The 109,815-nt window shown below is 64.2% G+C and carries 119 protein-coding genes, 6 pseudogenes and 1 riboswitch (2 of these 126 cut by a window edge); of the genes and pseudogenes, 89 read left to right on the top strand and 36 right to left on the bottom strand.

What is annotated here, in order from left to right:
* The 3 genes from P5703_RS14920 to P5703_RS14910 all read left to right on the top strand — a co-directional run.
* Positions 1-833 carry the 3' portion of a DEAD/DEAH box helicase gene (locus tag P5703_RS14920; RefSeq protein WP_186416026.1) on the top strand. The gene continues 568 nt to the left of window position 1, outside the view, so the window shows 833 of its 1,401 coding nt (coding positions 569-1,401); its start codon lies off the left edge, out of view; it ends in the stop codon at positions 831-833.
* A 66-nt stretch (positions 834-899) separates the two neighbouring features.
* Positions 900-1,163, top strand: a complete 264-nt coding sequence (locus tag P5703_RS14915) for a BPSL0761 family protein (protein WP_071567490.1) — start codon at positions 900-902, stop codon at positions 1,161-1,163.
* 14 nt (positions 1,164-1,177) lie between these two features.
* Entirely contained in the window at positions 1,178-1,813 is a 636-nt protein-coding gene (locus tag P5703_RS14910; RefSeq protein ID WP_186416025.1) for a DUF6088 family protein, read from the top strand.
* A 63-nt stretch (positions 1,814-1,876) separates the two neighbouring features.
* On the opposite strand, the gene P5703_RS14905 is transcribed toward P5703_RS14910, so the two are convergent.
* Positions 1,877-3,031: a helix-turn-helix domain-containing protein gene (locus tag P5703_RS14905; RefSeq protein WP_058179783.1), complete on the bottom strand. Its 1,155-nt coding sequence runs from the start codon at positions 3,029-3,031 to the stop codon at positions 1,877-1,879.
* Positions 3,032-3,167: 136 nt separating this feature from the next.
* Positions 3,168-3,689, bottom strand: coding sequence for a hypothetical protein (locus P5703_RS14900; RefSeq protein ID WP_285587688.1), 522 nt, complete (start codon positions 3,687-3,689; stop codon positions 3,168-3,170).
* A 333-nt stretch (positions 3,690-4,022) separates the two neighbouring features.
* Here P5703_RS14900 and P5703_RS14895 point away from each other — a divergent pair, with 333 nt between their 5' ends.
* Both P5703_RS14895 and P5703_RS14890 read left to right on the top strand, forming a co-directional pair.
* Positions 4,023-4,256: a hypothetical protein gene (locus P5703_RS14895; RefSeq protein ID WP_058179785.1), complete on the top strand. Its 234-nt coding sequence runs from the start codon at positions 4,023-4,025 to the stop codon at positions 4,254-4,256.
* 166 nt (positions 4,257-4,422) lie between these two features.
* Complete coding sequence (locus P5703_RS14890) at positions 4,423-4,704, top strand: hypothetical protein (RefSeq protein WP_041106953.1); 282 nt, start codon at positions 4,423-4,425, stop codon at positions 4,702-4,704.
* A 522-nt stretch (positions 4,705-5,226) separates the two neighbouring features.
* Here the strand turns inward: P5703_RS14890 and P5703_RS14885 are convergent.
* Both P5703_RS14885 and P5703_RS14880 read right to left on the bottom strand, forming a co-directional pair.
* Positions 5,227-6,258: pseudogene (locus tag P5703_RS14885) on the bottom strand (DUF4113 domain-containing protein); the annotation flags it as partial.
* Between the two features lie 377 nt (positions 6,259-6,635).
* Entirely contained in the window at positions 6,636-7,043 is a 408-nt protein-coding gene (locus tag P5703_RS14880; protein WP_063542805.1) for a MerR family transcriptional regulator, read from the bottom strand.
* Between the two features lie 159 nt (positions 7,044-7,202).
* On the opposite strand from P5703_RS14880, the gene P5703_RS14875 reads away from it, so the two are divergent.
* Both P5703_RS14875 and P5703_RS14870 read left to right on the top strand, forming a co-directional pair.
* Positions 7,203-7,835, top strand: a complete 633-nt coding sequence (locus tag P5703_RS14875) for a peroxiredoxin (protein ID WP_063542807.1) — start codon at positions 7,203-7,205, stop codon at positions 7,833-7,835.
* 78 nt (positions 7,836-7,913) lie between these two features.
* Positions 7,914-8,015: pseudogene (locus tag P5703_RS14870) on the top strand (MerR family DNA-binding transcriptional regulator); the annotation flags it as partial.
* A 155-nt stretch (positions 8,016-8,170) separates the two neighbouring features.
* On the opposite strand, the gene P5703_RS14865 reads toward P5703_RS14870, so the two are convergent.
* A complete protein-coding gene (locus tag P5703_RS14865) occupies positions 8,171-8,767 on the bottom strand; it encodes a cation efflux transmembrane domain-containing protein (RefSeq protein WP_063542809.1) in 597 nt (198 codons plus the stop codon).
* A gap of 444 nt (positions 8,768-9,211) precedes the next feature.
* On the opposite strand from P5703_RS14865, the gene istA reads away from it, so the two are divergent.
* Both istA and istB read left to right on the top strand, forming a co-directional pair.
* Positions 9,212-10,711 (top strand): IS21-like element ISPst3 family transposase, encoded by a 1,500-nt coding sequence (gene istA / locus P5703_RS14860; protein ID WP_141239078.1) that lies wholly within the window; start codon positions 9,212-9,214, stop codon positions 10,709-10,711.
* On the top strand, positions 10,704-11,507 hold the full coding sequence (istB, locus tag P5703_RS14855) for an IS21-like element ISPst3 family helper ATPase IstB (RefSeq protein WP_013983152.1): 804 nt from the start codon (positions 10,704-10,706) through the stop codon (positions 11,505-11,507). Before istA ends, istB begins: the two co-directional genes overlap by 8 nt.
* A gap of 182 nt (positions 11,508-11,689) precedes the next feature.
* Here the strand turns inward: istB and P5703_RS14850 are convergent, their stop codons facing one another.
* The 4 genes and pseudogenes from P5703_RS14850 to P5703_RS14835 form a co-directional block, all read right to left on the bottom strand.
* Positions 11,690-12,745: an integrase gene (locus P5703_RS14850; RefSeq protein WP_285587674.1), complete on the bottom strand. Its 1,056-nt coding sequence runs from the start codon at positions 12,743-12,745 to the stop codon at positions 11,690-11,692.
* Complete coding sequence (locus P5703_RS14845; RefSeq protein ID WP_073865954.1) at positions 12,742-13,761, bottom strand: tyrosine-type recombinase/integrase; 1,020 nt, start codon at positions 13,759-13,761, stop codon at positions 12,742-12,744. Before P5703_RS14845 ends, P5703_RS14850 begins: the two co-directional genes overlap by 4 nt.
* A 66-nt stretch (positions 13,762-13,827) precedes the next feature.
* Positions 13,828-14,073 (bottom strand): annotated as a pseudogene (locus P5703_RS14840) (Y-family DNA polymerase); the annotation flags it as partial.
* The gene (locus tag P5703_RS14835) at positions 14,060-14,491 is read right to left on the bottom strand and encodes a LexA family protein (protein WP_058179789.1); all 432 of its coding nucleotides are present in this window, start codon (positions 14,489-14,491) and stop codon (positions 14,060-14,062) included. The pseudogene P5703_RS14840 and the gene P5703_RS14835, both read right to left, overlap by 14 nt.
* 94 nt (positions 14,492-14,585) lie before the next feature.
* Between P5703_RS14835 and P5703_RS14830 the strand changes: the two are divergent.
* A pseudogene (locus tag P5703_RS14830) lies at positions 14,586-15,302 on the top strand (SOS response-associated peptidase family protein).
* A 248-nt stretch (positions 15,303-15,550) separates the two neighbouring features.
* On the opposite strand, the gene P5703_RS14825 reads toward P5703_RS14830, so the two are convergent.
* From P5703_RS14825 to tmexC, 3 genes are read right to left on the bottom strand one after another with little or no spacing between them, the layout of a single operon-like run.
* Positions 15,551-16,984 carry a multidrug efflux transporter outer membrane subunit TOprJ1 gene (locus P5703_RS14825; RefSeq protein WP_003152694.1) on the bottom strand — a complete coding sequence of 478 codons (1,434 nt, stop codon included), beginning with the start codon at positions 16,982-16,984 and terminating at the stop codon, positions 15,551-15,553.
* A gap of 4 nt (positions 16,985-16,988) precedes the next feature.
* On the bottom strand, positions 16,989-20,123 hold the full coding sequence (locus P5703_RS14820; protein ID WP_027591160.1) for a multidrug efflux RND transporter permease subunit TMexD2: 3,135 nt from the start codon (positions 20,121-20,123) through the stop codon (positions 16,989-16,991).
* A gap of 15 nt (positions 20,124-20,138) precedes the next feature.
* Positions 20,139-21,302, bottom strand: coding sequence for a multidrug efflux RND transporter periplasmic adaptor subunit TMexC (tmexC, locus tag P5703_RS14815; RefSeq protein ID WP_037009368.1), 1,164 nt, complete (start codon positions 21,300-21,302; stop codon positions 20,139-20,141).
* A 179-nt stretch (positions 21,303-21,481) separates the two neighbouring features.
* Between tmexC and P5703_RS14810 the strand changes: the two genes are divergently transcribed.
* Positions 21,482-22,039: a TetR/AcrR family transcriptional regulator gene (locus tag P5703_RS14810; protein ID WP_003152690.1), complete on the top strand. Its 558-nt coding sequence runs from the start codon at positions 21,482-21,484 to the stop codon at positions 22,037-22,039.
* A 182-nt stretch (positions 22,040-22,221) separates the two neighbouring features.
* Here P5703_RS14810 and P5703_RS14805 read toward each other — a convergent pair whose 3' ends face one another.
* On the bottom strand, positions 22,222-22,554 hold the full coding sequence (locus P5703_RS14805; RefSeq protein WP_081798309.1) for a Qac family quaternary ammonium compound efflux SMR transporter: 333 nt from the start codon (positions 22,552-22,554) through the stop codon (positions 22,222-22,224).
* Between the two features lie 442 nt (positions 22,555-22,996).
* Entirely contained in the window at positions 22,997-24,367 is a 1,371-nt protein-coding gene (locus P5703_RS14800) for an IS1182 family transposase (RefSeq protein ID WP_014818820.1), read from the bottom strand.
* A 171-nt stretch (positions 24,368-24,538) separates the two neighbouring features.
* On the opposite strand from P5703_RS14800, the pseudogene P5703_RS14795 reads away from it, so the two are divergent.
* The 17 genes and pseudogenes from P5703_RS14795 to nhaD all read left to right on the top strand — a co-directional run bounded on the left by P5703_RS14795 (position 24,539) and on the right by nhaD (position 38,095).
* A pseudogene (locus tag P5703_RS14795) lies at positions 24,539-25,027 on the top strand (VOC family protein).
* A 430-nt stretch (positions 25,028-25,457) separates the two neighbouring features.
* Positions 25,458-26,345, top strand: coding sequence for a tRNA 2-thiocytidine(32) synthetase TtcA (gene ttcA / locus P5703_RS14790; RefSeq protein WP_419185016.1), 888 nt, complete (start codon positions 25,458-25,460; stop codon positions 26,343-26,345).
* Between the two features lie 167 nt (positions 26,346-26,512).
* Positions 26,513-27,214, top strand: a pseudogene (gene ttcA, locus P5703_RS14785) (tRNA 2-thiocytidine(32) synthetase TtcA); the annotation flags it as partial.
* A 160-nt stretch (positions 27,215-27,374) separates the two neighbouring features.
* Entirely contained in the window at positions 27,375-27,503 is a 129-nt protein-coding gene (locus tag P5703_RS14780; RefSeq protein WP_017244708.1) for a hypothetical protein, read from the top strand.
* A 266-nt stretch (positions 27,504-27,769) separates the two neighbouring features.
* The gene (locus tag P5703_RS14775; RefSeq protein WP_014596122.1) at positions 27,770-28,846 is read left to right on the top strand and encodes a 3-deoxy-7-phosphoheptulonate synthase; all 1,077 of its coding nucleotides are present in this window, start codon (positions 27,770-27,772) and stop codon (positions 28,844-28,846) included.
* A 141-nt stretch (positions 28,847-28,987) separates the two neighbouring features.
* Positions 28,988-29,659, top strand: a complete 672-nt coding sequence (locus tag P5703_RS14770; RefSeq protein ID WP_014596123.1) for a DNA-3-methyladenine glycosylase I — start codon at positions 28,988-28,990, stop codon at positions 29,657-29,659.
* Between the two features lie 58 nt (positions 29,660-29,717).
* Complete coding sequence (locus tag P5703_RS14765) at positions 29,718-30,083, top strand: DUF2946 domain-containing protein (RefSeq protein WP_014596124.1); 366 nt, start codon at positions 29,718-29,720, stop codon at positions 30,081-30,083.
* A gap of 105 nt (positions 30,084-30,188) precedes the next feature.
* Positions 30,189-30,740 (top strand): putative natural product biosynthesis protein, encoded by a 552-nt coding sequence (locus tag P5703_RS14760; protein ID WP_014596125.1) that lies wholly within the window; start codon positions 30,189-30,191, stop codon positions 30,738-30,740.
* Between the two features lie 343 nt (positions 30,741-31,083).
* On the top strand, positions 31,084-31,263 hold the full coding sequence (gene cydP, locus P5703_RS14755) for a cytochrome oxidase putative small subunit CydP (RefSeq protein WP_013982177.1): 180 nt from the start codon (positions 31,084-31,086) through the stop codon (positions 31,261-31,263).
* Positions 31,260-32,891, top strand: a complete 1,632-nt coding sequence (locus P5703_RS14750; RefSeq protein WP_014596126.1) for a cytochrome ubiquinol oxidase subunit I — start codon at positions 31,260-31,262, stop codon at positions 32,889-32,891. The genes cydP and P5703_RS14750 overlap by 4 nt, the downstream gene beginning before the upstream one ends.
* Before the next feature lie 10 nt (positions 32,892-32,901).
* Positions 32,902-34,044 carry a cytochrome d ubiquinol oxidase subunit II gene (gene cydB / locus P5703_RS14745; RefSeq protein ID WP_014596127.1) on the top strand — a complete coding sequence of 381 codons (1,143 nt, stop codon included), beginning with the start codon at positions 32,902-32,904 and terminating at the stop codon, positions 34,042-34,044.
* 43 nt (positions 34,045-34,087) lie between these two features.
* Positions 34,088-34,192 (top strand): cytochrome bd-I oxidase subunit CydX, encoded by a 105-nt coding sequence (gene cydX / locus P5703_RS14740; RefSeq protein WP_003292563.1) that lies wholly within the window; start codon positions 34,088-34,090, stop codon positions 34,190-34,192.
* Positions 34,189-34,485: a cyd operon YbgE family protein gene (locus P5703_RS14735; RefSeq protein ID WP_013982180.1), complete on the top strand. Its 297-nt coding sequence runs from the start codon at positions 34,189-34,191 to the stop codon at positions 34,483-34,485. The genes cydX and P5703_RS14735 overlap by 4 nt, the downstream gene beginning before the upstream one ends.
* A gap of 105 nt (positions 34,486-34,590) precedes the next feature.
* On the top strand, positions 34,591-35,355 hold the full coding sequence (locus tag P5703_RS14730; RefSeq protein WP_102821405.1) for an NAD-dependent deacylase: 765 nt from the start codon (positions 34,591-34,593) through the stop codon (positions 35,353-35,355).
* Positions 35,356-35,422: 67 nt separating this feature from the next.
* Complete coding sequence (locus P5703_RS14725) at positions 35,423-36,055, top strand: C40 family peptidase (RefSeq protein ID WP_279641271.1); 633 nt, start codon at positions 35,423-35,425, stop codon at positions 36,053-36,055.
* A 76-nt stretch (positions 36,056-36,131) separates the two neighbouring features.
* Positions 36,132-36,656, top strand: coding sequence for a C40 family peptidase (locus P5703_RS14720; RefSeq protein ID WP_058064126.1), 525 nt, complete (start codon positions 36,132-36,134; stop codon positions 36,654-36,656).
* A 185-nt stretch (positions 36,657-36,841) separates the two neighbouring features.
* Entirely contained in the window at positions 36,842-38,095 is a 1,254-nt protein-coding gene (nhaD, locus tag P5703_RS14715; RefSeq protein ID WP_285587650.1) for a sodium:proton antiporter NhaD, read from the top strand.
* A 24-nt stretch (positions 38,096-38,119) separates the two neighbouring features.
* Here nhaD and P5703_RS14710 read toward each other — a convergent pair whose 3' ends face one another.
* Positions 38,120-38,923, bottom strand: a complete 804-nt coding sequence (locus P5703_RS14710; RefSeq protein ID WP_058064128.1) for a metallophosphoesterase family protein — start codon at positions 38,921-38,923, stop codon at positions 38,120-38,122.
* A 143-nt stretch (positions 38,924-39,066) separates the two neighbouring features.
* Positions 39,067-39,279: riboswitch (cobalamin riboswitch) on the top strand.
* A 118-nt stretch (positions 39,280-39,397) separates the two neighbouring features.
* Between P5703_RS14710 and btuB the strand changes: the two genes are divergently transcribed.
* From btuB to P5703_RS14650, 12 genes are all read left to right on the top strand, one after another.
* Positions 39,398-41,251 (top strand): TonB-dependent vitamin B12 receptor, encoded by a 1,854-nt coding sequence (gene btuB, locus P5703_RS14705; RefSeq protein WP_285587645.1) that lies wholly within the window; start codon positions 39,398-39,400, stop codon positions 41,249-41,251.
* Between the two features lie 46 nt (positions 41,252-41,297).
* Complete coding sequence (locus tag P5703_RS14700) at positions 41,298-41,867, top strand: hypothetical protein (RefSeq protein ID WP_279641269.1); 570 nt, start codon at positions 41,298-41,300, stop codon at positions 41,865-41,867.
* A complete protein-coding gene (gene cobO, locus P5703_RS14695; RefSeq protein ID WP_279641268.1) occupies positions 41,864-42,475 on the top strand; it encodes a cob(I)yrinic acid a,c-diamide adenosyltransferase in 612 nt (203 codons plus the stop codon). Before P5703_RS14700 ends, cobO begins: the two co-directional genes overlap by 4 nt.
* A gap of 52 nt (positions 42,476-42,527) precedes the next feature.
* Positions 42,528-43,820 carry a cobyrinic acid a,c-diamide synthase CobB gene (locus P5703_RS14690; RefSeq protein WP_279641267.1) on the top strand — a complete coding sequence of 431 codons (1,293 nt, stop codon included), beginning with the start codon at positions 42,528-42,530 and terminating at the stop codon, positions 43,818-43,820.
* Positions 43,817-44,467: a 5,6-dimethylbenzimidazole synthase gene (gene bluB, locus P5703_RS14685; RefSeq protein ID WP_037039666.1), complete on the top strand. Its 651-nt coding sequence runs from the start codon at positions 43,817-43,819 to the stop codon at positions 44,465-44,467. Before P5703_RS14690 ends, bluB begins: the two co-directional genes overlap by 4 nt.
* Entirely contained in the window at positions 44,464-45,375 is a 912-nt protein-coding gene (gene cbiB, locus P5703_RS14680) for an adenosylcobinamide-phosphate synthase CbiB (RefSeq protein WP_212543562.1), read from the top strand. The genes bluB and cbiB overlap by 4 nt, the downstream gene beginning before the upstream one ends.
* Complete coding sequence (gene cobD, locus P5703_RS14675) at positions 45,368-46,357, top strand: threonine-phosphate decarboxylase CobD (RefSeq protein ID WP_279641266.1); 990 nt, start codon at positions 45,368-45,370, stop codon at positions 46,355-46,357. The genes cbiB and cobD overlap by 8 nt, the downstream gene beginning before the upstream one ends.
* Entirely contained in the window at positions 46,354-47,805 is a 1,452-nt protein-coding gene (locus tag P5703_RS14670) for a cobyric acid synthase (protein WP_044316355.1), read from the top strand. Before cobD ends, P5703_RS14670 begins: the two co-directional genes overlap by 4 nt.
* A 182-nt stretch (positions 47,806-47,987) precedes the next feature.
* Positions 47,988-48,506, top strand: coding sequence for a bifunctional adenosylcobinamide kinase/adenosylcobinamide-phosphate guanylyltransferase (gene cobU / locus P5703_RS14665; RefSeq protein WP_042921252.1), 519 nt, complete (start codon positions 47,988-47,990; stop codon positions 48,504-48,506).
* Positions 48,506-49,555 carry a nicotinate-nucleotide--dimethylbenzimidazole phosphoribosyltransferase gene (gene cobT / locus P5703_RS14660; protein ID WP_042921249.1) on the top strand — a complete coding sequence of 350 codons (1,050 nt, stop codon included), beginning with the start codon at positions 48,506-48,508 and terminating at the stop codon, positions 49,553-49,555. The genes cobU and cobT overlap by 1 nt, the downstream gene beginning before the upstream one ends.
* The gene (gene cobC / locus P5703_RS14655; protein WP_037044077.1) at positions 49,552-50,136 is read left to right on the top strand and encodes an alpha-ribazole phosphatase family protein; all 585 of its coding nucleotides are present in this window, start codon (positions 49,552-49,554) and stop codon (positions 50,134-50,136) included. The genes cobT and cobC overlap by 4 nt, the downstream gene beginning before the upstream one ends.
* 12 nt (positions 50,137-50,148) lie before the next feature.
* The gene (locus P5703_RS14650; protein WP_037044073.1) at positions 50,149-50,886 is read left to right on the top strand and encodes an adenosylcobinamide-GDP ribazoletransferase; all 738 of its coding nucleotides are present in this window, start codon (positions 50,149-50,151) and stop codon (positions 50,884-50,886) included.
* 207 nt (positions 50,887-51,093) lie between these two features.
* Here the strand turns inward: P5703_RS14650 and grxD are convergent, their stop codons facing one another.
* From grxD to P5703_RS14615, 7 genes are all read right to left on the bottom strand, one after another.
* Positions 51,094-51,426 carry a Grx4 family monothiol glutaredoxin gene (gene grxD, locus P5703_RS14645; RefSeq protein ID WP_037044071.1) on the bottom strand — a complete coding sequence of 111 codons (333 nt, stop codon included), beginning with the start codon at positions 51,424-51,426 and terminating at the stop codon, positions 51,094-51,096.
* Between the two features lie 4 nt (positions 51,427-51,430).
* Positions 51,431-51,790, bottom strand: coding sequence for a thiosulfate sulfurtransferase GlpE (locus tag P5703_RS14640; protein ID WP_037044068.1), 360 nt, complete (start codon positions 51,788-51,790; stop codon positions 51,431-51,433).
* A complete protein-coding gene (locus P5703_RS14635) occupies positions 51,787-52,344 on the bottom strand; it encodes a nitrogen fixation protein NifQ (protein ID WP_037044066.1) in 558 nt (185 codons plus the stop codon). Before P5703_RS14635 ends, P5703_RS14640 begins: the two co-directional genes overlap by 4 nt.
* Entirely contained in the window at positions 52,341-52,787 is a 447-nt protein-coding gene (locus P5703_RS14630; RefSeq protein ID WP_037044063.1) for an ArsC/Spx/MgsR family protein, read from the bottom strand. Before P5703_RS14630 ends, P5703_RS14635 begins: the two co-directional genes overlap by 4 nt.
* A 10-nt stretch (positions 52,788-52,797) precedes the next feature.
* Positions 52,798-53,076 carry a 4Fe-4S binding protein gene (locus P5703_RS14625; RefSeq protein ID WP_014596147.1) on the bottom strand — a complete coding sequence of 93 codons (279 nt, stop codon included), beginning with the start codon at positions 53,074-53,076 and terminating at the stop codon, positions 52,798-52,800.
* An 11-nt stretch (positions 53,077-53,087) separates the two neighbouring features.
* On the bottom strand, positions 53,088-54,605 hold the full coding sequence (gene nifB, locus P5703_RS14620; RefSeq protein WP_020307274.1) for a nitrogenase cofactor biosynthesis protein NifB: 1,518 nt from the start codon (positions 54,603-54,605) through the stop codon (positions 53,088-53,090).
* 267 nt (positions 54,606-54,872) lie between these two features.
* A complete protein-coding gene (locus P5703_RS14615) occupies positions 54,873-55,265 on the bottom strand; it encodes a GFA family protein (RefSeq protein WP_020307275.1) in 393 nt (130 codons plus the stop codon).
* A 197-nt stretch (positions 55,266-55,462) separates the two neighbouring features.
* On the opposite strand from P5703_RS14615, the gene P5703_RS14610 reads away from it, so the two are divergent.
* Positions 55,463-55,942, top strand: coding sequence for a VOC family protein (locus tag P5703_RS14610; protein WP_011912486.1), 480 nt, complete (start codon positions 55,463-55,465; stop codon positions 55,940-55,942).
* A gap of 29 nt (positions 55,943-55,971) precedes the next feature.
* On the opposite strand, the gene P5703_RS14605 is transcribed toward P5703_RS14610, so the two are convergent.
* Positions 55,972-56,895 (bottom strand): LysR family transcriptional regulator, encoded by a 924-nt coding sequence (locus P5703_RS14605; protein ID WP_011912487.1) that lies wholly within the window; start codon positions 56,893-56,895, stop codon positions 55,972-55,974.
* 142 nt (positions 56,896-57,037) lie between these two features.
* Here P5703_RS14605 and P5703_RS14600 point away from each other — a divergent pair, with 142 nt between their 5' ends.
* The gene (locus P5703_RS14600) at positions 57,038-57,439 is read left to right on the top strand and encodes a RidA family protein (RefSeq protein WP_014596151.1); all 402 of its coding nucleotides are present in this window, start codon (positions 57,038-57,040) and stop codon (positions 57,437-57,439) included.
* A 106-nt stretch (positions 57,440-57,545) separates the two neighbouring features.
* Here P5703_RS14600 and P5703_RS14595 read toward each other — a convergent pair whose 3' ends face one another.
* A complete protein-coding gene (locus P5703_RS14595; protein ID WP_020307279.1) occupies positions 57,546-58,319 on the bottom strand; it encodes an AraC family transcriptional regulator in 774 nt (257 codons plus the stop codon).
* Positions 58,320-58,510: 191 nt separating this feature from the next.
* Here P5703_RS14595 and P5703_RS14590 point away from each other — a divergent pair, with 191 nt between their 5' ends.
* Positions 58,511-59,722, top strand: coding sequence for an MFS transporter (locus P5703_RS14590; protein ID WP_011912490.1), 1,212 nt, complete (start codon positions 58,511-58,513; stop codon positions 59,720-59,722).
* A 133-nt stretch (positions 59,723-59,855) separates the two neighbouring features.
* On the opposite strand, the gene P5703_RS14585 is transcribed toward P5703_RS14590, so the two are convergent.
* The 3 genes from P5703_RS14585 to nifL all read right to left on the bottom strand — a co-directional run bounded on the left by P5703_RS14585 (position 59,856) and on the right by nifL (position 63,794).
* Positions 59,856-60,563: a thiopurine S-methyltransferase gene (locus P5703_RS14585; RefSeq protein ID WP_011912491.1), complete on the bottom strand. Its 708-nt coding sequence runs from the start codon at positions 60,561-60,563 to the stop codon at positions 59,856-59,858.
* A 100-nt stretch (positions 60,564-60,663) separates the two neighbouring features.
* Positions 60,664-62,229, bottom strand: coding sequence for a nif-specific transcriptional activator NifA (gene nifA / locus P5703_RS14580; RefSeq protein WP_042921240.1), 1,566 nt, complete (start codon positions 62,227-62,229; stop codon positions 60,664-60,666).
* A gap of 14 nt (positions 62,230-62,243) precedes the next feature.
* The gene (gene nifL / locus P5703_RS14575; protein ID WP_041755411.1) at positions 62,244-63,794 is read right to left on the bottom strand and encodes a nitrogen fixation negative regulator NifL; all 1,551 of its coding nucleotides are present in this window, start codon (positions 63,792-63,794) and stop codon (positions 62,244-62,246) included.
* Positions 63,795-64,263: 469 nt separating this feature from the next.
* Here nifL and rsxA point away from each other — a divergent pair, with 469 nt between their 5' ends.
* From rsxA to P5703_RS14530, 9 genes are read left to right on the top strand one after another with little or no spacing between them, the layout of a single operon-like run.
* Complete coding sequence (gene rsxA, locus P5703_RS14570) at positions 64,264-64,836, top strand: electron transport complex subunit RsxA (RefSeq protein WP_042921239.1); 573 nt, start codon at positions 64,264-64,266, stop codon at positions 64,834-64,836.
* A gap of 33 nt (positions 64,837-64,869) precedes the next feature.
* Positions 64,870-65,394 (top strand): RnfABCDGE type electron transport complex subunit B, encoded by a 525-nt coding sequence (locus P5703_RS14565; protein WP_279641265.1) that lies wholly within the window; start codon positions 64,870-64,872, stop codon positions 65,392-65,394.
* Positions 65,395-65,437: 43 nt separating this feature from the next.
* On the top strand, positions 65,438-66,901 hold the full coding sequence (gene rsxC / locus P5703_RS14560; RefSeq protein WP_279641264.1) for an electron transport complex subunit RsxC: 1,464 nt from the start codon (positions 65,438-65,440) through the stop codon (positions 66,899-66,901).
* Positions 66,898-67,998 carry an RnfABCDGE type electron transport complex subunit D gene (locus P5703_RS14555; RefSeq protein ID WP_042921234.1) on the top strand — a complete coding sequence of 367 codons (1,101 nt, stop codon included), beginning with the start codon at positions 66,898-66,900 and terminating at the stop codon, positions 67,996-67,998. The genes rsxC and P5703_RS14555 overlap by 4 nt, the downstream gene beginning before the upstream one ends.
* Positions 67,995-68,678, top strand: a complete 684-nt coding sequence (rsxG, locus tag P5703_RS14550; protein WP_044315784.1) for an electron transport complex subunit RsxG — start codon at positions 67,995-67,997, stop codon at positions 68,676-68,678. The genes P5703_RS14555 and rsxG overlap by 4 nt, the downstream gene beginning before the upstream one ends.
* Complete coding sequence (locus tag P5703_RS14545; RefSeq protein ID WP_279641263.1) at positions 68,675-69,394, top strand: electron transport complex subunit E; 720 nt, start codon at positions 68,675-68,677, stop codon at positions 69,392-69,394. The genes rsxG and P5703_RS14545 overlap by 4 nt, the downstream gene beginning before the upstream one ends.
* 23 nt (positions 69,395-69,417) lie before the next feature.
* Entirely contained in the window at positions 69,418-69,678 is a 261-nt protein-coding gene (locus tag P5703_RS14540) for an RnfH family protein (protein ID WP_011912500.1), read from the top strand.
* A gap of 40 nt (positions 69,679-69,718) precedes the next feature.
* Positions 69,719-70,450, top strand: coding sequence for a dinitrogenase iron-molybdenum cofactor biosynthesis protein (locus P5703_RS14535; RefSeq protein WP_014596160.1), 732 nt, complete (start codon positions 69,719-69,721; stop codon positions 70,448-70,450).
* Complete coding sequence (locus P5703_RS14530; RefSeq protein WP_014596161.1) at positions 70,447-70,845, top strand: NifB/NifX family molybdenum-iron cluster-binding protein; 399 nt, start codon at positions 70,447-70,449, stop codon at positions 70,843-70,845. The genes P5703_RS14535 and P5703_RS14530 overlap by 4 nt, the downstream gene beginning before the upstream one ends.
* A gap of 355 nt (positions 70,846-71,200) precedes the next feature.
* Here the strand turns inward: P5703_RS14530 and P5703_RS14525 are convergent, their stop codons facing one another.
* Entirely contained in the window at positions 71,201-71,770 is a 570-nt protein-coding gene (locus P5703_RS14525) for a hypothetical protein (protein WP_014596162.1), read from the bottom strand.
* A 21-nt stretch (positions 71,771-71,791) separates the two neighbouring features.
* Positions 71,792-72,643 (bottom strand): SIR2 family protein, encoded by an 852-nt coding sequence (locus P5703_RS14520; RefSeq protein ID WP_011912504.1) that lies wholly within the window; start codon positions 72,641-72,643, stop codon positions 71,792-71,794.
* A 416-nt stretch (positions 72,644-73,059) separates the two neighbouring features.
* On the opposite strand from P5703_RS14520, the gene nifH reads away from it, so the two are divergent.
* The 18 genes from nifH (at position 73,060) to P5703_RS14430 (ending at position 86,447) form a co-directional block, all read left to right on the top strand.
* Positions 73,060-73,941 carry a nitrogenase iron protein gene (gene nifH, locus P5703_RS14515; RefSeq protein WP_003298004.1) on the top strand — a complete coding sequence of 294 codons (882 nt, stop codon included), beginning with the start codon at positions 73,060-73,062 and terminating at the stop codon, positions 73,939-73,941.
* Positions 73,942-74,052: 111 nt separating this feature from the next.
* Entirely contained in the window at positions 74,053-75,534 is a 1,482-nt protein-coding gene (nifD, locus tag P5703_RS14510; protein ID WP_011912505.1) for a nitrogenase molybdenum-iron protein alpha chain, read from the top strand.
* Between the two features lie 102 nt (positions 75,535-75,636).
* A complete protein-coding gene (gene nifK, locus P5703_RS14505) occupies positions 75,637-77,208 on the top strand; it encodes a nitrogenase molybdenum-iron protein subunit beta (RefSeq protein ID WP_011912506.1) in 1,572 nt (523 codons plus the stop codon).
* Positions 77,209-77,299: 91 nt separating this feature from the next.
* Complete coding sequence (nifT, locus tag P5703_RS14500) at positions 77,300-77,521, top strand: putative nitrogen fixation protein NifT (RefSeq protein WP_003297996.1); 222 nt, start codon at positions 77,300-77,302, stop codon at positions 77,519-77,521.
* A gap of 3 nt (positions 77,522-77,524) precedes the next feature.
* Positions 77,525-78,259 (top strand): dinitrogenase iron-molybdenum cofactor N-terminal domain-containing protein, encoded by a 735-nt coding sequence (locus tag P5703_RS14495; RefSeq protein WP_279641262.1) that lies wholly within the window; start codon positions 77,525-77,527, stop codon positions 78,257-78,259.
* Complete coding sequence (locus P5703_RS14490; RefSeq protein WP_042921681.1) at positions 78,256-78,525, top strand: DUF6129 family protein; 270 nt, start codon at positions 78,256-78,258, stop codon at positions 78,523-78,525. Before P5703_RS14495 ends, P5703_RS14490 begins: the two co-directional genes overlap by 4 nt.
* A 9-nt stretch (positions 78,526-78,534) precedes the next feature.
* Complete coding sequence (locus P5703_RS14485) at positions 78,535-79,266, top strand: 4Fe4S-binding leucine-rich repeat protein (RefSeq protein WP_279641261.1); 732 nt, start codon at positions 78,535-78,537, stop codon at positions 79,264-79,266.
* A 412-nt stretch (positions 79,267-79,678) separates the two neighbouring features.
* Complete coding sequence (gene nifE, locus P5703_RS14480; protein ID WP_042921686.1) at positions 79,679-81,097, top strand: nitrogenase iron-molybdenum cofactor biosynthesis protein NifE; 1,419 nt, start codon at positions 79,679-79,681, stop codon at positions 81,095-81,097.
* A 10-nt stretch (positions 81,098-81,107) separates the two neighbouring features.
* Positions 81,108-82,484 carry a nitrogenase iron-molybdenum cofactor biosynthesis protein NifN gene (gene nifN / locus P5703_RS14475; protein WP_279641259.1) on the top strand — a complete coding sequence of 459 codons (1,377 nt, stop codon included), beginning with the start codon at positions 81,108-81,110 and terminating at the stop codon, positions 82,482-82,484.
* 3 nt (positions 82,485-82,487) lie between these two features.
* Positions 82,488-82,967 (top strand): NifB/NifX family molybdenum-iron cluster-binding protein, encoded by a 480-nt coding sequence (locus tag P5703_RS14470; RefSeq protein ID WP_011912512.1) that lies wholly within the window; start codon positions 82,488-82,490, stop codon positions 82,965-82,967.
* Positions 82,968-82,995: 28 nt separating this feature from the next.
* Positions 82,996-83,475 carry a NifX-associated nitrogen fixation protein gene (locus tag P5703_RS14465; RefSeq protein ID WP_279641258.1) on the top strand — a complete coding sequence of 160 codons (480 nt, stop codon included), beginning with the start codon at positions 82,996-82,998 and terminating at the stop codon, positions 83,473-83,475.
* 14 nt (positions 83,476-83,489) lie between these two features.
* Positions 83,490-83,699, top strand: coding sequence for a CCE_0567 family metalloprotein (locus P5703_RS14460; protein ID WP_014596168.1), 210 nt, complete (start codon positions 83,490-83,492; stop codon positions 83,697-83,699).
* 82 nt (positions 83,700-83,781) lie between these two features.
* The gene (gene fdxB, locus P5703_RS14455; RefSeq protein ID WP_014596169.1) at positions 83,782-84,078 is read left to right on the top strand and encodes a ferredoxin III, nif-specific; all 297 of its coding nucleotides are present in this window, start codon (positions 83,782-83,784) and stop codon (positions 84,076-84,078) included.
* A 12-nt stretch (positions 84,079-84,090) separates the two neighbouring features.
* On the top strand, positions 84,091-84,411 hold the full coding sequence (locus P5703_RS14450) for a 2Fe-2S ferredoxin (protein ID WP_014596170.1): 321 nt from the start codon (positions 84,091-84,093) through the stop codon (positions 84,409-84,411).
* A gap of 3 nt (positions 84,412-84,414) precedes the next feature.
* Complete coding sequence (locus tag P5703_RS14445; RefSeq protein WP_014596171.1) at positions 84,415-84,912, top strand: tetratricopeptide repeat protein; 498 nt, start codon at positions 84,415-84,417, stop codon at positions 84,910-84,912.
* On the top strand, positions 84,912-85,286 hold the full coding sequence (locus P5703_RS14440; RefSeq protein ID WP_095460939.1) for a hypothetical protein: 375 nt from the start codon (positions 84,912-84,914) through the stop codon (positions 85,284-85,286). Before P5703_RS14445 ends, P5703_RS14440 begins: the two co-directional genes overlap by 1 nt.
* Positions 85,279-86,028: a DUF364 domain-containing protein gene (locus P5703_RS14435; protein WP_014596173.1), complete on the top strand. Its 750-nt coding sequence runs from the start codon at positions 85,279-85,281 to the stop codon at positions 86,026-86,028. Before P5703_RS14440 ends, P5703_RS14435 begins: the two co-directional genes overlap by 8 nt.
* Positions 86,025-86,447: a hypothetical protein gene (locus P5703_RS14430; RefSeq protein ID WP_232102515.1), complete on the top strand. Its 423-nt coding sequence runs from the start codon at positions 86,025-86,027 to the stop codon at positions 86,445-86,447. The genes P5703_RS14435 and P5703_RS14430 overlap by 4 nt, the downstream gene beginning before the upstream one ends.
* A gap of 88 nt (positions 86,448-86,535) precedes the next feature.
* Here P5703_RS14430 and P5703_RS14425 read toward each other — a convergent pair whose 3' ends face one another.
* The 5 genes from P5703_RS14425 to P5703_RS14405 form a co-directional block, all read right to left on the bottom strand.
* Positions 86,536-86,754, bottom strand: a complete 219-nt coding sequence (locus tag P5703_RS14425; RefSeq protein ID WP_014596175.1) for a Nif11-like leader peptide family natural product precursor — start codon at positions 86,752-86,754, stop codon at positions 86,536-86,538.
* 162 nt (positions 86,755-86,916) lie between these two features.
* Positions 86,917-88,014: a molybdenum ABC transporter ATP-binding protein gene (gene modC, locus P5703_RS14420; RefSeq protein ID WP_014596176.1), complete on the bottom strand. Its 1,098-nt coding sequence runs from the start codon at positions 88,012-88,014 to the stop codon at positions 86,917-86,919.
* 12 nt (positions 88,015-88,026) lie between these two features.
* Positions 88,027-88,707, bottom strand: coding sequence for a molybdate ABC transporter permease subunit (gene modB, locus P5703_RS14415; protein ID WP_014596177.1), 681 nt, complete (start codon positions 88,705-88,707; stop codon positions 88,027-88,029).
* Between the two features lie 6 nt (positions 88,708-88,713).
* A complete protein-coding gene (gene modA / locus P5703_RS14410) occupies positions 88,714-89,466 on the bottom strand; it encodes a molybdate ABC transporter substrate-binding protein (RefSeq protein ID WP_014596178.1) in 753 nt (250 codons plus the stop codon).
* Between the two features lie 11 nt (positions 89,467-89,477).
* Positions 89,478-90,284, bottom strand: coding sequence for a TOBE domain-containing protein (locus P5703_RS14405; RefSeq protein WP_014596179.1), 807 nt, complete (start codon positions 90,282-90,284; stop codon positions 89,478-89,480).
* Positions 90,285-90,671: 387 nt separating this feature from the next.
* Here P5703_RS14405 and P5703_RS14400 point away from each other — a divergent pair, with 387 nt between their 5' ends.
* From P5703_RS14400 to P5703_RS14345, 12 genes are all read left to right on the top strand, one after another.
* On the top strand, positions 90,672-90,995 hold the full coding sequence (locus P5703_RS14400) for an iron-sulfur cluster assembly accessory protein (RefSeq protein WP_014596180.1): 324 nt from the start codon (positions 90,672-90,674) through the stop codon (positions 90,993-90,995).
* Positions 90,996-91,056: 61 nt separating this feature from the next.
* Positions 91,057-92,007: a Fe-S cluster assembly protein NifU gene (nifU, locus tag P5703_RS14395; RefSeq protein WP_014596181.1), complete on the top strand. Its 951-nt coding sequence runs from the start codon at positions 91,057-91,059 to the stop codon at positions 92,005-92,007.
* A 1-nt stretch (position 92,008) separates the two neighbouring features.
* Complete coding sequence (gene nifS, locus P5703_RS14390; RefSeq protein ID WP_014596182.1) at positions 92,009-93,217, top strand: cysteine desulfurase NifS; 1,209 nt, start codon at positions 92,009-92,011, stop codon at positions 93,215-93,217.
* A gap of 40 nt (positions 93,218-93,257) precedes the next feature.
* The gene (gene nifV / locus P5703_RS14385) at positions 93,258-94,403 is read left to right on the top strand and encodes a homocitrate synthase (protein ID WP_011912529.1); all 1,146 of its coding nucleotides are present in this window, start codon (positions 93,258-93,260) and stop codon (positions 94,401-94,403) included.
* Complete coding sequence (gene cysE / locus P5703_RS14380) at positions 94,400-95,143, top strand: serine O-acetyltransferase (RefSeq protein WP_011912530.1); 744 nt, start codon at positions 94,400-94,402, stop codon at positions 95,141-95,143. The genes nifV and cysE overlap by 4 nt, the downstream gene beginning before the upstream one ends.
* Positions 95,144-95,155: 12 nt before the next feature.
* Positions 95,156-95,695, top strand: coding sequence for a hypothetical protein (locus tag P5703_RS14375; RefSeq protein WP_011912531.1), 540 nt, complete (start codon positions 95,156-95,158; stop codon positions 95,693-95,695).
* Positions 95,692-96,039, top strand: a complete 348-nt coding sequence (gene nifW / locus P5703_RS14370; protein ID WP_014596183.1) for a nitrogenase-stabilizing/protective protein NifW — start codon at positions 95,692-95,694, stop codon at positions 96,037-96,039. Before P5703_RS14375 ends, nifW begins: the two co-directional genes overlap by 4 nt.
* A gap of 19 nt (positions 96,040-96,058) precedes the next feature.
* Positions 96,059-96,529 (top strand): nitrogen fixation protein NifZ, encoded by a 471-nt coding sequence (locus P5703_RS14365; protein WP_234493456.1) that lies wholly within the window; start codon positions 96,059-96,061, stop codon positions 96,527-96,529.
* A complete protein-coding gene (nifM, locus tag P5703_RS14360; protein WP_234493455.1) occupies positions 96,519-97,394 on the top strand; it encodes a nitrogen fixation protein NifM in 876 nt (291 codons plus the stop codon). The genes P5703_RS14365 and nifM overlap by 11 nt, the downstream gene beginning before the upstream one ends.
* Entirely contained in the window at positions 97,391-98,707 is a 1,317-nt protein-coding gene (gene clpX, locus P5703_RS14355) for an ATP-dependent Clp protease ATP-binding subunit ClpX (protein ID WP_011912535.1), read from the top strand. Before nifM ends, clpX begins: the two co-directional genes overlap by 4 nt.
* Before the next feature lie 199 nt (positions 98,708-98,906).
* Positions 98,907-99,449: a flavodoxin gene (locus P5703_RS14350; protein ID WP_011912536.1), complete on the top strand. Its 543-nt coding sequence runs from the start codon at positions 98,907-98,909 to the stop codon at positions 99,447-99,449.
* A 186-nt stretch (positions 99,450-99,635) separates the two neighbouring features.
* Positions 99,636-100,184, top strand: a complete 549-nt coding sequence (locus tag P5703_RS14345; RefSeq protein WP_279641257.1) for a glutathione peroxidase — start codon at positions 99,636-99,638, stop codon at positions 100,182-100,184.
* Between the two features lie 46 nt (positions 100,185-100,230).
* On the opposite strand, the gene P5703_RS14340 is transcribed toward P5703_RS14345, so the two are convergent.
* Both P5703_RS14340 and P5703_RS14335 read right to left on the bottom strand, forming a co-directional pair.
* Positions 100,231-101,532 carry an OmpP1/FadL family transporter gene (locus P5703_RS14340; protein ID WP_285587600.1) on the bottom strand — a complete coding sequence of 434 codons (1,302 nt, stop codon included), beginning with the start codon at positions 101,530-101,532 and terminating at the stop codon, positions 100,231-100,233.
* A gap of 196 nt (positions 101,533-101,728) precedes the next feature.
* On the bottom strand, positions 101,729-102,574 hold the full coding sequence (locus P5703_RS14335) for a sulfurtransferase (protein WP_234493454.1): 846 nt from the start codon (positions 102,572-102,574) through the stop codon (positions 101,729-101,731).
* Positions 102,575-102,710: 136 nt separating this feature from the next.
* On the opposite strand from P5703_RS14335, the gene rnd reads away from it, so the two are divergent.
* The 7 genes from rnd to alaS form a co-directional block, all read left to right on the top strand.
* The gene (gene rnd, locus P5703_RS14330; RefSeq protein ID WP_013982206.1) at positions 102,711-103,835 is read left to right on the top strand and encodes a ribonuclease D; all 1,125 of its coding nucleotides are present in this window, start codon (positions 102,711-102,713) and stop codon (positions 103,833-103,835) included.
* Complete coding sequence (locus tag P5703_RS14325) at positions 103,832-104,125, top strand: YcgL domain-containing protein (RefSeq protein WP_011912541.1); 294 nt, start codon at positions 103,832-103,834, stop codon at positions 104,123-104,125. Before rnd ends, P5703_RS14325 begins: the two co-directional genes overlap by 4 nt.
* Before the next feature lie 90 nt (positions 104,126-104,215).
* On the top strand, positions 104,216-104,620 hold the full coding sequence (locus tag P5703_RS14320; RefSeq protein ID WP_079327552.1) for a hypothetical protein: 405 nt from the start codon (positions 104,216-104,218) through the stop codon (positions 104,618-104,620).
* Between the two features lie 126 nt (positions 104,621-104,746).
* Entirely contained in the window at positions 104,747-105,196 is a 450-nt protein-coding gene (locus P5703_RS14315; protein WP_013982207.1) for a YcgN family cysteine cluster protein, read from the top strand.
* A 73-nt stretch (positions 105,197-105,269) separates the two neighbouring features.
* Positions 105,270-106,490 (top strand): M61 metallopeptidase family protein, encoded by a 1,221-nt coding sequence (locus tag P5703_RS14310; protein ID WP_285587588.1) that lies wholly within the window; start codon positions 105,270-105,272, stop codon positions 106,488-106,490.
* Positions 106,491-106,532: 42 nt separating this feature from the next.
* Positions 106,533-107,549 (top strand): low-specificity L-threonine aldolase, encoded by a 1,017-nt coding sequence (gene ltaE, locus P5703_RS14305; RefSeq protein WP_125875613.1) that lies wholly within the window; start codon positions 106,533-106,535, stop codon positions 107,547-107,549.
* A gap of 170 nt (positions 107,550-107,719) precedes the next feature.
* Positions 107,720-109,815: the 5' portion of an alanine--tRNA ligase gene (gene alaS / locus P5703_RS14300; RefSeq protein ID WP_049326326.1), read on the top strand. The gene runs 529 nt beyond the window's last position; 2,096 of the gene's 2,625 nt are visible here — the first part of the coding sequence; it begins with the start codon at positions 107,720-107,722; its stop codon lies off the right edge, out of view.

Below are 109,815 nucleotides of genomic sequence, written 5' to 3'. Positions count from 1 at the left end.
ATGGTGTGTGCCGTTCCCCTCGCATTGTCCTGCTCGACAACCAGAAGGTGATACTTACCGAGGAGCTGGACACGGAGAGCACTGTCAGGATGTTTCCCAGCATTGCCAAACTATTGGGGGAGTCCCCTGTCACCTACGAAGAGCTGTTGCGCCATGACGAGGTGATTGACCAGTTACTCGGTCTCGGGTGCAGCAAGCTGGATGAGCTTCGCCTGATCAAGCCTGATGCGGCAGGCTTAGTGGTTGCCACCGACATCGAGCACGCCCAGCAAATTGCCTTGGCCCTGGAAACCCTGGGTGAAGGTTGCCGCATCGTGACCAACAAAACCCCGGCTGCGCAGCAGGTTATCAATGCGTTCAGACACAGCGCCTGCCGTTGGATTATCGCAGTTGGAATGATCAGCGAAGGCACGGACATTCCCCGACTCCAGGTGTGCTGCTACCTCAGCCGCATCCGCACTGAGCTGCATTACCGACAAGTGCTGGGGCGAGTGCTTCGGCGCACAGGCGAGCTCGATATTCAGGCGTGGCTATTCATGTTAGCGGAGCCGACACTGCAGTGCTTGGCAGAGAGAATTGCAGATGATCTGCCGGATGACCTGGCAGTGCTGAACGAGGTAGAGATGCCAGCCTCCACTTCAGGTTCAATATCTGGCTGGATTGGGGCTGCTGGCAATATCGATGTCCTGGATGACAGTAATGGAAGTGGCATTGCGCAGGTAATTGGGGCAGGTGCTACATGCACCTTATCCCTGGGGGGCTCTGCCGCTGAGCCAAACCATCTGGTCAGCTTTTCCAAGCACTACCGGCAACAGTTGCTGGCTTGCTTTTGATGCTTGTATGGGGGACAGAATTCAAGCGTCGGCAGACGTGGTTGACTGAATCAGGAGATAACCGCATTGACCCTTCCCCGCGAAAGAACCCGCAGTGTCATCAAAACCGAAGAGTTCCTGCGAGAGCTCTCTCGCGACTCTGAACTGCCCCAGGATATCCGCAGCTATGCGAAAAGCCTGCTTAGGCACTATCCGTCGGCCGACCAGATCCTCTCGTTGGGGCGCCTTGAAGAGTGCCTGGTGAGCGATGCACCAGATGATGAATATCGACGGCGGGTGATCGCTTTCCATCAGCCGCTGTTCAGCTCGTCATTGGACTTCACGCGATAGAAATGAGAGCCGCAATGTCCAGCACTGATTTTGCTCTGTCGGTATCCACCCGCATTGCGCAACGGGTCAAGCGCTTACCCAAAGGGAAACCCTTCTGCATCAGCCGCTTTGCGGAGCTTGGAGCGCGTGGTGCCATATCCAGGGCAGTAGCTCGGCTGGTCAGCCAAGGCGAACTTGAACGGGTGCATCGAGGAATTTACATGCGCCCGAAATCCAGTCGATACGTTGCACGGGTTCGCCCAAATGTATGGGAAGTAGTGAGCTTGATCGCTAGGCAGCACCGCCATGTTCTACAGATTCATGGCGCTCATGCGGTCAGGTTGTTTGGACTGAGCACCCAGATGCCGCTCATTCCGATCTATTACACCAGCGGACCCAGCCGATCATTTTTTATGGGGAAGGCTGAGGTCCGGTTGGTACATGCGGAACCAATGGTCATGCAGCGTGCCGGGACCGAGGTAGGGACGGCTATCAGCGCGCTATTTTATCTCGGTAAAGACGGCTCGACCCCGGAATGCATTGCCGCGATCAAGAAGGTGCTCAGGCCTGAAGACCTAACCACATTAATGGCCTGCAAAATGCCGAAATGGATGCGCATGGCGTTGGAGCTGTCAGCGCGCATACACACCGTCAACACGCCTGCTCCTTAACGCTCTGTCAGGCAGGTCTCCGTTGCTGGCCGAGTCCGGCCAAGCGACATCGGCGGCATCCCTTCACCCCTTGACCAAACGAAGATGGGCACCTGATTTCCCGCCAGAGTCGGAGGGGTTAGCGCTCTGCCCCTTCAACACGTTCAACATCAATCCGAACGTCAATTCATTGATCTCCTCAGGACTGATTGCCAGTTCTCCCGCGACGCCAGCTTTCCCAACCCCATCTGCACGTAACGCGGCGAAAATCTTCTCCAGGATCACTGACCGCTCATGAGCAATAGATTCCGGCTCTTCGGTGCGATAGCCCTCTTGAGCAATCTGAATACACAGCGTTCGGTAAGCCCACTCCGTGGAAAGCCCCAGGCTATGAAGTCGGTAATTTAAGGCTGCCACAGAAACGGACCAGAGCTTCTTGTATTTGATGAGGCTTTTGATAGTGATCGAACGTGGAGCCATCGCTAGAACGCTTGCACGTGGCATTAGAAAAGCCGACGCAAAGGCATTCGCCTCACGCTCTAAATCAGGTCCTTGTGGGTGGGCATGCTGGTGCATAACCAAATGTCCTAATTCATGAGCTGCGTCAAAGCGGCAACGCTCGGCCGACTTGAAGGTATTCAAGAACATAAAGGGGCGGCCGCCACTCCACATCGAGAACGCGTCGACCTCCTTTGCATCAATTGCAAGTGAGTAGACACGAACGCCTTTCGACTCAAGAAGCGCAATCATGTTCTTAACCGGCTGCTCACCTAAACCCCAGTGTGCCCTCAGCATCTCCGCAGCGGCCTCTGGCGCTTGGGCACTGCTTGATAGTTCCAGCTTATCGAGCGCCTCAAAATTCGTCAGTGCAGCGCGTTCGGACCCCAGGTCCGGAAGATCCGGCTCTGGCAAATCGAAACGTTGCTCGATCCAGTCATTCAGCAGGAGCGCAATTGCGCCTGCACCGAGAGCTGAATCCCTAAGGCCAGCAGTCATCTTTGAGAGCGACCGGAAACTGGCAACATCCGGCGTTGGCACCTCAGGATCATCACCAAAGAAAAACGCTTCGGGGAACCGAAGCGTTTTAGCGATTTTTGCCAGGGTTCCAGGCTCAGGCTCCTGCGTGCCACTCTCGTAGCCGGAGACCGATCGCTCCGTTACTCCTATATGAGTGGCAAGCTCACGCTTTTTCATACCTCGCCGGCGACGGGCGAGCGCAAATCGTTGTGGATTAAACATGATCTATCACGAGCTTTTACGGCGAATTTCGATGTCGATATCCGGACCGCCTGGGGAGGTAACCTCAAAGAAATCATCATCAAGAGCAAGGGTGCCAAGCATGATGCGTTCAGACCAGAAATTGATCTTGCCGCCTTTACCCCATTCCCGATGGACGTGAGAGCTCGATGCGGATTTCCTTCTTCACCGTGTCGGTGTGGTGGAGCAGGATCCAGGTCTCATGAGGGCCTGATTCAGGCAGCTCCTCCGGATCGGGCAGCAAGTCAGCAAACATGTCGAACTGGCAATTCCGCTCAACAGCATCAACTGTATTTTTACCCTTCCTGGATCGGCTGCTCGGCATCCCCAGCAGATTTCCAACATAGCTATCCCCCGATGCGACCGCAATCGCGAGATTGAGCGCCGAGTGAACGGTAAGCGGGTAGTTCGACTGTTCATGCGCGACCCACCCTAGTGGGCGCAGCTGATCGCGCACCGCTCCTACCAACCAGCCCCACATTTCAAGGCCGGGAAAAATGCTGGGATGGTTAGGAGTCAGGCGAACCCGCTGTAGGTGAGCTTGATTGATAGCCTCACGCAGTGGCTCGCGCTCCAGACCCAACTGTTCAAGACGGGCGGCGATTTCATCCTGATCGCTGAATACCTGGCAAGCCTGCATCTGAGGACTCCTAACGCAACGGTGACTTCCGGTTATTCTTCCTCAATTGAGGTTAAAAAACAAGAAGCACACGTCGCGAAGGGAGACCGAGAGGACGTTGCAGCATGCGTGTTGCCGCCTGTGCATTTTCCACCCACATACCGGAATTTCATTGACCCAGTTTCGAGCACCAAACGAGTTGTAGAATTTCGCTTTCAGACTGCTGGGATAGGGCAGAATAGCGTCGGCACCTGGGTTAAAAATGCACTGGCGATAACATTTGATGTTTGCGGCAGTACCGCCTCCCGTTCCGGATTGGCACAGTAATAGACTTGATTCAAATTCGGAGGAAACATGGGTATTTCGTATTACCTCGCATGTTTGGAGACCCGGCAATATGTCTGGGTTGGCAGGCTTGACCCACAGGGGGAGGTGCCGGCGGTGGACGTCGAAGGCTCCATCGCCATGTTCGCGCTGGAGAATCGGAACAAACCGTTGATCGTCGTTAGTGAAAGCCATCCGATCCTCGAAGAGGGAATGGGGTGGTCGCCGCCGGCAACGCAAGAAACGTGCAGCGGACAACCATGACGAACCAACGCCAACCGCATCTGTCGAAGACCTGCTATATCCACCGCTGGCATGGCGCACCAGACCATGCTTGAGCTAACGCAGCGGGGCTGGAGAATTGGCAAAAGACGCTCCGTTGCGCAGTGCCCTCGGTTACTCTCTTTAATACGAAGATGAGGTCTGCCCGGTGACAGAGAGCCATAAAGACACCATTTGCGATGTATGCGCTACCAGTACGAGGGTGCCGGGGTACGGCGAGCAGTTCGGGACGCTTCAGGCGCTCTGGGGCTATGGCGCAGGGCATGATGGCGAACGCTATCGAGTCAATCTATGCGAAAGCTGCTTTTTCGCGGCACTAGCGTTTTTGAAGCAGGAGCGCCGCACGCAGAATCTGTTCAGCGATGAGCAGCCCTGCGAGGAGCGCCCATTCGGACTAGTCGCCCGCGATGACTACTTTGGTGATTCGTAGCCATATCGCAGAGTTGAGGTTATTGGCTCGCCAGCATCGAACTCAGGCCATGTCAGCACGACTTCTCGGTACAATGGCGTCACCCGCAATCGCTCTAGGGATCTCGCTTGACTGACGCAAAACTCACTGAAGTCGAGATGCGGCGCGCGCTTGGCCTAGACCTCGCGCCTTCGAAATCGCAGCAGCCCATACCCAAACAGCACTCTACCGTCACACTCGTTGAATTGAGCGTGCGTAAGAACGGTGGTTCGCCATTCCGCTTCGAGCACCGCTCCCGTTCCATCAGTACTCTCGCTGCCCAACTCGAGGCCGAGAAAGCAGCACGGGAGAAAGGGTATGAGGTCTGGGTCGTGTTGGATATCAGGCAGGTTTCATCATAGAGCCGCAACAGCCGTCAGTCAGTCCACGCCTCGCTGATTGCTCTGGGGCAATGAACGCTTGAGTCAACTAGATCGAGTCAGTTCGCACTCGGGCAGCTCTTGGCCGGCACCTGTCTCTTCCAGGGTAAGCCGCCTCAAGCCCTTACGTTACCGTCCATAACTGATCAATCCGCGTCGTATAGCTCGGGCTCATCATCTCCCGCCGCATGCCCCAGTCCGGTTTCGCCGGCACCCCTGCAGGTCGCATCGTTCCACGCCCCCATCGTGCATTGATCGCATCCATCACCCCCATCACCCGCTCGGCAGCCATCGGCGGTGTCGCGACGAACAGGTCATCGGTGAACTCGCCACGCTGGCGCAGATCGAGCAACAGGATCTCCGCCTTACTGAATGCAAAGCCGGCCCGGAAGATCAGTTCCAGCCCTGCGGAGGCGGCCTTGGTTATCAGTCGGGTATCGTCGGTCGGATAGGGCAACTCACAGATAATGCCCTTGGTGAACTTCGGCTCGTCCGGGTTGAACATGCCAGTGCGAATGCTGATCCGTACCTTCTTGCACAGGGAGCGCTGCGCGCGCAGCTTTTCACAAGCCCGAGCGGTGTAGGAGGCCACCGCTTCGCGGATCGGCGGCAGTTCATGCAAACGCTTGCCGAACATCCGGCTGCAGCAGATCTCTTGCTTCGGCGGTACTTGCTCCTCGAGCGCCAGGCAGGATGTGCCGCGCAGTTCACGGGCCGTCTTCTCCACCACTACCGAGAACTTGCTGCGCAGTGTCCAGGCGTCGGCCTGGGCAAGATCCCAGGCAGTACGAATGTTCATGTCGGCCAGGTGGGCGGTCATCTGCCGGCCGATGCCCCAGACCTCGCTGACATCCATCACCTGCAGGAGCCTGTTGCGCTTTTCGGGCTTTCGGATGTCCACGACCCCACCGGTCTGCCGTTGCCATAGCTTCGCCGCACGATTGGCCAGCTTGGCCAAGGTCTTGGTCTGGGCAATGCCCACCCCCACCGGGATGCCAGTGCAGCGCAGCACCCGTGCACGCATCTCCCGCCCCAACCTCTCCAAACTGCCAGGCATACCGGTCAGGTCGGCGAACGCTTCATCAATGCTGTACACCTCAAGCACCGGAGCCATCCCCTCGAGGATGGTCATCACCCGCTGACTCATGTCGCCATTTATGTGGAATGGAAAATCAAGAACGACTTGCAGGGGCGGGTCCAGGCCTGTAATGACAGCGGGGTTTTCCTCGCATCATCCGATCTGTCCTTTAGCTTGGAACCGGCTGGTGCCGGTGCGCCCTAATTGTCGACGATGGAGAAAACAGATCTGTCTGACGTTATTGGCTGGTCGGACAGACCTCGGCCGGCATACCTGCTTCTTGATAGGAGAACCCGTCTCAGCAGGACACCGTCAAGGACGACCGATCGCCGCGATCAGCGCACGGGTGCCGTTGGCCGGTTCGACAGGACCGCCGGCACGCTTGACGTTGCGCTGCTTCTCGACGGCCCGAGCCTCCAGGTGGCGGTAACCGAACGAAGGTACAAGCTGAGGAATTATTCCCCCACGGTAAGCGCCCCGACGATCTGGCATTCCTCCACGCTGCCGCCCTGGCAGCCATCAATCATATCTTCCAAAGCCTGCTCCAGCGCCTGCAGAGCGGCGATCTTCTCACGCACATTCTTGAGATGTCTTCGCGCGAGGCGATCCACCTGCTTACAGGAGGCGTTAGTCTGGTTGGCATGAGAGAGCAGCGCGCGGACGTCCTCCTGACTAAACCCAAGTTTGCGGCAGTGACGGATAAACATGAGCCGACGCAGGTGAGACGATTCATAGAGTCTTTGCCCTCCCGGCCCACGGCCAGCCTCCGGTAAAAGCCCGACCTCACCGTAGTAACGGATTGTGGGCACGCCCACACCGGTGCGCTTGGCCAATTCACCAATTCGGTAGCATTGTTGTCGCATCAAAGATCCTGGAGACTTGCATCTCTAGTTACTAGAGGTTTTATTGTGCGGTTTCAGCAAAACGTTGACAAGCGCGAGAGCGCCTGACTGCATCTCTAATTACCAACGGTAAAGCTTGCTCTTTACACGCCAGTAAACAGCACACTAGGAGACCATCTGATGACGTTACAACTTGGAGTGATAGCTCCCGACTTCACGGTAGAATCCACCGAAGGCACCATTAGTTTTCATGAGTGGCTTGGTGATAGCTGGGCCGTGTTGTTCTCACACCCCGCCGACTACACGCCTGTTTGTACCACGGAGCTGGGCGCCTTTGCCAAGCGCAAAGATGAGTTCGCCAAGCGCGGCGTCAAGCTAATAGGTGTTTCCGTCGACCCGCTTGATTCCCACACCGGGTGGGCCGAGGACATTGAGAAGACTCAGGGCGCAGCGCTTAATTATCCCCTGTTGGCAGATAAGGACCAAGTGGTCGCGAATCTCTACGGGATGATCCATCCGAAAGCCGACCCCAAGGTCACAGTTCGTACCGTCTTTATCATTGATCCTGAGAAGAAAGTACGTCTCACCTTCACTTATCCTCCCAGCACCGGGCGCAACGTCAATGAGATTCTGCGTGTCATCGACTCGCTTCAACTAACCGGCAAACACAAGGTAGCCACGCCAGTAGATTGGCAAAACGGTGAAGATGTCATCATCGTCCCTTCGCTTTCGGATGAAGAGGCCAAGGAGCGCTTCCCTGAGGGCTGGGATGCCAAAACACCCTATCTTCGAGTAACGCGTCAACCTCGCTAAATTGTAATAGAGCAGCGAGTAGCCCGTTACTTCAGGCTGCTCGTTGGTGTGATTCGGCTTCCCCGTCGAAGTGATTTAATGAAGACATTCAGTATTGGCGAGCTTTCTACGCTGAGCGGTGGTACTAGCCCGGCGATTCGCTACTACGAGCAAGAAAAGCTCATACGCAATCCGAGGCGCATAGAGTCTGACTACCGACGTTATCCGCAAGATGCGCTCGCATGGTCGCAATTCATCATCCAGGCCAACGGTGAGGCTTTACGTTTGATGAAGTTCGCGAGTTCCAGATACTTCAGGATGCCGCCTTTGGCTTCCAGTGCCCCTCTCTACCGCGGCTATGACCTGCCAGCCTCGCAGTTAGCATCACGCAGTATCCGGATGCCACCCTTGAGGGCGATGGCCGCCACGGCCAGACCAACGACGAGGTCGGGCCACGCCTGGCCTGTCCAGATTACGAGACCTCCACCGATTAGCACGCCAGCGTTCGCGACGAAGTCATTGGTGCTGAAGGTCGTTGCCGCACGGACATTCACGTCGGCTTCCCGGATTCGCTTAAGCAGCCAAACGCACAGCGCATTCACTGCCGCAGCAATTACCGCCATCACCATCATCGTGGAACCTAGCGGCTCGACATCGCTCAAGAACCGGCGGACGACGTCAAACAGAACGCCGGCGGCAAACAGAATCAGCAGCCCTCCGGAAACGCGCGCGGCAGCTCGCTTCCATAACGGGGGACGGCTTAGCGCCAATAGAGTGATTATGTAGACGATACTGTCGGAGGCATTATCAAGCCCGTTGGCAATCAGCGCGCTGGAATCGGCCCTGAGGCCAGTCACCGCAAACGCCGCTGCGAGTGCGATGTTGAGGCCAAGAACTGCCCACAAAATGTTCCGCTGGCTTGCGGTGCGTATCTCCAGTTGTTCTTCACTCATATCGTCGTTTCCTGTTGAAGGTGTCGATGTACCAGTTTGGATTTGCCCCTACGAAACCGGACATCAACCCACTCTGCACGTTCCATTCTCGCAAGCAAGAGGAGCGCTGCTTCCACTTGGAAATGAAGTCATGCTCGCTCTCTTAATGTCCCGCATGTCATACCCACGAAGGTACAACATATTTACAGGTAGATTTGTCATCGACAGTTCTTAAGCTGTTGATCCGGAGCTTTTCGGCCTCGCACAAGAATCTTGGCCGCAATAGGGGAAGTGATCATCTGTATCACTGCGAAAAATGCGGCTGGAATCGCAATTTCTGATGGCAGCCCTGTTGCCGCTGACCGAAAACTGACCCAGTAGAGGCTGTTCTGCCGACTGAAAACTGACCCAGGTGTTCAACTGCTTCTGCTCAATTTTTGAGCAGGAGAACACAGGGTGATCAGTATGGAAATGATGGGCAAAATCCGCCGGATGTATTTCCGCGACAAGCTGTCGCTGCATGAGATAGCCAAGCGCACCGGGTTGGCGCGCAACACGATTCGCAAGTGGGTCAGAGCACCTGAGGCCAAGCCGCCGGTCTACCAACGCCGCGCGATCTTCAACAAACTCAGCCCTTTTCACACCACGCTGGAGCAGGCGCTAAAGGCCGATTCGCTGCGGCCCAAGCAACAGCGGCGCAGTGCCAAGGCGCTGTTGGCGCAAATCAAAGCCGAAGGTTATGACGGTGGCTACAGCCAGCTCACCGCGTTTATCCGTGCCTGGCGAGGGGGACAGGGCAAGGCGTCGCAGGCCTTTGTGCCGCTGACCTTTGCTCTTGGCGAGGCGTTTCAGTTTGACTGGAGCGAGGAAGGCTTGCTGGTCGGCGGCATTTACCGGCGTATGCAGGTGGCACATCTGAAGCTGTGTGCCAGCCGTGCGTTCTGGCTTGTGGCGTATCCGAGCCAGGGCCATGAGATGTTATTTGACGCCCATACACGCTCGTTCGGCGCCTTGGGCGGCGTGCCGCGCCGGGGCATCTACGACAACATGAAGACCGCCGTCGACAAGGTCAATAAGGGCAAAGGCCGGGCGGTGAATGCACGCTTTGCGGTGATGTGCGCGCATTACCTGTTCGATCCGGACTTCTGCAACGTCGCCGCTGGTTGGGAAAAGGGCATCGTTGAAAAGAACGTGCAAGACAGCCGCAGGCGTATCTGGCTAGACGCCCAGGACTGCCAGTTTCACTCCTTCGAGGAACTCAATGCCTGGCTGGGCCAGCGCTGCCGCGCGCTTTGGAACGAGCTGACGCACCCTCAATACAGCGGTCTGAGTGTGGCCGAAGTGCTGGAGTTGGAGCGCGCTGAACTGATGCCTGTGCCAGCGCCATTCGACGGTTACGTCGAGCGGCCTGCGCGGGTCTCCAGCACCTGCTTGGTCAGCGTCGGGCGCAACCGCTACTCGGTGCCGTGTGAGTACGCGGGTAAGTGGGTCAGCAGCCGTTTGTATCCGACGCGAATCGAGGTGGTGGCTGACGACGCGCTGATCGCCAGCCATGTCCGCTTGCTGGATCGCGACCAGGTCAGCTATGACTGGCAGCACTACCTCCCGCTGATCGAACGCAAGCCCGGTGCGCTGCGCAACGGCGCGCCCTTTGCTGATCTGCCGGCGCCGCTGCGTCAGCTTAAGCACGGTCTGGGGCGTCATGCCGGCGGTGACCGGATCATGGCGCAAGTTCTGGCTGCCGTACCGGTCGCCGGGCTCGATGCCGTGCTGGTAGCCGTTGAGCTGGTACTGGAGAGCGGCAGCCTGAGCGCCGAACACATCCTCAATGTCGTGGCACGGCTGACAGCATCCGAACCACCACCCAGCGTCGAAACCCACTTGTCGCTCAAGGAAGCCCCCGTCGCTAACACGGCGCGCTACGACCGCCTGCGTGGCCAGGCCGAGGAGGTCGGTCATGCGTGATTTGATGGCGGAACTCAAGGAGCTGCGCCTGCACGGCATGGCCACGGCCTGGGCGGAGTTAACTGCTCAGGGTGAGTCGAACACAGCCTCGTCCAAGTGGCTGCTCGAACACCTGCTGGAACAAGAGCACACAGATCGCGCCATGCGCTCGGTGAGCCACCAGATGAACATGGCCAAGCTGCCGATGCACCGCGATCTGGCCGGCTTCGACTTCAGCGCCTCCAGCGCCGACGCTCGCTTGATCAGCGAGCTGGCCAATCTGAGCTTTACCGACACCGCGCAGAACGTGGTGCTGATCGGTGGGCCAGGCACCGGTAAAACCCACCTAGCCACCGCGCTGGCCGTGTCCGGCATCACCCGGCACGGTAAGCGCGTGCGCTTCTACTCCACGGTCGATCTGGTCAATCTGCTGGAGCGCGAAAAACACGACGGCAAAGCCGGGCGGATCGCCCAGGCACTGCTGCGCATGGATCTGGTCATCCTCGACGAACTGGGTTATCTGCCGTTCAGCCAGGCTGGCGGTGCGTTGCTGTTTCACCTGCTGTCCAAGCTGTACGAACACACTAGCGTGGTGATCACCACCAACCTGAGCTTCGCCGAATGGTCGAGCGTGTTCGGCGACGCCAAGATGACCACCGCCCTGCTGGATCGGCTGACCCACCACTGCCACATCGTCGAAACCGGTAACGAGTCCTATCGCCTGCAACACAGTAGCTTGGCGGCCCAGGCCAAGATCAAATCACGGGAGCGAAAGCGTAAGGGCGGCCAGGAACCGGAGGACGATGAGTCGTTCTGATTTCATGGTGACGACGGCCTGCTGCATGGCTGCATGTGGCAGGTCTTCAACAGCTGAACTGGGACAGCGAGGGAGTGGGTTCAAAAGCAGCTGCGCTGGTAGACTTATCCACAGTTGCTGGTAACAAAATCAGCAATCCGCCCTGGGTCAAATTTCAATCGGCAGGGTGGGTCAATTTTCCATCAGCGCCAACACCATAGTTCGAAGTCGATAAAAAAACGCCGTACGGCGTGTAAAAAGGCCCGCTTTGAATTAGGAGCAATCGGCTGACCACGTCCTCTAAACTGCGTGTTGCGGGCGGATTCCAGCGCCCATTCACCGACCGTCATCCGGTCCACCGCGGCGATAAACGCTGCGCAGGTGGTCATGTCCCACTCCACTGGGGAAACTATCCCTAGCTGCTTTCTCGCCAACCAGATGCCGGTTCTAAGGATAAAGCTATAATTACTTTCCCGCGTACGGGGACGTAAGGTAGACGTCTCTCGCCAGCGACGACACCAACTGACCCAGACAGGATCAATACCGTCGATACTCTTTTCACGCCAGCTGGTATAGCCGCGCATACGCAACGGTTTTGCCAGGATGCCCATCGCTGCCAAACCATGCGAGACTTTTCCAACCGATCTGGCGATACCTTCGCTTCGATGCGCCTGACCTCGCAGCAACAGCTCTTCAGTGAAGGTTTCCAACCGAGGATCGCCGTTTTCCAGCATTAGTGCGCCCAGTACGCTGGACAGGAACTGTTCGAGATGGCGCGCAGCATACCCTAATGATTTCAAGGTTTGGCTCAACCGAGCGTGTTCATACTTGAATATCTGATGCCCGAAGATGAATGATGCGTAAACTGCTGGTTGGCGGAATTTGGCAATACGTTGAGGGGTATGAAAGCCGCCTAAATGGTAAGCGGCCGCAGCAAGGTACGGTCGCGACCCTGCTGGGGCGTTGAGCAACGTAAACCACTGAGTTTCCGACCAACACCAATAGGGTTTGCCCGTGTTGCTGACATTCCAAAGAATTGCGGCGACTGAGGAGGTGCCTAACCGATCAGAAACCCCGCTATGCGTTATCAAATCGATCAGCGGGTTTACAAGCCCAGGCACCCTTGACTGAAGATAGGCTCTGTCAGAGCGATACTGACGATTGGATAGAATGGCTCGTTCTGACTCCAACACCACCTTGCTACGCTCATACCGGCTGACATCAAACGGTACATAGTCCACAGTAGTTGTGGCGCTCATGATGATGGCTCCGACTTAAAAAGTTCACTGAACATTCTGGCGTCCAGACTGCCCACCGATTGCGCCATTTTTGCGGTCAAATCCGCACCCGAAAGGTGCAGGTAAATTAAGGTCGTTTTCGGATCTCGATGTCCTGCATAGGCGGTCAACTCGTGCAGTTTCCAGCCCGCGCGTGCCAGATGTGTTAGCCGCAGATGCCGAAATGTGTGTGTACTCACGCATGAAATGTTTGCGCCTTTGGCCCATGCCTCGACTGTTTTACTCCACGTCCAACGCGTCAGCGCGGAACCACGATTGCGATCTGACTCGGAGCGAAATAGCTGCCCTTTCAACCAACCTGCGCGCCGAAGAGCGTGAAGATGTGCCATCAGGACAGGGGCAATGGCGGGGCTGTAGCACACGACGCGGCTGCGCCGGCTCTTGGTTGTTTCAGCCCGTACCGAGATCAGGCGATGCGCGACGTCCAAGTCTTCGATTCTCAGGGCCACAAGCTCGGCACGACGAAGCGCACCACAGTACGCCAACGAGAGCATTAGACGATCACGAAGGGACGAATTCGCCGCTATCTTCAGAAAGCATTGCCACTGCTCATCAGTCGGAATTTTTGGTAGTTTGATGAGTCGAGGCACCAGGCCTCTTACAAACCCGGCATGTCCCGGTATCTGGAACAAACGAGCATGCTGTCCGCGAGGCACAGGGTTTCGCTGGCAAAGCCCTTGGAAAACTAAGTGATCGTACCAAAGGCGGATCGCGGTGAGACGCTGGTGCAACGTTGAATTCGCCACCGCATTTTCCTGACCGGGTAACAGCCTTCGGATGTAGAGCGTGACCTGCTCAAACGAGGCTGACTCAGGTTTAAAACCAGAGACCTCGCAGTGGCGCAGATAAAGCGCCAAACCACGCCCATATGCATCCAAGGTGGCAGGCGTTCGTCCCAGATTACTGAGCAATCGCAGCCATTCCTGAGCAGTGGGATAGCGGCTCAATACCACCTCATACGGTTCGTTAGAGGCCATAAGCGACACCTCGAAGACGTCGGTAGAACCAGACTAGCTCAAAAAAGCATTCCACCTAACTTACTAAAGCGCGTAGTTGCTGGAGAACGCCAAAATGCCGTGCTGCCGAAGCTTTTGCCTGATCTGAAAATACGGCTCACCCATCTTGATGCCCAGCGCCTTGGCCTCGGCCGAGCGGGCGATCACGCAGCCGTCGTTGTTCGACAGCACGACGATAGGCGTACGCAGCAGGTCCGGGCGAAACACCCGCTCGCAACTGGCGTAGAACGAGTTGCAGTCGATCAGGGCAATTGCCGACTCAGCCTGGGGCATGGCAGCGCACGCTGTGGGTGACCACGCCCCAGATCAGTAGCTCATCCCCCTCGAGTACGTAGCGCGGCGCGTAGGCCTGGTTCTCCGCCCGCAGAACGATCTGTTCGCCTTCCTTGGCCAAACGCTTCACCAAGGCATCGCCGTTGAGCGCAGCGATGACAATCAGGCCAGGCCGCCCCTCCATCGCCCGATTCACGATAGCCAGGTCGCCATCGAACATCCCTACGTTGATCATGCTGTCGCCGCTGATGCGCACCAGATACATATGCGGCGCGCGGAGGTCGAGAAGCTCGTCGAGGGATATCTCGGCTTCGATGTGATCCTGCGCCGGCGAGGGAAACCCGGCCGGGACGCGGAAGGAATACAAAGGCAGGCACACGGAGCTGCTGCTCAGTGGCCCGAGGATCGTGCAGGACATGGTGCACCCGTAATAATGCTGTATTTATATACAGTACAGGACAAGCCAGCCCACCTACAATCAGAATGAGAAAGGCGATGACGAGCGGACGGTCATGTGCGGACGATTTGCGCAGTATCAGGGGATGGCGGATTACCTGCGGGAGCTGAACAGCGAGCAGGAGGTGATCGGCGGCTACGACAACCTGCCGATCGAGCGCTATAACGTGGCACCACAGACCAACGTGCAACTGCTGCACGCGGAGGGAGGGGGCCTGACGATCGCCGCGGTGAGATGGGGGTGAGCACCGCACTGGGCGAAGAAGGGAACGATGCCAGCACCGATCAACGCCCGCGCCGAGACGGTGGCGAGCGGCAAGTTCTTCAGGCAGATATGGCCGTACCGCGCGCTGGTCGCAGCTGACGGCTGGTATGAATGGGTGAAGGACGAGACCGATCCGAAGCACAAGCAACCCTACTTCATCCGCCTGCGCAGTGGCGAGCCGATGTTCTTCGCCGCCATCGGCCAGCTCCCCCACGCCGGCAGCGAGATTCGCGAAGACGATGGGTTCGTGATCATCACCGCCGACGCCCAAGGTGGCATGTTGGATATCCATGATCGCCGGCCAGTGGTACTACCAGCGGACTTGGCCCGAGAGTGGATAGACCCGAACACAACTTCGCAGCGTGCCGAGCAGATAGTGCAGGAACTGGGCCTGCAGTCCGAGGCATTCGAGTGGTACCAGGTCAGCAAGGCGGTGGGTAACGTGAAAAACACCGGGGCAGCGCTGATTGGCCCCCTTGATTCCAAGGAACCACCCGACAGGCTCTGATCGACCGGAGGCGAGATGCGCCAGTCAGCTGCGACCGGCGGGAAGCGGCCAGAAGCAGTCAATCAATGCGTTACAGTGATTTTTTGCAGCTCTTTATAGAGCCGTTAGCTGCCGCCACCAATAATCCATAGGCCTGCCAGTCGTCAGAGAGTCTTATTCTCGATCAGGCGATTTCCCCGTGGATGACCAGTAGCTCACTGGTGATGGAGCCAGAGTCCTGTCTTCGAATGCAGGACTCCTGGCTTTGCTCACTCAGCGCCGATCCCGGCCATCGGTTCAGTTTGGCCCCAGCCACCGCCCAGAGACCTGAACAGGTCAACCAGCGCAATCTGCCGTTCCGTGCTGATTTGAATTAGTGTGGTCTGGTTGCTAAAGGTGCTGCGCTGGGCGTCAAGATAACGCAGGTAGTCGTCCACGCCGCCCTCGTAACGCGCCTTAGCCAGGGCCATCGCAGCCTCGCTGGAACCGGCCAGAGCCTGGCGGGCAGCCTCCTCGCGGCGCAGGGTGTCGGTGGCGGCCAGGGCATCGGCCACTTCGCGGAAGGCGGTCTGGATGGTGCCTTCGTAGTCGGCCACCGCCGCGTCCTGGCGCACTTCGGCGAGGTCCAGGTTGGCGCGGTTGCGGCCACCGGCGAAGATCGGCAGCGACAGCGTCGGGGCAAAGCTCCAGGCCCGCGAGCCGCCATCGAACAATCCGGACAACTCGGCACTGGAGCTGCCCACCGAACCGGTCAGGCTGATCCGGGGAAAGAACGCGGCGCGAGCTGCACCGATATCGGCATTGCGCGCCTTGAGGCGGTGCTCGCTGGCGAGAATGTCCGGGCGCCGTTCGATCAGTTCCGAGCTGGTGCCGGGGGCGATGTCCTGCAGCACCATCAGGTCGTCGCGGGGCGTCGCGGGCAGCAGGCGAGCGGCATCTGGCGTGCCGAGCAACAGGACCAGGGCGTTGTCCGCCTGGCGTAACTGGCGTTCGGTGCTCTCGCGCTCGGCCCTAGCCTGTTCGGCAAGGCCGACCGCTTCCTGGTAATCCAGGGCGGTGGCGGCCCCCGCTGCACGGCGCTGGCTGACCAGCTCCAGCGAGGCCATGCGGCTGTCCAGGGTTTGTTCGACCAGGGCCATGCGGCGTAGCGCACCATCGCGGGTCAGGTAGGCCTGGATGACCTCGGCAACCAGGCTGATCTGCGTGGCACGGGTCGCCTCCTCGGTCGCCAGGTAGGTCTCCAGCGCGGCCTCGGAGAGGTTGCGCACGCGGCCGAACAGGTCGACTTCGTACTCCGCGAGGCCGAGGCCGACCTGATAGTTGCTGGTCACTTCCGAGCGCCCGGTCTGCGACAGATCGGCAGGCAGGCGCTGGCGGTTGCCGCTGGCATTGGCGTTGATCGAAGGCAGGCGATCAGCACGCTGGATGCGGTACTGGGCACGCGCAGCTTCGATATCCAGCAGCGCCTGGCGCAGGCTGCGGTTGTTGCTCAGCGCCGTATCCACCGCGCGGCGCAAGTCGGCATCGACGATGAAGGTCTGCCAGTCCAGCGCCTGGGCACGGGCGCCCTCCGCGTCGGCGGCTTGCCAGTGCGACGCGACCGGTGCCTGCGGGCGCTCGTAGGTCGGGGCCAGCGAACACCCCGCCAGGGCGGCGATGGCCAGGGGCAGCAGAGCGCGACGGAGCATGAAGTGAGAGGTCATCGCATTACTCCGCTTTATGCAGGGGATGGTTGTCGGTTTGCTGAGGTTTGGTGCGCAGCAGCGACAGCACCCAGACGAAGAAGATCGGCACGAAGATCACCCCGAGCATGGTCGCGCTGAGCATCCCGCCCAGCACCCCGGTGCCCAGTGCGCGCTGGCTCGCAGCGCCGGCGCCAGTGGCGATGGCCAGCGGCACCACGCCGAGCATGAACGCCATGGAGGTCATGATGATCGGGCGGAAACGCAGGCGCGCGGCTTCGACAGCGGCATCGCGCAGCGAGTAGCCGTCTTCCCACAGGTCCTTGGCGAACTCGACGATGAGAATGGCGTTCTTCGCCGCCAGGCCGATCACGGTGATCAGGCCGACCTTGAAGTACACGTCGTTGGGCAGGCCGATGGCAGTCACCGCCAGTACCGCGCCGAGTGCGCCGACCGGCACGATCAGCATCACCGTCAGCGGGATCGCCCAGCTCTCGTAGAGCGCCACCAGCAGCAGGAACACCACGGTGATGGCCAGCGCGAACAGCATCGTCGCCTGGCCGCTGGCGACCCGCTCCTGATACGAAAGCCCGGTCCACTCGTAGCCGATACCTTCGGGCAGCTCGGCAGCGATGCGCTCCAGTTCGAGCATCGCCTCGCCAGTGCTCACGCCGGGCGCGGCGTCACCGGCAATGCGGATCGACGGGTAACCGTTGTAACGCGCGACCTGCACCGGGCCTTCCTCCCAGCTCGTGGTGACGAAAGCACTCAGCGGTACCAGGCTGCCGCTGTCGTTGGGCACATGCAGGCGCAGGACGCTTTCCGGCGTCATGCGCTCGGCCTGTTCGGCCTGTACCACCACGCGCTGCTGGCGGCCGGCGTTGGCGAAGTCGTTGATCACCGACGAGCCGAACGCAGTGGACAGCGCGCTGCTGATCGCTTCGAAGCTGACACCCAGCGTGCGGGCCTGCTCACGGTCGATCACCAGGCGCAGCTGCGGCGCCTCGGCCAGACCTTCCATCATGGCGTAGAGGAACTTCGGATTGCCGTTGACCTTGCCCAGCACTTCATCGCGCGCTGCCAACAGGGCATCGCGGCCAAGGCCGGCGCGGTCCTGCAGGCGCAGGGCGAAACCACCCGAGTTGCCCAGGCCTTCGACCGGCGGTGGCGGCACCGCCATGATCGCGCCGTCATCGAGGTTGGCGAAGTGCTGGTTGACCGCAGCCGACTCGGCTTCCGGCGACTGCGAAGAATCTCGCTCGGACCAGTCCTTGAGCAGCGGGAAGGCAATGGCCGCGTTCTCACCCATGCCGGAGAAGCTGAAGCCGAGGACCAGAAAGGACGTCTGCACGGCCTCGCGGGCCATCAGAAACTCTTCCAGCTCCTCACCCGTGGCCGAGGTGCGCTCACGGGTAGCGCCTGGCGGCAACTGGATGTCGACGATCATGTAGCCCTGGTCTTCCACCGGCACGAAGGATTCCGGCAGGCGCAGGTAGAAGAAACCCATCAGCACCACCACGCCCAGGTAGATGAACATCACCCGCCCGGCGCGCGGCACCAGCTTGCCGTTGAGTTTGGTGTAGCGGCCGGTCAGGGCGGTGAACTTGCGGTTGAACCAGCCGAAGAAACCGGTCTTCTCGTGATGGCCCTCGGGGATCGGTTTGAGCAGCGTGGCACACAGCGCCGGGGTGAAGGTCAGCGCAAGAAAGCCCGAGAACAGGATCGACACCGCCAGCGACAGCGAGAACTGCTGGTAGATCACCCCCACCGAGCCGGCCATGAAGGCCAGCGGCAGGAACACCGCCGACAGCACCAGGGTGATACCGATGATCGCCCCGGACACCTGCCCCATCGCCTTGATGGTCGCCGGCACCGGCGCCAGGCCTTCCTCGGCCATGATCCGCTCGACGTTCTCCACCACCACGATGGCGTCGTCCACCAAGATGCCGATGGCCAGCACCATGCCGAACATGGTCATCATGTTCACCGAGAAGCCCAGCAGGTACATGAAGGTCAGGGTACCAAGCAGACACACCGGCACGACGATGGACGGGATCAGGGTGTAGCGCACGTTCTGCAGGAACAGGAACATCACCAGGAACACCAGCACCATGGCCTCGATGAGGGTCATGATGACCTTGTCGATGGCCACGTCGACGAAGCGCGAGGTGTCGTACGGCACGGAGAACTCGACGTTGTCCGGGAAGTTGGCCGACAGCTCGGTCAGACGCTGCTTGACCGCCTCGGCGGTCTGGATCGCGTTGGCACCGGGCGACAGCTGCACGGCGGCGGCAACGGCGGGCTTGCCGTCCTGGCGCGAGCCGAAGTTGTAGTCCTGGCTGCCGACCTCGATGCGTGCCACGTCGCCCAGGGTCAGGCGCGAGCCGTCCTGGTTGGCACGCAGCACGATGGCGGCGAATTCCTGCGGGTTGTCCAGGGTGCCCTTGACCGCCAGGGTCGCCGTCAGCTCCTGCTCGCTGGAACCCGGCGTGCTGCCGAAGGCACCGGCCGGCACCTGCACGTTCTGCGCGCGGATCGCGTTGTTCACGTCATCGATGGACAGGCCGTAGCCGACCAGCTTCTGCGGATCGATCCACACGCGCATGGCCGCCTCGGAGGCGAAGAACTGCAGCTTGCCGACGCCGTTCACGCGACGGATTTCGTTGTTGATGTTGCGCGCGGCGTAATCGGCCAGCGCCGTGACGTTGGCGTCCTTGTCGCCATCGGTGTAGCTCAGCGCATAGATCAGCAGGAAGCCGGCGGTGGCCTGCTCGGTCTGGATGCCGAGGGTCAGCACGGCCTGCGGCATACGTGCCTCGGCCTTCTTCAGACGGTTCTGCACGTCAACCTGGGCCAGTTCGGGGTCGGTCCCTGGCTGGAAGGTGACGGTGATCTCGGCGATGCCGTTGGCGTTGCTGGTGGACTCGAAGTACAGCAGGTTCTTGGCGCCGTTGAGTTCTTCCTCGATGACGCTGGTCACCGAGTCGGTGAGCACCTGCGCCGAAGCGCCGGGATAGGTGGCGGTCACGGTGATCTGCGGCGGCGCCACGTTGGGGTACTGCGCCACCGGCAGGAACGGGATGGCCAGCAGGCCACCCAGCGAGATGAACAGGGCGACTACCCAGGCGAAATTGGGGCGCCGGATGAAAAACAGGGACATGAGAGGTTCTCCGGCTTACTGCGCCTGGGACTGTGGAGCGGCTTCGGCGGCATCTTGCTCGCGGGGGATGACCTTGGCGCCCGGACGGATAGCCGCCAGCGAGCTGGTGATCACCTTGTCGCCGACCTGCAGGCCCTCGCTGATCTGCCAGCGCGAGCCCTGCATGGCACCGGTGGTGACCTGGCGCGCCTCGACGGTATCGCCCTGCCCCAGCAGCATCACGCTGGCCTGACCGTCAGCCGAACGCTGCACGGCACGTTGCGGCACCAGGATGGCGTTCTGGTTGAGCCCCTGCGGCGTGCGCACACGCACGTACATACCCGGCAGCAACACGCCCTCGGGGTTGTCGAACTGCCCTCGCAGGGCGATTTGCCCGGTGCTGCGATCCACCGAGATATCAGTGAACAGCAGCGTGCCCTTGCTCTCGATATCGGTACCATCGACGCGCAGCGACAACGGCTGGTCGCTAGCGCCGGCAACCTTGCCCTCGGCGATGGCCGCGCGCAGGCGCAGGGCGTCGGCAGCCGGCTGGGTGAAGTCGGCGTACACCGGATCAAGTTGCTGGATACGCGCTAGCAGAGTCGCCTCACCCTGGCCTACCAGCGCCCCTTCGGTGACCTGGGCTCGGCCGATGCGTCCGGCAATGGGTGCGCGAACCTCGGCATAGCCCAGGTCCAGGCGGGCGGTTTCGACATTGGCCTGGGCCGATCGCTTGTCGGCCTGGGCACTCTGCAGAGCGGCCTTGGCGTTGTCGAAATCCTGCTGGCTGACGGCGTTGATCTTCACCAGCGGCTCGTATCGGCGAACCATCGCCTGGGCCTGGAACAACTGCGCCTCGGCGCGGGCCAGTTCACCCTGCGCCCGCGACAGGGCCGCTTTGAACGGCGCAGGGTCGATCTGGAACAGCACGTCGCCGGCCTTCACGTCGGCCCCTTCCTCAAAGGTGCGCTTGAGCACGATCCCCGCCACCCGCGCGCGCACCTCGGCGACACGCACCGGCTCGATGCGTCCTGGTAGCTCGGCAACCACGGTGAAGGGCTCGGTCTGCACGCTGAGCACATCGACTTCACGCGCCGGCGCCTCCTCCCCTTGCTCTTCGGGCTTGTCGCAGCCAACCAGGGTCACGGCGACCAAACAGGAGATCACGGAAAAAGTGATCCACTCGCGAAATTTGTTCATATCTCACCCAAGCACGAAGCCAGTACGTAGTCGAAGCCGCGCATGATCCACACTAAAATCAAATGAGTCAATATTGACTCATTTGATTTTAGTGTGAACAAAGCTAGTATCCTCTTTGAGAAAAATGAGTGTTCTAGGCAAAATACCCGCATCTGCCTGCGATAGATAAAGAGTGACCGATGGATTTAACTGCTGCCGATGAGAAATTGCTGAAGGCCCTGGCGATCGCCATCGTTGACCACCCGCGAGCCACGTTCAAAGAAATAGCCCAGGCAGCGGGAGTCAGCAAGGCGACGCTAAACAGGTTTTGCGGCACCCGCGACAACCTGATCGAGATGCTTCTGGATCATGGTTCGGTGGTTATTTATCGGGTCATTGCCGATGCCGATCTTGAGTCGGCGCCCTTGGACGCATTGCATCGCCTGATCGAAGGCCATTTGACTCACAGGGAGTTGTTGGTTTTCCTCTCATTTCAGTGGCGCCCGGACACGTTTGATTTAGATGCAGGCGGCTGCCGATGGCTGCCTTACTCAGAAACGCTGGACGAGTTCTTTCTACGCGGGCAAAAACTGGGCGTATTCCGTATCGATATCGGTGCCCCGGCGCTTACCGAAATCTTCTCCTCCTTGATCTTCGGCCTGGTAGACGCCGAGCGCCGCGGCCGTATCGCACGCGCAGGTATGGCGGCGTTGATCGAGCAATTCTTCCTGAACGGCGCTTGCAACTACCAAACTTAACGGAAAGCAACGCTCAGTTTTTTTCCAATGGGTTGGCAGTGTCCGTTTTTGGCCGGTCGTGAGCGACCACAATAGGTTGGAATAGGCATACTCTTTTACCGGCAATCCCGCTCAGTTCGAGACAGGCCATTAGCTGCTGACGTGGTTAAAGCTGAAGTTTTACCTATTCCAGCTCAGTAGAGCTAATGGGCGCTACCTTTAGACAGTAAGTTAAGAACAGCAACGCCGCCAACAATCATTGCCATGCCGATGAACGCCCAAATATCTAGTTTCTGCCCATAAAATACCCAGGCGACAGCTGTCACCAATACAATTCCGAGCCCTGCCCAAACTGCATATGCAATGCCCATGGGAATAGTCTTTAAGGCTAGGGATAAAAAGTAAAAAGCGAGGCCGTAACCTAAAACAACTAATATTGACGGAAGTGGTTTTGTGAATCCTTCGCTTGCTTTTAAAGCAGATGTGGCTACTACTTCACCAAATATTGCAACAGCCAAAAACAGCCAATTATTCATTTGCCTTCTCCGTATGTAGGTGTATGAAGATTTTAATTTTTTTATTCAAAAAAATGCAGTCTTGCGATAAAGAATTTACTGTGAGCAAAGTTGTGTAGGCGCTGAGCATGCAAAACTGCGCATTGATTCTTGCGGTAATGTGTGCGCATCGTTCAATGCGATATAGCGCGAGGGTTCGGGCCGCAAGAAACTTCCGGAAGGTGATCTGACCACAGTAGGCAGGCGCGATTTCGAGCGATAGAACGCTAAAAAAGGGGCATGAACGACTGTCTGCTTCTGGCCGATTCTGTTGAAAAAGTAGGTTTAGCGGCAGCAAGGCGGTCGGATGTACCTGCTGTCGAAGTGGCTGCAAGCCACTTCAAGTTACCTTTCGGCGTTTCACTGAGCGTCCTTGCTCAGGTTTGAGGGTTAATTCGAGGGTTTCTGCTCGCCACAGGCGTACCTATCCCGTGAGCGGTGGCCCTTGAGGCAAAAGCTTGGCCATGCGGCGCAGGTTCTGCACCATCGCAGCCATGGTGAATTCGTCAGTGGCGCCTGTCAGGCCACGCAGTCGTAAACGGTCGAGTTTCATGATCCGTTTAAGATGGGCGAAAAGCATCTCCACCTTCTTCCGTTCGCAACGTGAGACGAGGTATTCCGGTGTCTTGGCGATGCGTCGAGCCACATCGCGGGCAGCCTCATGGATGCTGCGAACGATCTTCCGATTCGGTGTGTTGGGGCAGCATTTCGCTTTCAACGGACAGGTGACGCAGTCGGTTTGGCTGGAGCGGTAGATGATGGTGTTGGCCTTGGTTACCCGCGATCTTTTCTGGGTGAAGGCGCGCCATTCACTGCGTAGCGGTTTGCCGGTTGGGCAGCGATATTCATTGGCTTCCTGATTCCAGTGGAAGTCGTTACTGGAGAGACTGTCGTCCTTGCGCTCAGTCTTGTCCCACACCGGCACATGCGGCTCGATGTCCTTCTCTTCGACCATCCAGGCCAGCATCGGGGCAGTGCCATAGGCGGTGTCGCCGATGAGGCGTTCCGGTGTGAGGTCGAACTGCGCTTCGACACGCTCGACCATCGTCCTGGTCGAGTCGACTTCGGTGGTACGGTGCGCCGGGGTCGCTTCCACATCCATGATCACACCGTGCTCAGTGTCGATCAGGTAATTTGTGGAGTAGGCAAAGAAGGCCGGGCCGCCTGGTGCTGCTGTCCAACGGGACTGAGGATCGGTGAGCGAAATCTTCTTGGGAAGAGCCTCAGCCAACGCATCTTCATCAAGTGCTTCGAGGTACTCGCGCACGGCGCGGCTGCTGAGCTTTGGATCGCTCCAATCGACTTCATCTCCCACCACCCCACGTTGCCGGCTGGCATCCGCCTTGATGATGCTGGCGTCGACGGCGAAACCTTCGCCCTTGACTAGGCCGGCTGCCATGCAGCGCCGCAGCACTTCATTGAACAACCAGCGGAACAGATCGCTGTCACGGAAACGGCCATGGCGATTCTTCGAGAAGGTCGAGTGATTAGGTACTTCGTCTTCCAGACCCAGCCGGCAGAACCAGCGATAGGCCAGGTTCAGGTGCACCTCTTCGCACAATCGCCGCTCGGAACGAATGCCATAGCAGTAGCCGACGACCAGCATGCGCACCATCAATTCCGGGTCAATCGAGGGACGCCCGATGGGGCTATAGAAATCCGCCAGATAGGCGCGCAGATCACTGAGATCCAGGCACTGGTCGATGCTGCGCAGGAGATGTTGGGCCGGGACGTGATCTTCGAGATTGAACGAGTAGAACAGGCGCTGCTGTCCTCCCGGTAACTGTCCCATCATGCTGTTCGCCTCCACGCCCGCTGACAAAGCAATTTTGCCAACGGCATGGGGAGGTCGCTACTTTTTCAACAGAATCGGCCGGTTTCGGCCCGTCGCCACCGGCAGCTATGGATTGAATCCGGCCCGTCGTGACTGGCAACAGCCGAACCATCGTGGACCACTGAGAGCTAGATGAGTGGACGCTTCGAATCGTCACCGCCAATCAGCTACTGCCGTTTTGATGTAATCAAAGGGGAGACTTCTTCTTTCTATGCAGAGACTTTTCGGACTGCGTGGTGGTGGCCGTCCACCACGCTCCCGGCGACCATCCAGCCGGCAAGCAGGGCGATGTGTTCGCGGTCGAGATCAGGGTAGCGCATGTCCTGCCTTGGCCTGAACGACGACCCGGTGTTCCAGTACAAAGAGCCTTTTTCGTTCCAGGTCGCGACCGATGATCAGGCTGAGACGGACCACTTGTGAGCGCGATCATTAATAATGGGGCCAGGTGAGCGCGTATGGCTGGCACAGGGACGAGTGGGTGTTTCGTGGTAGATCTCCCTACATATCCTGACGGCTGCAATACCCAGCCCTGATCGAGCGGCAGCAACGCGTTCGTTCGAGGCCATTGATGGCATGACGAAGATCGACTTTGCCGCGATCGAGGCTGCGCTGAAGGCTTAATCTCCAACGTCTGAATCCAGCCCCAATGACTGAGCCTGCCTGACACCACATGTGATTCTGAGGCTGCTGCGGCCTCTCCGCGTGACTCGCAGAGTTCCGTGCTGTGATCCTCCCCTGTTGCGACTCGGTCAAGCTAAATGCAATCGTTGGTCAGGAGCTTCTATAAAACGCAGGCATAATCTTGTTATGATATAGCTGGCGTCAAACTCGGCAGATGATACTGACTTATAGATTTACTTAAGAGTGTATGTCGTATATTAAATACGTGACCTCAATGTTGTGCTTTGCTTCGAATTGTTTATGCGTCCGATTTTGGTAGTGTCTAACTATCTCAATCCTTCGCAAGTGGTGCGGGATGTTGCAAGGTGGGCGAGGTTTTTATAGTAAACTGGGCTTGTAAATATTTAATTGGAAGCTAGTGTTTATGATGATGGGCGAACAGGTATCTCAGATTAATAAAGCTGCGGAACTTCGTCGTAAAAAGCTGCGCGGCAATGTGGGCAAGGCTGTTGTAGATTATGCAATGATCGAAGATGGCGACAAAGTTATGGCCTGCGTAAGTGGTGGCAAAGATTCATTCGTTATGCTTGACGCTTTGCTGCACTTGCAGAGAGTTGCGCAAATAAAATTCAGTGTTGTGGCGGTTAATCTTGATCAGAAGCAACCTGGCTTTCCGGAGCATATATTGCCTGAGTTTTTCGAGGCTAAAGGGATTGATTATTATATAATTGACAAGGATACTTATTCCGTTGTCAAGAGTAAGATCCCAGAAGGTAAGACTACCTGTTCTCTTTGCTCTAGACTCAGAAGGGGCACGCTTTATAGTTTTGCTGAGGAAATTGGGGCTACTAAATTGGCACTCGGTCATCATATGGATGACATGGTTGAAACTTTGTTTCTGAACATGTTTTTCCAAGCGCAATTGAAAGGGATGCCTCCTAAGCTTCTTAGCGATGACAAGAGGAATATAGTCATCCGGCCACTCGCCTACTGTCGCGAGAAAGATATAGCAAAGGTCGCTGCCGATAGCGCATATCCAATCATTCCGTGTAATCTCTGCGGATCGCAAGAGAATTTGCAGAGGAAAAAAATCAAGTCGATGATTGCGGAGTGGGATTCGGTAAATCCTGGCTGCGTAGAAAACATCTTTCACAGCTTACAAAGCGTAAGTCCTTCCCAGTTAGCTGATCGCAGCCTCTTCGATTTTATAGATCTATCCATTGATAGGTCGGATGCCCGACCGCCCTACGAATTCGAAGCAGCCGAGGTTTCATCATCCAGTGTTGAAGGCCGAATTGATGTCGTTCGGATTTTGTAAAGGTTCAAGGTGATTTTTCGGGAGGTATGAGGGTTTTCAGAGCTCAGGAAGACGCAAAATTTACTTTTTCGCCTTTTTCTGTAAAGCCAGCTTTCTATTTAATTCATTTAAAATCAATAGGTTGCGCTTATGCTGGTGCTGTCCAGTTATGTTTTCTTAAGCTATAAGGCAAAGACAGCTACACCATGCTCGACGTGCTGCTCTATCTGCAGAAGGTCGCGCCGATCAGGTTCGAAGTGGTCGCGGTGAACATGGACCAGAAGCAGCCGGGGTTCCCCGAGCACGTCCTGCCTGAGTACCTGAAGTCCATCGGCGTCGAGTACCACATCATCGAGAAGGACACCTACTCGGTGGTGAAGGAGAAGATCCCGGAAGGCAAGACCACCTGTTCGCTGTGTTCACGTCTGCGGCGCGGCACGCTGTACACCTTCGCCGACGAGATCGGTGCGACCAAGATGGCGCTCGGGCACCATCGCGACGACATCCTGGAAACCTTCTTCCTCAACATGTTCTACGGCGGCACGCTGAAAGCCATGCCGCCCAAGCTGCTCTCCGACGATGGACGCAACGTGGTGATCCGGCCCCTTGCCTACTGCAGCGAGGCAGACATCGAGGCGTATTCGAAGATGAAGGAGTTCCCCATCATCCCGTGCAACCTCTGCGGCTCGCAGGAAAACCTGCAGCGCCAGGTGGTCAAGGAAATGCTGCAGGAGTGGGAACGCAAGTCGCCGGGACGCACCGAAATCATGTTCCGCGCGCTGCAGAATGTGGTGCCTTCGCAACTGGCCGATCGCAATCTCTTCGACTTCAAGAGCCTGCGCATCGACGACAGCGCCACGCCGCGCTTCGTCGATGTGATGAGCCTGTAGGTCGCGCTAGCGGTTTCCGCAGGGCGGGCTTGTTCAGCCCGCCGTCGTCATTCATCGCATCGCCTCGGTGGGCTGAACCCACCCAGCGAGCTTTTTCGCCATGCGGGTTGAAAGCCGCACGCCTGGCGGAGTATGGTTCGGTCATCTTCTGGAGATCAGCATGTCCCTGAACCCTGTAGCCCTCAACGTTGTCGATGCCGGTGCCATTCGCACCGTGGTCGTTCGTGGGCAGCAGGTTGCCGCCGCTGGTTATTACTTTGGGTATTGGTTTAGCCACAGGCGCGCCTGATACCCCACAGGCGCCCTAGCAAGCAGGGTCGCCACCAGAGCAGTTTTCGAACCCCCGGTCGGCCACCCGACCGGGGGTTTTGTTTTTTCGGCCATCCGATGGCCATAACGCTACGAGGAACACGCCATGACCACCTACCGCACCGATCGTTACTACCGCTACGACTGGCGATTTAGCCGCTTCGACGTCAAACAGCCCTCACGCGACCGAACACCCGACTAGCGCCGCCGCGGACCACCCGCGCCGGCAGAAGGAACCGCCAGATCATGAATGCATCCGCCACCGTACTTGCCAAACAACCCGCCGCCACCGCCGAAGCCAGCGTCGCTCGCCGCAGCGCGCAGCCGCTGCCAAGCCCCGCCGTATTGCGTCAGCGTCTGCCCTTGAGCGACGCCCTTGCCGCACGCATCCGCAACGACCGCGACGCCATCCGCGCTGTACTCGACGGCCACGATCCGCGCCTGTTGGTCGTCGTCGGGCCCTGTTCCCTGCACGATCCCGTCGCCGCGTTGGAATACGCCGAGCGCCTGGCCGCGCTAGTGCACGAAGTCAGCGACCAGCTGCTGCTGGTGATGCGCACCTATGTGGAAAAACCGCGCACTACCATTGGCTGGAAAGGGCTGGTCTACGATCCGCATCTGGACGGCAGCGGTAACATGGCCGACGGGCTGCACCTGTCGCGGCGGCTGATGCTGGATATTCTCGAAACCGGTCTGCCCATCGCCAGCGAACTGCTGCAGCCGCTGGCTGCCGGGTACTTCGACGATCTGCTTGGCTGGGCCGCGATCGGTGCACGCACCAGCGAATCGCAGATCCATCGCGAGCTGGTCAGCGGGCTGGACCTGCCGGTGGGCTTCAAGAACGGTACCGATGGCAGCCTCGGCATCGCCTGCGACGCGATGCGTTCGGCCGAGCACCCGCACCAGCACTTCGGCATCGACGAGCTCGGCCATCCGGCCCTGCTGCAGACACACGGCAATCCGGATACGCATCTGGTGCTGCGTGGTGGGCACGGCGCACCCAACTACGATGCCGCCAGCGTCGCCGCCGCATGTGCCGCCCTCGCGCAGCAGGGTATCGCACCGCGAATCATGGTGGATTGCAGCCACGCCAACAGCGGCAAGAACCCGCTGCGCCAGCCGGCAGTGCTGGAGTCGGTCATCACCCAGCGCCTGGCCGGCGATGCGAGCTTGCGCGGCGTGATGCTCGAAAGTCACCTGTTCGATGGTTGCCAGCCGCTCTCCGGCGAGTTGCGCTATGGCGTATCGATCACCGACGGCTGCCTGGGCTGGAGCGGCACCGAGCAGCTGCTGCGCGAGGCAGCCGAGCGATTGCGCGGTTGAGGCATCCGGGGCGGGTGAGGGTGGGCAGGCCGTGGCGTAGCGGTCGCCATCCACGCCTGCGGGCGGTCGGAGTGCCGGCTTGCAGGCAATCGCCAACCTCGGCACCCTTTGCCGTCGCTTGATCAACCGAAAGGCCCATCCATGCACGACTACAAATGGCTGCACGAATACTGCCTCAATCGCTTCGGTTCCGCGGCGGCGCTGGAAGCGCGGTTGCCGCAGCCGCGCAGCACCGATGAGCTGCGAGCCGTCCCGGACGATCGCTACCTGTCGCTGATCAGCCTGCGCATCTTCCGCGCCGGGCTCAAGCACAGTCTGGTGGACGCCAAGTGGCCGGCCTTCGAGCAGGCCTTCTTCGGTTTCGATCCGGAAAAGGTGGTGCTGATGGGCGGCGAACACATCGAGCGGCTGATGCAGGACGCCCGGTTGATCCGTCATCTGGGCAAGCTCAAAAGCGTACCGCGCAATGCCCAGTTCGTGCTGGACGTGGCCAAGGAGCGGGGCAGCTTCGGCAATCTGCTGGCGGACTGGCCGAGCAGCGACATCGTCGGCCTGTGGCGCTATCTCGCCAGGCACGGCAGCCAGCTCGGCGGCCTGTCGGCGCCGCGTCTGTTGCGCATGGCCGGCAAGGACACCTTCGTGCCCAGCGACGACGTGGTGGCGGCGCTCAAGGCACAGGAAATCGTCGACAAGGTGCCCAGCAGCCAGCGCGATCAGGCTGCGGTTCAGGCGGCCTTCAATCAATGGCAGGCCGAAAGTGGCCGCCCGCTGTGTCAGCTCTCGGCGATGCTGGCGTTCACTGTGAATCACTGAGAACGCTGCGACGGTTTGGCACAGCGCTGCGCGAATAGGCGCGGTGTAGAGTTCAAACATGACCATCGTCAAAGACAAACGTGCGCAGATCGTATGGGTGCTTCTGGCCTGCATCCTGCTCAATGTCTTTGTCTGCAGCCTGAACCATGCCAGCCATGTGGGTTTCGAGCTGGCCATGGGGCAGGACGCCTTCTGTTTCACCGATGGCACGTCATCCGGCGGCAAGATGCCCGCTGCAGGTGCCCATGACGCCCCCGAACAGGCTTTCGACTGCCCGCTGTGCAGTTCGCTGTTCCTCGCCGTCGTCGTGCTGCTGGCCCTGGGCTGGCTGGGCCGGCGGGCGAGGGGGCCGCTCGCGCGCCCGCGCGATGATCTGCGCGGCCCGCGCCAGCAATGGCCGGCGCTGAATCCGCAGGCTCCCTGAAGCTTTCCTGACTGACGTACCGCCGCCGCTGTTGCGCCAGTGCTGCAGTCGGCCGGCCAACTGTCGGAACCCTCCGACGGCACGCTCGCTTCAGGGGATTTCAGCATGACCATGATGGAACGCTTCACCCGCGCCGAGAGCCGCGTCAGCTATCGGCTGCCTTTCCCGGACTACCCCAGCAACGCGCGCAGCTTCGTGCATCTGGATGCCAAGCTGCTGCCGTACTGGCACGCGCTGTTCGACGTCTGCCCGCGTCTGCTCAGGCTCGACCCACCGGACGGCCTGCAGATCTTCCGCCAGTTCATGACCTGGGCGTATGGCTGCCAGCTCGCCCTCGACTGGACCTTCCACCTCGGCGTGTGCCGCTGGCTGCTCGCTTCGGACTATCGCGAGCTGATCGAGGCGCAGGACATCGAGGCGATGATGCTCGCCGCCGCGGCGCGCTGGGTAGCCAGCGACGACAGCCCGGCCATCGGTATCGTGCTGGCCTGGCAGGCTGGCGACGAGCCGGTCTTCGACTGGAAGCCGCGGGTTCGCCAGGCCGCGCGGTTGACAGCACAGGCCGAGGAACTGCCGCCGACGCGCTGGGACTTCGCCTGGAGTCCGCTCGCCGCCAGCGGCGGTAATGGCTTTCGCCGCTGGCTGCGTGTGCCATGACCGCGACCGGATGCCGCATCCCCAGGTTTTCTGCTGCCTTTGCATGGGGCCTGCCGGTCGCGCCGCTACGTTCTGCAAGCGACGCCGCGCGGCGATCACGGCCGGCTCGGCGGGGTGGGGCAGGCTGTCGCAGTTGTCGCCAGATCCGGCGCTTCCGACACTGCGCTCGCCCTGAACCCGAGCAGTGCTTCCACGGGTGGGTTTGGGGCGCGGCGATTGAGTCCGGGCCGCGTGTCCGGGTCCCGGCCCTCACCCCAAGGGGGCCTTCAATCGCAACTGGCGGTGATGGCAGCAGGCGTTGCGGCAGGTTTCTGCCGGGCGTCGGGCGAGCCGGGAGGTAAGCATGTTCAAGTCATCGCTCAAGCGAGACATCGTGCTGGTGTTGCTGGTCAAGGTCGCGATCCTCACAAGCATAAAAACCATCTGGTTCGATGCTCCCAGCATTCCCGAGAACGGTTCGGCGAGGGTCGCCGAGCATTTGCTTGATAAGCGGGATACCAATCCCGAGGGAGGGCCGAGATGATCTCGGAAAGCGTTGTCGATCTGTCCCGTCTGCAATTCGCCATGACGGCGATGTACCACTTTCTCTTCGTGCCGCTGACCCTGGGGCTCGCGTTCCTGCTGGCCATCATGGAGTCGGTCTACGTGATGACCGGCAAGCAGGTCTACAAGGACATGACCCAGTTCTGGGGCAAGCTGTTCGGCATCAACTTTGCCCTGGGCGTCACCACCGGGCTGACCATGGAGTTCCAGTTCGGCACCAACTGGGCCTATTACAGCCACTACGTCGGCGACATCTTCGGTGCACCGCTGGCCATCGAGGGGCTGATGGCGTTCTTTCTGGAATCGACCTTCATCGGCCTGTTCTTCTTCGGCTGGGATCGCCTCTCCAGGGTGCAGCACCTGGCGGTGACCTGGCTGGTGGCGCTGGGCTCGAACCTCTCGGCACTGTGGATTCTCATTGCCAACGGCTGGATGCAGAACCCGGTGGGTTCGGAGTTCAACTTCGAGACCATGCGCATGGAACTGGTGGACTTCGGCGCGCTGCTGTTCAACCCGGTGGCGCAGGTCAAGTTCGTGCACACGGTGTCGGCCGGCTATGTCACCGGGGCGATCTTCGTGCTGGCGATCTCGTCGTTCTACCTGTTGAAGAAGCGCGACCTGGGCTTTGCCCGCCGTTCGTTCGCCATTGCCGCGGTGTTCGGCCTGGCTTCGACGATCTCCGTGATCATTCTCGGTGACGAATCCGGTTACGAGATCGGTGACGTGCAGAAGGTGAAGCTGGCGGCCATCGAGGCCGAGTGGGAGACCCACCCGGCGCCGGCCGGCTTCACCCTGTTCGGCCTGCCGAATCAGGACGAGCAGCGCACCGACTACGCGGTGAAGATCCCTTACGTGCTGGGGCTGATCGCCACCCGCTCGGTGGATGAGGAGGTAAGGGGCATCAAGGACCTGATCGCCGAACACGAGCTGCGCATCCGCAACGGCATGCTCGCCTACGAGCGCCTGCAGGTCCTGCGCAGTGGCGACAAGTCGGCCGCGGCGATTGCCGCCTTCAACGAGGTCAAGCAGGACCTGGGCTACGGCTTGCTGTTGAAGAAGTACACCGCCGATGTGGTGGACGCCAGTGACGAGCAGATCCACCGAGCCGCGCTGGACACCATCCCTGATGTGTTCAGCCTGTTCTGGACCTTCCGCGTGATGGTCGCCGCCGGTTTCCTGATGCTGGTGCTGTTCGCCCTGGCCAGCTGGGCTTCGATCAAGCGCAATGCCGAGCGCAAGCCCTGGCTGCTCAGGTTTGCGCTGTTCAGCCTGCCGCTGCCTTGGATCGCCGCGCAGACCGGCTGGTACGTCGCCGAGCATGGCCGCCAGCCCTGGTCCATCGCCGAGGTGCTGCCGACCCATCTGTCCACCTCGACGCTGGCCGCCGGCGATATCTGGGGGTCGCTGATCGCGCTGGTAGCCTTCTACAGCTTGCTGCTGGTGGTGGAGATGTTCCTGATGATCCGCTTCGCCCGCCTGGGGCCGAGCAGCCTGCACACCGGTCGTTATCACTTCGAGCTGCAGGCCGCCGGCCAGGCGCAGAAGTTGCGCGATGCGGTCGCCGTGCCTGCCGCCAAGGGTGTTCCCATCGAACCGTCCGCCGTGTGAGGGAAAGAAAATGTTCGACTACGAGGTTCTCAAGCTGGTCTGGTGGGTGCTGATCGGTGTGCTGCTGATCGGCTTCGCCCTGACCGATGGCTTCGACATGGGCGCCATGGCACTGATGCCCTTCGTCGGCCAGACCGACAACGAGCGGCGCGTCGCGATCAACACCATCGCGCCGCATTGGGATGGCAACCAGGTGTGGTTCATCACCGCGGGCGGCGCGCTGTTCGCTGCCTGGCCGATGGTCTATGCGGTGGCCTTCTCGGGGCTGTACTGGGCGATGCTGCTGGTGCTGTTCGCGCTGTTCTGCCGGCCGGTGGGCTTCGACTACCGCAGCAAGGTCGAGGACCCGCGTTGGCGCAACGCCTGGGACTGGGCGCTGTTCGTTGGTGGGGCGGTGCCGGCGTTGGTGTTCGGCGTTGCCTTCGGCAACCTGTTTCTCGGTCTGCCGTTCCAGCTCGACGAATTGATGCGCTCGACCTATCACGGCTCGTTCTTCGCGCTGCTCAACCCGTTCGCGTTGCTCTGCGGCGTCGTCAGCCTGAGCATGCTCAGCGCCCATGGCGGCGCCTGGCTGATGCTGCGCACCGACGGCGCGCTGGCCGAACGCTCGCGGCAGGCAACACGGCTGTGTGCGCTGGTATTCCTGCTCGGTTTCGCCGCCGCCGGCGCCTGGCTGGTGTTGGGGGTTGAGGGCTTCAGCCAGCTCTCTGTCAGCGATCCGGGCGCGGCACTCAATCCGCTGCTGGACAAGCAGGTAGCGCAGGACAACGCCGGCTGGCTGGCCAACTATGGCCGCTATCCGGTCACTCTGATCGCGCCGGCTGCGGGCATCCTCGGGGCGTTGCTGGCGCTGCTCGGTTCCGGTCGCAACAGCGGTGGAGTGAGCTTTCTCGGCACCAGTCTGATGATCGTCGGCGCCATCTGCACTGCTGGCTTCGCGCTGTTCCCCTTCGTCTTTCCGTCGAGCCTGGACCCGGCCTCGAGCCTGACCATCTGGGATGCGGTTTCGAGCCACAAGACCCTGGGCATCATGTTCGTCGTCGCCTGCCTCTTCGTGCCGCTGATCCTCTGCTACACGCTGTGGAGCTACGTGCGCATGTGGGGCCGGCTCACCCAGAAAACCATCGAAGCCAACCCTCACGGGCTCTACTGATCGAGCGGGTGGGCTTCCGTGCTCGCCCGCCAAGGAGACGACTATGTGGTACTTCACCTGGATACTCGGCGTGCTGCTGGCCTGCAGCTTCGGCATCATCAATGCGCTGTGGCTGGAAGCCACCCAGGATCTGGACGCCGAGCCGTGAGCGGCATGGCGCACCGGCTGCTGTACCGGACCCCCGCGCGGCTTCTCTCGCTGCTGCTGGCGTCACCGCTGGCGCTGGTGCTGCTGATCCATCCGGCGGCGATGCTCGACGGGCAAGGCGGCTACAGCCACCCCCAGCTGATGCTGGTGATGTGGGGGATTTCCGCAGGTTTCGTGCACGGCGTCGGCTTCGTTCCGCAGTGGTGGGGCTGGCGCTGGCTGCTCGGGCCACTGCCGGCCTGGCTGTTCTGCGCGCTGGGCTATGCCGTGCTGGCGCACGCGAGGCTGGGCTGAGCGGGCTCGGGTGCTCGGGCAGACAGATGCCCTGGTTCGTGGTCTGATGGTGACAACCCCGCGGCGTGGCCGCGGGCCAGTCATCGAACCGGGCTCGCCGTCATCATGGACATCGACAAGGCCGCTCAGGCGCTAACCGGCGCCGAGCGCATTCTGATTATCACCGGGGCAGGGCTGTCGGCCGATTCCGGGCTGCCCACCTATCGTGGCCTCGGCGGACTCTATAACGGCGAAACCGAAGACGGCCTGCCGATCGAGGTGGCGCTATCCGGGCCGACGCTGCGGCGTGATCCGGCGTTGTGCTGGAAGTACCTGGCCGAAATCGGCCGGGCCTGCCTGCAGGCCGAACCCAATATCGGCCACTTCGCCATCGCCGAGCTGCAGCGGCGCAAGCCGGGGGCCTGGGTGCTCACGCAGAACATCGATGGCTTCCACCGCCGAGCCGGTAGTCCGCCCGATCGCTTGATCGAGATTCACGGTCAGCTAGCGCCGCTGTCGTGCCTGGGCTGCGGCAAGGTCGACCGACGTCCACTGCCTTCGCTGCTGGATCAGCCATTGCCGCCGCGCTGCCTGATTTGCAGCGGGGTGCTGCGTCCCGCCGTGGTGCTGTTCGAGGAGATGCTGCCGGAATCGGCCCTCACTGCGTTGAAGCAACAGGTGCAGGTCGGCTTCGACGCCGTGCTGGTGGTTGGAACCACTGCAAGCTTCGGCTACATCCTCGAGCCGGTATGGCGGGTGCGTCAGGCCGGCGGCTCCGTCGTCGAGGTGAATCTGCAACCCACCGAGATCAGCCCGCTGGCGGACGTGCTTCTGCAGGGAAGGGCCGCAGACGTTTTGTCGCAGTTAATCCGTCACATTTCGTCTGATTGAATTTGATCATCGAAGCGATAGAGGGCATAGTCGCGGGCACTTTGAAATCACCGACACGGCTGTGCCCATGCGCCAACGCTTCGCACCCCTCGTGCCTCTTGCACTTATCGCCCTGCTGACGGCTTGTGCCGGACAGCCCGTACAGACCGAGCAGCAGATCACATCGCCTCGGCTGTCGCACAATCACCCCCTGGCCGGATTCGATTTCGCCTCGTTCGAAAAGAGTGAGGATGAGTCGCTGGCCGAGCTTACCGACGAGCAGGATTACCAGCTGCCGCAGCTGGCCGACAGTATCCTCGAGCGCGGCTTTACCCTGGTCGGTACCCCGTATCGCTACGGTGGCAGCTCGGTGAAGAGCGGTTTCGATTGCAGCGGCTTCGTTGGCTTTCTGTTCCGCAAGGAGGCCGGTCTCGACCTGCCGCGTTCTACCCGCGAACTGATCAATCTCGACGCGCCTGTGGTCAAGCGCACCGAGCTGGAGCCTGGTGACGTGGTGTTCTTCAATAATCGTGGTCGTGGCCGCGTGAGCCATGCCGGCATCTATATCGGTGATGACCAGTTCATCCACGCCTCCAGCAGCCGCAGCGGTGGCGTTCGGGTCGACAGCCTGGATGACAAGTACTGGCGTGCCAGCTACATGGAAGCCAAGCGCGTCCTGGCACTGGCCACCGATCTGGAGCCGCACACGGCTCAACGCTGAGTTGACGACTTGTGGGGGTTGCGTCTGGCCCCACATGCCGGCAGAGTGATGGCTCATTTGCCTGGACCGCTCTGCGATGCATTACCTGGCCCGTCTCACGCTTGTCGTTCTCTTCGCGCTGCTGGCCGCCTGTGCCGGCCAGCCATCGGCACCGCCAGTCGTTCAGGAACCCACTACTTCTCACCCCGTACCCGGTGTTGCCGAGGATGTACTGTTCAGCGCGCTCGGCCTGGTCGGTACGCCCTATCGCTGGGGTGGCAATACGCCTGACAGCGGATTCGATTGCAGCGGCCTGATTGGCTACGTCTACCGTGGCGCTGCTGGCATCAGCCTGCCTCGCACCACCCGGGAAATGAGTGATTTGCGCGGCCCTGCCGTACGTCGCCATGCACTACAGCCAGGTGATCTGGTGTTCTTCGCTACCAGCGGTGGCCGTCGTGTCAGCCATGCAGGCATCTACGTTGGCGAGGATCGCTTCGTCCATGCACCGTCTTCCGGCGGCACGGTACGTTTGGACAGCCTGACCGCCAGCTATTGGCAGAAGAACTACCTGGGCGCCAAGCGAGTACTCGACCACGAGCGCTTGGCCAGCAATCCCTAGGCTGGGCCCTGCTGCAGTCTGCCAACGGCCTCCTTTCACTCGCAAAACATTCTGAAATAGTCTCCGTTTGACATGCGGTGATTTCGCTCGCCTCGGTGTTTGGCTACCATGCGCTGCCCAATTTTCCCTCCGTGTGCAGCCCGCTGTGCACAAGTCCCTTTCCTTAGTTCCCCATTAGGTGAGTTATGCCTGTATTGCTGACGTACGTGCTGATCGCACTGGCGGTGGCGGCACTGCTTGGTGTCGTGCTCGAAGAAATAACCCATGTAAACAAGGCCAAGGTCACGCTGTTCTTCGGCACCCTGGCCTGGCTGCTGCTGTTCATCTTCGCCCCGGCGGGCGAGGCGCGGGAAACGGTGCTGGAGAGCCTCAACGAGAACATCGCGGAAATCGCGGGATTGTGGATATTCCTGGTGGCGGCGATGACCTTCGTCGCCTATCTGAACAAGAAGGGCATGATCGAGAACCTGATCTATCTCGTATTGCCGCGAAAAATCAGCGAGCGTGCGCTGCTTTTTCTCACTGCAACCTTCTGCTTCGTGTTCTCGTCGCTGGCCGACAACATCACCGCAACGTTGGTCTCAATTACGCTGATCCTCTCGCTTCAGCTGGATCGCGCAAAGACCATCAAGTTCGCTACCTTGGTGGTCTTCTCGGTCAACTCCGGGGGCGTGGCGCTGATCACCGGCGACGTCACCACACTGATGATTTTCCTGGCCGGCAAGGTGGCGATTCTCCAGTTGCTGGTGCTTGCCCTGCCTGCCTTCGTCGCCGTGATGGTGCTTGCCGCCATGTTGTCGATCGGTATGAAAGGCGAGGTCATGGTGCAGGGCCAGCGCAACGAGGTGCGCGGCGTGGATGTGGCCATCGCGCTGATCTTCCTCTGCACCATTCTGAGCACCATCATCGGCAACTTCCTGTTCCAGATTCCGCCTGTGCTGACCTTCCTCGCCGGGTTGTCGGTGATGTTCCTGGTGGCGCGCTTCTTCAGTGATGACAACGATTCCGACCCGATCCTCGAGTACGTGCGCCAGGTGGAGTTCGAGACGCTGTTCTTCTTCCTCGGCATCCTGCTGCTGGTGGGCATGCTCAAGGAAATCCGCGTGCTCGACGGGCTGGTGCACATTTATGACCAGGTGCCGGCGGTGATGGCCAACTACCTGATGGGGGTGATGTCGGCGGCGATCGACAACGTGCCGCTGACCGCCGCGTTGCTCAAGTCCGGGCTGGAAATGGGCGTGGCTGAATGGATGGTGCTGACCTATGCGGTCGGCGTTGGCGGTTCGCTGCTGGTGATCGGCTCGGCGTCTGGCATCGTCGCCATGAGCAAGGTGCCGGGGCTGACCTTCGGCAGCTATCTGCGGCACATGCTCTACCTGTTTATTGCCTTCAATATCGGCTTCGCCGGCGTTTATCTGATCGGCCTGTCGATGAGTTGATCGGCCGGCTGCGCGAGCGCGGGATTACCAGCTCAGGTTGAAGTGCGAGCCCAGCACGAAGCGACCGTCCTGAAGATCCCAGCGCTCGACGCAGACCTTCTTCTGCTCGCCGGGATGCAACTTCAAGCGGTTGAACGAGTTGGGTGACGTGCCGCGTAGACGTGTAGATAACGTAGTGCCGGCCTGCACCATCCAGATCTCGCGCTGCAGACCGGCGTACTGCTTGGACAGCGGAAGCACGTAAGGAAGATGGATGTGCCCGCCCATGACCAGGTCCAGGCCATGTTCGGCCCAGCGCTGCAGCGCGGGTTCGGCGCCGTGCTGCAGGTTGCTCAGGTCGCTCGGTACCATCGCGCCGAATGGCTGGTGGGCCACCACGATGCGAATCTTGCGCGGGTCGCTTTCCCTCAGACGTCGAGCCACGTCCTCGACTTGTCGCGCCGTCACCACGCCGTCCTTGTGCCGGCGCGGATGGGTGGTGTTGAGCCCGATCACCAGCGTATTTTCGTTCTCGAATACCGGTTCCAGCTCATCGCCGAAGTGGTGTCGGTAATTGCCGTACGGCGTGAAAAGACGCGCGAAGACGTTATACAACGGGATGTCGTGATTACCCGGGATCACCAGCGTGTCGCTCACCCCGTCAGCCTCCACGCGGCGCACGAAGGCGGCTGCACTGGCGAACTGCTCGCGGCGCGCGCGCTGGGTGATGTCGCCGGAAAACACCAGCAGATCGGCCTGGTGTTCGCGGACATGGTCCTCCAGGGCTTGGACCACGGAAGGCTGTTCGGTACCGAAATGGGTGTCGGAAATCTGCACGATGCTGGTCATGGGCGTCGGTTATGGTCCTGGCTGATCGGGGCATTGTTGCATTCGAAGCCTTTCGGCGTCCGCCGTTCCAAGCGGTGAGATGCAAGCGGAAATTGCAGGGCGCTGCGACAACCCTGCGGTTGCTTCACGTCCAGCCTTGGACTAACCTCCGCGTCGCCTCAGGTGCCCCCTGCAAAAGGGGGTGAAACAGGGAAGCCGGTCCATTCTCACGAAGATTCCGGCGCTGCCCCCGCAACGGTAGGCGAGTCGAGAAACCGCAACGGCCACTGTGCATGACGCATGGGAAGGCGCGGTTTCGGGATGCCGCAAGGCATACGCTCGCAAGCCCGGAGACCGGCCTGTCGCATTTCACTGACAGTGCGGCGGGCGCTGGGCGGGTGCGTATCCCTCGCGGTATTCACTTCCTTTTGCGGTTCCTCCGTCTGTCTTCGTCGACTTTCAGTCGTGCGGGTGGGCACGACGGAGACCTGAACCTTGACTGGCAAGCCCCGTTTCAAGCCAGCGGCCTATGTGCTGCTCGGCAGTTTTCCCTTTTCCATCGGCCTACTGGCCGCAGCCCCGCTGGACCTCGAACAGCAGGTGGTGACCGCCACCCGTACCGCGCAAACCGCCCAGCAGAGCCTGGCCGCAGTCACCGTGCTGGACCGCGAGCGCATCGAGCGCAGCCAGGCGGCTTCGTTACCCGAGCTGCTCAAGCAGGTGCCTGGCGTTTCGCTGGCCAACAACGGCGGGCCTGGCAAGTCCACCGCGCTGTTCATGCGCGGCACCGAGTCCGACCACGTGCTGGTGATGATCGACGGTATCAAGATCGGCTCGGTGTCCGCCGGCGGGGCGGCCTTGCAGGATCTGCCACTGGAGTTGATTGAACGTATCGAGGTGGTACGCGGCCCGCGTTCCAGCCTGTACGGCTCGGAAGCCATCGGCGGGGTGATCCAGATCTTCACCCGCAAGGGCCAGGGGCAGGGCGTCAAGCCGTTCTTCTCCGCCGGCTACGGCACTCATGACACCTACACCGGTAGCGCCGGTGTTTCCGGTGGCGACGGTCGTGGTTGGTACAGCCTGGGCGTCAGCGGTTCGGATACTGATGGCATCAACGTCAAATCGGTGGGCACCAGCGGCTACGAAAATGACGCCGATGGCTATCGCAACCTGTCCGCGACGCTGAGCGCTGGCTATCGTTTCGACAACGGTCTGGAGCTGGACGCCAACCTGCTGCAGGCCAAATCCCATAACGACTACGACAGCGTGAACCGGGCTCGCACGTCCGGGTTCGGCGCCAATGCCGATGGTGTGTCGAAAGTTTTTGGCACCCGTGCACGCTTCAGTCCGCTGGAGCGCTGGCTGGTGACGCTGCAGGCCGGGCGCAGTGAAGACAAATCCGACGCCTATCAGGACGGGCAGTTCTATTCACGCTTCGACAGCCGCCGCGACACGCTCGGTTGGCAGAACGATATCCAGCTCGCCACTGGGCATACGCTGATCGTTGGGGCGGATCACCAGCGCGACGAGGTCAATGGCTCCACCGTTTATGACGTGGAATCCCGTGACAACAAGGGCTACTTCACCCAGTACCTGGGCGAGGTCGGTCGCCATGACTGGCAGCTGTCGCTGCGTCGTGACGACAACGACCAGTTCGGCCAACACGACACCGGCAACATCGGTTACGGCTATGCGCTGACCGACTGGCTACGTGGCACCATCAGCTACGGCACGGCATTCAAGGCGCCGACCTTCAACGAGCTGTATTACCCCGACTACGGCAACCCCGAGCTGGATGCGGAAACCTCCGAGAGCCTTGAGGTCGGCCTTGCCGGTCAGCATGGCTGGGGCCACTGGGCGGTGAATGCCTATCGCACCGTGGTCGATGACCTCATTGCCTATGACGCCAGCATTTCCGCACCGGCCAACGTGCAGCAAGCGCGTATCCGCGGGGTCGAGCTGGTGCTCGGCAGCCAATCGTTCGGTTGGGACTGGAACGCCAACTACAGCCTGCTGGAGCCGGAGAACCGCTCCGCCGGGGCCAACCGCGGCAACGAGCTGGCGCGCCGGGCAAAACAGCTGTTCAACCTCGACGTTGACCGTCGGCTCGGTGCCTTCAGCGTCGGCGCCAGTCTGCACGCCGAGGGCCAGCGCTATGACGACCTGGCGAACACCAAAGAGCTGTCCGGCTACGCCACTCTGGACCTGCGTGGCGAATACCGCATCACTCCCGAATGGCGCCTACAGGCGCGCGTCGCCAACCTGCTGGATGCCGACTACGAAACCGCCGAGGGCTACAACCAGCCCGGCCAGGCCGCTTACCTGACCGTGCGCTACCAGGCGCTGTAAGACCGCGGCGCAGGCATGTCGCCCGCGCCCACAGAAGGAGACTGCAATGATCAAGCTTGCCCCGAGATACCAGCTGCTGGTTGGCCTCGCGCTTGCCGCGCTGCTGGCCATGACCCGCGGACAGCACTTCGCCAGCGTCAACCTGCCGAGCGCGTCCTGGGCGGTGTTCTTCCTCGCCGGCGTGCTGGTGCGGCCGAAGTGGGTGTTTCCGGCACTGTTTCTCGAGGCTTCGCTGCTGGATTTCGCCGCCATCCAGTGGGCCGGTGTCAGCGACTGGTGCATGTCGCCGGCGTACTGGATGCTGGTGCCGGCCTACGGTTCGCTGTGGCTGGGCGGCCGCCTCTATGCCGGTTGGCACCGTGACCAGTTCAGCAGCCTGGCGACCCTGGCGCTGTGCGTGATGGCGAGCGCCTTCGTTTGCTACCTGTTCTCCGGTGGCGGCTTCCTCTATTTCTCCGGGCGCTATCCCGAGCCGAGCCTGGCGCTGCTGGCCGAGCGCATCGCCACCTATTACCCGCGCTACCTGTCGACCCTTGCGCTGTATGTCGGTGCTGCCGTGGTGCTGTTTGTCGGCTTGCGGGTCTGGGCTGAGCAGCGTGATGAGGCGCGAGCATGAGCGAATCCAGCGAACGCGATGATCGCCACAAGGCACGCATGCAGCGCAAGAAAGCGCTGATCGACGAGAAGATTGCCGAAGCCCAGGACGAGTACGGCCTGCTACTGGTGCACACCGGCAACGGCAAGGGCAAGAGCAGTTCGGCCTTCGGCATGGTGGCGCGTGCGCTCGGCCATGGCATCAAGGTCGGCGTGGTGCAGTTCATCAAAGGTGCGGCCAGTACCGGCGAGGAGGCGTTCTTCCGGCGCTTCCCGGACGAGGTTCGCTACCACGTGATGGGCGAGGGCTTCACCTGGGAAACTCAGGACCGGCAGCGCGACATCGCCAAGGCCCGCGAGGCCTGGGCGGTGGCGGCCGAACTGCTTGCCGACCCTGAGATCGGCCTGGTGGTACTGGATGAGCTGAACATCGCGCTGAAGTACGGCTACCTGGAGCTGGAGCCGGTGCTCGCCGACATCGAGTCGCGGCCGCTGTTGCAGCACGTGGTGGTCACTGGGCGCGGCGCGCCGGCCGGTTTGATCGAGGCAGCGGATACGGTTACCGAGATGGCTTTGGTCAAGCATGCGTTCAAGGCCGGCGTAAAGGCACAGAAAGGCGTGGAATTTTGATGCCAGCGCTCAAGACATTCACGGACCGTAGCGATGCTGATGAGAGACCGCGATGACCAGTAGAAGCTGCCCAGCACTGTTGATCGCTGCGCCTGCATCCGGCCAGGGCAAAACCACCGTCACTGCTGCTTTGGCACGGCTGCATAGCCGTCAGGGCAGGCGCGTGCGGGTTTTCAAGTGCGGGCCTGACTTTCTCGATCCGATGATCCTTGCTCGTGCCAGCGGCCGGCCGGTTTATCAGCTCGATCTGGCAATGGTCGGTGAAGACGAGTCACGTCGATTGTTGTGGGAAGCGGCGGGCGAGGCTGACCTGATCCTGATCGAAGGCGTGATGGGGCTATTCGACGGTTCGCCGTCGGCGGCCGATCTGTCCCGGCGCTTCGGCGTGCCGGTAATGGCAGTAATCGACGGCTCCGCCATGGCGCAGACCTTCGGCGCCATGGCGCACGGAATGAGCAGCTTTCAGCCAGACTTGCCGTTCGATGGTGTGCTGGCCAACCGGGTCGGCAGTGTTCGGCATGGCGATATTTTGCGCGATAGTCTTCCGCCTTCGATCCGCTGGTACGGCGCCTTGCCGCGCAGTGCCGAGGTGGAACTGCCAAGCCGGCACCTGGGGCTGGTGCAGGCCGAGGAGCTGGCTGATCTGGACGCCCGTCTGGATGCCGCGGCAGATGCCCTGGCAGTCAGTGCGGACACCGAGTTGCCTGCCCCGGTCACTTTCGCCGCGCCGGCCAGTACGCCGCTCGAACCGCTGCTGGCGGGTGTGCGCATCGGCGTTGCACGCGATGCGGCCTTTGCCTTTCTCTACCAGGCCAATCTCGACTTGCTGCAGGCGTTGGGCGCCGAACTGCTGTTCTTCTCGCCAGTGCGTTTCGCCCGCTTGCCGGCCGTGGACAGCCTCTACCTGCCCGGCGGCTATCCCGAACTCCATCTGCGCGCATTGGGCCGGAACCGCCCGATGGCCGAGGCGATCCGTGCCCATCACGCCGCCGGCAAGCCGATCCTCGCCGAATGCGGTGGCATGCTCTACCTGCTCGACGGCCTCGTCGATAAGGCGGGCGAGCATGGCGCGATGCTCGGCCTGCTGCCCGGCGAGGCGCGGATGCAGAGCCGCCTGACCGCCCTGGCGCTGCAGGAGGTGGCATTGCCGGAAGGGCGCCTGCGTGGGCATACCTTCCATCATTCATCGCTGGCGTCGCCGCTCGAACCGCTGGCGCGCGGGCAGTGCCCGAACTACAAGCGCACCGCCGAGGCGGTCTACCGGCAGGGGCGAATGACGGCTTCCTATATTCATTTCTACCTGCCGTCCGATCCGGCGGCCGCCGCGGCGCTGCTACGGCCATGAACGCGCACGCCTTCACCCCCGAGGAGCGCGCGGCGCTCTACCGTGCCATCGGCGAGCGTCGCGACATGCGCCACTTCGCCGGCGGCGAGGTAGCGCCGGAGCTGCTGGCGCGGCTGCTGGCGGCCGCGCACCAGGCGCCCAGCGTCGGCCTGATGCAGCCCTGGCGCTTCATTCGCATCACGGCCAGGGACCTGCGCGCGCGCATCGGAGCGCTGGTCGAGGAGGAGCGTCGGCGTACCGCCGAGGCCCTGGGCGAGCGCTCCGCCGAATTCATGCGGCTCAAGGTCGAGGGCATCGGCGAATGTGCCGAACTGCTGGTCGCCGCGCTGATGGAGGGACGAGAGGCGCACGTATTCGGCCGCCGTACCCTGCCGGAAATGGACCTGGCGTCGCTGGCCTGCGCCATCCAGAACCTCTGGCTCGCCGCCCGCGCCGAAGGGCTGGGCATGGGCTGGGTGTCGCTGTTCGAACCGCAGGCGCTGGCCACGCTGCTGGGCATGCCGGCTGGCGCCCAGCCGGTGGCGATTCTCTGCCTCGGGCCGGTGCACGACTTCTATCCGGCGCCGATGCTTGAACTGGAAGGCTGGACCCGCGGGCGGCCGCTGGCCGAGCTGCTGTATGAAGACCAGTGGGGGCGGCGGCCATGAGCCTGGCGCTGAGCTGTCTGGCCGGCGTCGGCCTGGATGCTCTGCTCGGCGAGCCGAGGCGTGCGCATCCGCTGGTCGCCTTCGGGCGGCTGGCCGATCGCCTGGAGCGGCATTTCAACGGACCCGCCGCGCGCGGCTGGCGCAGCCACGGCGTGACGGCCTGGTGCCTGGCGGTGCTGCCGCCGACCGCGCTGGCCTGGCTGCTCGGCCTGCTGCCGGGTGTCGGCTGGCTGGTGGACATCGGCTTGCTGTACCTGGCGCTGGGGCTGCGCAGCCTGGGCGAACATGCGCTACCGGTGGCGCGGGCGTTGTGGCTGGGCGATCTGCCCGAGGCGCGGCGGCGGCTCGGCCGTATCGTCAGTCGCGAGACCTCGGCGCTGGACGAAACGGGCGTGGCCCGCGCCGCCACCGAATCGGTGCTGGAGAACGGCAGCGATGCGGTGTTCGCCGCGCTGTTCTGGTTCGCCGTCGCCGGTGGGCCGGGTGTCGTGCTCTATCGCCTGAGCAACACCCTGGATGCCATGTGGGGCTACCGCAATGCGCGTTTCGAGCGCTTCGGCTGGGCCGCGGCGCGGATCGACGATGCGCTCAACTATGTTCCGGCGCGGCTGGTGGCGCTGACCTATGCGCTGCTCGGGCGGACCCGCCAGGCCCTGTATTGCTGGCGCAGGCAGGCGCCGCTGTGGGACAGCCCCAACGCCGGGCCGGTGATGGCCGCCGGTGCCGGTGCGCTGGGCGCGGTGCTGGGCGGGCCGGCGATCTATCACGGCGAGCCGCATGCGCGGCCGCCGCTGGGCGAGGGCGAGCCGCCGCAGGCGCGGGATATCGAGCGCGCGCTGGATCTGGTCTGGGCCGGCGTCGGCGTCTGGCTGCTGGTGCTGCTGCTCGGAGGCTGGCTGCATGCTTGAGCATGGCGGAAGGCTGCGTACGGCGGCGCAGCGCTACGCCATCCCGCTGACGGACTGGCTCGACCTGTCCACCGGCATCGCCCCCTATGGCTGGTCGCTGCCGAGCATTCCCGCCAGCGCCTGGAGTCGCCTGCCGGAACCCGGCGACGGGCTGGAGGCCGCGGCGCAGCGCTATTACGGTGCCCGCTCGCTGCTGCCGCTGGCCGGTTCGCAGGCGGCGATCCAGGCGCTGCCGCGCTTGCGCCGGCAGGCGCGGGTCGGTGTCGTCTCGCCCTGCTATGCCGAACACGCCGAGGCCTGGCGGCGCGCGGGCCATCGGCTGGTCGAGCTTTGCGAAGCCAGCGTGCCGGGTGCGCTGGATCGGCTCGACGTGCTGGTGGTGGTCAATCCGAACAACCCCACCGGCCGGCTGATCGCCGCCGAGCAACTGCTGCAGTGGCATGCCCGGCTGGCTGCTTCCGGTGGCTGGCTGCTGGTCGACGAGGCGTTCATGGACTGCACGCCGCAGCACAGCCTGGCCGCGCACAGCCATCTGCCGGGGCTCGTCGTGCTGCGCTCGTTCGGCAAGTTCTTCGGCCTGGCCGGTGCGCGGTTGGGCTTCGCGCTGGCGCATGACGGACTGTTGCGCGCGCTCGAGGAGCTGCTCGGACCCTGGGCGATCGCCGGTCCGGCGCGCTGGCTGGGCAGCACCCTGCTCGCCGATGACGAAGGCCAGCAGCGCCAGCGCCGCCGGTTGAACGCCGATGGCGCGCGGCTCGCGGCGCTGCTGGCGGCGTACGGCTTGCCGCCGGTTGGCGGCTGTGCGCTGTTCCAGACGGTGTTCGACGTGGTCGCCGAACCGCTGTACGAGCACCTGGCGCACAGCGGTATTCTCACGCGCTTGTTCATGCCTTTCGGCCTGCGCTTCGGCCTGCCCGGCGAGGAGGCGGGCTGGGCCCGGCTGGAGCAGGCCCTTCGATGCTACCGGGAGCAAGATTCATGACCACGCTGATGGTGCAGGGCACCACCTCCGATGCCGGCAAGAGCACCCTGGTGACCGCGCTGTGCCGCTGGCTGGCGCGCCAGGGCGTGGCGGTGGCGCCGTTCAAGCCGCAGAACATGGCACTCAACAGCGCGGTGACCGCCGACGGCGGCGAGATCGGCCGCGCCCAGGCGGTGCAGGCCCAGGCCGCCGGGCTGGCGCCACACACCGACATGAACCCGGTGCTGCTCAAGCCCAACAGCGACACCGGCGCCCAGGTGATCGTCCATGGCCGCGCCCTGAGCTGCATGGACGCAGTGGCCTATCACGACTACAAGCGCGTGGCCATGCAGGCGGTGCTCGAATCCCACCGACGCCTGAGCGAACGCTACCCGGTGGTGATGGTGGAAGGCGCGGGTTCGCCGGCAGAGATCAACCTGCGTGCCGGTGATATCGCCAACATGGGCTTCGCCGAGGCGGTGGACTGCCCGGTGATCCTCATCGCCGATATCGACAAGGGTGGCGTCTTCGCCCATCTGGTCGGCACCCTGGCCCTGCTTTCGGAAAGCGAGCAGGCGCGGGTGCAAGGCTTCGTCATCAATCGCTTTCGCGGCGATATCGCGCTATTGCAACCGGGACTGGACTGGCTGGAACGACGTACCGGCAAGCCGGTGCTGGGCGTGCTGCCGTACCTGATGGATTTCCACCTGGAAGCCGAGGACGCCATCGATGTGCGCCAGTCGGCCAAGGGCGATCACACGCTGAACGTGGTGGTGCCGGTGCTGTCGCGTATCAGCAACCACACCGACTTCGATCCGCTGCGCTTGCACCCGCAGGTGGAGCTGCGCTTCGTCGGCCCCGGCGAGGCGGTGCCGGCGGCCGACCTGATCATCCTGCCCGGCTCCAAGAGCGTGCGCGCCGATCTCGCCTGGCTGCGCGCCAATGGCTGGGAGGCGGCGATCCGACGCCATCTGCGCTACGGCGGCAAGCTGCTGGGCATCTGCGGCGGGCTGCAGATGCTCGGCCAGCGCATCGCCGATCCGCTCGGGCTGGAAGGAGCGGCCGGCGCGAGCGACGGGCTGGGGCTGCTGGATTTCACCACTGAGCTGCATGCCGAGAAGCAGCTGCGCAACGTGCGTGGCCGGCTGTGCCTGGAAGATGCCGAAGTCAGCGGCTACGAAATCCATGCCGGGGTGAGCGACGGGCCGGCGCTGCGCCAGGCCGCGGTCGCGCTGGACGATGGCCGCCGCGACGGCGCCCTCAGTGCCGACGGCCAGGTGCTCGGCAGCTACCTGCACGGTCTGTTCGAAAGCCCGGCGGCCTGCGCCGCGCTGTTGCGCTGGGCGGGGCTCGGCGAGGTCGAGACGGTGGATTACCACGCCCTGCGCGAGTGCGATATCGAGCGCCTGGCCGATCTGGTCGAGACGCACCTGGATACCCGGCTGTTGCGCAGGCTTTGCGGTGTCTAGCGTTGCTGGCGCCTTTCGTAGGCGCGCGCGGGCACACCATGGTTCGCGAGCATGGCTCGCGCCTACAGGTGTGGATGGCGTAGGGCGGGTGCAAGCCGCCGGAGAGGGGCCAAATGGCAGATCGCACCCGCCCCACCGGGTAGGAGTGGGCCATGCCCGCGAACAGGATTCTGGAGACCGACATGCTTGAACTGATCCTCGGCGGCGCGCGTTCCGGCAAGAGCCGGCTGGCCGAGCGCCTCGCCGCCGAAAGCGGCCTGGCGGTGACCTATGTCGCCACCAGCCAGGCGCTGGACGGCGAGATGGCCGCGCGTATCGCCCAGCATCGCCAGCGCCGTCCCGAACATTGGTCGCTGGTCGAGGAGCCGCTGCAACTGGCGCGGGTATTGCGCGAGCAGGCCGATGCCCGGCGCTGCCTGCTGGTCGACTGCCTGACCCTGTGGCTGACCAACCTGTTGCTGCTGGACGATCCGGTGCGGCTGGCCGCCGAGCGTGACGCGCTGCTGGCAAGCCTTGGCCAGTTGCCGGGGCGGATCATCCTGGTCAGCAACGAAACCGGCCTGGGCGTGGTGCCGCTGGGCGAACTGACCCGGCGCTATGTCGACGAAGCCGGCTGGCTGCACCAGGCGGTGGCCGAACGGGCGCAGCGGGTGACCTTCATGGTCGCGGGCTTGCCGATGATATTGAAAGGAGCACAGTGATGAGCGAGTGGTGGAATGCGCCGTGCCGGCCGCTGGATGAGGCGGCTCGGGCCCGGGCGCTGGCGCGGCAGGAGCAACTGACCAAGCCGCGTGGCGCGCTCGGCCGGCTGGAAAGCCTGGCGCTGGAGCTGGCGGCGATGCAGGGTTGCGAGCGGCCACGGGCCGAACGCGTGCGCATCGCGGTGTTCGCCGGCGACCATGGCGTGGTGGAGGAGGGGGTCTCGGCCTATCCGCAGGCGGTGACGGGACAGATGCTGCGCAATTTCGTGCGCGGCGGCGCGGCGCTCAGCGTGCTGGCGCGGCGGCTGGATGCGCCGCTGGAAGTGATCGACCTGGGCACCGTCGAGCCGTTGCAGCTGGACGGCGTGACGCACCTGCGCCTCGGCCCGGGCACGGCCAATTTCGCCCGCGCCGCGGCCATGAGCGAAGAACAGCTGCGCCAGGCGCTGGCGGCCGGCCGCGACAGCGCGCAACGGGCGGCGGCCGCTGCCGCGCAGCTGTTCATCGGCGGCGAAATGGGCATCGGCAACACCACCTGCGCCAGCGCACTGGCCGCGGTGCTGCTGCCGCGCTCGCCGCTGCTGCTGGTCGGCCCGGGTACCGGGCTGGATGCCGACGGCCTGCAGCGCAAGCTGCAGGTGATCCAGGCCGCGCTGGCGCTGCATGGCGCGCATTGCCATGAGTCGCTGGAAGCCTTGCGCCGTCTCGGCGGTTTCGAGGTGGCGGCGCTGGCGGGGGCCTATCTCGGCTGTGCCCAGGCCGGCGTCCCGGCGTTGGTGGACGGCTTCATCTGCAGCGTCGCCGCGCTCTGCGCGACACGCTTGAACCCCGACTGTCGCGCCTGGCTGATCTTCGCCCATCGCTCCGCCGAACCCGGCCACCTGGCAGTGCTCGACGACATGGGCGCCGAACCGCTGCTCGACCTCGGCCTGCGCCTGGGCGAGGGCAGCGGCGCGGCGCTGGCGGTGCCGCTGCTGCAACAGGCCTGCGCGCTGCACGACGGGATGGCGACCTTCGCCGAGGCGGCGGTTTCGGACCGGCCGGCATGAGCGCGCGCATCGATCTGCTGCGCCACGGCGAAACCGAGCGCGGTGGCGGCTTTCGTGGCAGCCTCGACGATGCCTTGACTGACCGCGGCTGGCAGCAAATGCGCGAGGCGGTGGACGGCGCCGGCCCCTGGGACGCGCTGATCAGCTCGCCCTTGCAGCGTTGCGCCGCCTTCGCCCGGGAACTGGCCGGGCGCCGCGGGCTGCCGCTGTACCTGGAAGCCGACCTGCGCGAGCTGCATTTCGGCGACTGGGAAGGGCGCAGTGCCGCCGAGCTGATGCAGGCCAGCGCCGAGGCGCTGGGGCGTTTCTGGGCCGATCCTTACGGCTGCACCCCGCCTGGCGGCGAGCCGCTGGCGGACTTCGAGCGGCGGGTACTGACTGCCCTGCTGCGCCTGCAGCGCCGCTTCGCCGGCCAGCGCCTGCTGCTGATCGGCCATGCCGGGGTGATGCGCCTGCTGCTGGCACGGCAACGGGGCCTGCCGCGCGCACGCTTGCTGGAGGTGACGGTGGCGCATGGCGAGCTGCTGCCGCTGGCCCGCTTGCGGCCATGCCCGTATGGCGAGCACGGCGGCAACGCCTGAACGGGAACCGACATGCTGCCGCTATTGATCGCCCTGCAGTTTCTCACCAGCCTGCCGATCCGCCTGCCCGCGCTGCCCACGCCGTTGCAGCAGGGGCGCTCGCTGCTCTACTACCCGCTGGTCGGGGCTTTGCTGGGGGCGCTGCTCTGGCTCGGTGCCATCCTGCTGGCAGGCGTGCCGCCGCTGTTGCAGGCAGCCTTGCTGCTGACGCTCTGGGTGGCCCTGAGCGGCGCCCTGCACCTCGATGGCCTGGCCGACAGCGCCGATGCCTGGCTCGGCGGTTTCGGCGACCGCGAGCGCACCCTGGCGATCATGAAGGACCCGCGCAGCGGTCCGGTCGCCGTGGTGGTGCTGGTACTGGTGCTGTTGCTCAAGTTCGCCGCATTGCTGGCGCTGCTGCAGGCCCAGCAATACCTGGCCCTGCTGCTGGCGCCCATGCTGGGACGCGCGGCGCTGCCGGCGCTGTTCCTCACCACGGCCTACGTGCGGCCCAATGGCCTCGGCCAGGCAATGGCGGCGAATCTGCCGCGGCGCTGGGCGCGCGGCGTGCTGGCAGCGGCCGCCCTCGGTTGCCTGCCGTTCGGTGAATCCGGGCTGGTTGCCCTGCTGATGGCCGTGGCGACGTTCTTCCTCGCGCGCCGCGCCATGCTCCGCCGCCTCGGCGGCACCACCGGCGACACCGCCGGCGCGCTGCTCGAGCTGGTGGAGTGCGCGGTGCTGGTGGGGCTGGCGCTGCAGGTGGGGTGGTAGGTTGGGCTGGCTTTGAGTTCGGCGTGTCATGTTGGGCTTCGTCGCTATGCTCCTCGACCCAACCTACCAGGCTGGACCCTGTGGGAGGCCCGACCTCGGGGCGATACAGGCCGCAGGCCTGCCGGCCGCGCAAAGGCACGCCATCGGTCTTTTCACGCCCCGGCGATCATCTTCGCCGCGGCACGCTCAGCCTGCGCTCGCCCCGGTCTAGCTTTCCGCCGCGAGGGCGGCATCGAGCTGTGCCGCCAGGCTGCCGTCGGCTTCCAGGCCGAGGATGATGTCGCAACCGCCGACCAGCTCGCCGCGCAGGAACAGCTGCGGGTAGGTCGGCCACTGTGAGATCTTCGGCAGCTTCTCGCGGATATGCGGTGCCAGCAGCACGTTGACCGTGGCGAACGGCCGGCCGCTGTTCTTCAGTGCCGCCACCGCGGCGCGGGAGAAACCGCACTCCGGCGCTTCCGGCGTGCCCTTCATGTACAGCAGCACCGGATGCTCGGCGAGTTGCTGGCGGATGCGTGCTTCGGTATCGAGAACGTGCATGCGTTCACTCCATCGCCAGCGCGTAGCGGGCGCTGTAGGCGCCGGGGGTGGCATGGGCCCGTTGCGGGCGAGCCTTCCAGGCCTCGTAGCCGCCGTCCAGGCTGTAGCAGTTGATGAAGCCGAAGTCGCTGAACAGCTGTGCCATGTCGCGGCTGGCATGGCCGTGCTCGCAACAGATGATCAGGTGGACATGATTCGGCGTGCTCTTGAGCAGCGTGCGCAGGTTCAGCTCGCTGAGGCGGGTGGCGCGCGGGTCGTGACCCTGGCAGTAGGCGCGGGCATCGCGCATGTCCAGCAGCATGGTGTTTTCGGTCGCCAGCAGCCGCTGGGCCTGCTCGACGCTGATGCGTTGGTAGTCGCTCATTGCTCTTCTCCAAAACAATCGTGATAGGTCGGGCAGGTTTCACAAGAAGGGGAGCGGCAGACGTAGCCGCCGTCCTGTTCGCATAGTTGTTTGTAGAGGAATTTCTTCCAGCGCATGTCCTGGGTGTTGCGCCGGGCCAGCTGCGGGAAGTTGTGCATCAGCAGCGCGTACAGCTGTGCCCGTGAGGCCAGGCCGAGGTCGCGCCACAGGTGTTCGCCACCGAGGCAGGCGGCGGCGACGATGGCGGCCATCGCCGGCTCGCCGTGGTCGTCCTGGCCGCCCAGCAGCAGGTCGTGCAGCGCCTGCCATTCTTCCCGGCGCAGCGCCAGCAACTCTTCGCGCAGGGCGTCGCGTTCGCCGAGCAAGGCCTCGTCGGCGCTACGGGATGGTGGCCGCAGCCCATGGCGCGCCAGGAGCCCGGCGTATTGCACGGCGTCGAGCCCGAGGTACTGCGGCAGGCAGCTGCGGCCTTCGCGCTGGGCGCGGATGATCTGCGCCAGCCAGGCCGGGTTGTCGTCGGCCGCGACTTCCAGGCACAGCGCGGCCCGACTCATTGCGGCGCGCTCGCGGCGGGGCGGCAGCCGAGCGCCGAGCTGGTGCCCAGCGAACAGCCGCTGATGCTCGGTGCCAGCGCTGGCAGCCGGCCTTTGCACGGCAGCCAGGCATTGATGCCGACCAGGTCGAAGTCGACCATGTAGTGCATACCGCAGCGGATCAGCGGGCGGCGGATCAACAGCGGCTGGGCCACCATCAGCTCCAGTGCCTGTTCGGCGCTCAGTTCGCTGACATCCAGCTCGCCGTACTTGATCGCCGGGGCCGACGGGTTGAACCACTCGGCCACCGGCAGCCGGCCGAAGAACGGCCGCAGGCGTTCCGGCGTCCAGGCCTCGCGCAGCAGGTCGCGCACTTCCAGCTCGATGCCCGCCGAACGCAGCAGCTCCTTCTGCAGGCGGTTGGTGGCGCAACCGGGCTTCTCGTAGAAGATGATGCAGGACATGGCAACCTCCTCAACGGGCCTGGATGGTACGCATGGCCTCGGCCAGCCGCTCCGGCGGAATGCCGGTCAGCGAGCCGGCCGGGTTGGCCGGGCTGCCGTCGGCGAGCAGGATCGCGCCTTCGATGGGGCAGATGCTCGCGCACTGTTGCTCGGCGTAGTCGCCATCGCATTCGGTGCACTTGTGCGCGCTGATGCGGAAGTACGCAGTGCCGGGGCTGATTGCCTCGCTCGGACAGACATCCACGCAGGCCCAGCAGTTGACGCAGGATTCGACGATTTGCAGTGCCATGCTCCACCTCCTCATGCCATCAGGCATTGCTCCGCTGCGCCCACCGACGCATCGAGACGGCCGTTGGCGATCATTTCCTGGTACACCGCCAGCACCGCTTCCTCGATGGGCTCCATGGCGTGCTCGCCATTGGGCTGGATGCCGGCGGCTTCCAGCTCGCCCCAGGGTTCGAAACCGATCTTCGAGCAGAGCACCGCCTCGCAGCCCTTGAGCGCGCGGATGCTGCCCGACAGCGCACTTTCCTTGTCGCCGCAGCTGTCGTTGCCGACGCAGTACTGCTCGACCTTGCGGTGGCCGATGAAGCGCACCCCGGCCGGCGAGGCCTCGTAGACGAGGAATTCGCGGGCATGGCCGAAGTGCTGGTTGACCAGGCCGCCGCCGCTGGTGGCCACGGCCATCAGTACCGGGCGATGGCCCTTGTCCACTGTGCCGGTGAGCTGCGCAGCGCTGGGGGTGGCCAGGCGCGCCTTCTTCGCCGCGCGTTCGTCCAGCTCCTCCTTGATCGCCGCGTGGATGGCGGCGCGCTTGACCATCGCCGCCTCGTAGTCGACGTCCATGCTCTCGATCTTGTCGAGGGTGAACTCGTCGCCGCGGTCCTCGCCGAGCAGGCCCACCGCGTCGGCGCGGCACTGGCGGCAGTGGCGCATCATGTTCATGTCGCCGGCACAGGCGTCCTGCAGGTCCTGCAGTTCCTCCGGCTCCGGGCTGCGCTGGCCCATCACGCCATAGAAGGTGCCGTGCTCGGCCTCGGCGATCAGCGGCATGACGTTGTGCAGGAAGGCGCCCTTGGCCTTGACGATGCGGCTGACCTCTTTCAGGTGCTCATCGTTGACGCCGGGGATCAGCACCGAGTTGACCTTCACCAGGATGCCACGCTCGACCAGCATCTCCAGGCCCTTCTGCTGCCGTTCGATGAGGATCTTGGCCGCCTTGCGCCCACGGATGCGCTTGTTGTTCCAGTAGATCCAGGGGTAGATCTCGGCGCCGATGTCCGGGTCCACGCAGTTGATGGTGATGGTCACGTGGTCGATGTTGTGCTTGGCCAGCTCGTCGACGCAGTCGGGCAGGGCCAGGCCGTTGGTGGAGACGCACAGCTTGATGTCCGGCGCCTGCTCGGACAGCATGCGAAAGGTCTCGAAGGTGCGCTGCGGGTTGGCCAGCGGGTCGCCCGGGCCGGCGATGCCGAGCACGGTCATCTGCGGGATGGTCGCCGCCACCGCCTTGACCTTCTTCACCGCTTGCACCGGCTCCAGCAGCTCGGACACCACGCCCGGGCGCGATTCGTTGGCGCAGTCGTACTTGCGGTTGCAGTAGTGGCACTGGATGTTGCAGGCCGGCGCCACCGCCACATGCATGCGCGCGAAGTAGTGGTGCGCCTCCTCGGAGTAGCAGGGGTGGTTGTGCACTTTCTCGCGGATGTGCTCGGGCAGGTGCGCGAGCTGGTCATCCGAGCTGCCACAGGAACCCGCTGAACAACCGCCCCCGGCGGTTGGCCCGGCCTCGCTCTGGCCCAGTACGTTCAGTTCCATGTTCGGTCTCCGAATAGAGGTCTGTCCCCGGTACCTGCAGCAAGGCTTGTGCCTGTTTTCAAATCATTGTTTCAGAACGAATTTTTCAGAAAGCGGGCGGAATTCGTTGTTTCGCAACGAACAAAGTGGCGGGGCCGGGCGGGGCGGCTGTCGCAAAGGCGACAAGCTGCGCACGCCCGGTTCCCGGGCTGTCGCGACCCGGTGCTCCAGACGATTGCGCATGGCGGGCCGCGATCCGCACCAGCGCCCCGGCCCGCTGGTGCCGGGCTACTCCTCGAGGCGCCCGCTGGCGTCGCGATCGCGCACGTAATGGTGGGTGAGCGGAAACGCCGGCAGCCAGGACTCGCGGCGGACGGTCCAGAGCTCGTAGGTGGGCATCAGCTGGTCGGGGGCATCCAGGGCTCCCAGGCTCACTTCGATTTCGTCCGCGGTGCGCGCGAAGACGGACGAGCCGCAGCGGGGACAGAAGAACCGCCCGGCGTAGTCGCGTGTCTCGCCCGTGACCGTCACCGCCGTCTGGGGGAATATCGCCGAGGCGTGGAACAGGGCCCCGTGATGCTTGCGGCAGTCGAGGCAATGGCAAAGGCCGACCCGGTATGGGCGGCCCGACGCCACGATGCGGACGTCGCCGCACAGGCAACCACCAGTGAATCGCGCCATGTTGCATCTCCTCTGGGCCAGGCGGTACGGGCTTTCCCGGAGCGGGAGCCGCGTGCTTGCCGGACTCATGAAAATAGCAGCTCACGGCTCGAACGGGGCGGCCTCGGCCACGTGCCATGGCAGTACGTCGGCTGCCCGGAAGGGCTGGGCGTCGGCGACTAGAATGCCCCTGTCGCCCACCATTTCGGAGAACCCAGATGATCAGCAAGAACACCATTTGCCTCTGGTACGACGGCGCGGCTCTGGAGGCTGCAAGGTTCTATGCCGAGACGTTTCCGGACAGCGCGGTAGGCGCTGTGCTGCACGCGCCCGGCGACTATCCGGCGGGCCATCAGGGCGACGTCCTGACGGTCGAGTTCACGGTGATGGGCATCCCCTGCCTGGGGCTGAACGGCGGGCCGGGGATCAAGCACAACGAGGCGTTCTCGTTCCAGGTGGCGACCGACGACCAGGCCGAAACGGACCGCTTGTGGAACGCCATCGTCGCAAACGGCGGCGAGGAGAACGTATGCGGCTGGTGCCGGGACAAGTGGGGGCTGTCGTGGCAGATCACGCCGCGTGTCCTGACGGAGGCGATCGCCCATCCCGATCGAGCCGCGGCCAAGCGTGCGTTCGACGCCATGATGACCATGAGAAAGATCGACGTCGCGGCGATCGAAGCGGCCCTGGCGGGCTGACCGGCGCGGCGCTGGCTGGTTCATCTCGCTCACGGCCGCCGGTCGATGATGGGCGCATGTTGCGCCATGAGTTCGGCGACCCAATCGATGAACACCCGCAGCTTGGCGCTGACGTGCCGGTTCGGCGGGAATGCCACGTACAGGGGCATCGGCTCGAGTTGCCAGTGTTCGAACAGGAGCACCAGTTCGCCGCGCGCCAGATGCTCCTTGGCCATGTAGTCCGGCAGCCAGAGGATGCCGAGGCCGGCCAGGCCGGCGGCGAGGTAGGCGTTGCCGTCGTCGACCGCGAGCACGTACTGGCCGAGCACCTCGACGCGTTCGCCGTTGCCGTGCATGGCGTAGGGAAAGACCTTGCCGGCGCGCGCCCAGAGGAAGCCGACGATGCGGTGGTGGGTGTTTTCCAGCTCGCGTGGGTGCCGGGGCGTGCCGGCGCGTTCCAGGTAGCCCGGCGCGGCGTAGACGCCGAGGCGCAGGTCGCCGACGCGGCGGGCCACCAGCGACTGGTCGGTGATGTCGCCGCCGCGCACCACGCAGTCGACGTTCTCGTCGATCAGGTCGACCCGACGATCGCTCACGCCCATGTCGAGCTGGATATCGGGGTAGCGTGCGTGGAAGGCCGGTAGCGCCGGCACCAGGATCATGCGCGCCAGCGGGCTGGGCACGTCCACCCGCAAGCGCCCCCGGGGCAAGGTCGAGGCGCCGGACAGGCTGGTCTCGGCATCGTCCATGTCGGCCAGCAGGCGCACCACGCGCTCGTAGTAGGCGGCACCGTCGGCGGTGACGTTAACCTTGCGCGTGGTGCGATTGAGCAGGCGGACACGCAGCCGCGCCTCCAGTTGCTGCACCAGCTGCGTGACGCTGGTCTTGCTCATGTGCAGGGTCTCGGCCGCCTTGGTGAAACTGCCGGTTTCCACCACGCGGGCGAAGGCCTGCATCGCATCGAAACGGTCCATCGTTGCTCCTGTTGCCCGTCGATTGTTTGGAATCTGCAAACAGTGTTGGCTGGGCTTGCGAGTTTATCCAGGCGCTGGGCCGGCCTACAGTCCCCTCCATGGTCAATCACGGCCGGTACGGCCCATCGATGGAGGAACTCTCATGGCCAAGCGTGACGTCGTTTTCCCAGCCGGGCGCCAGGCGCTCTACGAGCTCAATCGTTATTCGCCGGCGATCCGTTCCAACGGTTTCCTGTTCGTTTCCGGGCAGGTCGGCAGCCGCGAGGACGGCTCGCCCGAGCCGCAACTGGAGGCGCAGGTCCGGCGCGCCTTCGACAACCTGAACGCGATCCTGAAAGAAGCGGGCTGCACGTTCGACGATGTGGTCGACGTGACCCTCTTCATGGTCGACCCCGAGGCGATCTTCGAGCGGGCCTGGAAGGTGGTGTTGTCCGAGTATTGGGGCGAGGCGCCACACCCGACGGTGACCGCCGTGGGCGTGACCTGGCTCTATGGTTTCCAGTTCGAGGTCAAGGTGATCGCGAGGTTGCCGGAGGCAGGGTAAGCGTGGTGACCCCATGGGAGCCCGGGGACGCCGAGTCCTTGCCGGCGATCAGCGGCGTGCGGCGGATCGCCAGCAAGCTGGCTCCTGCAAGTCCCCGGGCGGTACCTCATCTGAAGAACTGGCTCGGCGTCGTGCCGAACTGTTTCTTGAACATGGTGGCGAACGCACTCGGGCTGTCGTAGCCCAGGGCGCCCGCGACGTCGATGATCCGCTCCCCCACGGCGATGCGTTCCAGTGCCAGGAGCAGCCGGGCCTGCTGGCGCCAGCGGCCGAAGGTCATGCCGGTTTCCTTGCGGAACAGCCGCTGGATGGTCTTTTCATCGAGGTTCAGCCGCTCGCTCCAGTCCGCCAGCGTCGAGCCGTCGCCCGGATCGTTCTGCAAGGTCGAGCAGATCGTGCCGATCCGTCGATCGGCCGGCTGCGGCAGTTGCAGGGGCAAGGCCGGCAGGAGGCTGAGCTCGTCGAGGATCAGGCGCATGATCCTGGCCTCGCGCGAGTCGGGGGCGTAGGGCGCCCTGATGCCGATGGAGCTCTTGATCAGCTCGCTCAGCAGCGCGGAAATGCTCACGGCCCGGGTCTCGTGCGGCAGGTGCGGAACCGCGTCGGTGCGCACGAAGACGCTGCGCATCTTCAGCGAGCCCACGCAGCGAATCGAGTGGACCTGCCCGCAGGGCATCCAGATGCCCCGGCTGGGCGGCACGGTCCACTGGCTCGATGCGGTGTGCACCACCATCACGCCTTCGATGGCGTAGATCAGCTGATGCTTGGCGTGGGAGTGCGGTTCGATGAACCATCCCTCCGGGTAATCGGTCGCGCTGCTGATGACCGTGCAGGGCTCTTCGTCCACTTCGGCCAGCAATTTTTCCAAGGGCCTGAACATGATTCCCTTTTCGCGAGAGTGTCTGCCCATATCGAGCGAGACAGGCAATTTCATGGATATCTAGGATAGCCGCCAGCGCTCGGGAAATGCTCTTGGGCCAGCGGCTTTTCCCGCGCCCGATCGTGTCGGCGACGTTCAGCTGCGTGCCGGATGACCTTGCGTTCCTCTTTTTCCTGTCCGGATGACTTGCGATGTCCAGCAGTACCACTACAGCGGCGACCGCCTCGGTCGCCAGCCAGGCCAGTCCGCTGGTCATGCGTGTGATCGGCGCCTGCGCCCTGGCGCACCTGATCAATGACCTGATCCAGGCGGTGCTCCCGTCTATCTATCCCGTGCTCAAGGCCAACTACGGCCTGACCTTCACCCAGGTGGGCCTGATCACGCTGACGTTCCAGCTCACCGCGTCGTTGCTGCAGCCCTGGGTCGGCTACCACACCGACCGCCATCCCAAGCCGTGGCTGCTGCCCGCCGGCATGGTCTGCACCCTGGTCGGCATCCTCATGCTGGCCTTCGTCGGCTCCTTCGCGTCCATCCTCATGGCCTCGGCCCTGGTGGGGATCGGCTCCTCGACCTTCCATCCGGAAGCCTCGCGCGTCGCGCGCCTCGCCTCGGGTGGTCGCTATGGCCTCGCGCAGTCGACCTTCCAGGTCGGCGGCAACGCCGGCAGCGCCTTCGGCCCGCTACTGGCGGCGGCCATCGTCATTCCGTACGGGCAGGGCAGCGTCGCCTGGTTCAGCCTGTTCGCGGTGTTCGCGATCGGGGTGCTCTACGGACTGAGCCGCTGGTATCGCAACCACCTGAATCTGTTCCGGCTCAAGCAGGGCGGCCAGGCGACCCATGGCCTTTCCAGGGGGCGGGTGCGGCTCGCGCTGGTGGTGCTGGCGCTGCTGGTGTTCTCCAAGTATTTCTACATGGCCAGTTTCACCAGCTACTTCACCTTCTACCTGATCGAGAGGTTCGGCCTGTCGGTGGCCAATTCCCAGCTTTACCTTTTCCTGTTCCTCGGTGCCGTCGCGGCGGGCACCTTCTTCGGCGGCCCGGTCGGCGACAGGATCGGCCGCAAGAAGGTGATCTGGTTTTCCATCCTCGGCGTAGCGCCTTTCACGCTGGCGCTGCCCTACGTCGATCTGTTCTGGACCGGCATCCTGAGCATGGTCATCGGCTTCATTCTCGCTTCCGCGTTCTCCGCCATCGTGGTCTTCGCCCAGGAACTGGTGCCGGGCAACGTCGGCATGATCGCCGGTGTCTTCTTCGGCCTGATGTTCGGTTTTGGCGGTATCGGTGCCGCGCTGCTCGGTCACCTGGCGGATATCCACGGCATCGAGTACGTGTACCGGCTGTGCTCCTACCTGCCGCTGCTCGGCATCCTGACGATCCTGCTGCCTTCCACCCGACGCTCCTGACGCGTTGCGTCAGGGACGGCGATGGTTATGCCGGGTGGGCTGAAGCGGAGCGTCCCATTTATTCCGGTTGAACACGGGGCGCACCTAGGCACGCTGGTGTCGCGCCGGCGGATCGCGCGCGATTCCGCTCGCTTCAGTCTTCGGTTTCCGCCGCTCGACCGTCCGCTTCCGGGCTCGCCGGCCTTTTCCCGGTAAGCTGGTACACCTTGTGTTCCACCCGGCGCGGCGCGCCGTTTTGCGGGTCCGGCTCGAACAGGCTTTCCACATGGGCCAGGGCGATCTCGAAGCCGGCCGTGTACAGCGCCGCCAGTTCTTCGTCCACGCCCAGGGCCTGCTGCAGGGTGGCGTCTGCCTCCGCATCTTCCAGGGTCAGCAGGAAGACCCTGGCGGTATCGGGCACGATCCGCCGTAACTGCGCCACGTAACGGCTGCGCAGGATGGGCGGCAGGGCAGTGAGGGCGGCCCGGTCGTAGACGCTGTCGACCGGCCCCAGGTCGGCTTCGCTCAGGGCGAAGTAGTCGCCGCAGAGAATGCCGATGCGGCCATGTCTCCACAGAGTGAAGCGGCCCTGCCGGCGCTTGCTGGGGGGCAGGTGGTTTTCCCTGAAGAAGGCCTCGATCGCCAGAGGGCTCAGTTCGACGCCGATCACGTCGTGGCCCTGTTCGGCCAGCCAGAGCATGTCCAGGCTCTTGCCGCACAACGGGACGAACACGCGGCTGGGCGTGGCCGGGGCGAACGCGGGCCAGAAGCGGCTGAGCAGCAGGTTGACACCGTGCTGGTGGAAATCGGTGCGGCGCTCGCGCCAGAGTTGCAGCCAGCGCTGGTTGTCGTGGTCGGTCATGGCGTGCCCTGCTAGTGATGCGTAGTGGGCACAAGGCTTCGCGGGAAGCGCCATGCATGGGGAACGCTGCGCCGCCCGACCCGGGAGTCGGGCGGGTCGTTCAGATCTTGCGCATATGAATGTTCAGCGTCTGCACTCGGTAGGCGATCTGCCGGGGCGTCATGCCGAGCAGGCGGGCGGCCTTGGCCTGGACCCAGCCGGCCTGTTCCAGCGCGGCGATGACGCGCTCGCGGTCGTCGAGGCTGTCGTCGGCGAGGTCGACTTCGGGGACCGGCGCCAGCGGCGTGGCGTCGTGGTCGAGGCCGGTGAGGGAGACCACGTCGCGGCTGATGGTGCCATCCTCGCTCATGATGGCCGAGCGTTCCAGGCAGTTTTCCAGTTCGCGCACGTTGCCCGGCCAGCGGTGGCTCATCAGCAGACGCAGGGCGCTGTCGGTCAGCTTGAGTTTGCGACCCTGCTGGCGGGCGATCTTGTCGAGGAGGAATTCGGCCAGTTCCGGGATGTCGGCGCTGCGCTCGCGCAGCGGCGGGACGCGGATGGCCATGACGTTGAGGCGGTAGTAGAGGTCTTCGCGGAACTTGCCTTGCTCCACCTCGTGCTCCAGGTCGCGGTTGGTGGCGGCGACGATGCGCACGTTGACCTTCACCGTCTGGGTGCCGCCGACGCGCTCCAGCTCGCCTTCCTGCAGCACGCGCAGCAGCTTGGCCTGGAACATCGGCGAGATCTCGCCGATCTCGTCGAGGAACAGGGTGCCGCCGTCGGCCTGTTCGAAACGTCCCTTGCGCTGCTTCACGGCGCCGGTGAAGGCGCCTTTCTCGTGACCGAACAGTTCCGATTCGAGCAGGGTTTCCGGTAGCGCGGCGCAGTTCAGGCGTACCAGCGGCTGGTGAGCGCGCGGTGAGTTGTAGTGGATGGCGCTGGCGATCAGCTCCTTGCCGGTGCCGGATTCGCCGAGGATCAGCACGGTGCTGTTCCACTTGGCGACCCGTCGAACCTGGTCGAAAACCCGGCGCATGGAGGCGGTGTGGCCCACCACCATGTTCTCGAAGCCGTACTTGGCGCGGACTTCGCGGCGTAGCTCGTCGCGCTCGTCGACCACTTCCTGGCCGTCCTCGAGGTTCACCACCAGGCGCACGGTCTGCGCCAGTAGGCGGGCGACGATTTCCATCAAACGGGTGCGTTCGGGCATCAGCTCGTCGGCGCGGCGGTCGGGCTGGGCAGCCAGCACGCCGATGGTGGTGCCGTCGACGGCCTTGATCGGCACGGCGATGAAGGGCAGGTCCATGTCGTACAGCGCCAGTCGGTCGAGAAAGCGCGGTTCGGCGTCGATACGCCCGAGCACCACGCTGTTGCCATGCTTGAGGATGTTGCCGAACACGCCTTCGCCGATGCGGTAGCGGGTGCTTTCGCAGGCCCGTACCACGGTTTCGGAGTCGCTGTGCACGGCGCCCACCTGCAGGCTGCCGTCCTTCGGGTTGCAGATGGAGACCAGCCCGTGCAGCAGGCCGAGGTCTTCGTGCAGCACGGCGAGGATCTCGGCCAGCAGTTCCTCGATGGGCCGGCCGCGGTTAAGGATGCGGGCGATCTGCGCCAGCGCCTGCAGTTGGGCATCCAGCAGTTCGTTGCGGGTTGGCGCGCTGGGGCGTTCGGCGAATGTGGCGTTCATGCGAGCTTCCCCTGTCAGCTGGCCGAGAAGGGCAGTTCGACGACGATCCTGCAGCCCTGGTCGTAGCCGCTATCGATATGCACCGTGCCGGCATGCTCGGTGACGGTTTCCTGCACCATGGCCAGGCCCATGCCGCGACCGGTCTTGTGCGGCGGCTTGGTGCTGAAGAAGGGTTCGAATACCTTGAGCGCCAGCTCCGGCGCGATGCCCGGGCCGCTGTCGGCGATCTCCAGGCGCACCACCCGCTGGCCCTGGACACGGGTGACGATCGACAGCGTGCGCGGGTTGTCCTGGTTCTGGCTCATGGCCTCGATGGCGTTTTCCAGCAGCTGCTTGATCATGCTGCGCAGCCGGCCTTCGGCGCCCATCACCCAGGGTAGGCGCAGCGCCGGCTGCCAGTCGACGACGATGCCCTGGGCGAGCAACTGGTCGGTCATCAGGCTGACCACTTCGCGGATCAGCTGGTTGATGTTGACCGGCACGCAGCCGCCGGCCCGGCGCTGCGGAATCGAGCCGCTGAGGCTTTCCAGCGCATCCATGCCAGCCTGGCTGGCTTCGCGCATGGCGCTGAGCACCGGATCGCCCTCGGCGCTGTCGCCCAGGCGTCGTTCGAGCATGCGCAGCGCCGCACTGATCAGGTTGACCGGGCCCTGCAGGCGGTGGATGGCGCCGTTGAAGGTTTCGCGCATGCCGTCGAGCAGCTCTTCCTCGGCCATCAGCACCTTCAGGGCGTTGAGCTGGGAGGCCTGCTGTTGCTGGCGCAGCCCGGTGATGTCGTTGACCGTCAGCAGCAGGTAGTTTTCCTCGCCCGGGTCGAAGAAGTCGTCGGCGCGTTCGCCTTCGATGAGGATGGCGCGGCCATGGCAGGACAGCCAGCGCGGTGTGTGGCCGCCGAGGTCGAAGGTGACTTCCTTGCCGGTGAAGGCCTGGCCATGCGCCTTCAGCGCCTCGATGGCGCCGCCGAGGTTGTCCTGCAGCAGGCTCACCAGTTGCGCGGGCGTGGCCTGGTCGCCGAGTTCCGCGGCCAGGCGGTTGAAGCTGGGGTTGGACAGGCGGATGCGCAGGGCGTGATCGAGCACCACGATGGCCGCCGGTGCGCTGTCGACCACCGCCTCGATGATCAGCCGCTGGTTGCTGACGCGCTGTTCGAGCTTGTGCTGGTCGCTGCTGTCGCGGTGCATGCCCAGGTAATGGATGGTCCGCTCGTGCTCGTCGAGCACCGGCGCCACGGTCAGCTCGGCGAGGTAGCAGCTGTCGTCCTTGCGCCGGTTGACCAGCATGCCGGACCAGGCCTTTTTCTGCGCCAGGCGGCTCCAGAGCGCCTGGTAGACCAGCCGCGGGGTGGTGCCGTTGGACAGCACCGATTCGTTCTTGCCGATCACCTCGCTGCTGTCGTAGCCGGTGATGGCGCTGAAGGCGCGGTTGGCATAGAGGATGTTGGCCTTCAGATCGGTGATGGAAATGGCGATCGGCGCGTGCTCCACGGCTTGCTGGAACACTTCGGGCGCCAATCCATCGGACGCAGCGGGTTGCCCCGCGTCGCGCTCGGGGGTGGCCTGGGTCATGTGCATGTCCTCATCGATGCGGCGAAGCCGACGTCTGTGCGCCGGTATCCGTTGCAAAGCCATACGGTTAGGGGGCTGTTGCCGTTCGCGAGCTGCGAATGAAACGGCAACAGACCCCTTAGGGTTTTGCAAACCGCGTGCCGTCGGTCACATTCCTTGCCGACAGCCCTGCGGAGCCGTAAATACGCTGTGCAGATGGATTTCTGCCCCGACAGGTGCCGCTGGGCTGTTGCAAAACCCACAGGGAGGCGCGCGCACTTCTCCCGGCCTGTCGCAAACCCCACAAAGTCCGTCGCGCCAGCGTCGCCAGGGGTTGCGCTATCACGGGATTCGTTGATCTGCATCAACGAATCCCGGGCTCTCGGGGCGCTCCGGGACGCCCGGCGGGGCGTGGCATGCTTGATGCAAAACCCCTTCGCGACATCGCGTTGCCCGACAACGGTGCAACGCCATACAGCGGAGAGGGCTCATGGAATATGCGCTGTTCCTGATCGGCACCGTGCTGGTCAACAACGTGGTGCTGGTCTACTTCCTCGGCCTGTGTCCGTTCATGGGGGTGTCCGGCAAGCTCGACCCCTCGCTGGGCATGGGCCTGGCGACGACCCTGGTGATGACCCTGGGCGGCATCAGCAGCTGGTTGCTCGAACACTACGTGCTGCTGCCGCTGGGCATCGGCTTCCTGCGCATCCTGTCCTACATCCTGGTGATCGCCGGCATGGTGCAGTTGATCGAGATGATCATCCGCAAGGTCAGCCCGCCGTTGCACCGTTCGCTGGGTATCTACCTGCCCTTGATCACCACCAACTGCGCCGTGCTGGGCGTGCCGCTGATCAGCGTGCGCGAAGGCCACGGGCTGGCCGAGGCGGGGCTGTTCGGCCTGGGCTCGGCGCTGGGCTTCACCCTGGTCATGGTGATCTTCGCCGGCCTGCGCGAGCGGCTGGCCATGGCCAGCGTGCCGGCGGCCTTCGCCGGTGCGCCGATCGCTTTCGTCACCGCCGGTTTGCTGGCGATGGCCTTCATGGGCTTCGCCGGCCTGATCTGAATGCACTGCCGGCTAGGCTGGCGAGGAGGAGCAATGCTGGGCGCGATTCTGGTTCTCGCACTGATGGGCCTGTTGCTGGGTGGCGGCCTCGGATTGGCGGCGCGCTATCTGGCGGTCTCGGAGGAGAACCCGCTGATCAAGGAAATCGAGGCGCTGATGCCGGGCAGCCAGTGTGGGCAGTGCGGCTATCCGGGTTGCAGCGCGGCGGCCAGCGCCCTGGTCGAGGGCAGCGCCGCGGTCACCTGTTGCCCACCCGGCGGCGCCGCGCTGGCCGAGCGCCTGGCCGAACTGCTGGGTGTGCCGCTGGATGCCAGCGCGCTCGCCGCGCCCATGCTGGCACGCATCGATGCGGCCGAGTGCACCGGCTGCACGCGCTGCTTTCGCGCCTGCCCGACCGACGCCATCGTCGGCGCCAATGGACAGATCCATTGCGTGCTGAGCAATGCCTGCACCGGCTGCAGCAAGTGCCTGGAGGCCTGCCCGGAAGACTGCATCGCCCTGGCGCCCCAGGAGCCGACGCTGGACCACTGGCGCTGGGCCAAGCCCCGGGCCGCCTGATTACGCCTGATGAGTAGGGGGCGACAGACCCCGGGAGTCGACAATGTTCAACCTCGCGCATTTTCGCGGCGGCATCCATCCCGCCGCCCACAAGGACCGCTCGGCCGCCCTGGGCATCGCCGTGCAGCCGCTGCCGCCGCGCCTCTACCTGCCGTTGCGCCAGCATGCCGGGGCCGAGGCGCTGTCCCTGGTGAAGGAAGGCGAGCGGGTGCTCAAGGGGCAACTGCTGGCCGGTTCGCCGACCGAGCTGTCGGCGCCGATCCATGCGCCGAGCTCCGGGCGCATTGTCTCGATCGGGGCGATCGATGCACCGCATCCGTCCGGGCTCAAGGTCAACGGCATCGTCCTCGAATGCGATGGCGACGAGCGCTGGATCGACCTCGACGTGCCGACCGATCCCTTCGCCGAGGACCCGCAACGGCTGGCCCAGCGCGTCGCCGATGCCGGCGTGGTGGGGCTCGGCGGGGCGATCTTCCCGGCGGCGGTGAAGCTCAAGCAAGGTACCCGGCACGAGATCAAGACCGTGCTGGTCAACGGCAGCGAATGCGAGCCGTACCTGAGCTGCGACGACCGGCTGATGCGCGAGCGCGCCGAGGCGGTGGTAGACGGCGCACGGCTGATCCAGCACATCCTGCGCGCCTACAGCATCGTCATCGCCATCGAGGACAATAAGCCGGCAGCGCTGGCGGCCATGCGCGCGGCGAGCGAGCCCTATGGCGCCATCGAGGTGGTGGCGGTGCCGGCGCTCTACCCGATGGGCTCGGCCAAGCAACTGATCCGCCAGGTCACTGGCCGCGAGGTGCCGGCCGGCGGACGCAGCACCGACGTCGGCGTGCTGGTGCACAACGCCGGCACGGTGTATGCGATCCAGCAGGCGCTGCGCCACGGACGGCCGTTGATCTCGCGGGTGGTGACGGTGGCCGGTGGTTGCGTGAGCAATCCGCGCAACCTCGAGACCCTGATCGGCACCCCGGTGCAGGCGCTGTTCGATACCTGCGGCGGGTTGCTGCGCGAGCCGCAGCAACTGCTGCTCGGCGGGCCGATGATGGGCATGCTGCTGCCGTCGACGGCGGTGCCGGTGATCAAGGGCGCTACCGGGCTGCTGGCGCTCGACCGCCACGAAGTGCCGCGTAGCGACAGCGCGCCGTGCATTCGCTGCTCGCGCTGCGTCGACGCCTGCCCGATGGGCCTGGCGCCGCTGGAGATGGCTGCGCGTACCCGTGTCGACGATTTCGACGGCGCCAGCGAATACGGCCTGCGCGACTGCATCCTTTGTGGCTGCTGTTCCTATGTCTGCCCCTCGCACATTCCGCTGGTGCAGTACTTCCAGTACGCCGTCGGCCAGCAGGACGAACGCCGCAGCGCGGCGCGCAAGAACGACTACATCAAGCGGCTCAGCGAGGCGCGCGCGGCGCGCCTGGCCGAAGAGGAAGCGGCCAGGGCGGCGGCCAAGGCCGCGAAGAAACGCAAGACGCCGGCCCCGGCCGCCAGCGAGGTGTCGCCATGAGCGCGCAAGGCATCGCGGCGGGGCCGTTCGCCCATGATCGCTCCTCGGTCGACCGCATCATGCTGCACGTTTGCCTGGCCCTGCTGCCGGCGACGGCCTGGGGGCTGTACCTGTTCGGCTGGCCGGCGATCTACCTGTGGCTGCTGACCTGCATCAGCGCCGTGGCCTGCGAGGCCGTCTGCCTGTACCTGCTCGACCGGCCGCTACGCCGCCTGCTGGACGGCAGCGCGCTGCTCACCGGCTGGCTGCTGGCGCTGACGTTGCCGCCCTGGGCTCCCTGGTGGATCGCCGTGGCGGGCAGTATCTTCGCCATCGGCATCGGCAAGCAACTGTATGGCGGCGTCGGGCAGAACGTCTTCAACCCGGCGATGCTGGCGCGAGTGGCGCTGCTGATCGCTTTTCCGCTGCAGATGACCACCTGGGCCTTGCCCTTGCCGCTGGGCACGCCGGGCGCGCCCGGCTGGCTGGAAGGCCTGCGCATCACCTTCGCCGGCGGGACGCTGGCCGATGGCCTGAGCGGCGCCACGGCGTTGGGCCATCTGCAGACCGAGCTGACCCTGGGCCACGGTGCACCGCAGATTCTCGCCGAGCATTTTTCCCTGTTGCCGGCCTTTCTCGGCTACAGCGGCGGTAGCCTCGGCGAGACCTCGGAGCTGTTGATCCTGCTCGGCGGGTTCTGGCTGCTGGCGCTGCGCATCATCCACTGGGAAATCCCGCTGAGCATGCTGCTGGTGGTGGCGGCGCTGGCAGCGCTGGCGCAGCAGATCAACCCGCAGGTGCATGGCGGCGGCCTGTTCCACCTGACCTCCGGCGGGTTGCTGCTGGGGGCGCTGTTCATCGCCACCGACCCGGTGACCTCGCCGATCAGCCGCAGCGGACGGCTGATCTTCGGTGCTGCCTGCGGCGGGCTGATCTTCGTCATTCGCAGCTGGGGCAGCTTCCCCGAGGCGGTGGCGTTCGCGGTGCTGTTCATGAATGCCCTGGTACCGCTGATCGACCGCCTCTGCCGGCCGCGCGCCTATGGCCGTAACGGTCGTGGCAAGCCCCTGGTGGCAGCGAAGTGGACCAGCCAGGTGAAGGAGGTCGACAAGGTATGAACGAGCTGAGCCAGACGCCGCCCGCAGAGGCCGGCGAACAAAGGATCACCCGGCCCGGCCTGCTCGAAGCGTGGCGCGAGCGGGTCGCCTACCAGGCGTTGTCGCTGGGGCTGGTCTGCGCCCTGGTGGCCCTGGCGCTGCTGCTCGGCAACCAGCTGACCCGGCAGCGGATCGCCGATGCCGAGCTGCAGGACCGCCTGGCCGTGCTGCGCCAGGTCCTGCCGCAGTCGCTCTACGACAACAACCCGCTGGCCGACGCCTATCGGATCGAGGACGCCGAACTCGGCATGCTCGAGGTATATCCGGCGCGGCGCGAAGGGCAACTGACGGCGACGGCCTTCCAGGTCAGCACCATCGGCTACGGCGGCCCGATCGTCCAGCTCATCGCCCTCGATAGCGAAGGCCGCATCCTCGGCGTGCGGGTGCTCAGCCACAAGGAAACCCCTGGCCTGGCGGACAAGATCGAAGTCGCCCGCAGCGACTGGATCAAGGGCTTCGACGGCCTGTCGCTGGCCAGCACACCGCTGGATCAGTGGGCGGTGAAGAAGGACGGTGGCCAGTTCGACCAGTTCGCCGGCGCCACCATCACCCCGCGGGCCATCGTCAAGGGCGTGCTCCGGGCGCTCGAGTTCCAGGCCCGCCAGTCCACCGCCCAGTCCAACCAGGAGACTCGGCCATGAGCAGCCAATGCGGATCAGCGGATGTCACGGCGCCCAAGCCCAAGGGGCTGTTCAACTACTTCAGCTCGGCGCTGTGGGACTACAACGTCGCCCTGGTGCAGATGCTCGCGTTGTGCCCGGCGCTGGCGGTGACCACCACCGCTACCAACGGCCTGGGCATGGGCCTGGCCACCACCCTGGTGCTGATGATCACCAATGCGATCATTTCCGCGCTGCGCCACAGCATTTCGCCGGCGGTGCGCAACCCGCTGATGATCGGCATCATCGCCGGCGTGGTGACCCTCATCGACATGGCGATCAATGCCTGGATGCACGAACTGTACAAGGTGCTGGGGCTGTTCATCGCCTTGATCGTGACCAACTGCGCGGTACTCGGCCGTGCCGAATCGTTCTGCAGCCGCAACCCGGTGCTGCCCTCGATCCTCGACGGCGCCGGCATGGGCATCGGCTTCACCTGGGTACTGGTGGTGATCGGCGGGATACGCGAGATCCTCGGCAGCGGCACGTTGTTCGCCCAGGCCTCGCTGCTGCTCGGTGAGCACTTCCATTGGCTGGAAATCACCGTCTTTCCTGACTTTCAGGGCATTCTGCTGGCGATCCTGCCGCCCGGGGCGTTCATTGTTCTGGGCTTCGTGCTGGCGTTCAAGCGGGTGATCGATCGCCGCCGCGCCGAGCGGCGGGTCAGGACCCACGGCGAACTGATCGTGTTGCAGTGAGCCGACCGAGGAGCGAGCGCACCATGAAGATTTCCGTTGTATACGCCGCACCCCGGCAGCCCCTGCTGTTCGATTGCCGGGTGGCGGAAGGCTCCAGCGTGGCCGAGGCGATCGAGCACTCCGGGGTGCTGCGCTACTGCCCGGACATCGACCTGAGCAAGCAAAAGGTCGGGGTCTACGGCAAGTTCGTCAAACTCGACAGCCCGCTGAAGGAGGGCGATCGGGTGGAGATCTACCAACGCATCACGCGCGTGCTGGATGAAGACGACGATGACGACGACTGACAGCCGCCGCGGATGACCATAGCCGAGAGAGGAGCGACCGATGAACAGCCAGCCCCCGAGCATGAACCGTGAAACCGCATTACGCATCGCACTGGCCGCCCGGGCATTGCCCGAGGTGGGCGTCGGCCGGTTGCTGGATATCCTGCACCAGCGGATCGAAGGCGAACTGGACGAGGAGAGCCTACAGCGCGTGACCGTCACCGACCTGAAGACCGCCTTCGCCAGCGCCGACGGCGAGGAAGACGGCGAAGACATCGGCATCGGCCTGCCGGCGCTGAAGGAAGCGGTGCGCATCCTCTGGGGCGAGGGTGTCGGCAAGGACCTGCCGCAGGCGGTGGGCTTGGACGTCGTGCCGGAAGGTTCGATCCGGGTGGCTGTGGCCTCCAACAACGGCGAACGGCTGGACGGCCACTTCGGCTCGTGCCTGCGCTTCCTGGTCTACCAGGTCGGCGTCGACAGCCTGACGCTGGTGGACGTGCGCTCGGCGCTGGATACCGAGTTCGCCGAGGACCGCAATGGCGCACGCGCCGAGCTGATCGGCGACTGCCAGGTGCTCTACGTGGTTTCCATCGGCGGCCCGGCGGCGGCCAAGGTGGTCAAGTCCGGGATCTATCCGATCAAGAAGGCCGGTGGCGAGGCGCGGCAGATTCTCGCCGATCTTCAAGGCGTCATGGCTGGCAATCCGCCGCCGTGGCTGGCCAAGCTGCTGGGCGTGCGGGCCGAGCAGCGGGTGCGCTTCGAGCGCTCTGACGACGAGGCGGCCTGCGCATGAGCGACGCGCGCAGGCTGGTCGCTGTGGCCATCGACCGCCACGGCAAAGTCGCCGGGCATGCCGGCCGGGCACACCACTGGCAGGTGTACGACATCTGGCCCGGCGAGGCGCCGGAGCCGGTCTACCGCCTGGTGCTGGACGACCAGGCATGCCTGCACGAATGGCATGTCAGCGCCCAGCCCGAACGTCATCCGCTGCACGCGGTGGACGTGGCCATCGCCGCCAGCGCCGGCGACGGCGTGCTGCGCCGCTTGGGCGAGCGCGGCGTGACCTTGCTGACCACCGCCGAAAACGATCCGTCGTGTGCCGTGCAGGCCTGGCTCGCTGGCAGCTTGCCACCAGGCTTGCCCCACGAGGAGCCGGGCTGCGGCGGCGAGGGGCACCGGCATCCCTGAGCGTGCGGGGATGGGACGGATGGCAACCCCAGGCTGGGTCGAGCCGCGCAGCGGCGAAGCCCAACGTCGTGCGGGCTCAAGCCCGTGCAACCGGCATTGTTCGTGAGAACACCATGGGCGGATGTGGCGCCTGATGATCCGCGATGTTGGGCTTCGCTTCGCTCAACCCAACCTACGGCACCGGGGCGATAGGCAAAAAAACTCCCCTGGGAGCGCAGGGGAGTGGCTCATCGCCAATATGGGGATGTCAAACCGTTGCACGTGACCCGGGCTGCGCCCGGGCTCTGCGAGCCCAGGGCAACCTAGGGTGGAATCGAGCCCCATGCTGGCCAAGCCCAATACGCCCCTGGGTGGTTCAGATCGGCCCGCGCGCCTCGCGACGATGGGCGACGGTGCAGCCAAGGGCGGCCTCGTAGCTCAGCGTCTCCAGCTTCGGCCGGTAGTCGCGCAGCGCGGCGTAGACGGTGAGTACCTTGTCCTCGGCGCTCTGGCCCTTGAAGTCTTCCTTGTCCAGGCGCAGGTCGTCGGCCAGGGTGTTCCACACCGCGCCTTCCTCGTGCGCCTGCAGCTGCAGGGTCATGCCGTCGAGCTCGGTGTACAGCGACTGGCCGAGGTTCTCCACGTAGAAGATCACCGGTGCGCCGTCGGCCAGGTCGCGGCGATAGCGTTCGAGGAACAGCGGCAGGTGGGCCAGTTCGATCAGGGCGCCGGCCATCATCGCCAGTTTCCCCTGCTGCTCGAGCATGACCGCCTGCTTGACCACGGCGGTCGGCGGCAGGCGGCGGCCGGAGGCGTCGGCGATCTCGCCTTCTTCGAGCACCAGGTCGCCGCGGAAGGCGTAGGTGTCCGGCGTCGTGGTCGCGCCATTGACGCTGACGTTGCACAGCAGGTTTTGCGTTTCGTAGGTTTTCAACAGCATGGTCATGGTCTCTCGTGGAAAAAATGGTCAGGCGACTTGTGGGGCGCCCTGGGTCAGGCCAAGCAGGTCGTGCCAATCGGTCTCGACCAGTTCCAGTTGCTTGCGCAGGCAGACCCTGCGGTCCTTTGCGCTGGGCGAGGGGATCAGCGCCCAGCCGGCGGGCGCGGCTGCATCGTGGATCAGGTCGCTCATCAGCATGCGCTCGGTGTCGCGGTTGAACTGCATGCCGAGGAACAGGTAGCGGCATTCCTTGCGCTGCAGCTTGAGCCAGCCGGGAATGGCGAAACCGCCCATCAGTTCGGTGATGTAGTCGACGAAGTCGGCGTCGCTGGCGACGTAGGAAGGGCTCGGCAGCGGCGTGCCCAGCGGCTTGAACAGCACCGGTAGCGCGGGATTGACCTCGCTCTGGTCGATGCGCTGGTAGCGGCCTGCGTCGAAGCGATAGATGTCGAAGCGGTAGGGGCTGGCGGCGATGCGCGCGGCGCCGACCACCAGGGTATGCGGACGGTCGGCATAGCAGCGCTGCAGCTGGGTGTCGCGATTGCAATCGATGACGTAGGGCAGGTTCAGCCCGGCCAGCCAGCGGTGCAGCGGCGCGGGCGTCCAGTTGTCGCCGCCGTAGGTCTGAGTCAGGAAGCGCTCGATGAAGCTGCGGCCCTTCTTGTTCTCCAGGTGCATGGCGGCACGCGGGAATTCGTACATCAGCCGCGGCGCCATCGGCTGCCCGCCGTTCATGGCGAGGATCAGGCTTTCATTGTCGGCCGGCATCGGCTGACCTGTGTCGCGGTCGACCACGCCGCCCAGCACACCGGGGCCCAGATAGGGCACCAGTTCATGGGCGGCGAGGCGGTCGGCGATTTCCTGCAAAGGATCGTTCACGGCAAATCTCCTGCGGCCAGTGGATTTACCGATAGCCGATCGCAATAACCGAGCCAGCCGGGAGCGTGCATGCAACCCCTTGATATATGGGGCTTTGAATGCGGCGATAGTTGCCGTTCAGGTGTTTTCGAAAGTATCGAACGCGACAATTGTCATGTTCGCAACAGTTGCCGAAAGTGTGGAAAACCGGCGCTTGGCCCGGCCGATCTTTTTGTCGCCATTGCAACAGTCAGGCCTGTCGGTTGTTAACTATCGAACCGCCGAAGGATGTTGCTAGTAATTAAATTATTCTAATTAAAACAAGTGCTTAGATTATTTTAGAAACGCTGGCACAAAGGCTGCTATTGCCCTGTTGCGCAGGCTTGTTCGTGCCTATAGCCCACGTCAAGTGGTAACGAAACCTGAGGAACTTAATTATGGCAATGCGTCAATGCGCTATTTACGGGAAGGGTGGAATCGGCAAATCCACCACGACCCAGAACCTCGTGGCGGCCCTGGCCGAACTCGGCAAGAAGGTCATGATCGTCGGCTGCGACCCCAAGGCCGACTCCACTCGCCTGATCCTGCACTCCAAGGCGCAGAACACCATCATGGAAATGGCCGCCGAGGCCGGTACCGTGGAAGACCTGGAACTCGAGGACGTGCTCAAGACCGGCTACGGCGACATCAAGTGCGTCGAGTCGGGCGGTCCGGAGCCGGGCGTGGGCTGCGCCGGTCGCGGCGTGATCACCGCGATCAACTTCCTCGAAGAGGAAGGCGCCTACGAGGATGACCTGGACTTCGTCTTCTACGACGTGCTCGGCGACGTGGTCTGTGGCGGCTTCGCCATGCCCATCCGCGAGAACAAGGCCCAGGAGATCTACGTGGTCTGCTCCGGCGAGATGATGGCGATGTATGCCGCCAACAACATCTGCAAGGGCATCGTGAAGTACGCCAACTCCGGCAGCGTGCGGCTCGGCGGGCTGATCTGCAACAGCCGCAACACCGACCGCGAGGACGAGCTGATCATGGCCCTGGCCGACAAGCTGGGCTCGCAGATGATCCACTTCGTCCCGCGCGACAACGTCGTGCAGCGCGCCGAAATCCGCCGCATGACCGTCATCGAGTACGACCCCGCCGCCAAGCAGGCCGACGAATACCGGACCCTGGCGAAGAAGATCGTCGAGAACAAGAAACTGGTCATCCCCACCCCGATCAGCATGGACGAGCTGGAAGCCTTGCTTATGGAGTTCGGGATCATGGACGAGGAAGACATGACCATCGTCGGCAAGACCGCCGCCGAGGAAGTCGTTGCCTGATCGCTTCAGCAGAACGGGGCAGGGCGGATGGGCCCTGCCGGGGTGTCGCACCGTGCCTGGCACGGTGCGGTGCGCCCGTGACCCGCACATGAACGCAAGAGGAGGTCAATCATGACCGGTATGTCCCGCGAAGAGGTGGAATCCCTCATCCAGGAAGTCCTGGAAGTCTATCCGGAGAAGGCCCGCAAGGACCGCGCCAAGCACTTGTCGCCCAACGACCCGGCGCTTGAGCAATCGAAGAAATGCATCACTTCCAACAAGAAATCCCAGCCGGGTCTGATGACCATCCGGGGCTGCGCCTACGCCGGCTCGAAGGGTGTGGTCTGGGGGCCGATCAAGGACATGATCCACATTTCCCACGGGCCGGTGGGCTGTGGCCAGTACTCGCGCGCCGGGCGGCGCAACTACTACATCGGTACCACCGGGGTGAACGCCTTTGTGACCATGAACTTCACCTCGGATTTCCAGGAGAAGGACATCGTCTTCGGCGGCGACAAGAAGCTGGCCAAGCTGATCGACGAGATCGAGACGCTGTTCCCGCTGAACAAGGGCATCTCCGTGCAGTCCGAATGCCCCATCGGCCTGATCGGCGACGACATTGAGGCGGTCGCCAAGAAGAAGGCCGCCGAGCACGAAACCACCGTGGTACCGGTGCGCTGCGAAGGTTTCCGCGGGGTGTCGCAGTCCCTCGGCCACCACATAGCCAACGACGCCATCCGCGACTGGGTGCTGGACAAGCGCGACGATGACACCAGCTTCGAGACCACGCCCTACGACGTTTCCATCATCGGTGACTACAACATCGGCGGCGATGCCTGGTCCTCGCGCATCCTGCTCGAGGAAATGGGCCTGCGCGTGGTCGCGCAGTGGTCCGGCGACGGCACGATTTCCGAGATGGAACTGACGCCCAAGGTCAAGCTCAACCTGGTGCACTGCTACCGCTCGATGAACTACATCTCGCGGCACATGGAAGAGAAGTACGGCATTCCGTGGATGGAGTACAACTTCTTCGGCCCAACCAAGACCGCCGAGTCGCTGCGGGCCATCGCCGAGCATTTCGACGACAGCATCAAGGCCAAGTGCGAGCAAGTGATCGCCAAGTACCAGTCGGAGTGGGAGGCGGTGATCGCCAAGTATCGCCCGCGCCTGGAAGGCAAGCGCGTGATGCTCTACGTCGGCGGCCTGCGTCCGCGCCACGTGATCGGCGCCTACGAGGACCTGGGCATGGAAGTGGTCGGCACCGGCTACGAGTTCGGCCACAACGACGACTACGACCGCACCCTCAAGGAAATGGGCAACGCCACGCTGCTCTACGACGACGTCACCGGCTACGAGTTCGAGGAGTTCGTCAAGCGCATCAAGCCCGACCTGATCGGCTCCGGCATCAAGGAAAAATACATCTTCCAGAAGATGGGCATTCCGTTCCGCCAGATGCACTCCTGGGATTATTCCGGCCCGTACCACGGCTTTGACGGCTTCGCCATCTTCGCCCGTGACATGGACATGACCCTGAACAACCCGTGCTGGAAGAAGCTGCAGGCGCCCTGGCAGAAGGCCGAGGAATCGGCCGAGAAGGTCGCCGCCAGCGCCTGATGGTCCGCAGTCGTACGCAACGTCCGCGGCGGCCGGCGCAGGCCGGTCGCTGCCGACATCCGTGATCGCCGTTCACAGATGAGTGAGGCGAAGGAGAGAGTCATGAGCCAGCAAGTCGATAACATCAAACCCAGCTATCCGCTGTTCCGCGACGAAGACTACAAGGACATGCTTGCCAAGAAGCGCGATGCCTTCGAGGAGAAGCATCCGCAGGACAAGATCGACGAAGTCTTCCAGTGGACCACCACCCAGGAATACCAGGAGCTCAACTTCCAGCGCGAAGCCCTGACCGTGAACCCGGCCAAGGCCTGCCAGCCGCTGGGCTCGGTGCTCTGCGCCCTGGGCTTTGAGAAGACCATGCCCTACGTGCATGGCTCGCAGGGTTGCGTCGCCTACTTCCGTACCTACTTCAACCGGCATTTCAAGGAACCCATCTCCTGCGTGTCGGACTCCATGACTGAAGATGCGGCGGTGTTCGGCGGCCAGCAGAACATGAAGGACGGCCTGGCCAACTGCAAGGCCACCTACAAGCCGGACATGATCGCCGTGTCCACCACCTGCATGGCCGAGGTCATCGGCGACGACCTCAACGCCTTCATCAACAACTCGAAGAAGGAGGGCTTCATCCCCGAGGACTACCCGGTCCCCTATGCCCACACCCCGAGCTTCGTCGGCAGCCACGTCACCGGCTGGGACAACATGTTCGAGGGCATCGCCCGCTACTTCACCCTCAATCACATGGACGACAAGGTGGTCGGTAGCAACCACAAGATCAACGTCGTTCCCGGCTTCGAGACCTACCTGGGCAACTTCCGCGTGATCAAGCGCATGCTCAAGGAAATGGACGTCGGCTACAGCCTGCTCTCCGACCCGGAAGAAGTGCTCGATACCCCGGCCGACGGCCAGTTCCGCATGTACTCCGGCGGCACCACCCAGGACGAGATCAAGGATGCGCCCAACGCCCTGAACACCCTGCTGCTGCAACCCTGGCAGTTGGAAAAGACCAAGAAGTTCGTCGAAGGCACCTGGAAGCACGAGACGCCCAAGCTGAGCATCCCCATGGGCCTGGACTGGACCGACGAGTTCCTGATGAAGGTCAGCGAGATCACCGGCCAGCCGATCCCTGAAAGCCTGGCCAAGGAGCGCGGCCGCCTGGTCGACATGATGACCGACTCGCACACCTGGCTGCACGGCAAGCGCTTCGCGCTCTGGGGCGATCCGGACTTCGTCATGGGCATGGCCAAGTTCCTCCTGGAGCTGGGCGCCGAGCCGGTGCACATCCTCGCCCACAACGGCAACAAGCGCTGGAAGAAGGCCATGGACGCGATCCTGGAGTCCTCGCCCTACGGCAAGAACTGCACCGTGTACATCGGCAAGGATCTCTGGCACATGCGCTCGCTGGTGTTCACCGACAAGCCGGACTTCATGATCGGCAATAGCTACGGCAAGTTCATCCAGCGCGACACGCTGCACAAGGGCAAGGAATTCGAGGTGCCGCTGATCCGTCTCGGCTTCCCGATCTTCGACCGCCACCACCTGCATCGCCAGACCACCCTGGGCTACGAAGGCGCCATGCAGATGCTGACCACCCTCGTCAATGCCGTGCTCGAGCGCCTCGACGACGAGACCCGCGGCATGCAGAGCACCGACTACAACTACGACCTGGTTCGTTGACCGCGAGCGGGGAGGGCGACCTCCCCATCCTGGCCGGCCGACGCACCGCAATGGTCGTCGGCCGGCCAGCCCTATTTTCAGGAAGCCTCCCATGCCCAGTGTCATGATCAGCCGTAACAAGAATGGCCAGCTGACCTTCTACATCGCCAAGAAGGACCAGGAAGAAATCGTCGTCAGCCTGGAACACGACAGCCCCGAGCGCTGGGGCGGCGAAGTCGCCCTGGCCGATGGCTCCAGCTACTACCTCGAACCCCTCTCGGCACCGCCGAAACTGCCGATCACCCTGCGCGCCAAACGGGCCGGCGAGGGCTGAACGATGGCGCCCAGCAACGGACGGGCTCCGCTGCCGGCTCACCTGGCCCTGCGCATCGCCCTGGCGGCGCGCGAGCTGAACGGCGTGGATACCGGGCAACTGCTGCGCACCCTGCTCAGCGTCACCGGCGAGCCGATCACCGAAGCGCGGCTGGCCAGGCTGCGCCTAAACCGCCTGCGCAACCGCCTGCTGAGCAGCGTCGACGGGCCACCGCCGGTGCTCAGCGAGCGGCAATTGCAGCGTGCGCTCGGCCTGCTCAAGGGGCGTGGCGTGCGAATGCCCGAGGAACCGTTGCCGGCCATCGAGCCCTATCGCGAAGGCGAGTTGCCGGATTCGATCCGCATCGCCTGCACCTCCGACGGCGGCGAGCGCCTGGACGGCAGCTTCGGCAGCTGCGCGCGCTTTCTCGTCTACCAGATCTCGCCGAGCGCCAGCCGCCTGGTCGACCTGCGCGAGCCGGGGCCGGTCGCGCCCCACGAAGATCGCCATGCCCGCCGCGCCGAACTGCTGCACGACTGCCAGCTGCTCTACACCCTGAGCATCGGCGGGCCGGCGGCGGCCAAGGTGATTCGCGTCGGCACCCACCCGGTCAAGGTCATGCGGCCGATCCCGGCCCGCGAGATCGTCGAGGAACTGCAACAGGTACTGGCCAGCGCGCCGCCGCCCTGGCTGGCCAAGGCCATGGGCAGCGAGCCGGCCCCCCGCGTTTCCACGTCTGAAAGAGAGGACACCCCATGATCAGCCAGACCCAGCTCGACGCGGTCATCCGCCAGGCCGAGAACGCTCCGTTGGACGAGGCGCTGCTCGCCAGGCTGCGCAGCGAGCACCCTGGCATCCACTTCACCTGCTGCATGGACGACGACGTGGTGGTCAATGCCAAGCCGGTTGCCGAGCGGCCGGGGTTCAACGTCTATCTGGTCAACTCCAGCCAGCACTGCTCGGTGCTGAGCAACGACCTGGACGCCGCCTCGGGCATCGTCCTGGCCGAAGTCATCGCCGATTAGAGAGCGCCCATGCACAACGACGGTAGCGAGGACATCACCCCCCTGGCGGACTGCCGCGATTGCAGCTTTCGCGGCGACCTGCTGCCCAGCGGCCGCTGCACGCCGGGCGACCGCTGCGTGGCGATCCACAGCGGCCGGCAGATCGACCGTTTCTTCCGGCAGAATCCGCAGCTGGCCGTGCACTACCTGGCCGATCCGTTCTGGGAGCGGCGCGCCATCGCCGTGCGCTACGCCCCGGTGGAGGCGCTGCTGTCGATGATCCACGACGTCGACGAGGCGGTGCGTCGTGCCGTCGCCCACCGCCTGCCGCGCGAGCGCCTGGGCGAACTCATGCGTGACCCGGATCGGGAAGTACGCATCACCGTCGCCGACCGCCTGCCGGCCGAGCAGCTGGAACGGATGGCAGCCGACCCGGATTACCTAGTGCGCGCCTACGTGGTCCAGCGCATCGTCCCAGGGCGGCTGTTCCGCTTCATCCGCGACGAGGACCGCCAGGTGCGCAAGTTCGTCGCCCAGCGCCTGCCTGAGGAAAGCCTCGGACTGATGGTCACCGACCCCGAACCGGAAGTCCGCCGCCTGGTTGCCGCGCGCCTGCATGGCCAGGACGTGCTGGAAATGCTCCACGACCCCGACTGGACGGTACGCCTGGCCGCCGTGGAAAACGCCCCGCTCGAGGCCCTGCGCGAGCTGAACGAAGACGATCCCGAAGTCCAGGCTGCGATCGCGCAACGGTTGGGGTAGGTTGGGTGGACGCCCGATCCGAGATGATGCTTTTTAGGCTTTGGTAGGCCTGCCGGCCTGCATCGCCGCGAGGGCGCGCCTCCCACAGGTCCGCAGGCTGCTTGCTGCCTTTGTGAGCCCGACCACGGGGCGATGCTTTTCGCCTAGGGTGGGCCGGGCGGCGTTCCGCTTCAGCCCACCAATCAAGCCAGCGATCGCGAAGGATGCTGGTGGGCTAATGCCCACCCTACGGATCCGTACCGCCCGACCCGGCCTACGGGGCCACTCGCCGAATCCTTTGTTGCGAACCCGACATCTGGGCACGTTTGCGACAATTTTATTTCAATGAAAATCATATAAATCAATGAGTTAATTTTTGGTACAGGCATTGCACTCACCTCGTTGCGCATAACCACGACGACCGGAGGGTGCGATGAAAGCCAAGGACATTGCCGAGCTGCTCGACGAGCCCGCCTGCACGCACAACAAGAAGGAGAAGTCCGGCTGCGCCAAGCCGGCGCCGGGCGCCACCGATGGCGGCTGCGCCTTCGACGGCGCGCAGATCGCGCTGCTGCCGATCGCCGATGTGGCGCACATCGTCCATGGGCCCATCGCCTGCGCCGGCAGTTCCTGGGACAACCGCGGCACCCGCTCCAGCGGCCCGCAGTTGTACCGCATCGGCATGACCACCGATCTCTCCGAGCAGGACGTGATCATGGGGCGCGCCGAGAAGCGCCTGTTCCACGCCATCCGCCAGGCGGTGGAGAGCTACGCGCCGCCGGCGGTGTTCGTCTACAACACCTGCGTGCCGGCGCTGATCGGCGACGACCTCGACGCCGTGTGCAAGGCCGCCAGCGAGCATTTCGCCACCCCGGTGGTGCCGGTGGACGGCGCCGGTTTCTACGGTACCAAGAACCTCGGCAACCGCATCGCCGGCGATGCCATGGTCAAGCACGTGATCGGCACCCGCGAGCCCGACCCGCTGCCGGCCGGCAGCGAGCGCGCCGGCATCCGCGTGCACGACGTCAACCTGATCGGCGAATACAACATCGCCGGCGAGTTCTGGCACGTGCTGCCGCTGCTCGACGAGCTGGGCCTGCGCGTGCTCTGCACGCTGTCGGGCGATGCGCGTTTTCGCGAGGTGCAGACCATGCACCGCGCCGAGGTGAACATGATGGTCTGCTCCAAGGCCATGCTCAATGTCGCGCGCAAGCTGCAGGAGCGCTTCGGCACGCCCTGGTTCGAGGGCAGCTTCTACGGCATCACCGACACCTCGCAGGCGCTGCGCGACTTCGCCCGGCTGATCGGCGACGACGACCTCGCCGCGCGCACCGAAGCGCTGATCGCGCGCGAGGAAGCGAGGATTCGCGCGGCGCTGGAGCCCTGGCGCGAACGCCTGGCCGGCAAGCGCGTGCTGCTCTACACCGGCGGGGTCAAGTCCTGGTCGGTGATCTCCGCGCTGCAGGACCTGGGCATGAAGGTGGTCGCCACCGGCACCAAGAAATCCACCGAGGAGGACAAGGCGCGCATCCGCGAGCTGATGGGCGACGACGTCAAGATGCTCGACGAGGGCAACCCGCGCGCGTTGTTGCGCACGGTGGAGGAATACCGCGCCGACATCCTCATCGCCGGCGGTCGCAACATGTACACCGCGCTCAAGGGGCGCATCCCCTTCCTCGACATCAACCAGGAACGCGAATTCGGCTATGCCGGCTACGACGGCATGCGGGAACTGGTGCGCCAGCTGTGCCTGACCCTCGAGAGCCCGGTGTGGCCGGCGGTGCGCCAGCCGGCGCCGTGGGAGCGGCCCGCGTCGGCCGAGGCACAACCCCGCACGCTGGCGAACGCCTGAGGAGGTCGCGATGGCACAGATCATCAACCGCAACAAGGCGCTGGCGGTCAGCCCGCTGAAGGCCAGCCAGACCATGGGTGCCGCGCTGGCCTTCCTCGGCCTGGCGCGCAGCATGCCGTTGCTGCACGGTTCGCAGGGCTGCACGGCGTTCGCCAAGGTGTTCTTCGTCCGGCACTTCCGCGAGCCGGTGCCGTTGCAGACCACGGCGATGGATCAGGTCAGCTCGGTGATGGGCGCCGACGAGAACGTGGTCGAGGCGCTGCGCACCATTTGCGACAAGCAGCATCCAGCGGTGATCGGCCTGCTCAGCACCGCGCTGGCGGAGACCCAGGGCTGCGACCTGCACAGCGCCGTGCATCAGTTCCGCCGCGAATATCCCGAGTACGGCGACGTGGCCGTGGTGTCGGTGAACAGCCCGGACTTCAGCGGTTGCTTCGAGAGCGGTTTCGCCGCCGCGCTCAAGGCGATGATCGAGGCGCTGGTGCCCGAGCGCCGTGACCAGGTCGGCCAGCGGCCGCGCCAGGTCAACGTGCTGTGCAGCGCCAGCCTGACACCCGGCGACCTGGAATTCGTCGCCGAGAGCATCGAGAGCTTCGGCCTGCGGCCGTTGCTGATCCCCGACCTGTCCGGCTCGCTGGACGGCCATCTCGACGAGGCGGCCTTCAACCCGCTGACCACCGGCGGGCTGACCCTCGACGAGTTGGCCAGTGCCGGGCAGAGCGCCGCCACCCTGGTGATCGGCCAGAGCCTGACCGCCGCCGCCGATGCGCTGGCCGCCCGCAGCGGCGTACCGGACCGGCGTTTCGGCCTGCTGCTGGGCCTGGAGGCGGTGGATGCCTGGTTGATGGCGCTGAGCGAGATCAGCGGCAACCCGGTGCCGGAGCGCTGGCAGCGCCAGCGCCGGCAACTGCAGGACGCCATGCTCGATACCCATTTCATGCTCGGCGACGCGCGTCTGGGCATCGCCGCCGACCCCGACCTGCTGCTCGGTTTCTCCACCCTGGCGCGCGGCATGGGCGCGCAACTGGTGGCCGCGGTGGTGCCGGCGCGCGCGCCGGCGCTGGCCGACGCGCCGCTGGCGCGCATCCAGGTCGGTGACCTGGAGGACCTGGAGCAGGCCGCCCGCGACGGTGGCGCCCAACTGCTGCTCGGCAACAGCCACGCGCTGGCCAGCGCCGATCGCCTGGGCATTCCGCTGCTGCGCGTGGGCTTTCCGCAGTACGACCTGCTGGGCGGCTTCCAGCGCTGCTGGAGCGGTTACCGGGCCAGCGCGCAGGCGCTGTTCGACCTGGCCAACCTGCTTACCGAACACCATCGGGGTATCGCGCCGTATCGCTCGATCTATGCGCAGAAGCCCGCCTCCGACCATTCGCAATGGAGCCACTGAGCCATGGCCAGCCCCATCCGACAACTGCAGGTACTCGACGGCGAGAACGACGGCACGCTGCTCAAGGTGGCCTTCGCCTCGTCCGATCGGCGCACGGTCGACCAGCATTTCGGCTCGTCGCGGTCGTTCGTGTTCTACGGCATCGACCCCGAGCGGGCCGAGCTGCAATCGGTGGTGGAATTCGGCGAGCTCGACCAGGACGGCAACGAGGACAAGCTGGCGGCCAAGCTGGAACTGCTCGATGGCTGCATCGCGGTGTACTGCCGCGCCTGCGGCGCCTCGGCGGTACGCCAGCTGCTGGCGATCGGTGTACAGCCGGTCAAGGTCAGCGAGGCCGAGGGCATCGCCGAACTGATCGAAACGCTGCAGGCCGAGCTGCGCGAAGGCCCTTCGGCCTGGCTGGCCAAGGCGATCCGGCGTACCCGTGGCACGCCGGACCAGCAACGTTTCGAGGCCATGGCCGGCGAGGCCTGGGACGAATAGCCCGACACCCGCAATCGAGGACAGCGTTATGTATGCAGAAGAACAGCAGGCGGTCGTTCGCGACGACGACCCGGCCCTGCAGGACCCGGTGATCAAGCAGATGGTGGTGCAACTGCGCGCCATGGACAGCTACGGCACCTACGACACCTGGAGCGACGCGCGGGTGCTCGACCCGCTGGTGCTGACCCGCGAGCGGCGCCGGGCGATCCCCATCGTCGGCGATCCGGACGAGGTCACCCTGTCGCGGGTCAAGGCCTTCTACAACGCCCTGGCGCAGATGATCGAGCGCGAGACCGGGCTGCTCGCGGTGCCGGTGATCAACATCACCCACGAGGGTTTCGGCCGCGCGCTGATCCTGGTCGGCAAGCTGGTGGCGCTGGACAAGACCCTGCGCGACGTCCACCGCTTCGGCTTCGAGTCGCTCGAGGCACTGTCGCTCGACGCGCAGAAACTGCTGGGCAAGGCGAGCGCGCTGGTCGCCGAGCACCGTGCGGTCGCCGAGTTGTAAGAGGAGGCGAGCCGATGACCGAAGAGGAACTCAAGGCGTTGAAGAAGGAAGTCAGCCAGAAGAAGCGCATCGCCACCGAATGGGCGTCGCAGATCCACGACCTGGTCGAGGACCGGCTGCTGATCGATTACCGGCAATTGCCGGAACTGGCGACGCAGGCACACCAGGCCTGCCTCGACTGGGTCGAGGCCAACGCCCGGCTGGAAGCTGCCGGCAACGCCTGACCGCCAATACAGAGCGGGCCCGAGCCCGCCGTATCCCTAACCGTAGGCCGCCGCCATGCCATTGGCGCGCAGGAGATGACAGATGGAAGCAGTGATAACCGGGCGTACGCGCGGTGGCGCCGAATGGGTGCCGCAGTTCGTCACCGCCGTCGATGCGCAGAGGTGCATCGGTTGCGGGCGTTGCTACAAGGTGTGCCCGCGCGACGTGTTCGAGCTGGTGGAGCGCTCCGGCATGGTGGACGAAGACGACGACCTCTACGACGAGGACGACGAGATAATGATCATGGCCATCGCCGACGGCCTCGACTGCATCGGCTGCAAGGCCTGTGCGGCGGTCTGCCCGAAACAATGCCATACCCATCAGGCGCTGGCCGGTTGAGGAGCTGCTGACATGCCAAGACCCGACTACCACATCTTCCTCTGCCTGCAGCGCCGCGCCGAGGGGCACCCGCGCGGCAGTTGCGCGGCGAAGGGCGGCGAAGCCCTGTTCGACGCCTTCTCCCAGGCCCTGATCCGGCGCAATCTGATCGGCCGCATCGCCTTGACCGGCACCGGCTGCCTGGGGCCCTGCCAGGCCGGCGCCAATGTGCTGATCTACCCGGGCGCATTGATGTACAGCTGGGTGGAGCCGGCGGACGCCGACGGCATCCTCACGCATCTGCTCGAAGGCGAGCCCTTCACCGACAAGCTCACCCCCGCGGAGCTCTGGTGAGGCATGGGTGAGGTGCTGTTGCTGGAGCCCGAACGGGCGTTCTTTTCCGACCGCACACCGACCGGGCTGCGCTACCTGCTGAACAGTGCGCGCGGCCTCGAGCATCCGGCGGCGGTCGAAGCCCTGCTACTGGAGGCCCGGCAGCGCTGGCGCGAGGAGCCGGACGCACATGTCGGCCTGTACAAGTTCTACATTCTCCAGGCCCGCTACGCGGAGGCCGAAGCCGCCGTATGGGAAGCCCTGCGGCGGGCCGCGGCCTGTGCCGGCTTCAGCCGCAACTACCGGCGCCTGCACCCTGCCAGCGCCGATTGGCAGACGCGCCGCGGTGCCGAGCGGCTGTATCTGTTCAGCCTCAAGGCGCTGGGCGTGATCCGCCTGCGCCGTGGCAAGGTGGACAACGCGCGGCGGGTGCTGGAGAAGCTGCTGCAGCTCGATCCGGGCAACGAGATCGGCGGCGAGGCGTTCCTGCAGATCGCCCGCGCCTTCGAGGAGGAAAACTGATGGCGCCATCGTTCGAAGCACGCCTGCAGGCGGCGCGGCCGCTGTTCGGCGAAATCCAGCGTGCGCTGCAGGATTGCCTGCAGCGTTCGGCCATCCGCCTGCAGCTGCCCGACGAGCGTGAACCGTCGCGCAGCGAAGTGCGGGTCGATCCGTTCGATCGCAGCGAATGCTTCTACAGCGAATGGCGCAGCGCCCAGGGCGATTTGCTCGGCAGCATGCAGATCAACGGTGACGGTCAGGTCTACGCCGAGTTCGACGTGCTGCTGGCGCATCCGCACAAGCCGGCCTGGATGGTGGAGGCCGTCGCCGCCTGGGGGGGGCCGGGGGCGCTGAAAAGCGAGTTGCGCCTGCTGCCGGCGCTCGATCATGAATGAGCTCTATGACTGGCTGCTGGCCAGCGCCGCGCAGGCGCGGACTGTCGAACATCTGTGCCTGGGGTTGAACTGGACGCTGGCCGAAGTCGACGGCGACCAGGGCTTCGCCTTCAGCCCGCGCCAGGTGCCGCGCACGCTCGGCTGGTCGGGCACGCTTGCCGGACAGGGCAACGCCGCGCTGCTGCCCTGGCTGCAGTCATGGAACAGCGCCGAAGCCGCGGTCGGCCTGGCTGTGCTCAACGCCAGCGTGAACACGGCGGCGGGTTGCCAGCGCGAGGCGCAGGCACTGCGCACGCAGGCACCGGGGCATCTGCAGGTGTTCGCACATTTCCGTTCACGGCTGGCGGGCCAGCGGGTCGTGGTGATCGGCCATTATCCCGGCCTCGAACGGCTCTGGCAGGACCAGCCCTACCAGTGCCTGGAGCGCCAGCAGCAGGAGGGCGACCTGCCCGATTGCGCCGTCGAGTACCTGCTGCCCGAGGCCGACTGGGTGTTCGTCAGCGCCAGCAGCATCGCCAACAAGACCTTGCCGCGCCTGCTCGAGCTGTCGCGCCAGGCACAAGTGGTGCTGATGGGGCCGAGCCTGCCCTGGCTGGACGGTTGGCGGCGCTTCGGCGTGGATTACCTGGCCGGGGTTCGCGTGGCCGACCCCGCCGGGGTGCGGCGGGTAGTGGCCGAAGGCGGCGGCACGCGGCTGTTCGCCGGGCCGGTGGAGTATGCCTTGATGACGCTCGGGAAATGATGGGGTCTCACGGCCGGCCGGGCTGGCGGATGCTGATCTGTCACAAGCACCCGGTCAGCGCGCGCCTGCATTTCCTCGTGCCGCAGCGCGGCGGGGTGGTCTTGCCGCAGCCCCTTCCGGCCCTCGCGGTATTCGCTGAACCGCCGATGCTGGGCGATCTGCTGGTCCATCCTGCGGGCGCTCTGCGCAGCCTGCAGCGCGAACTGGGGATCGAGAAACCGCTGGAGCTGGTGGCCGATTACCGGGTCGGCCCCGAAGTGTCGGGCGAGGTTCTGCCGGTATTCCTCGCCGCACTGGACGGGCACGATCGGTGCCGGGCGGCCATCGGAACCCACTGGATCGAACCGACGCAGAGCATCGGTATGCCCTGGCTGGACCGCGAACTGCTCAGGCGGGCCTATGAGGTGCAGATCGGGTGAAGCGCACACGCGTGGATGAGGGACTGCTGGCCGGGGCACGAAGCGGAGAAGCCCAGCGGGACGCCGGGCTTTCGGCTACCTCGGCATATCAGGCGCGCAGCAGCGCCTTGGCCATCTTCGGCGACAGCTGGGCTTCGCTGAACTGTGGCTCGTTCGGCGGATAGAGCAGGTCCTCGATGATGCTGTAGCCGTGTTCCTTGCCGAGGGCGATCACGTCGCGGACCTTTTCACAGGCTCTGAGTTTTTCGCCGAGCGCCGGGTCGTTCAGGGCTTGGTTCGAGAAGGCTTGGATTTCCTTGATGGACATAGGGTTCTCTCTGTTGCGATGACTGGAACCAGCGCCGAACGGCTGGCGAGGCATGCCATAGCAACATCGATGCCTGAGATCATTCCATTGAATATCAATGGTTTATGAGGTTTTGACGAGCCGCCGATTGTCGTATTGGCGACAATCGGACAACAGCCGGGCTCAACCCAGCAGGGCCACGGCCTTGATCTGGGCCCACAGCGGCAGCCCGGGAGCAATGCCCAACTGGTCGGCCGAGCGGCGAGTGATGCGCGCCAGCAGCGGCGTGCCGCCGGCATCCAGGCGCACCAGTACGTGGGCCGGGGTATCTGCCGCGGCCAGCGCTTCGACTCGCGCCGGCAGCAGATTGGTGATGCTGCTGCCCTCGGCACGGGTCAGCGCCAGGCTGACGTCGCGGGCATGCACGCGAAAGCGCAGGCGCTGGCCGAGCGCTTCCGACCGCTGCGCCACCAGCACCTCGCCGCCAGGGAAGGTCAGGCGGGTCAGGTGGTAGGCGTCGTCGTGTTCGGCCACGTGGGATTCGACCACCACGCCGGCGTCCTCGCCGAGGGCGGTGGGCAGGTCCAGTCGTGCAAGGGTTTCGCGCAGGCCGCCGGCGGCTACCGCCCGGCCCTGGTCGAGCAACACCACGTGATCGGCCAGCCGCGCCACTTCGTCCGGCGAATGGCTGACGTAGAGCACCGGAATGTCGAGTTCGTCGTGCAGGCGTTCCAGGTAGGGCAGGATTTCGTTCTTGCGCCTGAGGTCCAGCGCCGCCAGCGGTTCGTCCATCAGCAGCAGGCGCGGGCTGGTGAGCAGCGCGCGGGCGATGCCGACGCGCTGGCGCTCACCCCCGGACAGCGTACCCGGCAGGCGCTCCAGCAGGTGCTCGATGCCGAGCAGTTTCACCACATGGTCCCAGTCCACCCGGCGCTGGTCGGTCTTGACCCGGCGCAGGCCGTATTCCAGGTTGCGCCGTGCCGTGAGGTGTGGGAACAGGCTGGCTTCCTGGAACACATAACCCAGGGCGCGCTCGTGCGTCGGGACGAACAGCCCGCTCGCACTGTCCTGCCAGCGTTCGCCGTTGACTTCCAGGTACGCCTCGCCGGCGCGCTCCAGGCCGGCGACGCAGCGCAGGCAGGTGGTCTTGCCCGAGCCCGAATGGCCGAACAGCGCCGTCACGCCGCGGCCAGGCAGGGCGAGGTCGACGTCCAGTTCGAAGCCGGGCCAGGCCAGGCGGAAGCGGGCGTGGATCTGCCCGGCGGTTGGTGAGTCGTTCATGCACGAATCCCTTCAATTGAGGCCAGGCTTGAAACGGCGGCTGGAGTACAGCACCAGCAGCACGCAGAAGGAGAACGCCAGCATGCCACCGGCCAACCAGTGGGCCTGGGTATACTCCATGGCCTCGACGTGGTCGAAGATCTGTACCGAGACCGTGCGGGTGACACCGGGGATGTTGCCGCCGATCATCAACACCACGCCGAACTCGCCGACGGTATGGGCGAAGCCGAGGATCGAGGCGGTGACGAAGCCCGGCCGCGCCAGCGGCAGCACCACGCTGAAAAAGGTGTCCCAGGGACTGGCGCGCAGGGTGGCGGCTACTTCCAGCGGACGCTCACCGATGGCTTCGAAGGCGTTCTGCAGGGGTTGCACGACGAAGGGCATGGAGTAAAGCACCGAGCCCACCACCAGACCGGCGAAGGTAAAGGGCAGCAGACCGAGGCCGAGGCTCTGGGTCAGCTGGCCAACCAGGCCGTTAGGGCCCATGGCGGTGAGCAGATAGAAGCCCAGCACGGTCGGCGGCAACACCAGTGGCAGTGCCACCACTGCGCCGACCGGCCCCTTGAGCGGCGAATGAGTACGCGCCAGCCACCATGCCAGCGGCGTGCCGATCAGCAACAGCAGTGCGGTGGTGAGGCTGGCCAGCTTGAAGGTCAGCCAGATCGCTGCGAAATCGACGCTGTCGAGCATCATCGCGGTTCAGTCCAGCTCATAGCCGTAGGCGCGAATCAGCGCGGCGGCGGTATCGCCCCTGAGGTAGTCGAGCAGCGCCTGTGCCGCCGGGTTGCCCTCGCCATGGCGAAGCAGCAGGGCGTCCTGGCGGATCGCCGCGTGCTGGTCGGCCGGCACCACCCAGGCCGAGCCGCGGGCGATGCGGCCGTCCTCGGTCACCTGGGACAGCGCGACGAAGCCCAGCTCGGCATTGCCGCTGGCGACGAACTGGTGGGCCTGGGCAATGTTCTCGCCCTGCACGAAGCGTGGCTGCAGCCGTTCGCGCAGGCCCAGGCGGTCTAAGGTTTCCAGTGCCGCGGCGCCGTAGGGGGCGGTTTTGGGATTGGCCAGGGCCAGGTGACGGAAGTCGCCGTCGGCGAGGATGCGCCCCTGCGGATCGACATAACCCTCGCGCGCCGACCACAGCACCAGGCTGCCGATGGCATAGGTGAAGCGGCTACCGGAGACGCCGGAACCCTCGTCCTCGAGTCGTGCCGGTGTGCTGTCGTCGGCCGCCAGCAGGATGTCGAAGGGCGCGCCATTGTTGATTTGCGCGTAGAACTTGCCGGTGGCGCCGAAGGCCAGCACGGCGCGGTGGCCGGTGTCGCGGGCGAAGGCGGCGGCGATTTTCTGCATTGGCGCGGTGAAGTTGGCCGCCACGGCCACCTGCACGTCGTCGGCGATGGCGGTTAGTGGCAGGCAGAGCAGCAGGGCGGCGCAGAAACGGCGGACAGGATGCATGGCGACTCCTTTCAATCGACGGCGATGATGACGTGGGATGCCTTGATCAGCGCGGTGCAGGGCTGGCCCAGGGCCAGGCCGAGCTCTTCGGCGCTCTCGTTGGTGATCACGGCGCTTAGGGTTCGGTTGCCCGGCAGCAGCAGCTTTACCTCGCAGTTCACCGCGCCCGGCATCAGCGCGCTGATGGTGCCGGTGAGGCGATTGCGGGCGCTGATCCTCACGTCAGGATCGGGCGAGAGCAGCACGAAGCTGGCCTTGATCAGCGCCATGGCGGTATTGCCGGGCGCCAACTGCAGTTCGTCGATGCTGTCGTTGGTCAGCGTGGCGCTGATGCACAGGCCTGCGCCGATATCCAGGCGCACGCTGCCATTGACGGCACCCTTGTCGACTGCGGTGATGCGGCCGCGGAATTGATTGCGTGCGCTGGTCTTCATGGCGATGGCCCTCAGTAGCCGGTCGATGTCGTCGAAGCCTTCGATGCCCTCGGCGACCCGGGCGAGAAAGCGCTCGTATTCGGCCTGCATGCGGCGCCATACGTGGAGCATCTCGCGGCCGAAGTCGGTCAGGCGCGTGCCGCCGCCCTGAGCGCCGCCGGCAGAGCAGATCACCAACGGCCGCTCGGACAGGTTGTTCATGGCATCTACTGCATCCCAGGCGGCCTTGTAGCTCAGCTTGATGGCCTTGGCAGCGCGGCTGATGGAACCGGTGGCCTCGATCTGCTCCAGCAGGTCGATGCGCTTGCCGCCCAGATAGCCTTTCTCGCCCCGGTTGAACCAGAGCTGGCCGTCGATGCGCAGGGGTAGGTCCGCTTCGTTCATGTCGTTTCCTCGGGCTCCCGCTCTGGGCGGAGCAGGCAAGAATGCATCCAGTCCTGTTTTCTAAAATAAATCCATTGAAATCAAAAGGTTAATGCTTTTATGGGCGCCCCGTGAGCTGTCTGGAAGATGACATTGTGTGAATCGCTATATCGTTTTGTATATAGCGCTACAGAGGTATTCCGGCCAGCCCGAGAACTGCAGCCTGGTGTGTCGCAAAGCCGACATTGCGCCCCATGCGTACCGTTCGCGACAGCGGAAAGGCCGCGCGATGAATCTATATGTATTTGAAAAATAATTGTTTTTCAGCTTGGCAAGGCTGGGCATGGGCGTTGCAGAAGTACCTGTGCCGGGTGGCCAGATCGCCGCCACAGCCGAGGAGACATGCCGATGATTACCCTGACTGAAAGCGCCAAGAGTGCGATTAACCGCTTCATCAGCAACGCCGACAAACCCACCGCCGGCTTGCGCATCCGCGTCGAGGGCGGCGGCTGTGCGGGGCTGAAGTACAGCCTGAAGCTGGAAGAGCAAGGCCTCGACGGGGACCAGCAGGTCGACTGCGGCGCCTTCACCGTGCTGATCGACGACGCCAGCGCACCGCTGCTCGACGGTGTGACCATGGACTTCGTCGACAGCATGGAAGGCAGCGGCTTCACCTTCGTCAACCCGAACGCCCGCAGCGGTTGTAGCTGCGGCAAGTCCTTCGCCTGCTAAGCGCCATTCGAGGCGGCCGGCCACGACCGGCCACCCAGCATTCACCGGGAGATCAGCCGTCATGTGGGATTATTCGGAAAAGGTCAAAGAACACTTCTACAACCCGAAGAACGCCGGCGCCGTGGCCGAGGCCAATGCCGTCGGTGACGTCGGCTCGCTGAGCTGCGGCGATGCCCTGCGGCTGTCGCTGAAGGTCGATCCGGACACCGACGTGATTCTCGACGCCGGCTTCCAGACCTTCGGCTGCGGCTCGGCGATCGCATCGAGCTCGGCGCTGACCGAGATGGTCAAGGGGCTGACCGTCGACGAGGCGCTGAAGATCAGCAACCAGGACATCGCCGACTTCCTCGACGGCCTGCCGCCGGAGAAGATGCACTGCTCGGTGATGGGTCGCGAGGCCTTGCAGGCAGCGGTGGCCAACTACCGCGGCGAAACCCTCGAGGACGACCACGAGGAAGGCGCGCTAGTGTGCAAGTGCTTCGCCATCGACGAGGTGATGGTGCGCGAGACCATCCGTGCCAACCGGCTCTCCAGCGTCGAGGACGTGACCAACTACACCAAGGCCGGCGGCGGTTGCTCGTCCTGCCATGAAGGCATCGAGCGGTTGCTGGTCGAAGAGCTGGCCGCGCGCGGCGAGATCTTCGTTCCGGCCGGTACCGGCGCCAAGGCAGCGAAGAAGGCCAAGGCGCCGCTGGTGACCCTGGAAACCCCGCCGGTGGCTCCGCAGGCGGCGCCCACCGCGCCGCGCCTGACCACCCTGCAGCGCATCCGCCGCGTCGAACGCGTGCTCGAATCGATCCGCCCGACCCTGCAGCGCGACCACGGCGACGTCGAGTTGCTGGATGTCGAGGGCAAGAACATTTACGTCAAGCTGACCGGCGCCTGCACCGGCTGCCAGATGGCCAGCATGACGCTGTCCGGCATCCAGCAGCGGCTGATCGAGGAGCTCGGCGAGTTCGTCAAGGTGGTCCCGGTCAGCTCCCCGGCCCACAGCGCGATGGCGGAGGTGTGAGATGAGCGGCATCTATCTCGACAACAACGCGACCACCCGTGTCGATGACGAAGTGGTGCAGGCCATGCTGCCGTTCTTCACCGAGCAGTTCGGCAACCCTTCGTCGATGCACAGCTTCGGTAACCAGGTCGGCATGGCGCTGAAGAAGGCGCGGCAGAGCGTGCAGCGGCTGCTCGGTGCCGAGTACGACTCGGAAATCGTGTTCACCTCCTGCGGCACCGAGGCCGATTCCACCGCGATCCTCTCGGCGCTCAAGGCCCAGCCCGAGCGCAAGACGATCATCACCACGGTGGTCGAGCACCCGGCGATCCTCAGCCTGTGCGACTACCTGGCCGAGGACGGCTACACCGTGCACAAGCTCAAGGTGGACAAGAAGGGCCGCCTGAATCTGGACGAATATGCCGCGCTGCTCGACGATGACGTGGCCATCGTCTCGGTGATGTGGGCCAACAACGAGACCGGCACGCTGTTCCCGGTGGAGCAGATGGCGCAGATGGCCGACGACGCCGGGGTCATGTTCCATAGCGATGCGGTGCAGGCGGTCGGCAAGGTGCCGATGAACCTCAAGGGCAGCGCCATCCACATGCTCTCGCTGTCCGGCCACAAGCTGCATGCGCCCAAGGGCGTCGGGGTGCTCTACCTGCGCCGCGGCACGCGCTTCCGGCCGTTGCTGCGCGGTGGCCACCAGGAGCGCGGGCGCCGCGCCGGCACCGAGAACGCGGCCTCGATCATCGGCCTGGGGGTCGCCGCCGAGCGCGCGCTGGCCTTCATGGAACACGAGAACACCGAGGTCCGCCGCCTGCGCGACAAGCTCGAGGCCGGCATTCTCGCCGCCGTGCCCTACGCCTTCGTCACCGGCGATCCGGGCAATCGCCTGCCGAACACCGCCAACATCGCCTTCGAATACATCGAGGGCGAGGCCATCCTGCTGCTGCTGAACAAGGTCGGCATCGCCGCCTCCAGCGGTTCGGCATGCACCTCTGGGTCGCTTGAGCCGTCCCACGTTATGCGTGCGATGGACATTCCCTATACGGCGGCCCACGGCAGCGTGCGCTTCTCGCTGTCGCGCTACACCACCGAGGAGCAGATCGACTACGTGATCCGCGAGGTGCCGCCGATCATCGCCCAGTTGCGCAAGCTGTCGCCCTACTGGAGTGGCAACGGCCCGGCCGAGGCAGTGGGCGACTCGTTCGAACCGGTCTACGCCTGACCGCCGCTTGACCGCGGCCCCATCGCCGAGGAGGTTCAGCATGTCTATCGTGATCGACGACACCACCCTGCGTGACGGCGAACAGAGCGCCGGGGTCGCCTTCAGCGCCGAGGAGAAGCTCGCCATCGCCCGTGCTCTGGCACAGCTCGGCGTGCCGGAGCTGGAGATCGGCATTCCCAGCATGGGCGAGGAGGAGTGCGAGGTGATGCGCGCCATCGCCGGGCTGGCCCTGCCGGTGCGGCTTCTGGCCTGGTGCCGGTTGTGCGACGCTGACCTGCTGGCCGCCGGCGGCACCGGCGTCGGCATGGTCGACCTGTCGCTACCGGTCTCGGACCTGATGCTGCAGCACAAGCTTGGCCGCGACCGCGACTGGGCGTTGCGCGAGGCCGCGCGACTGGTGGGCGCTGCGCGCGACGCCGGCCTGGAGGTGTGCCTGGGCTGCGAGGACGCCTCGCGCGCCGATCCGGAGTTCATCGTCCGCGTGGCGGAAGTCGCCCAGGCCGCCGGTGCGCGACGGCTGCGCTTCGCCGATACGGTGGGAGTAATGGAGCCATTCGCGATGCACGCGCGCTTCCGCTTTCTCGCCGAGCGCCTGGATCTGGAGCTGGAAGTGCACGCCCACGACGACTTCGGCCTGGCCACAGCCAACACCCTGGCAGCCGTGCGCGGAGGTGCCACGCATATCAACACCACGGTCAACGGCCTCGGCGAGCGCGCCGGTAATGCCGCGCTGGAGGAATGCGCGCTGGCGCTCAAGCACCTCCACGGCATCGACTGCGGTATCGACGTGCGCGGCATTCCCTCGATCTCGGCGCTGGTGGAGCAGGCCTCCGGGCGCCAGGTGGCCTGGCAGAAGAGCGTGGTCGGCGCCGGGGTGTTCACCCACGAGGCGGGTATCCATGTCGACGGGCTGCTCAAGCACCGGCGCAACTACGAGGGGCTCAACCCCGACGAGCTCGGGCGCAGCCACAGCCTGGTGCTGGGCAAGCATTCCGGCGCGCACATGGTTGAGCTGAGCTACCGCGAGCTGGGTATCGAGCTGCAGCAGTGGCAGAGCCGCGCGCTGCTCGGCTGCATCCGCCGTTTTTCCACGCAGACCAAGCGCAGTCCTCAGAGCGCCGACCTGCAGGGTTTCTACCAGCAGCTGTGCGAACAGGGCCTGGCCCTGGCCGGAGGTGCCGCATGAGCCTGTACCGAGAATGCCGCGACGACGTCCGTTGCGTGTTCCAGCGCGACCCCGCGGCGCGCTCCACGCTGGAGGTGCTGACCACCTATCCGGGCGTGCACGCAATCATGCTCTACCGCTTCGCGCATCGCCTGTGGCGACGCGAGTGGCGCTATGCCGCGCGTCTGTTGAGTTTCGCCGGACGGCTGCTGAGCAACGTCGATATCCACCCCGGCGCCCGCATCGGTGCGCGCTTCTTCATTGACCATGGCGCTGGGGTGGTGATCGGCGAAACCGCCGAGATCGGCGACGACGTCACCCTCTATCACGGTGTGACCCTGGGCGGAACCAGCTGGCGCAAGGGCAAGCGCCACCCGACCCTGGGCGACGGCGTGCTGGTCGGCGCCGGGGCGAAGATCCTCGGGCCGATCAGCATCGGTGCTAATGCCCGGGTTGGCGCCAACTCAGTGGTGGTGCAGAACGTGCCGGACGGGTGCACGGTGGTCGGTATCCCCGGCAAGGTGGTGCGCCTGCGCGAGGCCGGCCGGCCCAACGTGTATGGCATCGATCTCGACCATTACCTGATTCCCGACCCGGTGGGCAAGGCCATCGCCTGTCTGCTGGAGCGCCTGGACAACCTAGAAAGGCAGGTCGAGCAGGGCGGCCTGGTCGCCGCCGGCAGCCAGCAGCGGCGCTACCAGGAATGCCAGCCGGACAACAGCCTGTGTGAAAACGATTGTCCGGCCATGGCCGGGCGCTGACGGAGCACGCCCATGGACCTGCAGAATTTCGACGGCGCCGGCCTGTATTTCGACGAGCCGCGCCAGCCGCGCGTCGCGGCGCTGCTGGACGAGGCGTCGGCGCAGTACGCCACCGGCACTGCGGAGCAGCCGCTGCTGGCGGCGCAGGCGCTGGCGCCGGGCGATCTCAGCGTGCTGGTCGGGCTCTATCGCTTCTACTTCTACCAGCATCGTCATGCCGATGCCCTGGCCATCGCCGCGCAGGTCCTGCAGGTGGTCGCGCCGCGCCTGGGGCTGCCCTGTGACTGGCGTGCGCTCGATACCGACTGCCTGGCACGCGTGGCGCCCGGCGCCATCGGCCTGCTGCGTTTTCATCTGCTGGCGCTCAAGGGCGCCGGTTACCTGAGCCTGCGCCTGGGCCTGTTCGGCGAGGGCAAGGCGATGCTGAGCAAGGTCGCCGAGCTCGATGCGGACAACCGCCTCGGCGCGCGCCTGCTGCTCGATGTTCTGGCGGCCAACAGCGCCGCCATTTTCACCTTTCCCCCTGCTGCCACCGTGGAGACACGCCCATGAGCGAACAAGCCGCCGAACCGAACCTGGACGGGCCCCTGGACGAGGCGCTGGAAGAGCTGGTATCCGCCGAGGATTTCCTGAACTTCTTCGGCGTGCCCTTCGTGCCGTCGGTGGTGCAGGTCAACCGCCTGCACATCATGCAGCGCTATCACGACTACCTGTGTCAGGCCGGCGATATCGAGCACCTGCAGGATGCCGTGCGGTACGCGGTGTATCGCAAGCTGCTGATACGTGCCTACGAGGATTTCGTCGCCTCCGATGCGCAGACCGAAAAGGTCTTCAAGGTCTTCCACATGCACGAGCCGCAGACGACCTTCGTGCCCATCGATCAACTGCTGGGCTGACCCGCGGGAGGTGAGCGCCATGAGTCTGCCGCTCTACGAATATGGCCAGGCCGTCAGGCTGATCCGCAACGTACGCAACGACGGCACCTACCCCGGCAAGGACACCGGCGCCCTGCTGATGCGCCGCGGCGCGGTGGGTTGCGTCTACGACGTCGGCACCTACCTGCAGGATCAGCTGATCTACCGCGTGCATTTCCTCGATCAGGGCTGCACGGTGGGCTGCCGCGAGGAGGAACTGATTCCCGCGTCGGACCCCTGGATACCCAACCTGTTCGAATTCCGCGACCAGGTGATCGCCACCCGCAGCCTTGCCGTACGCGGCGAAGTGGTAGTGCGGCAGGGCTGTACCGGCAGCATCGAGAAGGTGCTGCGTGACCTGCCCGGCGGCATTCAGTACCACGTGTATTTCGGCGACGGCCGGGTGCTGCAGGTGCCCGAGACGAGCCTGGCCTGGGCCGATGCGCGGGCGGGAGGCGAGCATGAGCATTGATCCGGTCGCCGGCGGCGCCCGCTACCAGCTGCTGAAGGTCGCCCACGAGCGTTTCGGCTGTGCCCCGGCCGCCCTCAGTTCGCAACAGCGTGAACAGGCCGAGCGCATCGTCGGTCGCCAGCTGCAGCTGGAGAACGCCGTGCTGCACAGCGCCGAGGCCTGCGGTGTGGTGATCCCGGACGAGCAGGTCGCCGATGCCTGGGCCGAGATCGCCGCCCGCTACGAGGACCCGCTCGCGCTGCACAAGGCGCTAGACGACAGTGGTCTGGACGAAGCCGGCCTGCGCCAGCTGCTGGCCCGCGAACTCAAGGTCGAAACGGTGCTGCAGCGTGTCTGCGCCGGGCTGCCGGAAATCACCGATACAGAGGTCAGCCTGTACTACTTCAATCATCCGGAGCGCTTCGTGCGGCCCGCCACGCGACTGGCGCGACAGATCCTGATTACCGTCAACGAGGATTTCCCGGAAAACAGCCGGACCAGCGCTTGGCGCCGCATCAACCTGATCGCCGAGCGCCTGCTGCGCAAGCCGCAGCGCTTCGCCGAGCAGGCGCTCAAGCATTCCGAGTGCCCTTCGGCGATGGAGGGCGGAAGCCTCGGCCTGATACGCCCCGGCGTGCTCTATCCGCAGCTGGAAGCCTGCCTGTTCGCCTTGCGCGCAGGCGAGATCGGCCCGGTGGTGGAGACGCCACTGGGCTTTCACCTGCTGTTCTGCGAGGAGATCCATCCGGCGGGCCATTTGTCGCTGCAGGAGGTCTTGCCGCACCTGCGCGAGAAGCTCCGCGCCCGTCAATACGAGCGGCACCAGCGCGCATGGCTGGCCGGTTTGCTGCAGTCCGCCCCAACCTCACCGGAGTCGCTGCCATGACTGATACCGACAAGCCCTGCTGTTCGTTCTGCGGCGCGGAAAAATCACCGACGGTACCCTTGATCGCGGGTAACGAAGGCCGGATCTGCGAGGCCTGCGTCAAGCTGGCCCATCAGGTGGTGACCAGCTGGGGGCAGCGGCGCCAGGCCCAGCAACTGGCGCCGCAACTGCTCACGCCGGCGGCCTACATGCAGCATCTGGACGAGTCGGTGATCGGCCAGGACGAGGCCAAGGAAACCCTGGCGGTGGCGGTCTACAACCACTACCTGCGCCTGCTCAACTGCACCCGCGAGCCGGTCTGCCAACTGGGCGGCACGGTCGAGCTGGAGAAGTCCAACATCCTCATGGCCGGCCCTTCGGGCACCGGCAAGACCCTGCTGGTGCGCACCCTGGCGCGCATCCTCGGCGTGCCCTTCGCCTCCGCCGATGCCACCACCCTGACCCAGGCCGGCTACGTCGGCGACGACGTTGACAGCATCATAGCCCGCCTGCTGGAAGCCGCCGGTGGCGATGTGCAGAAGGCGCAATGGGGCATCGTCTATATCGACGAGGTGGACAAGCTGGCACGGCGTGGCGGGGGCGGCACGGCGGTGCGCGACATCTCCGGCGAAGGCGTGCAGCAGGCGCTGCTCAAGCTGGTCGAGGGTAGCGAGGTGCGCATCGGCAAGGGGGGCCGGCGTGGCGAACACGGCGAGGAGCAGGTGGTGGACACCCGCAACATCCTGTTCATCGCCGGTGGCGCCTTTCCGGGCCTGGAAACCCTGGTCGGCAGCCGTGTGCATCCGCGTGGCAGCGCGATCGGCTTCCATGCGCGGCCGCAGCAGCAGGCACCGTCGATCAACGAGCTGCTGGCGGCGCTGCTGCCGGACGACCTCCATGAGTTCGGGCTGATCCCCGAGTTCATCGGTCGCTTCCCGATCATCACCTTCCTCCGCGAGTTGGACCACGCGACGCTGCTGCGCATCCTCAGCGAACCGCGCAATGCGCTGGTCAAGCAGTACCAGCAACTGTTCGCCTACCAGGGCGTGAAGCTGGAGTTCAGCGAGGCGGCGCTCGGCCACATAGCCGACCAGGCGCTGCTGCGCCGCACCGGCGCGCGCGGGCTGCGCGCGGTCATGGAGAGCGCGCTGCAGCGCACCATGTTCGAGATGCCGGCGCAGCCGCAGCTGCGCAGTTGCCTGCTCGACCTCGACGAGGAGGGCCGCGAACTGGTGGTGCTCAGGCAGTTCGACGAGTATGCCGAAGCGCAACCTGCCGACAGCCGGGCGGCCGCGGCGTCCTGGCAGCGTTCCCTGCTGGTGGTGGATGGCTAGTGTCGCATTGCCGACAGCGGCATGCCGCTGTCGGCGGCCGGTTTGTGTGGTTTGCGACAGGTAATGTTCATGAAAAGGCTTTGTTTTCATTGGCTTATAAGAATCCAGCGGCTGGCGTGTTTCCTGCTATGAGTCTTTTGCCGAGTGGGTATGTGGGCCCGCGGTGTTTCATTCATCCAAACAGCAATGAGGTGGCGTGATGGCCAGGATCGGACTTTTCTTCGGCAGCAACACGGGCAAGACGCGCAAGGTCGCCAAGATGATCAAGAAGCGCTTCGACGACGACACCCTGGCTGATCCGCTCAACGTCAACCGCACGAGCGCCGCAGACTTCGCCGGCTATTCGCACCTGATCCTCGGCACGCCGACCCTGGGCGAGGGCTTGCTGCCGGGGCTGAGCGCCGATTGCGAGAACGAAAGCTGGGAGGAATTCCTGCCGCAGATCGAGGGGCTGGATTTCACCGGCAAGACCGTGGCCATCTTCGGCCTCGGCGATCAGGTCGGCTACGCCGACGAGTTTCTCGATGCGATGGGCGAACTGCACGAATTCTTCAGCGAGCGCGGCGCCACCATGGTCGGCGAGTGGCCGACCACGGGCTACGAATTCACCCACTCCGAAGCGGTGGTGGACGGCAAGTTCGTCGGGCTGGCGCTGGACTTGGACAACCAGAGCAACCTCACCGAGGAGCGGCTGGGCGCCTGGTTGCGACAGATCGCTCCGGCCTTCGAACTGCCGCTGTGACCATGCGTTGAGCTTCGCTGCACGCCCGGCCCCGACCTACGCCTCGTAATCCGTAGGTTGGGTTGATACGCGCAGCATCGAAGCCCAACGCGCTCCGAAGCGCAGCTCGGCGGCGATCTGTGCGAACCGTTGCCCGGCGGCCGTGGGCGGAGTAGCGTGATCGCGAACCGAGGAAGGAGATTCGCCATGAAGCTTCTCACGCTCATTGCCCTGTCTGCGCTCGCCTTGCCGGTAATGCCGGCGGCGGCCAGCGAATGTCCGGCCGTGCTGCAGCACGAGATGCCGAAGCTGCGCTCCAAGGACAGCGTCGATCTGTGCCAGACCTTCCAGGGCAAGGCGTTGGTTGTGGTCAATACTGCCAGCCACTGCGGTTTCACCCCGCAATTCAAGGGCCTCGAGGCGCTCTATCAGCGCTACAAGGGCGACGGCTTGGAGGTGCTGGGCGTGCCATCGGACGACTTCTTCCAGGAGTCGGACGATGAAGCCGAGACAGCCGAGGTGTGCTACGTGAACTACGGCGTGACCTTCACCATGACCCAGACCCAGGCAGTGCGCGGGCGTGACGCCACGCCGCTGTTCCGCGAACTCGCGGAGCAGGCCGGACAGGCGCCGCGCTGGAACTTCTACAAGTACGTGGTCGATCGGCAGGGGCGCGTCGTCGCGCATTTTTCCAGCAAGGTAAAGCCGGATGATCCCCGCTTGATCGCGGCGGTGGAAAAGGCGCTGGCGAGGTAGAAACGAAAAAGCCCCGGAGAACCGGGGCTTTTTTGTAGCGCTTGGATCAGAAGCGGTAGCTGAGCGAGGCACCGAAACCGTGGGCGCTGTTCTCATAGTCCGCATAGTAGGTGCCGCGGGTCTGACTGTTCCGACGAACTTTGGTGTCTTCTTCCCACAGATAGGAATAGGCAAGGTCAACGGTGATGTCGTCCGTTGGGTTCCAGCCCAAGCCGAAGCTCACTGCGGTACGGTCACCAGTTGGAATACGAGGCGAACGATCGACGTTATTGGTGGGGCTCTGATCGAATGCTAGACCGGTACGGAGGGTCCATTCGCGGTTCAGCTTGTAGGCGGCGCCGAGCGCATAAGACCAAGTGTCACGCCAGTCTTGATCTTCGACAATAGGTGCGAGACTGCCCTGAAGCGGTGCTGGGATGCCTTCGTTTTCGATGATGATGGCTTCGAAGCGGCTCCAGCGCGTCCACATGGCGCCAGCGTAAAGAGTCCACTGATCGTTGAGCTCATGAGTCAACGATACGTCCACCGACTCAGGGGTATCGAGGTCAAGAGACGCATCGTACTTGCCGGTGGCGCCTGCAAAACCAGCGCCTGACAGCTTGGTATCACCTTCGAGTGTGTATTTGACTTTCGAATGGTAAGTAATCCCGGCGCGGGTCTGCGGGGAAAATTCGTAAAGCACGCCAGCGTTGAATCCAAGCGCCGTGTCGTCGCCCTTTACCTTGACACGGCCATCGGCAGTGCCTGGCGAGGTACGGTTAAGCGCTGCGCTCTCAAGTTGGCCGTCGATGCGGTTGATCGTCGGACCGAAGCCAATCGATAGCTGCTCATTGAAGCGATAGCTAACCGTTGGTTGCACGGTTACTACGCGTACTTCGCTGTAATCACCGTGGTAGCGGCCCTGGAAGCCGTTCTCGTAGTCGGTGATCATGCCGAACGGCACATAAAGGCCGACCCCGACGGCCCACTTTTCATCGATTGGCTTGACGTAGTAACCCATCGGCACGGCAGTAAACGGGACCATATCGCCGTCGTTGCTGCCATTCAGCGGCAGGCGCGCACCGCCGAGAGCGTCTATTTGCGGAGTCGCAGCGGAAGCGTTCTTGATCTTCGTCTTCGCATGGATCGCTGCCATGCCGAAGCTGACTTCTTCACGCTTGAGGCGGGACATGCCGGCCGGGTTGCCGAAGAGGGTGGTGGCGTCGTCGGCGGAAGATGAGCGGCCTGCGAAGGAGGTGCCCATGCCGCTGATGCTTTGCTCGTTGAGGGCGAAACCGGCTGCCATTGCCTGGCTGGACAAGGCGCCTACGGCTACCGCGAGTGCGGTCTTCAACCATGTTGTTTTCATTGTTGTACTACTCCGGGATAAAAGCGGGTCGGAACCTAGCAACTTTCTCGGACAGGTAGCAAGACAATGAATTGCAATTTTTCGTAAAGATGGCGACTAACGGTTGTGAAAACAAATGTAACTTCGGCAAAACTGCAGAGGCGTATTGTGACTCGTCAGCCACGCCGCGCCTGCTGGCGCCGCGTGGTGGTCGGACTCAGGCGCGAGGCCGCCGGGTGTCGGTGATCCACTCGCTCCAGGAGCCGGGAAAGAGCGTCACCAGCGGATAGCCAGCCAGACACAGGGCAAACAGGTTGTGGCAGGCGGTCACGCCGGAGCCACAGTAGGCGACGGTGCGCTGGGGTGGCTTGTTGCCCAGCAGCGGTTCGAAGCGCCTGCGCAGCTGTTCGACCGGGAGAAACCGGCCGTCGCCGCCGAGATTCTCGGCGAACGGAACGCAAGTGGCATTGGGGATATGCCCGGCGATCGGATCGATGGGTTCGACTTCGCCGAGAAAGCGGGGCAGCGCGCGGGCGTCGAGCAGCGCCAGTTGCGGATCGTCGAGGCGCTCCTGAAGCGCGGAGGCATCGATGATCAGGCTGCTGTCGGCGCGCCCGCTGAAGGTGCCTGGCTCACTATCGGGGATCGCTTCGTCCATCGGTAGACCGGCTTCGCGCCACGCCTTGAGGCCGCCATCGAGAAGGTAGATGCCGTCGCGTTTACCGAGCCAGAGCAGCAGCCACCATGCCCGTGCGGCAAAGGCACCGGGGCCGTCGTCGTACAGCACCACGTCGCTGTCGTCATCGAGGCCCCATTGGCGAAAGCGCGCTGCCAGCCGCTCCGGATCCGGCAGTGGGTGCCGGCCGGTGACACCAGGGGTGACCGGGCCAGATAGGTCCTTTTCCAGGTCGGCGAACCTGGCGCCGGGAACATGGCCTTGGCGGTAGCTGCGCTCGCCGTAGGTGGAATCTTCCAGGGCGAAGCGGCAATCGAGAATGCGCAGCGCGGGATCGTCCAGGCGCCGGGCCAGTTGCTCGGCTGTGATGAGTTGTGCAAGTGGCATCGTACGCCTCCGGGAAAACATCGCTAAACACTACCAGCGTGCGCGCCGGCCATGAATGCCCGGCCGGTCGGATGCTCGATATATACTGCGCGCCTCGTTCGGCCGCGCGCCGGTCGTCAGCCGAAAAGGAGGCCGTGTGGCCATCGAAACTCAATGGGTCGTGGATGATGCACATCTGGCCCGCCTCTGCGCCGAATGGCGCCAACTGCCATTTGTGGCGGTGGACACCGAATTCATGAGGGTGGACACCTTTTATCCCATCGCCGGGCTGGTGCAGGTGGGTGACGGGCGGCGCGCCTATCTGATCGACCCGCTGGCGGTGCGCGATTGGCGTCCGTTTGCCACACTGCTGGACGATGCTGCTGTGGTAAAGGTGCTGCATGCCTGCAGCGAGGACCTCGAAGTGCTGCTGCGCCTGACCGGCAGTCTGCCGCAGCCGCTGTTCGATACCCAGTTGGCCGCCGGCTACCTGAATATCGGCTTTTCCATGGGCTATTCGCGGCTGGTCCAGGCCGTGCTTGGCATCGAACTGCCCAAGGGCGAAACGCGCTCGGACTGGCTGCAGCGGCCGCTGAGCGAGATGCAGGTGCGCTACGCCGCCGAGGATGCGCAGCACCTGGCCGAACTCTACGAAGCGCTGCTGCCGAAGCTGTCGGACGACAAGCGAGCCTGGGTGCTGGAGGATGGTGCCGAGCTGGTCGCCAACCTGCAGCGCGAATCCGACCCGGAGGAGGCCTATCGAGAGGTCAAGCAGGCCTGGCGCCTCAAGCCTCAACAGCTGGCCGTGCTCAAGGTGCTGACCGCCTGGCGTGAGCGCCAGGCCCGAGCGCGCAACCAGCCGCGCAATCGCGTGTTGCGCGAGGCCAGTCTGTGGCCGCTGGCGCGTACCCAGCCGCGCGATCTGGTTACGCTGGCGCGCATCGATGAGATGCATCCGCGCACCGTACGCCAGGATGGTGAAGCCTTGCTGGCGATGATCCGCGAGGCCGCCGCGACGCCCGAACAGGATTGGCCGGCGGCGCTGCCGGAGCCGTTGCCGCTGGAAGTTTCCGGCGTGTTGAAGAAGTTGCGGGCGGTCGGCCAGCGCGAGGCGAAGGCGCTGGATATCGCGCCGGAGCTCATGCTGCGCAAGAAGACCCTAGAGGCACTGCTGAAAAGCGGTTACCCCGACGGCCCTTATCAACTGCCCGATTCGCTGCGCGGCTGGCGCCGCGAGCGGATGGGGCAGGCCCTGCTGGATGTTCTGGAAAAACGCTCATGAAACTCATCTGTTCCATTTACAAGAGCCCCCGCAAGGACGGCATGTACCTCTACGTCGACAAGCGCGATGCGCTCAAGCGCGTGCCCGAGGGCTTGCTCGCCGCATTCGGCGCGCCGCAGCTGGCATTCGAGCTGGTGCTCACCCCGGAGCGCCAGCTGGCGCGCGAGGACATCAACAAGGTGCTCGCCAACATCGAGGCGCAGGGCTATCACCTGCAGATGCCGCCGGCCGAGGACGAGTACATCGAGCACCTTCCCGAGGAACTGCTGCGCATGAACGATCCCATGTGAAGGTGCCCGGCCAGGCATGACCGGGGACAAGGTCGTGCCGGCGGATCGGACTATTCTGAAGTCGTCCGCACATGCATAGGGAGACGGCTCATGAAAACGCGTTCCTGGGTACTCGGTTCGATCCTTGCCGGTCTGGCGATGTCTGCCAGCGCGCAGCCGGCGCCGGCCTACGACAACGAAGCCTGGCAGCAGCACTGGCAGAAGATGCAGGAATATCGTCAGGCCTGGCAGGCCGCGAAGACGCCGGAAGAACGGCAGAAGCTGCGGGACGAACACTGGCAGAGCATGCAGTCGACCATGGGCGCCCCGGGAGGCTGCCCGATGGGCGGCCCGGGTGCCGGCATGGGCAAACAGGGCGGCAAGCCGATGCAGGGGGCAATGGGCGGCCGCATGATGGCGGCACCTTCCAAGGAAATGCTCGACATGCGCATCCAGCACATGGAACAGATGCTCGAGCAGATGCGCAGCCATCGCGACATGCTCGACAAGCAGTAATCCGCCGCGTGGCTGCCTGCCGCTCCGGCCGGCGGCCACGGCTCAGACCTTGATCCGCCTGCCGGCTATTGGCCGGATATCCTGCAGTGGCTAGACTTGCCGCTTTTTCCCGGTAGTGACAGAGAGATGGCGGCCAAAGTCGAACCCTTCTGGAAGCGCAAGACCCTCGCCGAGCTCGATTCGGCCGAGTGGGAGTCGCTATGCGACGGCTGCGGCCTCTGCTGCCTGCAGAAGCTCGAGGATGAGGAAGATGGCGCCGTGTACTACACGCGCATCGCCTGCCGCTTGCTCGATCTGAAGACCTGTCAATGCAGCGATTACCCCAATCGGCGCGCCAGCGTACCGGACTGCATTCAGCTCAATGCCCAGGACGCCGCACAGTTCAAGTGGCTTCCGCCCACCTGCGCCTACCGCCTGGTGGCCGAGCGCAAGGACCTGCCGCTCTGGCACCATCTGGTCTGTGGCGACCGCGAGGCGGTACACGTCGAGCGCATTTCCCAGGCCGGCAGGATGCTCGCCGAAGGCAGCGTTGCCGAGGAGCATTGGGAAGACCATCTGATTTTCCGTGCTGGTTGAATCTAAGCGCCGATTGCATCGTCTCAAGATCAGCACACCCCTCGCGTTATCCGATTCCGTGGAGTTCTCTTCGATGCTCGCTCGACTGCTGTCGTTGTTCGCTCTGGTTCTTTTCGTCGTCGGCCCGGCACAGGCGGCCAAGCGGGTCGATCTTGACTATCACGTGCGCTTCCTCCCGGCGGAAGATCAGGCAGTGGTGCAGCTGATCCTGGAGAAGGGCGAGGCGGTCCGCAGCCTGCAGTTCGACCTGGGCGACGAGGGTTACTACAGCGACTTCCAGGCGGACGGCGAATGGCAGCAGGAGTCGCCGGCACTGGGCACCTGGCGACCTGCCTCCGGCAAGGCGACCCTTAGCTATCGCGTTCGCATCAGCCATCCCCGTGACAACGGGCGCTTCGATGCACGGATGACGCCCGATTGGGCGCTGTTCCGCGGCGATGATCTGGTGCCGCCGGCGCGGCTGGATCAGGTCGATGGCGTGAGCTTGGTGTCACGCATCAGCTTCGAGCTGCCGGAAGGCTGGAAGAGCATCGAAACCGGCTGGCCGCGGATCGGCAAGAACCGCTTTCGCGTGGACAACCGCGAGCGTCTGTTCGATCGCCCGACCGGCTGGATGCTGGCCGGCAAACTGGGCACCCGTCGCGCCAAGCTTGGCGAAACCGAGGTCACCGTCGCAGCGCCGGTAGGCGAGGGCGTGCGGCGGATGGACATCCTGACCATGCTTACCTTCGTCTGGCCGCAGGTGCAGAACGTCTTTCCCCGCGATCCGGCGAAGCTGCTGATCGTCGGCGCCGGCGATCCCATGTGGCGCGGTGGGCTGTCCGGACCCAATTCCCTGTACATGCATGCCGACCGCCCGCTGGTCAGCGAGAACGGCACAAGCTCGCTGGTGCATGAGCTGGTGCATGTGTTCAGCCGCATCAAGGACACCGATCGCAGCGACTGGATCAGCGAAGGGCTGGCCGAATACTACGCCATCGAACTGGTGCGCCGTGCCGGAGGGATGAGCGAGGATCGTTACCAGGCAGTTCGGGAGCACCTGATCAAATGGAGTCGCAAGGTCGATAGCCTGCGCACCGAGCATTCCACCGGCCGGATTACTGCGCGCGCCGTGTTGCTGTTGCAGGATCTGGACAAGGAAATCCGCCAGCGCAGCAAGGGGCGGCATTCGCTGGACGATGTCGCGCGCGGCCTGATGCGCATGGATACCGTCAGCACGGACGACTTCATCACCATAACCGAAACGCTGCTCGGCGGCGGCTCGAAGGCGCTCAACACCCGACTGCTGCGCTGAGTCCGAATCGCCAGGGTCGGCCCGCCCCATGAGGAGACTTCTGTGACCATCATCGATCTTCGCAGCGACACCGTCACTCAGCCCTCCAGCGCAATGCGTGAAGTGATGTGTTGTGCTGCGACCGGTGATGACGTGTACAGCGAGGACCCGACGGTCAGCCTGCTCGAGAGCCGCCTCGCCGCGAGTCTGGGGTTTACCGCAGGGCTCTTCGTTCCTTCGGGGACCATGAGCAATCTGCTGGGGCTGATGGCGCACTGCGAGCGGGGTGACGAGTACATCGTTGGCCAGCAGGCGCACACCTACAAATACGAAGGCGGCGGAGCGGCGGTGCTGGGCTCGATTCAGCCGCAGCCGATCGAAATGGAGGCGGACGGCACGCTGGACCTTGCCCGCGTCGAAGCGGCGATCAAGCCGGACAACTTCCACTTCGCCCGTAGCCGTCTGCTGACGCTGGAAAACACCATGCAGGGCAAGGTGCTGCCGCTGGACTATCTTGCCGCGGCTCGCGACCTCACGCGCCGGCGCGGCCTGGCGCTGCATCTGGATGGTGCCCGGCTGTTCAATGCGGCGGTAAGGCTCGGTTGCGATGCCCAAGAGATCACCCGGCATTTCGATACGGTTTCGGTGTGTCTGTCCAAGGGGCTCGGTGCGCCGGTGGGGTCGGTGCTCTGCGGTGGCGAGGCATTCATCGGCAAGGCGCGGCGCCTGCGCAAGATTGTCGGCGGTGGCATGCGCCAGGCTGGCGTGCTCGCCGCCGCCGGGCTCTACGCGCTGGAGCACAACGTCGCTCGGCTCGCCGAGGATCATCGTCGAGCCCAGTGGCTCGGAAAGGAGCTGGCCGCGCTTGGCTTCGCGGTCGAGCCCGTGCAAACCAACATGGTTTATGTGACGGTGGGTGACAGGGCTTCGGCATTGGCGGAGTTCTGTTCGACGCGTGGCATCCGGCTGACCCCTTTGGCACGGCTGCGTCTGGTGACCCATCTCGACGTGCACGACGAGCACCTGCCGATGGTGGTACGTGCCTTCGCCGAATTCGCCGGGAACATGAGCGGCAATTGACGTTTAATTGCTTGATTCAATCGCCTTTATCCCCTATACCCGGCGCGCAGGCCCGATATAATGCGGCCCTTTGCCGGCTATCCGTTGGATAGTTGCGAACCGGCTTTCGGTGGTCCCGCCTCGCCGTGTCGTTTTGCAGCCGTTCGGCCGCAGTCCTCTGGAAGAAATCTATGAAAAGCGCAGAAATCCGTGAAGCCTTCCTCCGCTTCTTCGAAGAGAAGGGCCACACTCGCGTGGCCTCCAGTTCGCTGATTCCGGCGAACGACCCGACCCTGCTGTTCACCAACGCCGGCATGAACCAGTTCAAGGACTGCTTCCTCGGCCTGGAGAAGCGCGCCTATACCCGTGCCACCACCAGCCAGAAGTGCGTACGTGCCGGCGGCAAGCACAACGACCTGGAAAACGTCGGCTACACCGCGCGTCACCACACCTTCTTCGAGATGCTCGGCAATTTCAGCTTCGGCGATTATTTCAAGCGCGACGCGATTCACTACGCCTGGGAGTTTCTGACCAGCGACAAGTGGCTGAACCTGCCCAAGGAGAAACTCTGGGTGACGGTCTATGCCACCGATGACGAGGCCTACGACATCTGGACCAAGGAAGTCGGCGTGCCGGCCGAGCGCATGGTGCGCATCGGTGACAACAAGGGCGCGCCCTACGCTTCGGACAATTTCTGGGCGATGGGTGATACCGGCCCTTGCGGTCCCTGCACCGAGATCTTCTTCGACCACGGCGAACACATCTGGGGCGGCCCGCCCGGTTCGCCGGAGGAAGACGGCGACCGCTACATCGAGATCTGGAACAACGTGTTCATGCAGTTCAACCGCACCGCGGACGGTGTACTGCACCCGTTGCCGGCACCGAGCGTCGACACCGGCATGGGCCTGGAGCGCATCAGCGCCGTGCTCCAGCACGTCAATTCGAACTATGAAATCGACCTGTTCCAGAGCCTGCTGAACGCGGCGGCGGACGCCATCGGCTGCGCCAACGAAGGCCAGGCTTCGCTGAAGGTCGTTGCCGACCATATCCGTTCCTGCGGCTTCCTCATCGCCGATGGCGTGACGCCGTCCAACGAAGGCCGTGGCTACGTGCTGCGCCGCATCATTCGCCGCGCCTGCCGCCATGGCAACAAGCTCGGCGCCAAGGGCAGCTTCTTCCATCGCATCGTCGCCGCGCTGGTAGCGGAGATGGGCGACGCCTTCCCCGAACTCAAGCAACAGCAGGCGCATATCGAGCGCGTGCTGAAGAATGAGGAAGAGCAATTCGCCAAGACCCTGGAGCAGGGGCTGAAGATCCTGGAGCAGGATCTGGCCGGGCTTGCCGGTAGCGTCATCCCCGGCGAGGTGGTGTTCAAGCTGTACGACACTTACGGCTTCCCGGTCGATCTGACCGGTGACATCGCACGCGAGCGTAATCTGACTCTGGATGAAGAGGGCTTCGAGCGCGAGATGCAGGCCCAGCGCGAGCGTGCCCGCTCGGCGAGCGCCTTCGGCATGGACTACAACAGCCTGGTCAAGGTGGAAGGCGAGACGCGCTTCATCGGTTACCAGGGCACGTCGGGCAGCGGCAAGGTTCTGGCGCTGTTCAAGCAAGGCATGCTGGTCGATAGTCTGAGCGCTGGCGAGGAGGGCGTCGTGGTGCTCGATCAGACGCCGTTCTACGCCGAGTCCGGCGGGCAGATCGGTGACTGCGGCTACCTCGAGGCACAGGGTCTGCGCTTCGATGTGCGCGACACCAGCAAGGCTGGTGGCGCATTCCTGCATCACGGAATCGTCGACAGCGGCACGCTGACCACCGGCGCGCAGGTCGAGGCGACGGTCGACGCTTCAGTGCGCCAGGCTACGGCGCTCAACCACTCGGCGACCCACCTGCTGCATGCTGCGTTGCGTGAAATTCTCGGTGAGCACGTGAGCCAGAAGGGCTCCTTGGTGGACAGTCAGCGCCTGCGCTTCGACTTCAGCCACTTCGAAGCGATCAAACCGGAGCAGCTCCGCGCACTGGAGGATCGCGTCAATGCCGAGATCCGCCGCAACTCGGCGGTGGAGATCGAGGAAACCGATATCGATACCGCCAAGGCCAAGGGCGCAATGGCGCTATTCGGCGAGAAGTATGGCGACACCGTTCGGGTGCTGACCATGGGTGGCGGGTTTTCCGTCGAGCTGTGCGGTGGTACCCACGTGAACCGCACCGGCGACATCGGCCTGTTCAAGATCACCAGCGAAGGCGGCGTGGCCGCTGGCGTGCGGCGGATCGAAGCGGTAACTGG

The sequence above is a fragment of the Stutzerimonas sp. FeSN7 genome (assembly GCF_030263795.1).
Lineage (GTDB): Bacteria > Pseudomonadota > Gammaproteobacteria > Pseudomonadales > Pseudomonadaceae > Stutzerimonas > Stutzerimonas stutzeri.
Note: the sequence above shows the minus strand (reverse complement) of the source record. Positions and strands in the feature narration are given on the sequence as shown.

Coding starts and splice junctions, on each gene's coding strand:
- P5703_RS14910 (WP_186416025.1), top strand. CDS start 1,178: ATGTCCAGCACTGATTTTGCTCTGTCGGTATCCACCCGCATTGCGCAA.
- P5703_RS14905 (WP_058179783.1), bottom strand. CDS start 3,031: ATGTTTAATCCACAACGATTTGCGCTCGCCCGTCGCCGGCGAGGTATG.
- P5703_RS14900 (WP_285587688.1), bottom strand. CDS start 3,689: ATGCAGGCTTGCCAGGTATTCAGCGATCAGGATGAAATCGCCGCCCGT.
- P5703_RS14895 (WP_058179785.1), top strand. CDS start 4,023: ATGGGTATTTCGTATTACCTCGCATGTTTGGAGACCCGGCAATATGTC.
- P5703_RS14880 (WP_063542805.1), bottom strand. CDS start 7,043: ATGCGACAACAATGCTACCGAATTGGTGAATTGGCCAAGCGCACCGGT.
- P5703_RS14875 (WP_063542807.1), top strand. CDS start 7,203: ATGACGTTACAACTTGGAGTGATAGCTCCCGACTTCACGGTAGAATCC.
- P5703_RS14865 (WP_063542809.1), bottom strand. CDS start 8,767: ATGAGTGAAGAACAACTGGAGATACGCACCGCAAGCCAGCGGAACATT.
- istA (WP_141239078.1), top strand. CDS start 9,212: ATGGAAATGATGGGCAAAATCCGCCGGATGTATTTCCGCGACAAGCTG.
- istB (WP_013983152.1), top strand. CDS start 10,704: ATGCGTGATTTGATGGCGGAACTCAAGGAGCTGCGCCTGCACGGCATG.
- P5703_RS14850 (WP_285587674.1), bottom strand. CDS start 12,745: ATGAGCGCCACAACTACTGTGGACTATGTACCGTTTGATGTCAGCCGG.
- P5703_RS14845 (WP_073865954.1), bottom strand. CDS start 13,761: ATGGCCTCTAACGAACCGTATGAGGTGGTATTGAGCCGCTATCCCACT.
- P5703_RS14835 (WP_058179789.1), bottom strand. CDS start 14,491: ATGTCCTGCACGATCCTCGGGCCACTGAGCAGCAGCTCCGTGTGCCTG.
- P5703_RS14825 (WP_003152694.1), bottom strand. CDS start 16,984: ATGACCTCTCACTTCATGCTCCGTCGCGCTCTGCTGCCCCTGGCCATC.
- P5703_RS14820 (WP_027591160.1), bottom strand. CDS start 20,123: ATGTCCCTGTTTTTCATCCGGCGCCCCAATTTCGCCTGGGTAGTCGCC.
- tmexC (WP_037009368.1), bottom strand. CDS start 21,302: ATGAACAAATTTCGCGAGTGGATCACTTTTTCCGTGATCTCCTGTTTG.
- P5703_RS14810 (WP_003152690.1), top strand. CDS start 21,482: ATGGATTTAACTGCTGCCGATGAGAAATTGCTGAAGGCCCTGGCGATC.
- P5703_RS14805 (WP_081798309.1), bottom strand. CDS start 22,554: ATGAATAATTGGCTGTTTTTGGCTGTTGCAATATTTGGTGAAGTAGTA.
- P5703_RS14800 (WP_014818820.1), bottom strand. CDS start 24,367: ATGATGGGACAGTTACCGGGAGGACAGCAGCGCCTGTTCTACTCGTTC.
- ttcA (WP_419185016.1), top strand. CDS start 25,458: ATGGGCGAACAGGTATCTCAGATTAATAAAGCTGCGGAACTTCGTCGT.
- P5703_RS14780 (WP_017244708.1), top strand. CDS start 27,375: ATGTCCCTGAACCCTGTAGCCCTCAACGTTGTCGATGCCGGTGCCATT.
- P5703_RS14775 (WP_014596122.1), top strand. CDS start 27,770: ATGAATGCATCCGCCACCGTACTTGCCAAACAACCCGCCGCCACCGCC.
- P5703_RS14770 (WP_014596123.1), top strand. CDS start 28,988: ATGCACGACTACAAATGGCTGCACGAATACTGCCTCAATCGCTTCGGT.
- P5703_RS14765 (WP_014596124.1), top strand. CDS start 29,718: ATGACCATCGTCAAAGACAAACGTGCGCAGATCGTATGGGTGCTTCTG.
- P5703_RS14760 (WP_014596125.1), top strand. CDS start 30,189: ATGACCATGATGGAACGCTTCACCCGCGCCGAGAGCCGCGTCAGCTAT.
- cydP (WP_013982177.1), top strand. CDS start 31,084: ATGTTCAAGTCATCGCTCAAGCGAGACATCGTGCTGGTGTTGCTGGTC.
- P5703_RS14750 (WP_014596126.1), top strand. CDS start 31,260: ATGATCTCGGAAAGCGTTGTCGATCTGTCCCGTCTGCAATTCGCCATG.
- cydB (WP_014596127.1), top strand. CDS start 32,902: ATGTTCGACTACGAGGTTCTCAAGCTGGTCTGGTGGGTGCTGATCGGT.
- cydX (WP_003292563.1), top strand. CDS start 34,088: ATGTGGTACTTCACCTGGATACTCGGCGTGCTGCTGGCCTGCAGCTTC.
- P5703_RS14730 (WP_102821405.1), top strand. CDS start 34,591: ATGGACATCGACAAGGCCGCTCAGGCGCTAACCGGCGCCGAGCGCATT.
- P5703_RS14725 (WP_279641271.1), top strand. CDS start 35,423: ATGCGCCAACGCTTCGCACCCCTCGTGCCTCTTGCACTTATCGCCCTG.
- P5703_RS14720 (WP_058064126.1), top strand. CDS start 36,132: ATGCATTACCTGGCCCGTCTCACGCTTGTCGTTCTCTTCGCGCTGCTG.
- nhaD (WP_285587650.1), top strand. CDS start 36,842: ATGCCTGTATTGCTGACGTACGTGCTGATCGCACTGGCGGTGGCGGCA.
- P5703_RS14710 (WP_058064128.1), bottom strand. CDS start 38,923: ATGACCAGCATCGTGCAGATTTCCGACACCCATTTCGGTACCGAACAG.
- P5703_RS14700 (WP_279641269.1), top strand. CDS start 41,298: ATGATCAAGCTTGCCCCGAGATACCAGCTGCTGGTTGGCCTCGCGCTT.
- cobO (WP_279641268.1), top strand. CDS start 41,864: ATGAGCGAATCCAGCGAACGCGATGATCGCCACAAGGCACGCATGCAG.
- P5703_RS14690 (WP_279641267.1), top strand. CDS start 42,528: ATGACCAGTAGAAGCTGCCCAGCACTGTTGATCGCTGCGCCTGCATCC.
- bluB (WP_037039666.1), top strand. CDS start 43,817: ATGAACGCGCACGCCTTCACCCCCGAGGAGCGCGCGGCGCTCTACCGT.
- cbiB (WP_212543562.1), top strand. CDS start 44,464: ATGAGCCTGGCGCTGAGCTGTCTGGCCGGCGTCGGCCTGGATGCTCTG.
- cobD (WP_279641266.1), top strand. CDS start 45,368: ATGCTTGAGCATGGCGGAAGGCTGCGTACGGCGGCGCAGCGCTACGCC.
- P5703_RS14670 (WP_044316355.1), top strand. CDS start 46,354: ATGACCACGCTGATGGTGCAGGGCACCACCTCCGATGCCGGCAAGAGC.
- cobU (WP_042921252.1), top strand. CDS start 47,988: ATGCTTGAACTGATCCTCGGCGGCGCGCGTTCCGGCAAGAGCCGGCTG.
- cobT (WP_042921249.1), top strand. CDS start 48,506: ATGAGCGAGTGGTGGAATGCGCCGTGCCGGCCGCTGGATGAGGCGGCT.
- cobC (WP_037044077.1), top strand. CDS start 49,552: ATGAGCGCGCGCATCGATCTGCTGCGCCACGGCGAAACCGAGCGCGGT.
- P5703_RS14650 (WP_037044073.1), top strand. CDS start 50,149: ATGCTGCCGCTATTGATCGCCCTGCAGTTTCTCACCAGCCTGCCGATC.
- grxD (WP_037044071.1), bottom strand. CDS start 51,426: ATGCACGTTCTCGATACCGAAGCACGCATCCGCCAGCAACTCGCCGAG.
- P5703_RS14640 (WP_037044068.1), bottom strand. CDS start 51,790: ATGAGCGACTACCAACGCATCAGCGTCGAGCAGGCCCAGCGGCTGCTG.
- P5703_RS14635 (WP_037044066.1), bottom strand. CDS start 52,344: ATGAGTCGGGCCGCGCTGTGCCTGGAAGTCGCGGCCGACGACAACCCG.
- P5703_RS14630 (WP_037044063.1), bottom strand. CDS start 52,787: ATGTCCTGCATCATCTTCTACGAGAAGCCCGGTTGCGCCACCAACCGC.
- P5703_RS14625 (WP_014596147.1), bottom strand. CDS start 53,076: ATGGCACTGCAAATCGTCGAATCCTGCGTCAACTGCTGGGCCTGCGTG.
- nifB (WP_020307274.1), bottom strand. CDS start 54,605: ATGGAACTGAACGTACTGGGCCAGAGCGAGGCCGGGCCAACCGCCGGG.
- P5703_RS14615 (WP_020307275.1), bottom strand. CDS start 55,265: ATGGCGCGATTCACTGGTGGTTGCCTGTGCGGCGACGTCCGCATCGTG.
- P5703_RS14610 (WP_011912486.1), top strand. CDS start 55,463: ATGATCAGCAAGAACACCATTTGCCTCTGGTACGACGGCGCGGCTCTG.
- P5703_RS14605 (WP_011912487.1), bottom strand. CDS start 56,895: ATGGACCGTTTCGATGCGATGCAGGCCTTCGCCCGCGTGGTGGAAACC.
- P5703_RS14600 (WP_014596151.1), top strand. CDS start 57,038: ATGGCCAAGCGTGACGTCGTTTTCCCAGCCGGGCGCCAGGCGCTCTAC.
- P5703_RS14595 (WP_020307279.1), bottom strand. CDS start 58,319: ATGTTCAGGCCCTTGGAAAAATTGCTGGCCGAAGTGGACGAAGAGCCC.
- P5703_RS14590 (WP_011912490.1), top strand. CDS start 58,511: ATGTCCAGCAGTACCACTACAGCGGCGACCGCCTCGGTCGCCAGCCAG.
- P5703_RS14585 (WP_011912491.1), bottom strand. CDS start 60,563: ATGACCGACCACGACAACCAGCGCTGGCTGCAACTCTGGCGCGAGCGC.
- nifA (WP_042921240.1), bottom strand. CDS start 62,229: ATGAACGCCACATTCGCCGAACGCCCCAGCGCGCCAACCCGCAACGAA.
- nifL (WP_041755411.1), bottom strand. CDS start 63,794: ATGACCCAGGCCACCCCCGAGCGCGACGCGGGGCAACCCGCTGCGTCC.
- rsxA (WP_042921239.1), top strand. CDS start 64,264: ATGGAATATGCGCTGTTCCTGATCGGCACCGTGCTGGTCAACAACGTG.
- P5703_RS14565 (WP_279641265.1), top strand. CDS start 64,870: ATGCTGGGCGCGATTCTGGTTCTCGCACTGATGGGCCTGTTGCTGGGT.
- rsxC (WP_279641264.1), top strand. CDS start 65,438: ATGTTCAACCTCGCGCATTTTCGCGGCGGCATCCATCCCGCCGCCCAC.
- P5703_RS14555 (WP_042921234.1), top strand. CDS start 66,898: ATGAGCGCGCAAGGCATCGCGGCGGGGCCGTTCGCCCATGATCGCTCC.
- rsxG (WP_044315784.1), top strand. CDS start 67,995: ATGAACGAGCTGAGCCAGACGCCGCCCGCAGAGGCCGGCGAACAAAGG.
- P5703_RS14545 (WP_279641263.1), top strand. CDS start 68,675: ATGAGCAGCCAATGCGGATCAGCGGATGTCACGGCGCCCAAGCCCAAG.
- P5703_RS14540 (WP_011912500.1), top strand. CDS start 69,418: ATGAAGATTTCCGTTGTATACGCCGCACCCCGGCAGCCCCTGCTGTTC.
- P5703_RS14535 (WP_014596160.1), top strand. CDS start 69,719: ATGAACAGCCAGCCCCCGAGCATGAACCGTGAAACCGCATTACGCATC.
- P5703_RS14530 (WP_014596161.1), top strand. CDS start 70,447: ATGAGCGACGCGCGCAGGCTGGTCGCTGTGGCCATCGACCGCCACGGC.
- P5703_RS14525 (WP_014596162.1), bottom strand. CDS start 71,770: ATGACCATGCTGTTGAAAACCTACGAAACGCAAAACCTGCTGTGCAAC.
- nifH (WP_003298004.1), top strand. CDS start 73,060: ATGGCAATGCGTCAATGCGCTATTTACGGGAAGGGTGGAATCGGCAAA.
- nifD (WP_011912505.1), top strand. CDS start 74,053: ATGACCGGTATGTCCCGCGAAGAGGTGGAATCCCTCATCCAGGAAGTC.
- nifK (WP_011912506.1), top strand. CDS start 75,637: ATGAGCCAGCAAGTCGATAACATCAAACCCAGCTATCCGCTGTTCCGC.
- nifT (WP_003297996.1), top strand. CDS start 77,300: ATGCCCAGTGTCATGATCAGCCGTAACAAGAATGGCCAGCTGACCTTC.
- P5703_RS14495 (WP_279641262.1), top strand. CDS start 77,525: ATGGCGCCCAGCAACGGACGGGCTCCGCTGCCGGCTCACCTGGCCCTG.
- P5703_RS14490 (WP_042921681.1), top strand. CDS start 78,256: ATGATCAGCCAGACCCAGCTCGACGCGGTCATCCGCCAGGCCGAGAAC.
- P5703_RS14485 (WP_279641261.1), top strand. CDS start 78,535: ATGCACAACGACGGTAGCGAGGACATCACCCCCCTGGCGGACTGCCGC.
- nifE (WP_042921686.1), top strand. CDS start 79,679: ATGAAAGCCAAGGACATTGCCGAGCTGCTCGACGAGCCCGCCTGCACG.
- nifN (WP_279641259.1), top strand. CDS start 81,108: ATGGCACAGATCATCAACCGCAACAAGGCGCTGGCGGTCAGCCCGCTG.
- P5703_RS14470 (WP_011912512.1), top strand. CDS start 82,488: ATGGCCAGCCCCATCCGACAACTGCAGGTACTCGACGGCGAGAACGAC.
- P5703_RS14465 (WP_279641258.1), top strand. CDS start 82,996: ATGTATGCAGAAGAACAGCAGGCGGTCGTTCGCGACGACGACCCGGCC.
- P5703_RS14460 (WP_014596168.1), top strand. CDS start 83,490: ATGACCGAAGAGGAACTCAAGGCGTTGAAGAAGGAAGTCAGCCAGAAG.
- fdxB (WP_014596169.1), top strand. CDS start 83,782: ATGGAAGCAGTGATAACCGGGCGTACGCGCGGTGGCGCCGAATGGGTG.
- P5703_RS14450 (WP_014596170.1), top strand. CDS start 84,091: ATGCCAAGACCCGACTACCACATCTTCCTCTGCCTGCAGCGCCGCGCC.
- P5703_RS14445 (WP_014596171.1), top strand. CDS start 84,415: ATGGGTGAGGTGCTGTTGCTGGAGCCCGAACGGGCGTTCTTTTCCGAC.
- P5703_RS14440 (WP_095460939.1), top strand. CDS start 84,912: ATGGCGCCATCGTTCGAAGCACGCCTGCAGGCGGCGCGGCCGCTGTTC.
- P5703_RS14435 (WP_014596173.1), top strand. CDS start 85,279: ATGAATGAGCTCTATGACTGGCTGCTGGCCAGCGCCGCGCAGGCGCGG.
- P5703_RS14430 (WP_232102515.1), top strand. CDS start 86,025: ATGATGGGGTCTCACGGCCGGCCGGGCTGGCGGATGCTGATCTGTCAC.
- P5703_RS14425 (WP_014596175.1), bottom strand. CDS start 86,754: ATGTCCATCAAGGAAATCCAAGCCTTCTCGAACCAAGCCCTGAACGAC.
- modC (WP_014596176.1), bottom strand. CDS start 88,014: ATGAACGACTCACCAACCGCCGGGCAGATCCACGCCCGCTTCCGCCTG.
- modB (WP_014596177.1), bottom strand. CDS start 88,707: ATGATGCTCGACAGCGTCGATTTCGCAGCGATCTGGCTGACCTTCAAG.
- modA (WP_014596178.1), bottom strand. CDS start 89,466: ATGCATCCTGTCCGCCGTTTCTGCGCCGCCCTGCTGCTCTGCCTGCCA.
- P5703_RS14405 (WP_014596179.1), bottom strand. CDS start 90,284: ATGAACGAAGCGGACCTACCCCTGCGCATCGACGGCCAGCTCTGGTTC.
- P5703_RS14400 (WP_014596180.1), top strand. CDS start 90,672: ATGATTACCCTGACTGAAAGCGCCAAGAGTGCGATTAACCGCTTCATC.
- nifU (WP_014596181.1), top strand. CDS start 91,057: ATGTGGGATTATTCGGAAAAGGTCAAAGAACACTTCTACAACCCGAAG.
- nifS (WP_014596182.1), top strand. CDS start 92,009: ATGAGCGGCATCTATCTCGACAACAACGCGACCACCCGTGTCGATGAC.
- nifV (WP_011912529.1), top strand. CDS start 93,258: ATGTCTATCGTGATCGACGACACCACCCTGCGTGACGGCGAACAGAGC.
- cysE (WP_011912530.1), top strand. CDS start 94,400: ATGAGCCTGTACCGAGAATGCCGCGACGACGTCCGTTGCGTGTTCCAG.
- P5703_RS14375 (WP_011912531.1), top strand. CDS start 95,156: ATGGACCTGCAGAATTTCGACGGCGCCGGCCTGTATTTCGACGAGCCG.
- nifW (WP_014596183.1), top strand. CDS start 95,692: ATGAGCGAACAAGCCGCCGAACCGAACCTGGACGGGCCCCTGGACGAG.
- P5703_RS14365 (WP_234493456.1), top strand. CDS start 96,059: ATGAGTCTGCCGCTCTACGAATATGGCCAGGCCGTCAGGCTGATCCGC.
- nifM (WP_234493455.1), top strand. CDS start 96,519: ATGAGCATTGATCCGGTCGCCGGCGGCGCCCGCTACCAGCTGCTGAAG.
- clpX (WP_011912535.1), top strand. CDS start 97,391: ATGACTGATACCGACAAGCCCTGCTGTTCGTTCTGCGGCGCGGAAAAA.
- P5703_RS14350 (WP_011912536.1), top strand. CDS start 98,907: ATGGCCAGGATCGGACTTTTCTTCGGCAGCAACACGGGCAAGACGCGC.
- P5703_RS14345 (WP_279641257.1), top strand. CDS start 99,636: ATGAAGCTTCTCACGCTCATTGCCCTGTCTGCGCTCGCCTTGCCGGTA.
- P5703_RS14340 (WP_285587600.1), bottom strand. CDS start 101,532: ATGAAAACAACATGGTTGAAGACCGCACTCGCGGTAGCCGTAGGCGCC.
- P5703_RS14335 (WP_234493454.1), bottom strand. CDS start 102,574: ATGCCACTTGCACAACTCATCACAGCCGAGCAACTGGCCCGGCGCCTG.
- P5703_RS14325 (WP_011912541.1), top strand. CDS start 103,832: ATGAAACTCATCTGTTCCATTTACAAGAGCCCCCGCAAGGACGGCATG.
- P5703_RS14320 (WP_079327552.1), top strand. CDS start 104,216: ATGAAAACGCGTTCCTGGGTACTCGGTTCGATCCTTGCCGGTCTGGCG.
- P5703_RS14315 (WP_013982207.1), top strand. CDS start 104,747: ATGGCGGCCAAAGTCGAACCCTTCTGGAAGCGCAAGACCCTCGCCGAG.
- P5703_RS14310 (WP_285587588.1), top strand. CDS start 105,270: ATGCTCGCTCGACTGCTGTCGTTGTTCGCTCTGGTTCTTTTCGTCGTC.